The following is a 115,343-nucleotide window of genomic DNA, read 5'->3' as shown; positions in this document are numbered from 1 at the left end:
GCCGAGCGGCACGGCCTCGACCTCGATCTGCAGCGCTCGCGCAGCAGCGCGAGCACCTGACGCTGCACGGTCGCGTCCAGGGCCGTCGTCGGCTCGTCGGCGATGAGCAGGTCGGGCCGCGCGGCGAGCGCCGAGGCGATGAGCGCGCGCTGGCGCAGGCCTCCGGACAACTGGTGGGGGTACTGCCGCGCGCGGCTTTCGGGAGCGGGGATTCCCGCCTCCCCGAGCAGCCGCACGACCTCGGCGTCCACCTGCCGTCCCGGCACGACCCGGTGGGCGCGCAGCGGTTCGGCGACCTCGGCGCCCACGCGGCGCAGCGGATCGAGCGAGCCCAGCGCGTCCTGCAGGACGAATCCCACCCGGCGCCCGCGCAACGCGCGCCAGGCCCGTCCCCGCACCTCGCGGAGGTCGACGCCGTCGAACGTCAACTCGGCCGCGCCGACCCGCGCGCCGTCCCCCGCGAGGCCGACGAGGCTGCGGGCCGTGACGCTCTTGCCCGAGCCCGACTCCCCGACGATCGCGACGACCTGCCCGCGGTCGATGGCGAACGACACGCCCCGCACCGCCTCCACCACCTCGTGGCGGGTGGGGAAGCGCACCGTGAGGTCACGTACGGCGACGAGGGGGCCGGCGGCCGGCGTCACGAGAGCCTCCCCTCGACGCGGCGGTTGAGGTGCTGCCCGACGAACGTGACGGCCAGCACCGCCACCGTGATGGCCACCCCGGGGAACACGGCGGGCCACCAGGCGAGCGCGAGGAACTCGCGGCTGTCGGAGAGCATGGCCCCCCACTCGGCCGTCGGCGGCCGCGGGCCGAGGCCGACGAAGCTCAGCGAGGAGCTCGCGACGATCATCGCGCCGAGGCTCACGGTGGCGAGCGCCAGGACCGGGCCCGCGGCGTTGGGCAGCACGTGCCGGGCCACCACCTGGGCCCGCGACCAGCCGAACCCGTGGGCGGCCTCGACGTACTGGGCCGACCGCAGGCGGATTACCTCGCTGCGCACCACCCGGGCGAAGCCCGGCATGGAGACCACGGCGAGCCCGACGGCGGCGGTGCCGCTCCCGGGCCCCAGCACGGCCACGGTGAGGAACACCAGCAGCAGGCCGGGGACCGACAGGACCACGTCGAGCGACCGGCTGAGCACCTGGTCGGCGACGCGGCCGAGCTGGGCGGCGGCGACCCCGATCACGATGCCCGCGGCGAGCGCCAGCAGGACCGCGCCGGTCCCGATGAGCAGGGACGGCCGGGCGCCGTACACGATCCGGGCGTACAGGTCGCGGCCGTTCTGGTCGGTGCCGAGCCAGTGCTCGGCGCTCGGCGGGCGCAGCGGGGCGTCCAGGTCGGCCGCGTCCGGGTCGATCCCGGTGAACAGCGACGGCACCGCCGCCATGACGGCCAGCACCACCAGCACGGCCGCCCACGGCCACAGGCTCCTGGGCATCGGCTACCTCCCCGTGTCCCGCGTCCGGGGGTCGATCACCCAGGTGAGGATGTCGACCGCGATGGTCACCAGCACGAACGCGACCGCCGTCACCAGGACGACCGCGATGACCATGGGCATGTCCTTGTTCGCCACGGCCGACAGCGCCAGCCGCCCGATGCCCTGCCGGGAGAAGACGATCTCGATGATCACCGCGCCGCCGATCAGCGAACCGGCGATCCATCCGAGCAGCGTGGTGACGGGGAGCAGGGCGTGGCGCAGCACGTGGCGCAGGCGCAGAGCCGCCTCGCCGATGCCCCTGGCGCGGGCGGTCACCACGAACGGCTCGTCCATCGCGCGCAGCAGCCCCTCCCGCAGCACGCCGGCCACCACGGCCGCCGGGCCGGCGGCCAGGGCGGCCGTCGGCAGGACGAGCCCGGCCGGCGAGGAGGACCCGATGGCCGGGAACCAGTGCAGCGTGAAGGAGAAGACGGTCAGCAGCAGCAGCCCGAGCCAGAACGGGGGCAGGGCCACGACCAGCGACTCGGCCGAGGCGAACAGCGAGCGCACCCACGCCCGGCGGTTGGCGCTCACCACCCCGAGCACGACCGAGGCGACGACCGTGGCCAGCAGGGTGGTCGCCACCAGCAGCAGCGTGCCGGGGAGCTGCGCGGCGATCTCGTCCCACACCGGCCTGCGCAGCACGTACGACTCGCCGAACTCGCCGCGGGCGATCCGGCCGAGATAGGTGAGGTACTGCACCGGGAGGGGGTCGTCGAGCCCGTACTCCGCGATGATCCCGGCCCGCACCTCGGGGCTCACCGAGGAGCGCGCGAGCAGGACGTCGGCGGTGCTGCCCGGCATGACCTGCAGCAGCACGAACGTCACCGTCACCGCGCCCCAGAGCACGCCGGCGGAGGCGGCCAGGCGCACCAGCACCAGGCGCACGAGCGTCTCGCGTCCCCGGCCGGAGCGGCGGCCCGGAACGGCCGCCGCTCCGGCCGGGGACGTCTTCAGGACGCCAGCCATATGCCGGACAGATCGGGGGTGCCGTCGACGTTGAACCGCACATCGCGGACGCCCTCGCGCGCCGCCAGCGTGGACAGCGGCGAGTAGATCGGCAGGACCGCCGCGTCCTCGGTGATCCGCCGCTGCACCTCGGCGTAGACGCCGAACTGCTCGGCCTGGTCCCTGGCGCCGAGCGCCCGCTTCAACGCGGCCTCCACCTCGGGGTTGTCATACCGGGCCATGTTGTTGCTGATCCCGCGCTTGGGCGTGGGGATGTTGTCGGCGCCGAACAGCACCCGCAGCACGTCGGGCCCGGGCGAGGAGAAGCTGGTGTCGATGAGCTCGTAGTCGCCCTCCAGCAGGCGGTTGACGAAGGTGCCGCCGTCGAGGTTCTCCTCGACGAGTTCGACGCCGATCTGCTTGGCCGCGGCCTGGATCTGCACCGCGAGGTTGCCGACCGACGGGTCCGACCACATGTGGCGCAGGGTCAGCCTCGTGCCGTCCTTCGTCCGGTAGCCCTGCGCGTCCCGCTGCGTCCATCCGGCCTGGTCGAGCAGCCGGTTCGCCTCACCCGGGTCGTAGCTGTAGGCGGCGGCGACCGAGGAGTCGTAGCCCGGGGTGCTGGCCGACAGCGGCCCGGCGGCGCCGTCGTACACGCCGAGGTAGACGTTCTTCACGATCCGCCGCCAGTCGATCCCGGCCCGCAGGGCCTTGCGCACGTTGACGTCGCTCAGCGGGCCCTTGGCGGTGTTGGGCCAGTAGCTGTAGTTGGCTCCGGGGAACGGGGTCGTGTGGAGGGCGAAGCCCGGCGTGTTCTTCAGCGTGCCGATGCCGGCCGGCGCGAGGCCGGTGACCGCGTCGACCTGGCCGCTGGTGAGCGCCCCCAGGCGGGCCGAGTTGTCCGGCACGACCGTGACCTCGATGCGGTCGAGCAGCGCGGGTCCGCCGCGGTCCGCCCCCTCTGGCGCCCACGCGTACGCCGGGTTCCTGACGTAGTCGATGCCCTTCTGCGGCGTGAACCCGCCGTCGCTCCTGAACGGCCCGGTGCCGACGACGACGGCGCACAGCTTCGAGGCAGGTCCCTTCAGCGTGGCCGGGGACTCCATTCCGAGGTTGGGCTGGGCCAGTGCGGACAGGAAGCCGGAGTCGGGCCGCTTCAGCCTCACCTCGACCGTCAGCGGATCGACGGCCTTCGCCGACTCGTACGCAGCGATCAGGCTGCCGGCGAGCAGCGACTTGGTCTTCGGGTCGACCACGTGGCCGAGGTTGGCCACCACCGCCGCCGCGTCGAACGTGCTGCCGTCGGCGAAGGTGACGCCCTCGCGCAGCCGGAAGGTGTAGGTGAGCCGGTCTTCGGAGACCGTCCACTCACGGGCGAGCCAGGGGTGGAGGCCGCCGTGCGGGTCCTGGTAGACCAGCGAGTCCACGAGCGGCCGGGTCAGCAGCCGGGCCGACTCGGTCGGGCTCTGGTGGGGGTCCAGGCACTCCGGTTCCTTCTCCACCGCCAGCCGCAGGGTTCCGCCGCTGCGGGGGGACGCGGCGCCCGCCCCGCCGCCCGCGGCGCCTCCGGCGGCGGGTCCCGGCCCGTCCGCGCCGGAGGAGCAGCCTGCGGCGGCGAGAGCCAGCACCAGCATGGCGGCCCCCGCCGTCAGGGCGGGGGCGGTGGTTCCGCGTCTCCCGATGGTGCCGGGCCTCCTGGTGGTTCCGCGCCTACTGGCGGTTCCGGGCCTCCTGGCAGCACCCATACTCGTCTCATTCCTCGCCACGTCGCTCACGGCCGGAAGGGATCTCCGGCCCGTACACACAGTGGTGGCCGGTTCTAAAGCGGCACTGAACCGGCGGCGGCGCGGCCGTCAGGCGGCTACAGAGACGAGACGATCTTGGCGATCAGCTCGTAGGAGCGGATCCGGGCCTGGTGGTCGGGCACCTGCGTGAGCACGAACAGCTCGTCGGCGCGGGTGCGGTGCAGGAGGTCTTCGATGCGGGGGGCGATGCGCTCGGGGCTGCCGACGAACTGGGGGTCGATCTTCTCGCGCAGGAACCGCTCCTCCGCCGGGGTGAAGACGTGCGCGGCCGTCTCCTCCTCCGTGGGCAGGACGGTGGCCGGATCGGTCGTGCGCATGAGGATCTGGCCGTACACGAAGGAGGCGGCGAGCCGGCGCGCGCGTTCGTCACTGTCGTTCGCGACGGCGATGACGGCCACGCATGCGTGCGGCTCGGCCAGGGCCGCCGACGGCCGGAACGCCCGCCGGTACGCCTCCAGCGCCTCCGGCGCACCGCCGCCCACGATCGCGTGCGCGTACACGTACGGCAGGCCGAGCCGGCCGGCGTTCGCGGCGCTCGACGCGCTCGACCCGACCAGCCAGATCTCGGGCGGGGTGCCCGGCTCGGGGATCGCGCGCACGCCGCCGCTGCCGCCGGCGAAGTACTCGTGCAGCTCGCGCAGCGCGTCGCCGAAGTCGAGCCGGCGCGGGTCGCCGAGGCGGGCCGCGGCCTCCCCCGACCCGCCGGCCGCGCGGCCGATCCCGAGGTCCACCCGCCCCGGGTGGAGCCCGGCCAGCACGCCGAACTGCTCGGCCACCACGTACGGCGAGTGGTTGGGCAGCAGCACCGCGCCCGAGCCGACCCGGATCGTGGAGGTCGCCGCGAGGATGGAGCCCGCGAGCACGGCCGGGCTGGAGGTCGCGAGCGCGGGCGTGTTGTGGTGCTCGGCCACCCAGTAGCGCCGGTATCCCAGAGCCTCGACGGCCTGGGCCAGATCGACGGAACGGCGCAGCGCGTCGCCCGCGGCGTCGCCGCGCCAGACGGGGGCGGTGTCGTGCACGGAGACGGCGATTCCCTCGGCCAACGTCCTCTCCCTCCCAAGGGGGGTCACACAGGGGGTCAACGGGCATATCCGGAGGTTTCCTCACCTTATGCCGCGGCACAGTCAACCTGAGGTAGCCTCAGATTGTCAACGCCTCCGGAGACGCCTCCGGGACCACCCGGCCCTCCACGTGCAGCGTCAGATGGGCGGGCACGCCGACGATCTCGACGAGGTCGTGGACGAACCGCGAGCCCTCCTCCACCGGGGTGAAGCCGTAGTGCGGGTAGAGATCGCGGACCTTGCCGTTCTTGGCGGTCGGCTGGTAGCGGCCGTGAACCGCGGCGAAGCCGGCATCCCGGGCCGCGTGGAGCACCGCCGACAGCACCGCCTGCTCGATGCCGCGGGCGAAGACCCGGCAGCTCAGCAGGAAGTTGTCGACGACCAGGCCGTCCGGCCGGGCCCGCAGGAAGAGCGCGCCGACCAGGCCGTTGCTCCCGAAGCGGTCCGCCGCCGAGATCGCCAGCACCCGGCAGCCGGGCCGTTCCGCCCGCTCCCGGACCTCTTCCGGCGACAGGCGCTCCGTGGTGAGGTTGAACTGGTTGGTCCGCAGCGTGATCTGGGAGAGCCGGGCGGTCTCCCCCGGCTCCGCGGGAGCCAGCCGTACGGACACGTCCAGGCCGGCCAGGAACTCCTCGGCCGAGCCGGCGGCGGCGAGGAACTCCGACCGCGCCGCCTCCTCGTGGTAGCGACGGGTCCGCGCCCGGTCCTCCGCGGTGACCTCGGTCGTGGTGAACCACCCGTCGGCGAGCAGCGTCGTCGCGTGCAGCGCCGGATCGCCGCCCAGATGGACCACGACGGTCTCCGGGACCCCGGCCGCGACCGCGGCGCACTCGTGGACGCTGTCGTCGGCGAACACGACGCTGTCGCCGCCGAGGTTCAGGCCCTCCGCCAGCGCGCGCAGGTGCACCGGCTTCGGACTCCAGTCGGCCAGGATCCGCACGAAGTCGTCCTCGCGCAGCAGCATGCCGGGGTGGTCGCGCAGGGCGGCGAGCACCGTGTCCCGGTCGTTCTTGCTGACCACGGCGAGCAGCACGCCCTGGGAGGCGAGCTGTTTGGCCACGCCCTGGAAACGGCGGAACGCCTCGCCGCGCGGGCCGTGCCCGACCTCGATGCCCTCCACGCCGTCGTCGCCGAGGATCCCGCCCCACAGCGTGCCGTCCAGGTCGAGGGCGAGCACCTTCTTGGCCCGTCCGGTCCTCGCCCTGACGAGGTGGCCCAGCTCCCGCGCGTACGCGCCGAGCAGCGCGTCGGACAGGTGCGCCCCCGCGTAGATCTCGAAGCGGGGGTCGCTCAGCTCGGTCGCGGACGACAGCAGCGGGTCGACGTCCACGACGACCACCCGGTCGGCGGACGCGCCGAGCTCCAGCAGCTCGGCGTTGGCCCGGCGCCAGGCCGCGCCCAGCCGGGCCCGCGACCTGTGGTCGAGCAGCCGCGCCTGCCACAGGCGGGGCAGCGGCACCGTGTTGAGCACGAGCGTCCCCGAACCGCTCTCGCCGTACCGGGCGGCCAGCCCCCGCCACAGGGCGATCTTCCCGGCGAGCACGCGCTCCACGTCCTCGGCCGTGAACGGCACGCTCACCTCGTCGAACACGGTCGCATGATCGAGCACGCAGACCACGAGATCGGGCCGTTCCGCGTACAGCTCGCTGCCGGGGTCGCCCAGCTCGAAGACGTACGAGCCGAAGCCGGTGAGCCGGACGGACGGCACGTATCCGTGCCGGGCCAGCTCCCCGACGAGCGCGACGCGCAGCGCCTCCAGCGTGCCGTGCCCGGTGACGGTCACCCGCACGGCCGGCAGGCTCGGGTGGAGCTCACGGGCGGTGTCCAGATCGGCGCGGGCGAGCAACCGCGCCGCCCGGGCGGCGTCCTCGGCGGACATCGCGGCGAGGAGCGGGCCCACCTCGTCGAAGCGCTCGGCGAGCGCCCCGTCCCGGTGCAGCCCGCGCAGCCGCGCGAGCGCGGCGGCGGTGTCGATGGTCATCGGAGCTCCATGGCGTCGTGCTCGGATCGTGAACGCGGGTCGCCGCCGGCCTGGGAGGCGAGCAGCTCGTCCAGGCGGGCCGCCAGCTCGTGGGCCGTGCGGTGGTCGAGCACCAGACCGGGCGGGACGTTCACGCCGGTCTCGCGGGAGATCCGCCCGGCGATCTCCAGCGCGCCGAAGGACGTGATGCCCGCCTGGGTGAGGTCGTCGTGCGGGCCGACCGCCCCCGCGGCATGCCCGAGGGCGCCGTCCACGGCCGCGAGGACCATGGCCAGCAGCACGGCGTGCCGCTCCTCGGCGGGCACCCCGTCGAGCGGGGACGACGCCGCCGCCGGAATCTCGCCGGACTGGTTCTCGCCGGACCCCTGCCCGCTCACGCCGGACCGCCAGCGCCGCAGCGCCGCCACGACCTCCCCTACGGCGTCGGGAGGCGCGGCCACGCCGCCGACGACGGTCGCGAACCGCTCGGCGTCGAGGTCGTCCACGGCGCGCCACAGCTCCCGCTCGCGCGGCGAGCCGCTCCGGACCCCGTACGAGGGAGTGATCCAGTGCCGCTCGTGCCGGAAGGGGTAGGTCGGGACGGCGGCCGGATCGGCGCCCGGGCCCTCGCCGATCACCTTCGCCCAGGCGACCGCGACGCCCCGCGCGTACGCCTGGGCGAGCGCGCGCAGCACCGAGCGGGCCTCGTCCGACGGGTCGCGCACCAGCGGGATCGCGGCGACCTCGCCGCTCTCCCCCGCGAGGCAGTCGGCGACCATGCCGGCCGTCGTGGCGTCGGGGCCGATCTCCACGAAGGTGTCCACGCCGAGGGCGCGCAGCGCCCGCACGCCGTCGTGGAAGCGGACCGGCTCGCGCGCCTGGGCGGCCCAGTGGTCCGGCGCGGCCAGTTCCTCGCGCGTCGCGACCCTCCCGGTGCGGGTGGAGACCAGCACGGCGGCGGGCTCCCGTACGGTCAGGGCGCGGGCGGCCTCCGCCAGGCCGCGCAGCGCCGGGTCCATGTGCGGCGAGTGGAACGCGTGGCTCACCGCGAGGAGCTTGGTCCGCACCCCCCGCGCCCGCCACGCGGCCGCCAGCTTCCGCACGGCGGCGGCGTCCCCGGAGATCACCGTCGAGCGGGGGCCGTTGACCGCGGCCACCGCGACCAGGCCGTCCACCTCCTTCAGCGAGGCGGCGACCTCCGGCTCCGGCGCGCGCAGTGACACCATCGCGCCGCCCTCGGGGGCCGCCTGCATGACCAGGGCGCGGGCGACGACCAGGGCCGCCGCGTCGTCGAGCGAGAGGGCCCCCGCGGCGTGCGCCGCCGTGAGCTCCCCGATCGAGTGGCCGAGCAGCGCGCCGCCGGTCAGGCCCAGCTCTCCGGCCAGCCGGAACATGGCGAGCTGGGTGGCGAACAACGCCGGCTGGGCGAACTCGGTGCGCCGCAGCAGCGCGGCCGCCGGCGACCCCTGGGGGGCGAACACCACGTCGGCCACGCCCGGGCCGTCCGCGCCGCGCAGCGTGCGGGCGCGGTCCAGTGCGGCGCAGGCGGCGTCGAACGCCGCGGCGTACGCGGGGAACCGCCGGTGCAGCTCCCGGCCCATGCCGGGACGCTGGGTGCCCTGCCCGGAGAACACGAAGGCCACCGAGGGGGCGGGCCCGGCGGTGCCGACCGGCGCGGCGGGCGCGGCCAGCGCGTCCAGCTCCCGGGACAGCTCGGCGGCGTCGGCGCCGATCGCCACCGCCCGATGGCGGAACGACGAGCGGGCGCGGATCAGCGTCCGCGCCACCGCCGCGATGTCGGCCCCCGCTCCGGGCCCGCCGGCGCGCATGCCCGCGACACCCGAGCGCTCCCCCGTCGCTTCGGAGCCCTTCCCCGCCCCGTCCGCGGGCTCCCCGGGCGTGCTCGCGGCGCGCAGGAGGTCGCGCAGGCGTGCGGCCTGGGCGCGCACCGCCTCGGGTGACCGGCCCGACAGCACCCAGGGGATCGCCACCGGCTTTCCGTCCGGCTCCGCCGACGGCTGCCCGCCGGGTCCGGGAGCCGGCGCCCCGATCTCCCCGCCCCGCCCCGCGCCGGCCCCTCCGTCCGGCTGGGGAGCCGGGGGCTCCTCGACGATGACATGGGCGTTGGTCCCGCTGATGCCGAAGGAGGAGACACCCGCCCGCCGGGGCCGGCCGGTCCTGGGCCAGGGCCGGGGCCGGGTCAGCGGGGCCACCCCGCCCTCGTCCCAGTCGACCAGCTCGGACGGCTCGTCCGCGTGCAGGGTCGCCGGAAGCGTCTCGTGCCGCAACGCCTGGACCATCTTGACGACCCCGGCCACCCCGGCGGCGGCCTGCGTGTGTCCCAGGTTCGACTTCACCGAGCCGACCCACAGGGGCTCCCGCCGCCCCGGGGCCCTGCCGTACGCCTCGATGAGGGCGCCCGCCTCGATGGGATCGCCGAGGGCCGTCCCGGTGCCGTGCGCCTCGACGGCGTCCACGTCCGCCGGGGACAGTCCCGCCGCCCGCAGGGCCGCCTCGATCACCTTCCGCTGGGCGGGGCCGCTCGGCGCGGTGATGCCGTTGCTCGCCCCGTCGGAGTTGACCGCCGAGCCGCGGATGACGGCGAGGACCGGGTGACCCGCGCGCAGGGCGTCGGAGAGACGTTCCAGCACCAGTATCCCCGCGCCCTCGCCGAATCCGGTGCCGTCGGCCGACCGGGAGAACGCCTTGCACCGGCCGTCCCCGGCGAGCCCGCCCTGCAGGGCGAACTCGGCGAACACCCGGGGCGTGGCCATGACCGTCGCCCCTCCGGCGAGCGCCAGGTCGCACTCGGACGCCCGCAGCGACCGTACGGCCAGATGGATCGCCACGAGCGACGACGAGCACGCCGTGTCCACCGTGAGGGCGGGCCCCTCGAACCCGAAGGTGTAGGCCAGGCGGCCCGAGGCCATGCTGGTGGCGTTTCCGGTCATCAGGTAGCCCTCGGCCTCGGGCGGCACGCCGTCCAGGGGCGGGGCGTAGTCCTGGTAGATCACCCCGGTGAACACGCCGGTCCGGCTGCCGCGCAGCGAGGCGGGCACGATGCCGGCCCGCTCCATGGCCTCCCACGACACCTCCAGGAGCTGGCGGTGCTGGGGATCCATCGCGGCGGCCTCGCGCGGCGCGATCCCGAAGAAGGCGGCGTCGAAACCCGCGGCGTCGTCGAGGAACCCCCCGGCCTTCGCGTGCTCGCGCAGCGCCGGATCCCAGCCGCGGTCGTCCGGCGGCTCTCCCACCGCGTCGGCGCCCTCGGCGACCACCCGCCACAGGTCCTCCGGCGAGCGGACGCCGCCGGGAAACCGGCAGGCCATCGCCACCACGGCCACCGGCTCGGGCTCGGTCAGGACCGCCAGCTCCCGCTTGACCCGCGCGAGCTCGGCGGTCGTCCACTGGAGGTACTCCACCAGTCGCTTCTCGTCAGACATGCCGCCGTCCCTCGGATCGGAACTCGGAGTCGATGAACCGGAACAGCTCCTCCGCGGTCGCCGGGACCTCCGCGCCGGTCGCGGGAGCGGGAGGAGCGGTGAGCGCCGGGACCGGCGGCTCCTGGCCGTCCGGACCACCGGGGTCGTCCGGGGCCAGGCGGCCGAGCAGGTACTCCGCCAGGGCGTCCGGGGTCGGATGGTCGAAGACCACGGTGGCCGGCAGCCGCAGGCCGGTCGCCTTGCCGAGCCGGTTGCGCAGCTCGACGGCGGTCAGCGAGTCGAACCCGAGCTCCCGGAAGCTGCGCGGCTCGCCGGCGTCGTCCTCGGGCGCCCGGCCGAGCACGGCCTCGACGTACCGCAGCACCGTCTCGTTCACCAGCGCGCGCCGCCGGGCGGGCTCCGCCGCGGCGAGCAGGCCCGGCAGGTCGGGGGCCGTCCCCGCCGGAGCGTCCGCCCGGGGTGCGTCCGCTCGGGCGAGCCCGCGCAGGGGCGCGGCGAGGTCCGGTGCGGCCGCCAGCCTCGCGGGGTCGAGCCGTACGGCGGTCAGCGCCGGGGCGGCCGCGTCCAGCGCCGCGTCGAGCAGTGCCAGGGCGTGCTCCGGCGTCATCGGCAGCAGGCCGGAGCGGGTCATCCTGGCCCGGTCGGCCGCCGAGAGCCCTCCCGTCATGGCGCTGCCGGACCGCCACAGGCCCCAGGCGACGGAGGTCGCCGGGAGCCCCTCGCGGGCCCGCAGGGCGGCCAGTGCGTCGAGGAAGACGTTGGCCGCCGCGTAGGCCGCCTGTCCCGCGCTGCCGGCGATCCCGGCCGCGCTGGAGAACAGCACGAACGCGGCGAGGTCGAGGTCCCGCGTCAGCTCGTGGAGGTGCCAGGCGCCGTCGGCCTTCGGCCTGAGCACGGCGTCGAGCCGTCCGGCGTCGAGCCCGGCCAGTGTGGCGTCGTCGAGAACGCCGGCCGCGTGCACCACGGCCGTCAGCGGCCGCTCCGCGGGCACCTCGCCGAGCACGCGGGCCATCGCCGCGCGGTCCGCGACGTCGGCGGCGGCGACCGTCAGCCGCGCCCCGAGCCCGTCCAGCTCGGCGCGCAGGTCCTCGACCCCGGGCGCCCGCTCCCCCCGCCTGCTCACCAGCAGCAGGTTCCGTACGCCGTGCCGCCGGGCCAGGTGCGCGGCGACCAGCCGTCCCACGCCGCCCGTGCCGCCCGTGACGAGGACCGTGCCCTCGGGGTCGAGCGGGCGGGGGATCCGCAGCGCCACCTTGCCGACGTGGCGGGCGAGGCCGAGGTGCCGTACGGCCTCGGGCGCCCGGCCGGCCTCCCAGGCCGTCACCGGGAGCGGAGCGAGGACGCCCTCGGCGAAGAGCCCGGCGATGTCGGCGAGCATGGCGGCGATCCGGTCCGGCCCGGCCTCGGCCAGGTCGAAGGCCCGATAGAGGACGCCGTGGCGGTCGCGGATCTCACCGGGGTCGCGTATGTCGGTCTTGCCCATTTCGACGAAACGGCCGCCGGGCGCGAGCAGCCCCAGCGAGTGGTCCACGAACTCGCGGGCCAGCGAGTTGAGCACGATGTCCACGCCCCGGCCGCCGGTCGCGGCGCGGATGGTCTCGGCGAAGGACAGGTCGCGCGAGTTCGCGACGCGCTCCGGTGGCAGCCCCGCCCGTTCCAGGTAGGGCCACTTGGCGGGGCTGGCGGTGCCGAACACCGTGAGCCCCCAGTGACGGGCGAGCTGGATGGCCGCACCGCCCACGCCGCCCGCCGCCGAGTGCACCAGCAGCCGCTCACCGGGCCGTGCGGCGGCGAGGTCGCGCAGCGCGTAGCAGGCCGTGAGGAACACCGCGGGCACGGTCGCCGCCTGCGCGAACGTGAGCCCGGCCGGGATCGGGGTGAGCAGGCGGTGGTCGGTGACGGCCCGCGGCCCGATGCCGCCGGCGACGAGCCCCATCACGCGGTCTCCCGGTGCGAGGCCGGTGACGTCGTCGCCCACCTCCAGCACGACGCCCGCTCCCTCGGTGCCGAGGTCGGCCGAGCCGGGGTACATGCCGAGGACCAGCATGGCGTCGCGGAAGTTGAGGCCCGCGGCCCGCACGGCCACCCGCACCTCGCCGGGCCCGAGCGGCCGGTCCTCCACGGGCCGGCACGCGAGGTCGTCGGCGACACCGCCCTCCCCCGCCTCCAGCCGCCAGCCGCCGCGCGGCCGCATGAGGTCGGGGCGGCGGGGGGTCAGCCGGGGCGCCAGCGGGCGGCCGTCCCTGAGCGCCGTCTGCGGCTCCCCGGTGGCGACGGCGTCGAGCACCGCGGAGAGCGGAGCGCCGCCGTCGTCCACGAGGGCGATCCGGCCCGGCTCCTCGCTCTGCGCGCTGCGGACGAGGCCCCAGACGGCGGCGCCGTCGAGCGCACCCACCGGGTCGCCGGGGGCGGCGGCGACCGCGTCCCGGGTGCGTACGACGAACAGCGTCCCGGCGAGCCTGGCGTCGGCGAGGCCGCGCCGCAGCGTGCCGAGCACCTCCAGCAGGGCCGTCCTGACCGCCCCGGGCACGTCGCCGTCCGACACGGCGACAGGCGCGGCGACGGGCGCGGTGATCACCAGCACCCCGGGGGCGGGCGCCCCGGCGTCCAGGGCCGCGAGCGCCGCGTCCACGCCGGAGAAGTCCGCGTCCGCGGCCCCGAGCACCCAGGCGTGCTCGCGCGGGACGCCGGAGCCGGGGGGCACCGGCTCCCAGACGAGCTCGTACAGCGAGTCGCCGGAGGCCGCGGCGAGGTCGGCCGGATCGGCCACGCGGAACGTCACCGCGTCGGCCGACGCCACCGGCGTGCCGTCCGCGGCGGTCAGTTCGACGGCCACCGCGTCGTCGCCCGCCCGGCGCAGGCGTACGCGGACGGTCCCGGGAGCCGGGCCGTGCGGGGTGAACCCCCGCCACGTGAAGGGCAGGCGTACGGCGCCGTCATCGGGGAACAGACGGGCGGGGGCGAGGGCGTGCAGCGCGGCGTCGAGCACGGTGGGGGCGAGACGGAAGCCCGCGGGGGCCTCCAGGGACACCTCGGCGAAGACGTCCTCTCCGGACCGCCACGCCGCCCGAAGGCCTCGGAAGGCCGGGCCGTAGCGGTAGCCCTTCGCCGCCAGATCCTCGTACAGCCGGTCGACGGGCAGGGGGACGCTCCCGGCCGGCGGCCATGCCCCCGCGAGGGAGCCCGCGTCCGGGCCCGCGGGCACGGCGGGGGCGGGCACGGCGGGGGCGGGCACGGCGGGGGCGGGCAGTGCGGGGGTAAGGACGCCGTCGGCGTGGGTGGTCCACGGCGCGCCGAGAGGATCGCCCTCGGGGTCGGGGCCGGAGGCGGGCCGGGCGTGCACGCCGACCTCGCGCCGCCCGTCGGGATCGGCCGGGCCCACCGTCACCTGGATCTCCGTCGCGCCGGACGGCTCCAGCACGAGCGGCCGGGTCAGGGTCAGCTCGTCGACGCGCGGCGTGCCCACCGTCTGTCCCGCGAAGGCGGCCAGCTCCGCGAGCACCGCGCCGGGCACCAGCACCGTGCCCTCCACGGCGTGATCGGCCAGCCAGGGGTGGTCGCCGAGCCCGAGACGGCCGAGCAGCAGCACGCGATCCTCGCCCGCCGGCCGCAGCACGGCGTCCAGCAGCGGGTGGGCGACCCGGCGGGCCCCCGGCACGGCGGCGGTCCTGGCCGGCGCGTCCAGCCAGTGGCGGCGCCGGTCGAAGGCATAGGTGGGCAGGGTGGGGATCGGCCGCGGCGCGCGGCCCGACGGCCCGGCGAGCAGGTGGGCTCCCCAGTCGACCGGCACGCCGTTCACCCAGGCCTCGGCCACCGAGACGAGCACGCGGCGCAGGCCGCCGTCCTCCCGCCGCAGGGTGCCGACGACGGCGGGCGAGCGGACCTCGGGGTGCGCGTCGAGGATCTCCTGAACGCCCATGCCGATGACCGGGTGGGGGCTCACCTCGATGAACACCTCGTGCCCGGCCGCGACGGCCGCCTCCACGGCCGGTTGGAGCAGCACCGGGCTGCGCAGGTTGCGGTACCAGTACGCGGGCCGCCCGAAATCGGTGTCCCCGGCGGGGTCGACCCTCTGCCCGGTCACCGTCGAGAAGACGTCGGCCGTGTACGCCGGCGGCGCGGGCTCGGGCAGCACCTCGAGCAGCTCCGCCTCCAGCGGCTCCACCTGGGGAGAGTGGGAGGCGTAGTCCACGTCGACGAGCCGGACGCGCACGCCTCGCTCCCGCAGTTCGCGCCGCAGCCTGTCCACCGTTCCCGCGGTCCCCGCGACGACGGTGGAGGCGGGCCCGTTGACGGCGGCCACCGCGATCCCGGCCGCCTCGCCCTCGGTCGCCTCGATGGCCTCGGCGACCACGTCCGCGGGAGCGGCGACCGACAGCATCGCGCCCCCGCCGGACAGTGCCCGGAGCGCGCGGCTGCGCAGCGCCACCACCGCCGCCGACTCCTCCAGCGACAGGGCCCCGGCCGCGAGCGCGGCGGCGATCTCGCCCTGGGAGTGACCGACGACCGCGGCGGGACGTACGCCGAAGGACTCCCAGACCGCGGTCAGGCCGGTCATCGTGGCCCACAGGACGGGCTGGACGACGTCGGCCCTTCCCAGGTCGGCGCCGTCGAGCAGTGCCTCACGCAGCGACCACCCGGTGACCGGGTCCAGGGCGGCGGCGCATTCGGCGATCCGGGCGGCGAAGGCGGGCGACTCCTCGATCAGCGCCCGGGCCATGCCGTCCCACTGCGCGCCCTGCCCGGGATAGAGGAAGACGGGCCGCCGGGGCTGCCTGGCGTAGCCGGTGACGGCGGTCGCGGCGGGCGCCGCGTCGGCGACGGCGGCGAGCCCCTCGATCGCCTCCCCGATGTCCGAGGCCACGACGACCGCCCGGTGCCCGAACTCGGCCCTGGTGCGCACCAGCTCCGCCGCGACGTCGGCCAGCGGGACTCCGGGGTGCCGCTCCAGATATCCGGCCAGTTTGCGCGCCTCGCCGCGCAGGGCGCCCGGCGACTTGGCCGACAGGACCAGCGGGACCGCGGCGGCGGGCGCCGGCTCCGGCCGGGCGCCGGGTGAGGCGTCCGCGGCGGGCGGCTCCTCGACGATGACGTGCGCGTTGGTGCCGCTCATCCCGAAGGCCGAGACGCCGAAGCGCCGGGGGCGGTCTCCGGCGGGCCAGGGCACGGCCTCGGTGAGCAGTTCCAGCCCGCCCGCGTCCCAGTCCACGTGGCGCGACGGGCCGTCGACGTGCAGCGTGCGCGGCAGCGTCTGGTGCTCCAGCGCGAGGATCATCTTGATGAGGCCGCCGACCCCGGCCGCCGCCTGGGTGTGGCCGATGTTCGACTTGAGCGACCCCAGCCACAACGGCGGGCGGTCGCCTCTGGCCGCGCCGTACGTGCGCAGCAGGGCCCGCGCCTCGACCGGATCGCCGAGCGTGGTGCCGGTGCCGTGGGCCTCGACCGCGTCCACGTCGGCCGGAGTCAGCCCGGCGGCGCGCAGCGCCTCCTCGATCACCCGCTCCTGGGCGGGGCCGTTGGGAGCGGTGAGCCCGTTGCTCGCGCCGTCCTGGTTCACGGCCGTCCCCTTCACGACGGCGAGCACCGGGTGGCCGTTGCGCCGTGCGTCCGACAGCCGCTCCACGAGCAGCAGGCCGACGCCCTCGCTGAAGCCCGTCCCGTCCGCCGCGTCCGCGAACGCCCGGCACCGGCCGTCGGGCGACAGCCCGCGCTGGCGGCTGAACTCCACGAACGTCGCCGGTGTGGCCATGAGCGTCGCGCCGCCGACCAGGGCGAGGTCGCACTCCCCGGCCCGCAGCGCCCGTACGGCGAGGTGAAGAGCGACGAGGGAGGACGAACACGCGGTGTCGACCGTGATCGCGGGGCCTTCCAGGCCGTAGGTGTAGGCGATCCGGCCGGACGCCACACTTCCGGCGCTGCCGGTGCCGAGGTAGCCGCCGTGCTCGCGGGGGTCGTCCTGGGCCCGCGCGCCATACTCGGTGTAGATGAGGCCGACGTATACGCCGGTGCGCGAGCCGCGCAGGCGGGACGGGTCGATGCCGGCCCGCTGGAACGCCTCCCATGACGTCTCGAGCAGCAGCCGCTGCTGCGGGTCGGCCGCCCGCGCCTCCCGGGGGTTCATCTCGAAGAAGCCGGCGTCGAAGTCGGCGGCGTCGTGGATGAAGCCGCCGTAGCGGGCGTAGGACGTGCCCGGGGTGTCGGGGTCGTCGTCGAACAGCGCCGCGAGGTCCCAGCCGCGGTCGGCGGGGAACGGCCCGATGGCGTCGCCGCCCGCCTCCAGCAGATCCCAGAGTTCTTCGGGGGTGGTCACGCCGCCGGGGTAGCGGCAGGCCATGGACACGATCACGACGGGCTCCTCCGCCGCCGCGCCATCGTGCCGCGCCGGGACCGCCGGAGCCGCGGCGGTGGCGGCTCCGGCCAGGGACTCGCCCAGATGGCGGGCCAGTGCGCGCGGAGTGGGATGGTCGAACACGAGCGTGCTCGGCAGGCGCAGGCCGAGGGCGCGGCCGAGGTGGTCGCGGAGTCGCACGCCGGTCAGGGAGTCGATCCCCAGGTCGCGGAAGGGCCGGTCGGGACGCACCTCCCCTGCCGAGTCGTAGCCGAGGATCCCGGCGACCGCCCGGGCCACCAGGTCGAGCAGGCGATCGTCCCGCTCCCGCGCGCTCAGGCCGTCCAGGGCGGTGTACGCCCCGGCGGGCGTCTCCGCGGAGACGTCGTTCGCGGCCGCCCGCCTCTCCGGGGGCGTCAGCCGCAGCCCCGGGGACACGGCCGGGGACGCCTCGTGGCCGGCCTGCGCCGATGCGGCACGTACACGTACCTCGTCGGCCGTCAGCACGGTCCTGCCGTCGTGGTCGGTGAGAAGCACGGTGAAGGTGTCCGGGCCGGTCCTGCCCAGCCGCGCCCGCAGGGGGCCGCCGGCCGGGGCGTGCGCCCGCACCCCGCTCCAGGCGAAGGGCACGACTACCTCGGACGGGCCGTCGTCCCGCGTCACGCGGTCGAGGAACGCGGCCTGCACGACGCCGTCCAGCACGGCGGGATGCAGCGCGAAACCCTCCTCCCGGGGCGGCGCCGGCGGCCCGGATGCCGCCAGCTCGGCGAACAGCTCACCGTCCCGTCGCCAGGCGGCGCGTACGGCGCGCAGGGCGGGGCCGTAGTGCGCCCCCGCCTCGGCCAGCCGGTCGTAGCCGGCCGCCACGTCGATCCGCTCCGCGCCCCCGGGCGGCCACTCCCCGGGAGAACCGCCCGGCCGCACGCCCTCGGGTGGCCGTTCGGCTCCCGCACCGCCGGGGGGGCTCGCGGGGCTCAGGGAGCCGGAGGCGTGCAGCCGCCAGGCGCCCGCGGCGTCGCCCTCGCCCGTCCTTGCGTGGACCGTGAAGGTCGCGCCGCCGGCCGCGTTCTCCACCTCGGTCCGCCCCTGCACCGCGTCCTCCACCTGCACCGCGTCCTCGGCCTGCACCGTGCCCTGGACCGTGCCCTCGGCCTGCACCGCGCCCTCGGCCTGCACCGCGCCCTCGGCCTGCACCGCGCCCTGGACCTGAACCTGGACCTGCACCTGCACCGGACCCGCCGTCTCCACCGGGGCGACGAGCGTGACGTCTTCCACGACGGGCAGGCCGACCCGATCACCCGCCGCCAGCGCGAGTTCGACCAGCGCGCTCCCGGGGAGCAGCGGTCGCTCCCCCAGCCGGTGTTGCCGCGCCCACCCACCGGCCGGCAACGCGCCCGCGAACAGCACCCGCTGCCCCTCGGCGTCCTCGACGGCCACACCGAGCACGGGGTGGCCGGTCGGGGGGAGGCCGGACGGCCCGGCGGTCACCGCGTCCAGCCAGTAGCGCCGCTCCTGGAAGGCGTACGTGGGAAGGTCGAGCACCCGCCCGGCCGCGAACGGCCCCCACTCCACCGGCACGCCGGCCGCGAACAGCGATCCGGCCGAGGTGAGCAGCCGGTCGAGCCCTCCGTCGTCGCGGCGCAGCGTGGCCACGACGTCCGCCTCGGCACCGGCCTCCTCGGCCGTGTCCCGCAGCGGCGCCGCCAGCACCGGATGCGGGCTGACCTCCAGGAAGCATCGGTGGCCCGCGGCGATCAGGGCGGCCACGGTCTCGCTGAGCCGCACCGGCTCGCGCAGGTTGGCGTACCAGTACGCGGCGTCGAGCGCGGCCCCGTCCAGCTCGCCGGCCACCACCGTCGAGTAGAAGGGCGTCCCGCCGGACCTGGGGCGGATCCCGGACAGGCGGGCGAGCAGCGTCTCGCGCAACGGCTCCACGGCGGGCGAATGGGACGCGTAGTCCACGGGCACGAGCCGGGCCCGCACGCCCTCGGCCTCGCATCGGGCGACGAGCTCCCGCACCGCGCCCGCCTCGCCCGACACGACGGTGGCGGCGGGCCCGTTCAGGGCCGCGACCACGACGCCGCCGAGACCGGCGAAACGGCCGCGGACCTCGGCGGCGGGCAGCTCGACCGACGCCATCGCCCCGCCGCCCGCGATGTCCGCGATGGCGCGGCTTCGCCGGGCGACCAGGGCCGCGGCGTCGGCCAGGTCCAGGACGCCGGCCGCGTACGCCGCCGCGATCTCGCCCTGGGAGTGGCCCACCACCGCGGCCGGTTCGACGCCGAAGGAGCGCCACGCGGCGGTCAGCGACGCCATCACCGCGAACAGGGCGGGCTGCACCACGTCGACCCTGTTCAGGAGGCCGGCCGCGCCGCCCTCCGGCGAGGTCACCACCTCGACGAGATCCCAGTCGACGTACGGGGCGAGTGCGGCGGCGCACCGCAGCAACTCCTCCCGGAACGGCTCGGAGGCGGCGAACAGCTCACGGGCCATCCCGGCCCACTGGGACCCCTGGCCGGGGAAGACGAACACGGGCCGCGCCACGCCCTGCGCCTCCCCCGCCACGGCACGAGGGGACGGCAGGCCCTCCTCCAGCGCGGCGAGCCCTCCCGTCAGCGCGCGCAGGTCCGTCCCCACCACGACCGCGCGGTGCGCGAGGTCGGCCCGCGCCGTACGCAGCGTGCGGGCGACGTCCGCCGGGACGGCTTCCGGGTGGTCCCGGGCCCACCGCCGCAACCGGCCGAGCTGGGCGCGCAGGGCCGCCTCGGTGTGCCCCGACACCGTCCATACCACCGGCCGGACCACCGGCCGCACCGCGTCGGCCGCGTCCGGCGCCGCGCCGGACGCGGCCTCCTCCGTGGACGGGGCCACCGCGGGGAGGGCGTCCCCCGCACCGGCCTCACCCTCGCCGGCTTCCCGCGCGCCCGGCTCCCCCGGCGGGGAGAGCGCCCCGGTCTCGGCCGGGGGCTGTTCGACGATCACGTGGGCGTTGGTGCCGCTGATGCCGAAGGAGGACACCGCGGCCCGGCGGGGGCGGTCCCGATCGGGCCAGGGACGCGCGGCGGTGAGCAGGGCGAGACCACCGGCGGCCCAGTCGACGTGCGGGGTGGGCTCGTCGATGTGCAGGCTCGCGGGGAGCACGCCGTGCCGCATGGCCAGCGCCATTTTGATGACGCCGCCGACGCCCGCGGCCGCCTGGGTGTGCCCGATGTTGGACTTGAGCGAGCCCAGCCAGACCGGATCACCGGCCGGGTGGGCCTTGCCGTACACCTCCATGAGCGCGTTCGCCTCGATGGGGTCGCCGAGGCCGGTGCCGGTGCCGTGCCCCTCGACCGCGTCCACGTCCTCCGGCCCGAGACCGGCGTCGGCGAGCGCGGCCCGGATGACCCGCTGCTGCGCCGCACCGTTGGGTGCGGACAGGCGGCTGCTCGCGCCGTCGGAGTTGACCGCGCTGCCGCGCAGGACCGCGACGACCGGATGGCCCCTGCGCCGGGCCTCCGACAGCCGCTCCACGAGCACCAGTCCGACGCCCTCGGCCCAGCCGGTGCCGTCGGCCGCCGCGGCGTACGCCTTGCACCGGCCGTCGGGGGCCAGCCCGCGCTGGCGGCTGAACTCGACGAAGGTGGCGGGGGTCGCCATGACGGTCGCGCCTCCTGCCACGGCCAGATCGCAGTCGCCGCGGCGGACCGCCTGCGCGGCGTAGTGGAGGGCGACCAGCGACGACGAGCACGCCGTGTCCAGGGTGACCGCCGGTCCCTGCAGGCCGAAGGCGTAGGCGATGCGGCCGGAGGCGACGCTCCCCGCGCTGCCGGTGCCGATGAACCCCTCGAATCCCTCGGGAGCGCGCACGTGGCGGGAGCCGTAGTCGGAGTACATGACCCCGACGAACACCCCGATCCGCTCGCCCGACAGCCCGCGCGGGTCGAGCCCGGCCCGTTCGAAGACCTCCCAGGTGGCCTGGAGGAGCAGCCGCTGCTGGGGGTCGACGGCCAGGGCCTCGTGCGGGCTGATGCCGAACAGCTCCGCGTCGAAGCCCGCCGCGTCGTGCAGGAACCCGCCCTCGGAGGCGTAGCTCGTGCCCTCCCGGTCCGGGTCGGGGTCGAACAGCTCGTCGAGGGGCCACCCCCGGTCCCCCGGGAAGGGGGTGATCGCGTCGGTGCCCGACTCGACCAGCCGCCACAGGTCCTCGGGCGTCCGCACGCCGCCGGGGTAGCGGCAGGCCATCGCGACGATCGCCAGCGGCTCGTGCTCGGCCTGTTCGAGCCGTTCCAGCTCCGCGCGGGCGCGCAGCAGGTCGGCCGTGGTCCGCCGGAGGTAGTCGCGCAGCTTGTCTTCATTCGCCATGGATGAACCGCTCTCCGTCCTGAAGATCCGTCGTTCCGCGGGGAAGGGCGTGCGGCGGGATCACTCGCTCAGCTCCCGGTCGAGCAGGCCGAACAGCTCGTCGTCGGAGGCCGCCTCGACTCCGGCCAGGGAGTCGCCGCCGTTCGCGGCCGGCCGTCCCCCGGCGGGGTCGAGGACGCTCAGCGCGCCGCGCAGCGCCCGTACGAGCTCGGCCCGCTGCCGGTCGCCGCCGGTGCGGCCGGAGGCGGCCGACACCCAGGCGTCCAGAGCCGCCGGGTCGAACACCGGCCGCTCCCCGCGCACCCGGTCGAGCAGGTACGCGGTCAGCTCCCGTACGGTCGGGTGGTCGAACAGCACGGTCGCCGGGAGCCGCTCGCCCGACTCCTCTCCGAGCCGGTTGCGCAGCTCGATCGCCGTGAGCGAGTCGAGACCGAGGTCGAACAGCCCGCGATCCTCGGGGACGCGCGCTCCGCCGGGCAGCCCGAGCACCTCCGCGACCCGGCCCGCGACGACGCCGCGCACCAGGGCCCGGGCCGCCTCCTCGTCCAGCCCGTCGAGGCGCCGCGCCAGCGGCACGGCCCGTACGGCGGGAGCGGCGGCGGCGGGCGCCAGATCGGCGAGCACCTCGGGCGGTTCGCCCTGCCGCCGGGCGAGCGCGGCCCGGTCGAACCGCGCCGGGACCAGCACGGCGGGGCCCGCCGCCAGTGCGTGGTCGAGCAGGTCGAGCGCCTCGCCGCTGACCAGCGGGCGGACGCCCATCCGGTCGAGCCGGGCCCGCGCGGCCGCGCTCAGCTCGGCGGCCATGCCTCCGCCGGAGTCCCACAAACCCCAGGCGAGCGACAGTGCGGGCAGCCCGGCCGCCCGCCGGTGCCGGGCGAGCGCGTCCAGGAACGCGTTGGCCGCGGCGTAACCCGCCTGCCCCGCGTTGCCCAGCACCCCCGCGACGGACGAGAACAGCACGAACGCCCGCAGCGGCAGGTGTGCGGTGAGCCGGTGGAGGTTCCAGGCCGCGTCCACCTTCGGGCGCAGGACCCGGTCGAGCCGTTCGGGGGTCGTGTTCTCCAGCACGGCGTCGTCGAGCGCGCCCGCCGCGTGGACCACCGCGACGAGGTCGCCGGCCACCCCGGCGACCAGCGCCTCCGTCGCCGCGGGGTCGGCCACGTCACAGGCGGCTGTACGGACATCGACGCCGTCTTGTGCCGCGAGTTCCCCGGCGAGGGCACGCAGCGCGGGATCGGCGTCGCCGCGCCGGCTGACGAGCAGCAGCCTGCGGGCGCCGTGCCGGCGGGCCAGGTGCCGCACGACCTCGCCGCCGAGCGCGCCGCCGGCTCCGGTCACCAGGACCGTGCCCGAGCCCAGGTCCGGCGCGTCGCCGGGGGCGCCGGTCAGGGCGCGCAGGCGGGGACGCACGACCTCGCCCCGGCGCAGGGCGATCTGGCCGGGCCGGGCCGCCAGGGCGCGCGGCAGCCCGGCCGTCGACTCCGGGCTGTCGTCGAGGTCGACCACGCCGACCTTGCCGGGGAACTCCTGGACCGCCGCACGGACGAACCCCCACAGCGCCGCCCCGATCAGCCCGCTGAGGTCGCCCGGCCCGCCGGAGGGCGCCAGGCCGGGGGCCTGTGGTCCCTCGTCTCCCGTGGCTCCCCGGGTCACCACCACGAGGTGGCCGTCGTCGGGCAGCCCGAGGACGGCCGCGCGGGCCGCGTCCAGGGCCGCCCGGACCGCCGCGGCCGGGCCGCCCGGGGGCGCGGCGCTGCCTCCCGGTTCTCCGCCGGTCGGGTAGGTGACGACAGGGCAGGGCGCGTCGGCGAGGAACCCCTCGGGGGCCAGGACGACCGCGGGTCTCCCGGCCGGGGGCGTGCCGTCGAGCGGGGCCGGGGCCCAGACGATCTCGTACGGCCGCGGGCCGGCTCCCCCCGCGCTCAGCAGCGCGCGCTCCTCTATCGGGCGTACGCGTACCTCCGCCACCGACAGCACCGGGGATCCGCCGGCGTCGGCCGCGTCGAGTGTGAACGTCTCCTCCCCGGTGAGCCGGATCCTGACCAGCAGCCGTCTCCCCGCCACGGCGTGGAGAGCCAGGCCGCGGAACGCGTAGGGGACGGGGATCCGCCCCTCCGGCGGGTCCGCGGCGACCGCGACCCACGGGTGCAGGGCCGCGTCGAGCAGCCCGGGGACGATCTCGCTCTCGACCTCGGCGTACAGCTCGTCCTCGGTCCGCCACATGGCGCGCAGGCCCTGGAAGGCGGGGCCGTACTCGTAGCCGCGCGCGGCGAACCGGGCGTACGCGCCGGTCACGTCAACGGACACGGCCTCGGGCGGACGGCGGCCCGGCCAGCCGGGCCCGGGACCGTCGTCGCCGAGCACCGCCTCGGCGTGCAGGGTCCACTCCCCGGACCCGGAGGGACGGCCGTGAACACGCACCCGGGCGCCGTCGACCGTGATCCGCAGCTGGACCTCCCCTTCCGCGGGGATCGGCACCGGCGAGCGCAGCTCCAGTTCCCGCACCCCGTCGGCGCCGTGCCGGGCCGCGAGCCAGGCGGTCACGTCGAGGAGGGCGGCGGCCGGGAGCACCGGGGCCCCCGCGAGCGCGTGGTCGGCCAGCCAGGGCTGCCGCCCGGCCGACAGCACGCCGGTGTAGACGGTGGGTCCCCCGTCGGGGACGGTCACGGCGGCCGTGAGCAGCGGGTGGCCGGGATCGTCCGCGCCGACGCCGGTCGCGGTCGCGTCCGGCGAGGGCGCCGCGAGCCACAGCCGCTCGCGGCGGAAGGCGTAGGTGGGCAGCGGGACCACGACGCCCCCGCCCAGCAGCGCCCGCCAGTCCCAGGCGACCCCGGCCACGAAGGCGCGGGCCACGAACGTCCACAACGCGGTCACCTCGCCGGTCCCGCGGCCGAGCGCGGCCGCCGCGACGGCGTCCTCGCCCAGGTCGCACTGGCGGACCATGGCGGTGAGCGCCGAATCGGGGCCGATCTCCAGGAAGCGGGCCGCGCCGAGGCCGCGCAGCCGTGCGACCGCGTCGGCGAAGCGCACGGTCCCCCGCACCTGGCCGGCCCAGTGGTCCGGTGACCCCAGCGTGCCGGCGCCGGCCTCCTCTGCGGTGAGCGTCGACACGAGCGTGCGGTGCGGGGCCGACGCGGCCAGTCCGGCGATCTCCGCGCGGAACGGCGCCAGCATCGGCTCCATGCGGGCCGAGTGGAAGGCGTGGCTCACGGTGAGCCGTCTGGTCCGGTGGCCGCGCCCGGACAGGATCGCGGCCAGCCTCTCCACGGGCTCGGCGTCCCCGGAGATCACCACCGAGCCGGGGGCGTTGACGGCGGCGACGTCCACGGGCGCCTCCGCCTCCCGCGCCAGCCGTTCCACCGTCGCCCGGTCGGCCTGCACGGCGACCATCAGCCCGCCTTCCGGCAGTTCCTGCATGAGCCGCCCGCGCGCTGCCACGAGCGCCGCCGCGTCCGGCAGGGTCAGCGCCCCGGCGACGTGCGCGGCGGCGATCTCCCCCACCGAGTGCCCCGCGAGGGCGTCGGCCGCCAGGCCCCACGACTCCAGCAGGCGGAAGAGGGCGACCTCCAGTGCGAACAGCGACGTCTGCGTGTAGCGGGTCCTGTCGATGAGCCCCGGCTCGCCCTCCCCCGCGATCACCGCCGCCACGTCGACGCCGTCGATCCGGAGCAGCTCCGCGCGTACCTCGTCGAAGGCCCGCGCGTACGCCGGGAACGTCCGGTACAGCTCCGTGCCCATGCCGGTCCGCTGGCCTCCCTGGCCGGCGAACAGCACGGCGGTGCGGCCGCGCACCGCCGTGCCGGTGACGACGACGGGGAAGCCGCCGGCCTCCGGCCGCGTCCCCGCGACGAGGTGGTCGAGCCCGGCGACCAGCTCGGCGCGGTCCCGGCCGAGCACCACGGCCCGATGGTCGAACGCGGTCCGGGTGGTGGCCAGCGACAGGGCGACGTCGGCCGGCCGCAGCCCGGGATCGGCGAGCACATGCCGCCTGAGCCTCGCCGCCTGCTCGCGCAGCGCCTCGGCGGTGCGGGCGCTGAGCACCCACGGCACGACCCGCGTCGCGGACGTCTCCTCGCCGGGCGCCACGGCGGGCGGGGCGTCCGGCGCGGGAGGCTCGTCGCCCATTTCGAGGATGACGTGGGCGTTAGTGCCGCTGATGCCGAACGAGGAGACCGCGGCCCGGCGCGGCCCGGGGGCGTCGGGCCAGGGGACCGGCTCGGCGGGCACGATGACCGCGCCGCCGGACCAGTCGACGTGTTCGCTGGGCCGGGCCAGGTGCAGCGTGGCGGGCACCCGGCCATGCCGCATGGCCAGCACCATCTTGATGATCCCGGCCACTCCGGCCGCCGCCTGGGTGTGGCCGATGTTCGACTTGACCGAGCCCATCAGCAGCGGAGCGCGCCCGTCCCGGTCCCGGCCGTACGTGCCGAGCACGGCGCCCGCCTCGATCGGGTCGCCGAGCCGGGTGCCGGTGCCGTGGGCCTCCAGCACGTCGACGTCCGACGGCCGCAGACCGGCGCCGCGCAGGGCGGCACGGATCACCCGCTCCTGCGCCGGGCCGTTAGGCGCGGTGAGCCCGTTGCTCGCGCCGTCCTGGTTGACCGCGGAGCCGCGGACCAGGGCGAGCACACGGTGGCCGTTGCGCCGCGCGTCGGAGAGGCGTTCCAGCACGAGCAGCCCCACGCCCTCGCCCCACGCGGTGCCGTCGGCGTCGGCGGAGAACGGCTTGCAGCGGCCGTCAGGCGCCAGCCCGCGCTGGCGGCTGAACTCGACGAACGTGGCCGGGCTCGCCATCACGGTCGCGCCGCCGGCCAGGGCCAGGGCGCACTCGCCGAGCCGGAGGGCCTGCGCGGCCTGGTGGACGGCGACCAGCGAGGAGGAGCAGGCCGTGTCCACGGTCACCGCCGGGCCCTCCAGGCCGAGGGTGTAGGAGATGCGGCCGGACGCGACGCTTCCCGCGCTGCCGCTGACGAGGTAGCCCTCCAGGTCTCGGGCCGCGCCGCGGCGCTGGTGGACGCGCGCCCCGTAGTCGGAGTACATGACGCCGACGAACACCCCGCTCTGGGAGCCGCGCAGCGTCGCCGGATCGATTCCCGCGTCCTCGATCGCCTCCCAGGCGGTCTGCAGCAGCAGGCGCTGCTGCGGGTCGACCGCCAGGGCCTCACGGTGGCTGATGCCGAAGAACTCGGGGTCGAACTCGGCGGCGTCGTGCAGGAACCCGCCATACCGGGTGATCGACGTGCCCGGATGGTCGGGATCGGGGTCGAACAGGTCGGGGTCCCAGCCTCGGTCGGCGGGGAACTCGGTGATGGCGTCGGTGCCCGAGACGAGCAGCTCCCACAGCTCCGCCGGCGTCCGTACGCCGCCGGGGAACCGGCAGGCCATGCCGACGATCGCGACGGCGTCGTCGTCCGGCGCGTACGGCTCCCGCGGCCCCTCGGCCTCGTCGCCGCGCGTGCCGGGGCCGCCGGTGACAATGCCGTCGAGATGGGCGGCGAGGGCGGCCGGGGTGGGGTGGTCGAACACGACCGTCGCGGGCAGGCGGACGCCGAGGTCGCCGCCGAGCCGGTTGCGCAACTCGACCGCGGTCAGCGAGTCGAACCCGAGATCGGTGAACGCCCGGCCCGGGTCGATCTCCGAGCCGTCGGCGTGCCCCAGCACGGCGGCCACCGCGTCGAGCACCACGTCGAGCACCGCGTCGAGCACCGCCCGCGCGGTGTCCGCACCCTGGGAACGGGCGCCGGGGCGCCGGTGGGGCTGTGCGGCGGTGGGGCGGATCCGTGCCGCCGCCGCCGGGAGGTCGAGGCTGCCCGCCACCACGACGGGGACGTCCAGCCCCAGGGCGCGGTCGAACAGGTCGAGCCCGTCGGCCGGGGCCATGGGCCGGATGCCGGCCCGCCCGAGCCGGGCGACGTCCCGCCCCGAAAGGCCGCCGCTCATTCCGTCGCCGACATCCCACAGGCCCCAGTGCACGGTCAGCCCGGGCCGGCCGGACCGCCGTCTGCGCCGTGTCAGCGCCTCCAGCGCGGCGTTCGCGGCGGCGTACGCGCCCTGACCCGCGGTGCCGAGCACACCGGCCACCGAGCCGAACAGCACGAAAGCGTCGAGGTCGCCCTCGCGTGTGGCCTCGTCGAGGTTGCGGGCCGCCGCGAGCTTGGCGTCGAGCACCCTGCGCAGAGCCGGCGCGGTGAGCCTTTCGACGACCGCGTCCTCGGCGACGCCCGCCGCGTGGACGACGCCCGTCAACGGGCCGTCGAGACCGGCGAGCAGGGCGGCCAGGGCCCGCGGGTCCGCCGGGTCGCAGGCCCGTACGGTGACGGCGGCGCCGAGGGCGGTCAGTTCCGCCCGGATCGCGGCGGCGTCCGGGTGACGCTCGCCCCGGCGGCCGACCAGGAGCAGGTTCCGCACGCCGTGCCGGGTGACCAGGTGAGCGGCGATCCGCCGGCCGAGCGCGCCGAGGCCCCCGGTCACGAGCACGGTGCCGCCCGCGGCGCTGCGCGGCCACAGCGGCGGCGCTCCGGAGGACAGCGCCGCGGGCTCGGCGACGAGCCGCGGCACCAGCGGCGCTCCCCCGCGGATCGCGGCCTCGGGGAACGCCGCGCCGACGGCCGCGAGCAGCCCCGGATCGAGCTCTTCCGCGCCGATGTCGAGCAGGGCGAACCTGCCGGGGTGCTCGGCCCGGGCCGACCTGACCAGGCCCCAAAGAGCGGCAGTGGACGGTCTGGCGTCCTCGTCGCCGTCCACGGCGAGGCCACGCGTCAGCACCACCAGCCGGGCGTCCGCGGCCGCGGGATCGGCGAGCCATCGAGGCAGCGCCTCGCGGGCCGCGTCCAGCGCGGCGTACGGGTCGTCATCGAGGTCGAGCCCGTCGAGCAGCACGAGCGGCGGCGGGTCGCCGGGGAGGTCGTCGGCGAGGGCGAAGTCCCCGACCGGCTCGGGCGGTGCCGCCGCCTCCCAGGCCAGGCCGTACAGCGCGGCGGCGGCCGGGAGCGGGCGCAGCCGCAGCCGCTCCACCGTCAGCACCTCCCCTCCGTCGTCGCCGACGAGGTCCACCCGGTAGGTGTCGGAGTCCAGCGGGGTGAGCCGGGCGCGGACACGGGTGGGCCCCGCTCCCGACGGCCGCGCATGGCCCGCCCCCGGCGCCGGGCGCGCGCGCACACCGCTCAGCGCGTACGGCACCCGCCGTGGCCCGTCGAGCCCGTCCAGCGAGAGCGCGTGGAGGGCGGCGTCCAGCAGAGCCGGGTGCGCGGCGTATCCGGCGGCCTCGGCGCGGAGCGACGGCGGCAGCGCCACCTCGGCGTACAGGTCGCCCTCGTCGCGCCAGGCGGAGACGAGCCCCCGGAACGCCGGGCCGTACTCGTAGCCGTGCTCGGCGAGCAACCGATAGGCGTCCTCCGGCGTGCCCGGATCGAGGCGGGTCCCCGGGCCCGACGCGAACGGCCGGCCGGGGAGGACCTCGTCCTCGGTGAGCGTGGCCGTGGCGTTGACGTCCCAGTGCGCCGGCCCCTGCGCCGCACCCGGGGCGCGGCTGCTGCGGATCGTGAGGGTCCCGCCCGCGGACACGGCCACCTGGAGACGGACCTCCGCCGCGCCCTCCAGCTCGATCGGCGTGTGCATCACGAACTCGCCGAGCGTCGGCCGGCCGGCCGTCGTGCCCACGGCGAGGGCCAGCTCGACCAGGGCCGTGGCGGGGACCAGCACCCGCCCGCCGACCCGGTGGTGGGCCAGCCACTTCTGGCGGCGGGTCGACAGCACGCCGGTGAACAGCAGGTCGCCGTCCGGCAGCTCGGTCGCGCCGGCGAGCAGCGGATGCGGAGACGTGTCCAGCCCGTACGCCGCCGGCCGGTCGTCGTCCACGGGCGGCAGCAGCCAGTAGCGCCTGGTCTCGAACGGATATGTGGGCAGGTCTGTGAGCCGGCCGCCCTCCACGAGCGGACCGAACTCGACCGGGACGCCCGTCACGTGGAGGCGGGCGAGCGCCGCCCGGAACGCCTCCGCGTCCGGACGGCCGGGCCTGAGCAGCGGCACCGCGACCGCCGCGCCGGGAGTCTCCGCGTCGTCCGCCTCCTGGGCTAGCGCGGCGAGCGACCCGTCGGGGCCCAGCTCGGCGAACCGGGTCGCGCCCGCCTCCCGCGCCGTACGGACCGCGTCGGCGAACCGCACGGCGCCGCGCAACTGGGCCACCCAGTAGTCCGGCGACGCCATCTCCCGCTCACCGGCGAGCTTCCCGGTCGCGGTGGAGACGACGGGCACCCGGGCGGGGGCGAACGTCAGCCCCGCCGCCACCCGGCGGAAGTCCTCCAGAACGTCGTCCATGTGGGCCGAGTGGAAGGCGTGGCTCACCTTGAGCCGGGTGGCCTTGCGGCCGGCGGCCTTCCATCGCCCGGCGAGCCGGTCGACCTCGTCCGCGTCGCCCGACAGCACCACCGACGCCGGTCCGTTGATCGCGGCGATCTCGACGGCGCCGTGCGCCGAAGCGGCCAGTTCGGCCGCCTCCCGGGGCGTGGCGGCGAACGCGGCCATCGCGCCGCCCTCCCTGGCCGACTGCATCAGCCGGCCGCGTGCGGCCACCAGCGCGCAGGCGGAGGCGAGGTCGAGCACCCCGGCGACGTGCGCGGCGGCGAGTTCGCCGACCGAGTGCCCGATCAGGAAGTCGGGCCGCAGGCCATGCGACTCGGCGAGCCGGTGGAGCGCGACCTCCACCGCGAACAGCGCCGGCTGGGCGTACCGCGTCTGTCCGAGCCGCTCGGGATCGGCCAGCAGGTCCCGCAGGGCGACGCCGATGTGCGGCTCCAGCAGCGCGGAGATCTCGTCGAACGCGGCGGCGTACACCGTGGAGGTCTGCAGCAGCCCGGCGCCCATGCCGGCCCGCTGCGCCCCCTGCCCGGAGAAGAGGAAGGCGAGCCGCTGGTCCGGCATCGCGCGCCCGATCATCACCCCGGGGTGGCGTCCGCCGTCGCGGAGAGCCGCCAGCGCCTGAACGGGGTCCGCCCCCGGGCCGACGTCCACGACGGCCCGGTGCTCCAGCCGCGCCCTGCGGGTGAGGGTGTACGCGACGTCGCGCGGCGCGGCGGACCCCGCGGCGAGGACGTCGTGCACGAGGCCCGCCTGGGCGCGCAGCGCGGTCTCCGTCTTCGCCGAGAGCACGAACGGAACGCCCCCGCCGACGTCCGCGCCCGCCGCGCCGGGGGCCTCGGCCGCCATGACCCCCTCCTCGGGCCCCGCCTCGCCCAGGCGCGCATGCCCGCGGCCGGAGGCGTCCGCCGGACCGGTGCCCGTAGTGCCGGTGTGTGGCGTGCCGGCGCGTGGTGTGCCGGTGTGTGGTGTGCCGGTGTCGGTGGGGGGCTGCTGAAGGATCACGTGGGCGTTGGTGCCGCTGATACCGAAGGACGACACCCCCGCCCGGCGGGGCCGCCCCGGCCAGTCCCACCGCACCGGACGGGTCAGCAACGCCACCCCCGACCCATCCCAATCCACATGCGGACTCGGCTCATCCACATGCAACGTCACCGGCAACCACTCATGCCGCAACGCCATCACCATCTTGATGACCCCGCCCACCCCCGCCGCCGCCTGCGCATGCCCGACGTTCGACTTCAACGACCCCACCCACAACGGCACCCGCCGACCCCGCCCATACGCCGCGATCAACGCCTGCGCCTCGATCGGATCCCCCAACCGCGTCCCCGTCCCATGCGCCTCCACCACATCCACATCACCCGGACCCAGCCCCGCCTCCGCCAGCGCCCGCCCGATCACCTCCTCCTGAGCCCGCCCATTCGGCGCCGTCAACCCATTACTCGCCCCGTCCTGATTCACCGCCGACCCCGCCACCACCGCCAGCACCCGATGCCCGTTACGCACCGCCGCCGACAACCGCTCGACCACCACCACCCCCGCACCCTCAGCCCACCCCGTACCATCCGCCGACGCCGAAAACGCCCGGCACCGCCCATCCGCCGACAACCCCCGCTGCCGCGAAAACTCCACGAACATCCCCGGCGACGCCATCACCGCCACCCCACCCGCCAACGCCAGCGAACACTCCCCCGACCGCACCGCCCGAACCGCCAGATCCAACGCCACCAACGACGACGAACACGCCGTATCCACCGTCAACGCCGGACCCCGCAACCCCAGCACATACGCGATCCGCCCCGACGCCACGCTGGACTCGTTGCCCGCCAGCAGCAGGCCCTCCAGCTCCCCGGGCACGGTGCGCAGGCGGGCGGCGTAGTCGTCGTACATGGCCCCGATGAAGACCCCGGTGTCGCTGTCCTTCAGCGACAGCGGGTCGATCCCCGCCCGCTCCAGCGCCTCCCACGACACCTGCAACAACAACCGCTGCTGCGGATCGGTCGCCAGCGCCTCCCGCGGGCTCATCCCGAAGAACGCCGCGTCGAACTCGCCCGCGTCGTAGAGGAAGCCGCCCCGGCGGGTGTAGGCGGTGCCCCGGTGGTCCGGGTCGGGATGGTAGAGGCGCTCCAGGTCCCAGCCCCGGTCGTCCGGGAAGTCCCCGGTCGCGTCCACACCGTTGGCGACCAGCTCCCACAGATCCTCCGGCGAGGCGACCCCGCCCGGGAACCGGCACCCCATGCCCACGATCACCACCGGATCGTCGTCCGCCGCCGTCCGGACCGCCGCCGGGGACGACGTCGCCGTGTCCCCCGCGGTGAGGAGCCCGAGCAGGTGCCCGGCGAGCGCGGTGACCGTGGGGAACTCGAAGACGACGGTGGCGGGCAGGGTCAGCCCGGTCAGCGTGTTGAGCCGGTTGCGCAGCTCGACCGCGGTCAGCGAGTCGAAGCCGAGCTCCTTCAGCGGGCGGTCGCCGGGCACCTCGGCCGGGTCCGCGTGGCCGAGGACGGCCGCGGCCTGCTCGCGGACCAGCCGGGTGACGAGGTGGACGCGCTCGTGCGGCCGCCCGGCCCGCACCCGGCTCGCCCAGGCGCCCCCGGGCGCGCGCCGGGCCCCGCGCGGGAACGCCACCAGGCGGGAGAACAGGGCGGGCAGCCGGCCGGCCGCCGCCTCCTCCCGCAGCACGGCGTCGTCGAAGGGCGAGACCACCACGTACGGCTCGCGCGCGCGGTCGAAGGCGTCCAGCGCCGTGGCGGTGGCGAGCGTGCCGACGCCATACCGGGCGAGCCGGGCCCGGCCGGCGTCGTCCAGGCCGCGGGTCATGGTGCTGGCCTCCTCCCAGACGCCCCAGGCGATGGAGGTGGCGGGCAGGCCGAGGCTCCTGCGGTGCTCGGCCAGCGCGTCGAGGAACGCGTTGGCCGCGGCGTAGTTCGCCTGTCCCGGCACGCCGAAGGCGGCCACGGCGGAGGAGAACAGCACGAAGCGGTCAAGCGGCAGGCCGGCGGTCAGCTCGTGGAGATGCCAGGCCGCGTCGGCCTTCGGCCGCAGCACGGCGGCCAGCGCGTCCGGGGTCAGCTCACTGAGAGTGGCGTCGGCGAGCACACCCGCCGTGTGCACCACGCCGCGCAGCGGACGGCCGGAGGGGACGGCGGCCAGCAGATCCGCCAGTGCGTCCCGGTCGGCGACGTCGCAGGCGGCCACCGTGACCTCCGCCCCGGCGGCGCGCAGGTCGCGGGCGAGCGCGCCCGCACCCGGGGCGTCCGGCCCGGAGCGGCTCACCAGCAGCAGGTGCGGGGGCCGGGCCGAACCGGCCAGCCTGCGGGCGACGAGCGCCCCCAGCGTCCCAGTGCCACCCGTGATGAGCACCGTCCCCGGCTCCGCGTCCACGTCGGCAGAGGCGTCCCCTTCATCCGCCCGACCATCCCCGCCGGGCGCGCCGCTTTCCGGGTCCGCCCCGGTCGTGCCGTCTGCGCCGGGTGTCCCCGCCTCCGCCTTCCGCGCCGCCGCGGGATCCGCCGGGCCGAGGTCCTGCGCGACGAGCCTGGGGACCAGGACGACCCCGTCGCGTACGGCCACCTCGCGCTCGCCGTGGCCTGCGGCGAGCAGCGCGACCGGCGCGGGGCCGTCCACGACCGCGAGCGAGAACCGGCCGGGGTGTTCGGCGGCGGCGGTGCGGACCAGGCCCCTGATCGCCGCGGAGGCCAGGTCGCGTCCGTCGACGACGACCGTCAGCGGGACGCCGTCGGACGCGGTGCCGGTGAGCCATCGCCGCAACAGGGACATGACGGCGGCGGTCCTGGTGTGCACCTCCTCCATCGGCCCCGGCGAGGCCCCCGAGGCGGACGGGAAACCGCCGACCGGCACCAGCACCGTCCCTGCCCCGGCCACCGCTTCGGTCGCGGCTTCGGTCACTGCTTCGGTCCCGGCTTCGGTCACGGCTTGGGTCACGGCTTCGAGATCGGCGAGGACGTCCACGCCCGTGCCGTCGCCGAGATCCAGCAGGTCCGCGACCGGCCCGAACCCCTCCAGCACGGCGACACGGCCCGGCGCCTCACCGGGATCGGCGAGGGGCTCCCAGACGACGCCGTACGCCTCCGGGACGGCCCGGGCGCCGGTCAGGTCGGCGCGCGTCGCGGGCCGGAAGGCCAGCGACTCCACTCCCCCGGCGATCCGCCCGGTCTCGTCGGCGAACAGGTAGCGGAACCGGTGGCCGCCGAGCGGCTCGATCCTGGCCCGCAGCGTCGGCCCCGCCTCGCCGGTGAAACGCAGGCCCTCGAACGCGAACGGCAGCAACGGCGCTCCCGCGTCGGGGACGGCGAGACCGGCCACCACGGGGTGGAGCGCCGCGTCGAGCAGCGCCGGATGCGGCGCGAAGTCGTTCGCCCCCGCCGGGGAGCCGGCGTCGCCGGGAACGCTCAGTTCCGCGTACACGGTGCCGCCGTCCCGCCAGGCGGCGGCGAGACCCTGGAACGCCGGGCCGTAGTCGTATCCCAGCCGATAGAGGTGGTCGTAGACGTCCGACACGTCCACCGCCTCGGCGCCCGGGGGCGGCCAGGGCAGCAGTTCCCCGCCGGCCGGTGTGACCACGGCCTTCCCGGCGCGGACCAGGGTCGCATGAGTGCCGTCGGCCTCCCCGAGCACGCCGGAGGCGTGGCGGGTCCACGGCTCGTCGTCGCCGGTCCGGGCGTGCACGCCGATGCCGCGCCGCCCGTCCGCGTCGAGCGTCCCGACGAGCACCTGCACTTGCGCGGTGCGGCCGGCGTCCAGGACGAGGGGGGCCTCGACGGTCAGCTCCCGCACCTCCAGGCCGCCGGTGAGACGGCCCGCGTGCGCGGCCAGCTCGGCGAAGGCCGCCCCCGGCAGCAGCACGGTGCCCAGGACCCGGTGGTCGGCGAGCCAGCCCTGCACGGCCGGGTCGATCTGCCCGGTCAGGACGGCGCGGCCGTCCGCGAGGGTGACCATCGCGCCGAGGATCGGGTGCCGGGCCGCGGCGAGGCCGAGCCTGGCCGCCTGGGCCGGCCCTGCCGAGGGCGTCATCCAGTAGCGCTCGCGCGCGAACCGGTAGGTCGGCAGGTCGACCGTCGCCCCGCCGACCGGCCACGCGACGGAGACCCCGGCGAGGTGGGCCACGGCCAGGGCCCGCCGGAACGCGTCCGTGCCGCCCTCGCCCCGCCTGAGGGTGCCCGTGGCCAGGCCGCTCACACCCCGCTCGGCCAGGATCTCCTCCACGGCGACGGTGAGCACCGGGTGCGGGCTGATCTCGATGAGCCTGCGGTGGCCGGTGCCGGCCAGCCCGGCGACGACGGCGTCGAAGCGGACGGTCTCGCGGAGGTTGCGATACCAGTAGCCGGCGTCGAGCGTGGTCGTGTCGACCGGCTCGCCGGTCACCGCCGAGTGGAACGCCACCTCGGCCGGCCGCGGCGTCAGCCCGGCGAACGTCTCCAGCAGTTCCTCCCGCAGCGACTCCACGTACCGGGTGTGGGAGGCGTAGTCCACCGGCACCCGGCGGGCCCGCACCCCGTTGTCCTCGCACCAGGCGAGCACCTCGGTGAGCGCGGCGGCGTCCCCGGCGACGACGGTGGAGCGCGGCCCGTTGTGTACTGCGACCTCGACGGCCCCGCCCCAGCGGGCCGCGAGCTCGCCCGCCTCCCCGGGGCCGAGGGCCACCGACACCATGCCGCCGTCTCCGGCGATGCGGGCGATGGCCCGGCTGCGCAGCGTGACCAGCCGCGCCGCGTCGTCCAGGGACAGCGCGCCCGCGACGTACGCGGCGGCGATCTCGCCCTGGGAGTGCCCGGCCACCGCGTCCGGCCGGACGCCCGCGGCACGCCACATCGCGGCCAGCGACACCATCACGGCGAACAGCACCGGCTGCACGACGTCGACCCGCTCCAGCGAGGGGGCGCCCGGGTCGCCACGCAGCACGGCGTGCAACGACCAGTCCACGTGGGGGGCGAACGCCTCGGCACACGCGTCGATCTCGGCGCGGAAGACCGGGTGGGCGGTCAGCAGGGCGCGGGCCATCTCGGGCCACTGCGACCCCTGCCCGGGGAAGACGAAGACCGTGCGGCCGGTGATCCGCTCGCCCGTCACCGCGGCCTCGTGGACCTCTCCCCTGGCCAGCGCCCGCAGGGCGGCCTGATGGTCGCCCAGGACGGCGGCGCCGTACGCGAGCCGTGACCGAGCCGCGAGCGTGGCGGCCACGTCGCGCAGGTCGAGCTCCGGATGGTCCCGCAGGTGATCGGCGAGCGCCGCGGCCTGCCTGCGCAGCGCGGCGGCGTCGGTCCCGGACAGCAACAGCGGCGCTTCCGGCGCCCCGGCCTCGTCCCCGTGCTCGATGTCCGCCACAGTGCCGGTGTGCGGCGTGCCGGCGAGCGGCGTGCCGGTGTGCGACGTGCCGGCGCGTGGTGTGCCGGTGTGCGGCGTGTCGGTGTGCGACGTGCCGGTGTGCGGCGTGCCGGTGTCGGTGGGGGGCTGCTGAAGGATCACGTGGGCGTTGGTGCCGCTGATACCGAAGGACGACACCCCCGCCCGGCGGGGCCGCCCCGGCCAGTCCCACCGCACCGGACGGGTCAGCAACGCCACCCCCGACCCATCCCAATCCACATGCGGACTCGGCTCATCCACATGCAACGTCACCGGCAACCACTCATGCCGCAACGCCATCACCATCTTGATGACCCCGCCCACCCCCGCCGCCGCCTGCGCATGCCCGACGTTCGACTTCAACGACCCCACCCACAACGGCACCCGCCGACCCCGCCCATACGCCGCGATCAACGCCTGCGCCTCGATCGGATCCCCCAACCGCGTCCCCGTCCCATGCGCCTCCACCACATCCACATCACCCGGACCCAGCCCCGCCTCCGCCAGCGCCCGCCCGATCACCTCCTCCTGAGCCCGCCCATTCGGCGCCGTCAACCCATTACTCGCCCCGTCCTGATTCACCGCCGACCCCGCCACCACCGCCAGCACCCGATGCCCGTTACGCACCGCCGCCGACAACCGCTCGACCACCACCACCCCCGCACCCTCAGCCCACCCCGTACCATCCGCCGACGCCGAAAACGCCCGGCACCGCCCATCCGCCGACAACCCCCGCTGCCGCGAAAACTCCACGAACATCCCCGGCGACGCCATCACCGCCACCCCACCCGCCAACGCCAGCGAACACTCCCCCGACCGCACCGCCCGAACCGCCAGATCCAACGCCACCAACGACGACGAACACGCCGTATCCACCGTCAACGCCGGACCCCGCAACCCCAGCACATACGCGATCCGCCCCGACGCCACGCTGACGCTGCCCCCGGTGAGGAGGTAGCCGTCGGCGCCGCCGCCTCCCTCGTGAAGCCGGGGCGTGTAGTCGGAGGCCGTCGCACCGATGAAGACCCCGGTGTCGCTGTCCTTCAGCGACAGCGGGTCGATCCCCGCCCGCTCCAGCGCCTCCCACGACACCTGCAACAACAACCGCTGCTGCGGATCGGTCGCCAGCGCCTCCCGCGGGCTCATCCCGAAGAACGCCGCGTCGAACTCGGCGGCGTCCCGCAGGAACCCGCCATACCGTGTGTACGAGGTGCCGGGCCTGCCGGGGTCGGGGTCGAAGAGGGCGGCGAGGTCCCAGCCCCGGTCGGCGGGAAACTCGCCGATGGCGTCGACGCCGTCGGCGACCAGCTTCCACAGATCCTCCGGCGAGGCGACCCCGCCCGGGAACCGGCACCCCATCCCGACGATCACCACCGGATCGTCGTCCGCCGCCCGGACGGCGTCGGCGGGCGTGTCCGCGCGGGTGTCCCCGGCCAGGTGGCGGGCCAGGGCGGCGGGGGTGGGGTGGCTGAACAGCGCGGCGGCCGGCAGACCGGCGCCGAAGGCGTCGTTCAGCCGGTCACGCAGTTCGACCAGGCCCAGGGAGTCGAGGCCGAGGTCCCGGAACGTCGCCTCGGGATCGACGCGTGCGGGGTCGGCGAAGCCGAGCACGGCCGCGACTTCCTCGATGACGCGGCGCTCCCCGGCCGCCGGGCCGGCGGGAAGGGCGGCCGTCGAACCGGCCGTCGAACCGGCCGTGGCACCGGCCACCGCGCCGGCCGCGAGAACGGGCGCGGGAACGGGCGCGGGAACGGGCGCGGAGCCCGGCTCCGGAGCCGGGCCGGAGGCCGAGACCGGTGCGGAGGCCGAGACCGGTGCGGAGGCCGCCGGTGCGCCCTCGCCCGGGGTCAGCCAGTGACGCTCGCGCTGGAAGGGATAGGTCGGCAGCGGGACCCGGGGGGCGCCGGGCGGGAAGACGGCGTCCCAGTCGAGGCGCACCCCGGCGGTGAAGAGCCTGCCGACGGCGGCTTCGACGTCGTCGTCCTTGCCGAGGACCGGCACGAACGCGGCCGCCGTTCCCAGGGTCTCCCGCCCGGCCGCGCTGAGTGCCGTCCCCGGTCCCGCCTCGACGAAGATCCCGGCCCCCAGCGCGCGCAGCCGGGTCAGGCCGTCGGCGAAGCGGACCGTACGGCGGGCGTGCTCCACCCAGTAGCCGGCCCAGTCGTCCGCGCCGTCGAGGTCGAGCGGTTCGCCGGTCACCGTCGACACGAACGGGATGCGGGCCCTGCCGTACGTGAGCCCGTCGAGCACCGCGCGGAACTCGCCGAGGGCGGGGTCCATCAGCGGCGAGTGGAAGGCGTGGCTCACCGGGAGCCGCCGGGTCCGGTGCCCGCGTGCGGCGGCGAGGGCGGCGACGGCGTCGAGCACCGCGTCCTGACCCGCGACGACGACCGACCGCGGTCCGTTCACGGCGGCGACGACCGCGAGGCCGTCCACCTCCGCGAGCAGCCCGGCCGCCTCGTCCTCCGGGATGCCGGCGGCGAGCATCCCGCCGCCGGAGGGCAGCGCGTCCATCAGCCGCCCCCTGGCCGCGATCAGTTCGGCGGCGGACGACAGGTCGAGCACGCCCGCGACGTGCGCCGCGGCCACCTCTCCGATGGAGTGGCCGGCGACGAAGGACGGCTCGACGCCGAGCGCCCCCAGCAGGCGGAAGGTCGCCACCTCGACCGCGAAGATCGCGGGCTGGGTGAAGGCCGTGCGGTCGAGGAGCCGGGCCTCCTCGCTGCCCGGCTCGGACCAGACGACCTCCGGGAGCGGCCGGGGCAGCCGCTCGCCGAGCGCCGCCGCGGCCTCGTCGAACGCGGCCCGCCAGGCGGGGTGGTCGTGGTGGGCCCGCCTGCCCATGCCGGGCCGCTGGCTTCCCTGCCCGGGGAACAGCACCGCGACGGGCGCGGTCCTGGCTCTGCCCGTGACGAGACCGGCAGCGGGACGTCCCTCCGCCAGCGCCGCCAGCCCGGCCGTCACATCCCCCGTGATCGCCGCCCGGTGGTCGAAGGCGGTCCGGGTGGTCGCGAGGCTCCGTGCCAGGCCCGCGGCACGCCTCCCGGGAAGCGCCCCGGGCCCACCGGACGCCCCCGGCTCACCTGACGTCTCGGATGCGCCGAGGAGGTCGTGCTCGGACATGAGGTCGCGCAGCCGGGCCGCCTGTTCCCGCAGCGCCGCACCGGTGCGCGCGCTGAGCACGAGGGGCATGTGCGCGCGGGAGTCGTGGTCCGATGGTCCGGCCTGCCGCGCGGCGGGAGCCGCGTCCTCCTGGCGGGGCGGTTCGGCGACCACGACGTGGCAGTTGGTGCCGCCCATGCCGAACGAGCTGACGCCGGCGACGAGCCGTTCAGTGTCCCGGGGCCATGCTCCGCCCGCGCTGCGGACGGACAGACCCCAGCCGTCGAAGTCGATCTCCGGATTCGGCTCGGCGAAGTTGAGACTCGCGGGCAGCCGCCGTCTGTCGACGCTCAGCACGGTCTTGATCAGCCCGGCTATGCCCGCCGCACCCTCCAGGTGCCCGATGTTCGTCTTCACGGACCCGACCTGGAGGACCGGCCCCTCGCCGGGGCGGGCCAGGCCGAGGCCGCGCGCCTCCACCGGGTCACCGACCCGGGTGCCGGTGCCGTGCAGTTCGACGTACTGCAGCGCCGAGGGCGCGACGCCGGCGGCCGCCCACGCCCGCCTGAGCACCTCGGCCTGGGCGCGGGCGCTGGGCGTGGTGAGGCCGTCGGTGCCGCCGTCGTTGTTGACCGCGCCGCCGAGCAGCACCGCGTAGATCCGGTCGCCGTCCTCGACTGCGGCGTCCAGCGCCTTGAGCAGCACCAGCCCGGCGCCCTCGCCCCGGACGTATCCGTTGGCCCGGCGATCGAAGGTGTGGCACCGGCCGTCCGGCGACAGCCCGCCGAACCGGGCCACCGCCGCCGTGCCGGCGGCGTCGACGATCAGGTTGACGCCGCCCGCGAGCGCGAGGCGCGACTCCCCGCGCCGCACGCTCTCCGCCGCGAGGTGGACGGCGACCAGCGACGACGACTGCGCGGTGTCGACCGCGACACTCGGCCCGCGCAGCCCGAGCGTGTACGACACGCGGTTGGCGATGATGGCCCGGGTGGTGCCGGTGAGAGTGTGGCGGCCGATCGCGGAGGCCCGCGACAGCGTCGCGTACTCGTCCGCGATGGAGCCGGCGAACACGCCGACCGGCGTGTCGCGGAGCGTGGCGGGCACCACCCCGGCGTCCTCCAGCACCTCCCAGGCCAGCTCCAGGACGAGCCGCTGCTGCGGGTCCATCGCCGCGGCCTCGCGCGGGGAGATCCCGAAGAACTCCGCGTCGAATCCGGCGATGTCGTCGAGGTAGCCGCCGTATCGCACGCCGGGGTGCTCGCGGGCGAGGTCGTCCAGCAGCGCGGACCGCGCCCGTCCCTCGGGCACCTCGCGGACGGCGCTGCGGCCCTCCTCCAGCAGCCGCCAGAGGGCGCCGGGACCAGATGCACCGGGCAGGCGGCACGCCACTCCGACGACCGCGACGGGCCGGGACACCTGCTGGTCGGGGCTGATCACGTCGTGCCTCACTCTCAGTCGTGGTGCGGACGGCCGGCGAGAGGGATCAGACGGGTACGGCGAGCCCTCGCCGTACGGTCTCCGCGACGTCCTCCAGCCGTCTGGTCAGGTAGAAGTGGTCGCCGGGCAGCACCGTGAGCCGGAAGGGGCCGGAGGTGTGCTCCCGCCACCGGTCGGCCTGGGCCACCGTCACCCTCGGGTCGTGGTCGCCGACGAGCGCGGTGATCGGGCAGCGGACCCGGGCGCCGGGATCGGGCAGGTAGCCGCGCAGCGCGCGGTAGTCGCCGCGCAACGCGGGCAGCACGAGTTCGCGCAGGTCGGCGCTCTCCAGCACCTGCCGGGAGGTGCCGCCGAGGAACAACACCTCGTCGAGCAGGGAGCGGTCGTCCCGCAGGATCGCCGGGTCCACACGGGTGAGTGCGGGGGCCCGGCCACCGGAGACGAACAGCCGCTCCGGAGGCGTGCCGAGACCGCGCTCGGCCAGCAGCGCCGCCTCGAACGCCACCAGGGAGCCCATGCTGTGTCCGAAGAAGGCCGTGCGGGGGCCGTCCGGTTCCCCGGCGATCACCTCCGCCACCTGGCGGGCCAGCACGCGCACGTCCTCCACGGCGGGCTCGCGCCGCCGGTCCAGGCGTCCCGGGTACTGCACGGCGAGCACACGCACCGCCGGGGCCAGGGCCCGCGCGAGCGGGATGAAGAAGCCCGCCGAGCCTCCGGCGTGCGGGAACGCCACCAGGCAGGGTGCGCCCGGCGCGGCGGGGGCGTATTCGCGCAGCCAGTCGTCGCGGATCCGCGCGGTGGCGGTCATCGGCCCGCTCCCGTGCGGGCGTCCTGCAGGGCCGAGGTCAGCGCCGCGATCACCTCCGGATCGGCGTCGGGCCGCATCCGCTGCACCGCGAGCAGGCTCCACACCCGGGTCTCGGCGAGGTGGGAGGGGGCGCCGTGCACGTCGTCGTGCTCGACCAGCCGCAGGTCCCGCACGTGCCGTTTCAGGCGTTCGACGTCGCCGGGCGGGATGATCTCGTCGCGCCGGGCGGTCACCGCGGCGAGCGGCACGGTGAGCGCGGCCAGGTCGGCGTCGCGGAGGGCCCAGTCGCGCACATGGGCGAACACGGCCTCCGGCGGCACTCCGACGAGATGCGCGAGCGTGTCCCGGGTGATCTTCGGCACCCGCGCCTGCCAGGCGGCGTCGGTGAAGAAGTCGTGGATCGGCGGGCCGTTGCCGACCACGCCGCGCACCCGCGGGTCGCGCAGCGCGACGGTGATCGCCGCGTGGCCGCTGAAGCTCAGCGCGAGCAGGTACGTCTCGCTCACCCGGGCCCGGTCCTCCAGCGCGTCGAGGATCGCCGGGAACAGGGTCCAGGCGTCGGAGCCGTACCGGAGCGGGCTCTCGCCGACGCCGGGCAGGTCGGCCACGACACCGGCCATGCCGAAGGACGCGATCTGCGGCAGCACCGCGGCCCACTGCTCCTTGGGGCTCACGATGCCGCCGGTCATCACGAGCAGCGGCCGGGGCCGCTCGGCCGACAGCCCCGCGGCCCACACCCGCACCGGCACCCCGCCGACCTCCACGACGACCGGTTCCAGGCCCGGCACCCCGCGCCGCCAGCGGTCGAACGCGTCGAGGCCGCGGGCGAGCGCCCGCTTGCGGCCCGGGCCGTCGACGTACGGGAACCGGCCCATGGTGTAGTACTGGGCGGCGAGAGCCGTCTGTCCCGCCGCGTCCCACTCGTCGCCGGCGCGGATCCACTCGTACGGCCAGGAGCCCGGCTCGTCGCCCGCGTCCGTGGTGACGCGGTCCAGCAGGGCCGCGTAGTGGTCGGCGGGCAGGCCCTGCGAGATCGCGTGCGCCACGACGAACCGCTTCAGCTCGGTCAGGTCGTTCATTCCTCGTACGCCTCCAGCGCGTCCTTGATCTCGGTGAGCACGTCGGCGGCCTCCGCGCCGTCGATCACGCGATGGTCGAAGGCCAGCGACAGGCGCATGACCGGAGCGATCACCACGGCTCCGTCCCTGGCCACCGGGCGGTCGGCGATCCGTCCCACGCCGAGGGTGATCGTGGTTCCGCCGACCGAGTGGAAGCCGTCGACCGCCCGGTGGCCGAGCGAGGTGACGCTGAACGTGCCGGTGATCGCGGGCCGGCGATCGAGCGACCCGGCCGCCTCGCGGAACCGGTCGAGCGCCTCCCTCCAGGGCAGCCGCCGCAGCGCGCGGATGCCGGCGAACTCCTCGGCGGTGCCGGGGTCGGCCGCCGCCGCCCGGTCGAGGCAGGCCTGCACGTCGGCGAGCGACGCCGACTCCAGCCCCGGGATCACGGTCGCGAGCACGACCCGGCGGCCCTCCCACGTCTTGTCGAGGGTGACCTTGGCCGCCACGGTGTCGTAGGAGGCGACGACCGGATCGAGTCCGCCGTGGATCGCGGCGTTGGCCTCCGGGTGCTTGGCCAGGACGCCGGCGGCCGCGTGCACGACGTAGGAGACGACCGAGCGGCGCTGTCCCGCCCGGCGGGCCCGCTCACGTCCGGCGGTGATCGCCGTGGCGTCCACCTCCGTGTCGAGGAAGACCGGCGAGAAGTCGCGGATCTGGTCGAGGAAGAAGAGCGTGTGCCTGCGCTGGGGAGGGAACGGCCGCCCGGTCATCGGTTCACCAACTCGTAGATCGTCTCCAGGCTGGCGGCGTCGAGGAAGTCGGGCAGCGACAGCGGACGGCTGACCCGCTTCTCCAGCAGCACGAGCATGGTCAGCAGGTGCAGCGAGTCCCAGCCCGGCACCTCGTCGAGCGTCCGGCCCAGGTCCTCCGCGGCCACGGCGAGGCCGATCTCGTCCCGCAGCAGGTCCACGAACTCCGCCCGGCTGATCGCGGCCGGCATCACACACGCTCCAGGGCGAGGCCCGACCTGATCCACTTGCTCGACTCGATGGCGACCGCGATCGCCCGCGACGGCCTCGCCATCACCGGCAGCAGCCGGTCGAGCTGGAAGAACAGCAGGGCGTTGCCGTTGTTGCCGGTCTCGGCGACGCAGGAGACCTCCTCGGCCGCCGGGAAGGCGAGCCTTTCGGTGATCTTCGCGGTCATCGTGACGGACAGCTGCGGCGGCAGGAGGTAGCCGACCTCCGCGCGGTCCCAGCCGAGGTCGTCCAGCAGGTCGTCGGCCGTCTCCTCGGCGAGCACCGGCACGTGCTCCTCGATCGCCTTGTAGTCCTCGCTGGCCGGCGCCTCGCCCCCGTCGCGGTCGGCCAGGCCGTACCAGCGCAGGGTCTGGCCGGGCGCGCGGCCCAGGCCGGACAGCCGGGTGAGCACCGACCGCAGCATCGGCGCCTCCGGATGGTCGCCCACGGCGAGTACGGCGGCGCCCGCGCCGTCGCCGAACAGCACGTAGTTGACCAGTTCGTCCGGCGGCAGCGCCGTCAGGTCCGCCTTGACGTCGTAGTGCTTGGCGATCACGTCGCCGCCGATCACCAGCGCCGTGCGGTAGCGGCCGGTGGACAGCAGCGAGGCCGCGACGTCGAAGGTCTGCACCGCCCCCGAGCAGCCCGACTGGAGCTGGAACGTCGGCACGCCGTCGATGCGGAGCCGGTCGGCGACGACGTTCACCGTCGCCGGCATCAGCGTGTCGGGAGTGGCCGTGCCGAACACGACCACGTCCACGTCCTCCGCGGACACGCCGGCCCGGGCGAGCGCCTGGGTCGCGGCGCGCTCTCCGAGATCGGCCAGACTTTCCCGCCGCTCGCCGGTGGACAGGTCGACCGCCAGGTGACGCGTCCGGGTCCCGATGAACGTGTCGACCCACTGCCGCCACACCTGGTCCATGCCGAACGCCGAGGCCAGGGCGGCCGTGTCGATGGGTGGGCCGGGCAGTGCCGTCCCCACCGACAGTAGTCGTACCGGTATGTCCCCCATGCGCTCCTCCAACGAGCCGCGTTCGCGCCGCCCGCGCGCTCCGCGGGCGCGGCCGGGATGGTGACCCGGATCTACTGATCACCGCACGAACGCTAAGCGCGGCCCCTAAAGCAGCACTAAGCCCCAGATTTTGGGCACGGGAGACATAACGCGCGGCAGACGGGCGCGCCGCTCCCCGCCGGCCGCCCCGGGATCCGCCCGGTCACGGGACCGGCAGGATCTGACGCGGGCGGCCCGGAGGGGTGGCCCGGAGCTTCCACTCGCGCGGGTAGCCCACGGAGACCTCCTCGAAGCGGACGCCGTCGTGCCAGGTGGTCCTCGGGATGTGCAGGTGGCCGTACACGACCGTGGCCGCGCGGAAACGCAGGTGCCAGGCGGCGGTGGCCTCGGTGCCGCACCAGATGGCGAACTCCGGGTAGCGCAGGATCCGGGTCGGCTCGCGGACCAGGGGATAGTGGTTGACCAGGATCACGGGCAGGCCGTCCGGCAGCTCGCGCAGCCGCCGTTCGGTCTCCTCCAGCCGCGCGGCGCACCACGCCTGCCGTGACGGGTACGGGTCGGGGTGCAGGAACATCTCGTCGCTGCACACCACCCCGGTCTCGTACGCGAGGGCGAGCGCCTCCTCCGCGGTCCGCGCACCGGGGGTGCGGAAGCTGTAGTCGTACAGGACGAACAGCGGGGCGATCACGGCGGGGCCGCCGGCGCCCTCCCAGACGGGATACGGATCCTCGGGGGTCGTCACGCCCAGCGAGCGGCACACCTCGACCAGGCGGCGGTAGCGCGCCTCTCCGCGCAGGGTGACCGGGTCGCGGGGATGCGTCCACAACTCGTGGTTGCCCGGCGCCCACACGACCCTCGCCCAGCGTCCGGACAGCAGGCGCATCGCCCACTCGAAGTCGGCCAGGATCTCGCACACGTCGCCGGCCACCAGCAGCCAGTCGTCCGGGGATGACGGCCGCAGGTCCTCCAGGATCGCCCGGTTCTCCGGGTAGCCGATGTGCAGGTCGCTGATGGCGAGGAGCCGCCCGCTAGACAACGGCGGCCTCCCCGGACGCCCCCGCCTCGGCGGCCCCGCGTACGGACGCCGGCGCGCGGGCCGTGCCGCGTTGCCCGCTCGGGTCCATGGGCAGGTCCCGCCGCGGCTCGGAGATTTCGTCCGGACAATTCCATAAGAACTGTGTCATCGCCCCTCCATGACAGGCATGGGAGCACGGACACGGGCCGCGCGCCAAGGGCATGGGCCGGATAGACGGCCGGCCTCGGCCACGGCCCGGCGCTTTTCCGGCACGGTTGCCTCGATGCCCTCGTCGGCGAAGCCCGGCGGCATCCGCAGGTCGGTGACGACCACGGCGGGCGGATCCGGGCGCACGCGTCGATCTCGGCGCCGTGGCGCGCCCGGCCGATCACCTCGAAACCCATCTCGGTGAGGATGCGCGCCATCCCCTCCCGGAACAGCAGCGCGTCGTCGGCGACGATCACCCGCATGGCAGCACCGTCCTGAGCCGCGTCCCGCCACCGGCATGGCCGCGCACCTGTTCGCCGCGCTGGAGGCCGATTCCCGCGCGGCGGGCCGGCCATCTTCACGCTGCAGACCTGGAACGAGACGATCATCGACACGATCTGGGCACTGAGCATCGTGTTCCTCGCCGTCGCCGGCGGGCTCACCCGTACGGCCGGCAACCGCGTCACGCTCGCGCTCGGCCTGGTGGGCGGGCTGGCCTACGCACTCGCCTCCGCCACCATCGCCTTCACCGACCGGTTCGACCCCCTGTTCCCGATCGGGTCGCTCATCGGCGTCTGGGCCGTCGCCGTCGGCGTCGTGGCGATGATCCGGAAATGACCCCCGAGCGGCCGCCTGACCCGGTCGTCACCCCTCGGTGCCGATGGCCTCCTCCGGCGCGGGAGAATGCGGGCATGGTCGAAGAGAGCATATGGATGCGGAAGGTCGCCGCCGACCCCGGTCACTCCACCTGGTTCATCGAGCGCTTCCGCTCCATGGCTCGCGCCGGCGACGACCTCGCCGGGGAGGCCCGCCTCGTGGACGCCATGGTGCCGCGCCGCGCCCGCATCCTCGACGCGGGTTGCGGGTCCGGCCGGGTCGGCGGCGCGCTGGCCGAGGCCGGCCACGACGTCGTCGGCGTCGATGTCGACCCGGCTCTGATCGAGGCCGCGGAGCAGGACCACCCCGGGCCGCTGTGGATGGTCGGCGACCTGGCCGAACTCGACCTTCCCGCGCGGGGCATCGCCACGCCGTTCGATGCCGTCGTCTGCGCCGGGAACGTGATGACGTTCCTCGCGCCGAGCACCCGCCGCAACGTGCTGAGAGGGTTCCGCGCGCACCTCGCGCCGGACGGCCGGGCCGCGATCGGCTTCGGCGCCGGCCGCGGCTACGAGTTCGGCGAGTTCCTCGCGGACGCGGCCGCCTGCGGGCTCGAACCCGACCTGCTGCTGTCCACCTGGGACCTGCGCCCGTTCCGGGACGACTCCGGCTTCCTGGTCGCACTTCTCCGCCCGGCCTGACAGGACGACCGGAAGGCCGAGCCGTCCTGTCTGGACTTCGCTGCTCCCGGAGTCCCTCGGGCGGAGGCATCCGGTACATCGCCGGCGGGTGAGTCGTGTCCGAGTGTCTTGAGGCCGTCATTGCTGTGCACATCCTGCGGGGGCGACGCCGTTCCCGACTGGGTCGTCTGCCCCCTGTGCGGGGCGGAAGAAAGTGACGCACGCCCTGCCGGGGCGGCAACCGCCTCCCCGCCACCGCCGCGTCCGGGCCGGACGGCCGACCGGGTCGTCTCCGCCGCCCTGCTCGCGGGTGCCGTGCTCCACATCGTCGGGATCGCGACCGCTCCCCTGTTGCGGGACAACTGGTATCCCACCCTGTTCGCCTCCTCGCTGTCGCCTCTCCTCCTTGCCGTCGCGGCCGGGCTGTTGTGGTTCACCCGGACGGCGGCCGCGGGAGCGGGCATCGCGGTCGCCCACCTCACCGTCGCCTTCTCTCCCAGCGCCCTGCCGGCGCTGCGGAAGCCGCCACCGGAGACGGTGATCATCGAGAGTCTTCCGCTTCGTCTGGCCTGGTGGATCCTGATCGTGGTCCTGGCCGCCTCTCTCCTGGTGTGGCACCGCAGCGACCGGTTCACCTGGCGGCGGGACGGCAGAGCCTGGGCCCTCCTCGGGGTGCTGCCACTGGTCTACCTGGCCGGTCGTTGGCTGCCGCAGACGGCTACCCCGGTGGTCGGCTTCGGGGGCCGTGACTACGTTGCCTGCTGCTTCATGTTCGACGACCCGAGCCGGGCCCTGTACGACTGGCTGATCGTGGGGATGGCCGCCGGCGCCGTGGTCATGACGGTGCTGGCCGGGCTCGTCGTGAACCGGCGCCTGGCCGGCGGTCTGCTCCTCGGGGTGGTCGTGGCGCTCATGCCGATCGAGGTCACAACCCCCGAGGACGGGACCGTACTACTCCCCGGGTTCTGGATAGCGCTCGCGGCTGTCGCCGCGATGACCGCCCTCGCCCTGGTGCTCCTCGCCTGGAAGGAGACGAGCCATCCCTGACGGCACCACGTCCATCCCGCTGATGCCCGGACGAATCGCGTCCCTTCGGCGAGCTCGAAGGCATGCGCCTCGTCGTCGGCGGACTGGATCGCGAGCACAGGCCCGAACACCTCCTCCTGTACTCCGCCACGAGGAACGTCGTGAGCGGGGCGACCTCCGCCGACTTGAGCACGACGCCGAAGCCCGCTTCGTGCTCGTCGCCGCCGACGTCGCCGCACGCGCCTCCGAGTCCCTCGCCACACACGACCTTCATCCACGACAAAGACGATTCGACCCGCCCCTCGCACTGACCCCCTACTCGACGGCTTCCTGGTCAGCGGGTCAGGCGACGGCGGCGCCCCAGCCGAACTGTTCGAGACGGTGCCGGGCGACCTCGGTCTCGGCGGGGGTGAACAACTCCGCGAACCTCGGCTGCACGACCAGAGCCTCGACCGTGAGGTCCAGCCGGCCGCGCTCCCACAAGGCCGCGAACCCGTCCGACACCGCCGGCGAGCGCAGCAGCCTGCGAGCCGTCGCCAGGCTGCCATGCTCGGCCAGCATGCTGAGGAAATAGGAGGCGTGATAGTTGGCCTCGCTCCGCGCCCGGTCGTAGACGGACCGCATCGCGGCGTCGAACTCGGCGTGCACGCCGCTGCTCGCCGTAGGCGGTGGGGCGACCGGCTCCTGCTCGTCTCCCGCCGCGGTCTCGTTGCGGCGCGTCGCGTAGCCGAGCAGCGCATCCACAGAGGTGAAGACCTCATACCCCAGCTCTTCCAGCCTCGGCAGGTCCGCCACCTCGGGGTCGAGCTCCAGGACGACCGGCTTGCCCTGGCCGGGCTGCAATCCGTCGGGCCAGAAAGCCTCGGCCATCGCCAGCGCCCGGCCGCTCACGGGGTCGGCGATCTCGCTGTCCAACGCCGGCTCGGCGTAGCCCAGCCGTGCCAGCTCCTCGACCATCGCCTTGATCTGGGCGGCCCGTACGTCGTCCTGCTCGTCGGCGATGACGGCCACCGGACGCAACTCTCCAACGGCCTCCACGGGGGCGGCGCCGTCACGCAGTTGCGTGAGGAAGGACTGGGCGGCCTGGGCGAGCAGCTCGCGCCGGGCTTCGAGGAAGTCGAGATAGCGGTCCACGCGCCACAGATCCGGATCCATCGGGATCCACTGGGAGGCGAGGACGCCGGGGTGCTTGTCCTCGGCCTCGGCGAAGTAGTCCTCCGGGCTCCGCTTTCCGATGGCGAGGTTGGTGTTCTGGGTCAGGAAGCAGAAGTTGGCGACGGCGTTGACGTGGACGCGGTCATATCCGGCCTTGTACAGCAGCGCCTTCGGGAAGATGTGATGCACCTGAAGTGAGGTCAGCTTGCCGAGCATCTCGGCGTGCAGCTCCAGCCCGCTGCCGAAGTCACGGGCGCCGTGCACCCGGGTGAGCATGTAGAGCAGCGGATAGAACCGCGACCCGCGCGTCGAGCCCTCGAAGTCGTGCGGCCTGACCTCCAGGTTGCCGCCGCGCCACCGTTCGAGGGCGGCGATGAGGCCGTCGATCCCGGATCGTTCCACGGTGTCGTAGTCCTGAGCCAGGATGGTCTCGGTGGAACCGGCGAAGCGCCCCCACAGCGCGGCGTGCACGTACCAGAACAGCACCTTGTCACGGTGGGCACTGTCAAGGAACGTTCCGCCGGGCGTGAGATGGAGCAGGCGGGAGACGACCGGGATCGCGTATCGGCCCATGAGGACCTGGTCGTGGTCGAGCCCCAGCCGCCCCGACACCGCACCGAGCAAGGTGTTCACATATCCGACCGACCTCGTCAGGGCCGTTTCGAACTCGGTGTCCGTCACGGTGTCGAGAGCCGTGAAGACGGCACGGCCGGTGGCGACGGCGGTGATGTTGCGCAGCAGCCAGTCCAGCGAGAAGTCGAAGCCCTTGGCCTGCCACTCGTTCAGATGGTCGCGCATGACCTGACGCGCGGGCGCCCACTGCGCACAGATCTTCGCCAGGGCCAGATCACCCTTGGAAAGGGCGGTTCCACCGGAGTTGACCCGGTTGAAGATGTCCACAACGACATCGACGTTCTTGTCCGGGCCGGTGATCTTCTCCTCGTGGAACTCCCGGTTCTCCAGATTCTTCAGCTTGTTCAGCCGCGCGATGTAGGTGGCGAACTTGTCCGAGTGCTGCGCGAACGCGCCGATGAACGGCTCCAGCCCCTCCATGAACAGGCGGGTGACGTCCACCCAGCGTGGATCGTCACGCATCTTCGCCGGGCCGTAGAACTCGAACGTCTCGTCCTCGACGTTGAAGCGCAGGCCGGTGAAGGCGGACGGGTCCCCGTCGAAGAAGGCCGGGGGCTTGCCGCGCATGATTCCGTACAACGACGTGATCCGCTGCTGTCCGTCCAGGAGCAGGAGACGCACGCCGCCGCCGGTCGCGGCGCCGCGGACGGAGGCCATCTCGGGCTCGGTCGCCCACAGCAGCAGACCGCCGACCGGATAGCCGCGGTACAGCGAGCGCATGAGCCCGCGAACCTGGTCGCGGGTCCACACGTACCCGCGCTGGAACTCGGGGAGAAGCACGGTGCCGTCGTCGATCTGGTGGAGGAGCACAGAGAGCGTGGCCAACAGTCCGTCCCTTGGTGAATCCGTTGACGATCTTCGGAACTTCACTGTAGGCACGAGCTCACCCAAGTTTCAGGCGGTCTTGTAACGATCCAGGGTCAGCGCGCCGTGGCGAGGCCGTTAAGCAACTCCCGGACCTTGCTGACGTTCGGGTGCCCCGAGCCATACCGACGTTCCAGGTCCGGCAGCAGGTCGCGCAGTGTCCGGCCGGCCCGGTCGCGGTCGCCCGCGCCGAGTTCCAGCAGCCCGATGCGGCGCCGTAGCTCAAGGATCCGGTCCTCGTCCACCCCGAACCGTTCCTCGTCCGTCAGCAGCCGCCGCATCTGTTCGAGAGCGAGCGCCGTGTCGCCCAGCGCGGCGTAACAGTTCGCCTCCATCAGGCGGAACCGCAGGACGAGATGATCGTCCTCACCTCTGCGAGTGGCCAGGTCGGCGGCCAGTCCACGGAATTCGGACGCGGCGCGCCGGTAGTCCCCGGCGAGGAACAGCACGTCGGCCAGCTCGATGCGCAGCTCCACCGCCCTGTCGTCCGTCGGCTCGATGGACCGGACGGCCTCCACCAGCAGTTCGGCGGCCTGCCGGAAGCGGGACTCGGCCTTGAGCGCGCCGGCTTCCCTCCGTACGCGCTGGATGTCCTCGCCGCCCAGCACCCGTCGCCCGGGTTCCCGGGCTTCCACCGCCGGCGCCTTCGTGGCCGTCACGGCGACCCGCCCGACGACGGCCGCGTACATCCGCACCGGATGGACGGCGGACCCGTCCACGAAACCCGGCAGCGGCGACAGGTCACGGCAGAACGGCACCAGCCGCTCGTAGACGAGCGCGGCGCTCTGCGGACGGTCCGCGGGCCGCTTGGCCAGCAACCAGAGGATCAGCCGTTCGAGGCCCTCGGGCACGTCCGGGCGCAGTTCGCGCACCGGCCGCGGCGGTTCGTCCACGTGTTTGCGCATGCAGGCGAGCGGAGTCCCGGCAGCGAACTGGTTCTCGCCTGCCAGCAGTTCGTGGAGTATCACGCCGAGGGAGTACAGGTCGGTCTGCGGGCTCGTCGAGCCGCTCATGGTCTGCTCGGGCGCCATGTACTCCGCGGTGCCGATGATGACGCCGGTGGCGGTCAGCTTGGTCGCCGACGGCGACAGCGCGGCGGCCACCCCGAAGTCGAGCACCTTGACCGTGCCGTCGGGGCAGAGCATGAGGTTGGCGGGCTTGAGGTCACGGTGCACGAGCGAGTTGGCGTGGGCGACGGCCAGGACGGAGCACACCTGGGCGGCGATCGCCGCGGCCCAGCCCACCGGCACCCGGTCCACTTCGGCGATCAGGTCGGTCAGCGGGTTGCCGTTGATGAGCTGCATGACGAGGTAGAGGTCGTCGCCGTCGGTGCCACAGTCGTAGACGGCGGGCACCCCCGGATGCTCCAGCCGTGCGGTGATGCGAGATTCGCGGACGAAACGCTTGGTCAGCTCGTCGTCCGGCATGCCGTCCGGAAGGCGGTCCACGCGGATGAATTTGATCGCGATCGGCCGGTCGAGCCGCTTGTCGTAGCCGAACCAGACCTCCCCCATCCCGCCCTTACGGCGCGAGTTCGGGTCGAGTTCGTACCGGCCACCGATGATCTTTCCCTGTGCCACCACACCCTCGTCTCACGCAACATTTTCACGAACTTCGCCTCCTATCGGAGACGCCGCAGCACACCACGGCCGCGCAGGCGGGCCACGTGCTGGGCGGCCCGCTGTGGTGCCGTGCCGCCGCGCACCAGCAGCCCGGCCTCGATGTTCCTCGTGACCCCCGACTGGGTCAGGTTCGCACTCGACACCAGCAGCACCCTCTGGTCGGCCACGGCGATCTTGGCATGCATCTTCGCCCCCTGCTCCGTGCGCGCGTCCACCGGCCAGTGCCACACCTGAACGCCCTCGGCGCCGCCGAACGCGTGCGCGGGCTCCGGGCCGTTCAGCGCCGAGCCCGCGCCCTGCAGCGTCTCGACCACCACCATCACGGTCACACCGCGCCCGACCGCCCCGCTCAGGGCCTTGAGCAGCGGCTCGTACGCCGCGGCCGAATACGTCATGAGGATCAGTTCGTACGACGCCTCGTTCACCAGGTCGACCAACACCTGCGCCGTGGAGCGAACGGGCACGGCGTGCGTCGCCGGGCCGGTCCACACCGATTCCACCGTGGTCGTGGCCCGGTGCCGCTCATAACCGGCGGCCACTCCACGCAGGTAGACGGCGGCCTCTCCCGCGGACATCCGTACGGACGCCAGGCCGGCCAGCACCCGGCGGGCGGCGTCGGGGAAGTCCGGCAGCGGCACCGCGTCGACGATCCCGGCCGCCGGACCGCCCTCGGCGATCCGGTCGGCCAGGGTCCGCAGGTGCACCGGCCCGATGCGCTCCACCGCGTCGGCCGCCGCCTTCTCGAATGCGCTCGTCACGGTAACTCGGGATAGATCGCCAGGGCCGGGTCGTCGATCGGCACCACGAACCGCCGGTCGAGGAACCGGTTGCCGCGCTCGCATGTGGTTTCGGAGACGAACAGGCACACGTGGCAGGCCGCGCCGTGCAGGAAGTCCTCCGGCGTACGCGGGAGCCGTTCGGAGCACAGCGGGTCGGACGAGCAGCTCATCGCCCCGGTGAGCGCCCGCTTGGTCAGCCGCACCAGCTCCTCGGGCTGGGCGAGCGACACCAGGCCGCCGAGCGTGCCCTCGGCGTCCGGCACGGCCGTGTAGATGAGGATCCCCGAGCGCTTGTCGTCCTCCGTGGTCCCCGCGTAGATCCGCTCGGCGAGGCTCGCGGAGTTGTAGCCGCATTCGAGCGCGATCGTACGGATCAGCAGGTGTGACAGCGTATGCAGGACGTAGTAGCGCGGGAGGGGCCAGTAGTCGTATCTGGTCGACTCGTCGAACGGCTGGCCGGTCCGGGCGGAGTAGCGATACTCGCGGAAGCGGCCGTACGCCTCCTTGTGCAGCCGCAGGGCCTCGGACTTCTCCACCTGCTTCTCCCACCGCGACAGCAGGTCCTCGGGCAGCCGCAGGAAGATGCCCTCGCCCCGGACCTCGCTCGCCGGCACCCAGGCCGGCTTGGAACGGGAGAGCGGCACCCGCTTGACGAGCGTCGGGTCCTCCGGGTCGGGAGCGTCGAGCCGGGTGAAGCCGATCATGGCCCGCACCTCGCGCAGCCGCTCGACCTGGACGACGTCGGAGTAGAAGCCCTTGAGCAGCGGTGGAACGGGCCCGTCCGGGGCCCGGTGGGCGGTGAAGTCGTCACTCGGCGGCGGCAGCACAGGGCTGGAGAAGATCTCCCACTCCGGAGTGAGCAGGTCGGGGTAGCTCTCCGGCCCCTGGTCCTGCCCTGCCGCCTGCTCCCCCCGGCGCCGTTCGATGGCCGCCCAGACCTCCTCGTCCGTCCATTTCTCGAACTCGAACGAGAACGGCGGAACCGTTCGCATGAACGGGAGCATCTGCGGGCCGGGAAGGTTCTCCAGGTTGGCCCAGAACTTCGCCACCTGCGTGTCGAGCTCGCTCCCTCCCGTCTTCGGCACGGCGAGGGCCGACAGCGTCTGCGCGAACCACTGGTTCGACGCGCCGACGACGAGCACGTACGGCTGCTCCTGACAGGGCGTGAACGTGCCGAGATGGGGGTGGCGGCCTCGGCACTGCGGCAGCTGGTCCCGGCCGCGCTTGCCCATCGCCTGCCGGATGTTTCGCTCCCTGCCGCAGCGCTGACAGACGATGCGCACGTTCGCGCCGATGTTGCCGCCGCGGTCCTCCATCAGCAGGTTCGGCTTGGCCGCCTTCTCACACGGCCGGCCCTCGTGGACGAACTCCAGGTAGGGGAAGTCGTCCAGGTGCCCGTCGGTGCAGGCCAGCACGAACCGAGCGCCGACGACGAGACGTTTCTTGTTGCCCTTGCCGCACTCGTGGAAGAACCTCGCCTCGTGCGGCTTGCTCGGCTTGTCGTTCTCGAAGCCGAACGCCCGGGAGTCGACGCGCGCCAGCAGGTTGCACGCGGTGCAGCGCATCCAGCCCGGGAACGGCACGACCGGCACACCGGTCCTGGCCGCCTCACCGTTGGGGTTCGTGTCGGTGCCCGGCATCCAGGGCGCGGGGCGCAGTTCACGCACGGTCTTGCTGAGCAGCGACTGCACGGCCGCCAGGAGCCGGGGCTCGGTGATGAGCGCGGGGTTGTTCTCCGGGTCCTCGGGTGCCCTGTATTGCCAGTCGTCGAGACCCTTCACCAGCACCGAGAAGTTCGGCAGGTCGACGAGCGAGCCGACCCCCGAGGTGAACATCAGGTGGCTGGGCCGCACCGCGCCGACCCGGCGCCGATAGGTGGAGTACGCGGCCATCACTTGCCCCTTCCGTCCAGGGTGATCACGCCCATCTCGTCGCCCACCGGCTCATCGTCGGTCTCCCCGGCGCTGCCGGGGAAGCCCCATTCCGGTGCGCCCAACGGCGCGAGGAAGATCTCGTCGTTCCCAGGCAGGAGCAGGTTGATCTCGTTTTCCGTCTCCCGCATCGAGTTGCCGACCGTACGGGCGTCCCAGCGGCCGTTGCCCGCCCGATTGAGCAGGCCGTCGACGATCTCCTTCGCGTTGCCCTTCTTGCGCTCGTAGCCGAGCCGGGCCGAGCCCTGCTTCGCCGCGTTCCACAGGTCCGTCAGCATCCTCAGCCGCTCGTCCAGGGCCTGCCTGCCGCGAGGGCTGCCCGCAACCTCGGCCCTGGTGAGGAAGCGCTCGACGAAGCGCGTCACGACATCGCCGTTGAGATCCACGTCCTCCGCGTCGCGGTTGCGCGAGTGCGCCTCCTCGACGTTGCGTACGGCGGCGACGAACGCGGCGGTCGTGCCGCGGTCCAGCGCCCGCGCCGTGTACGGCGTGACCGACAACGCCTCCACCTGGCGGTAGAACGTGGCATGGTAATGCTCGAAGTCCTCGTAATGCGCGAGGTCACGCGGGCGCGACCAGTTGTAGAGCGTGATCACCAGCCCGGGGCGCGCGGCGTCTCGGCCGACCCGCGAGGACGCCTGGATGTACTCGGCCGTGTTCTTCGGCTGGCCGGTCATTACCATGAGCCCGAACCGGGACACGTCGACGCCGACCTGCAGCATCGACGTGGCGAGCACGACGTCGACGGGCGGCTGCGCGGACCGCAGGCTCCGCAGCGTCCGGTAGCGATCGGCGAGCGGATGCGCTCGCCTGCGCTTGGACTCGTCCCTCTCCCTCATGACCTCGGCGATCTCCTCGCGGCACTCCCGTCTGCGGCGCGAGGTGTCCAGCTCTTGGTCGAAGCCGATCTCCAGCTGCTTCAGCACCTCGCTGATGTCGCCCGAGGAGATGCGCGAGGTGAGCTCGACGATGTTCAGCAGGTCCGTACGGCCCGGCAGCCGGTTGGACAGCTTCTTGCGCCTGCCGTGCATGCGGATTCTGGTGGTGACGTCGTCGTCCAGGTAACGGCGCATGCCCGCCAGCTCACGGGTGGCGTTGAAATAGCCGACGAGCGTCATGTACGGATCGGCGGGCTCGCCGTACCGGTCGAAGAGCGTCTGCCCGGCCAGCAGCAGGATCTCGGCGAGCCGGATCTCTGCCTGCTTGAGGCGCACGCCGTGCGCGCACACGCCGAGGTAGCGCCGCCCGGGGTTCTCCGGGGTGACCGGGACCTGCCGGGAGAAGAACGTGTCGGCGACGTCGATCACCTGCGGCGGGAACACGGCGAGGTCGTCCCGGCCGAAGACGCCGAGCACCTGCGCGCCGGCCCGCTTGGTCGTCGCGGTCGACGCGATGATCTTCGGCCCTGTCGGCCTGCCGTCGACGGTCCACGTGCACAGCTCGTCCACGGCCGCCTCGAACAGGCCGACCACGGTGCCGAGCGCGCCCGAGATGAGGTGCAGCTCGTCCTGGATGATCAGGTCCGGCGGCCGGAGCCGGACGACGGGGCGGCTCTCGACCTTGGGCAGCCTGCCCTTGGCGTTGTGCCTGCCACCGCAGCCGATCTGGTCGTCCATGTCGTCGTGCCGGTAGCCGTGCCGGGGGCAACGCCGGCTCACCCGGCCGAACAGGTGCCCGGCGAAGCCGCGCCACGGAAGCTGCGCCAGCTTGTCGACGGTCGCGATGACCAGGCTGGGCGTCAGCCGGTAGATCTCCTCGTCCACGGTGAGGATCGGCAGGCCCTCCCGCCGCGCGTACGCCTCGTCATCACTCGTGACGGACGGCAGGGCCCGCAGCATGCGGTTCTCCCCCAGCCGGGAGAACGGGCACGGTTCGGCGTCGCCCTCGCTGCCGCGCCCGCAGTAGAGCAGCACGCGCCGACGGTCCTCGTCGAGGTCGAGGTTGACGTCCGAGGCCAGCTTCTCGCCGCACCAGGGGCACGACAGCGTCTGCAGAACGTTGGTCTCGCGGCTGGACTCCCTGGCCTCCTGGATCTGGTCCCTGGCCGGGCCGAACCAGTTCGGCGAGACCGCGCTTCCCACCCACAGGCCGATGCGGAACGGCTCCTCGCCCCACGTCGCCGGGTCATCGCGCCGCAACACCTCACAGGCGCACACCAGCGCGGCGGCTCGCTGGAACTGCTGCGCGGTGAGCAGGCGCAGCGTGTAACGCATCAGCACCGCCACGCCGTCCAGGCCGCTGCGCGCCTCCGTCCCGGACCCGACGACCTTCTGCAGCCGCCGGATCGCGAACGTGTACGCCGTGAGGCCAAGATACGCCTCGGTCTTGCCGCCGCCGGTCGGGAAGAAGAGCAGGTCGACGGTGGCCGTGTGGCCGGCGGCCCGCTCCGGGTGCGCGGGATCGGTCAGCGAGGGCAGGTTGAGCAGCATGAACGCGAGCTGGAACGGCCGCCACGACGCCGCCTTCGCACCCTGTGCGTCCACCTCCGCCATGGCCTGCTCGTAGCTCAGCCCTTGTTCGTCGCGGAGCTTCGCCATCGCCGTACGGCGCCGCTGCAGCGCCATCGCCTCGTTGGCGAACTTGAACGCCGCCAGCGCCTGTCCGTGCCCGTCGGTCGTGGCCTCTGTGAGCAGCGCGATCCCGGCACGGATGCGGTCGGCGGCCCGCCTCGCCTTCAGGACGGCGACCTCGGCGGCCTCGCGCAGCGGCTCGGGCAGCTCGGGGATCTTGAGGTATTGCTTATCGAGCCAGGCCGTGTAACCGTCCGCGAGCGGCGTCAGCCCGGCGGCGAGCTCCTCGGGCGATGCGTCCGCGAGGGCGTCCATCGACAGCTCCACACCGGCGAGGGGCGTGCCCTGCCCCACCGGGGCGACCGTCGCGGGCACGTCGTGGCACGGCAGCCAGGTGGTGCGCAGCTCCGTCGCCCGCCGCTCGCCAGGGGCGACTGTCGCGTGTACGGCGACGTTCCGGCCGACGGCATACCTGCGCTCGTTCCGGTAGAGCAGTCGCAGGTGCTTGTCCTCCAGATCCTCCTGATCGCCGTCCTCCCGGCCGCCGTCGAGAGGGTCGTCGATCGGGAGGAAGACGTCCGCGGGTCCGTCCGACGGAGCGGCGGCGACGAGCTCGGGCTGGAACAGCCACGCGGTGTCGGCGCTCGTGTCCGGCTCGATCTGCTGGTTGACCAGCGTCATCTCGACGACGCGCCGGTGGTCGGGCCGGGGCCGTACGGCGACCGCGAGCAGGACGCCGGGCTCGTCGGCACGTTCCATTGTGAGAGGGATCTTCTGGGTGGGCTCGTCGAGCCGAATCGTCATGCGGTGCTCGACCGGCCTGCGCCCCCAGATGCGTTCGGTCCGCGACTTGCCGTTGGCGCCCTCGATCTGGGTCTCGGCCTTGACGTACTGACCCCAGCGGGCGGTCACCGCGAGCGCGTCGAGGTCGGCGGGCACCGCGAACGACATGCCCATGGACGACGCCCACAGACGCCCGAGGTTCTGCGGCGTCAGCACGTCGGGCAACTCGCCCTCGGCCCCGTCACCCTCGGCACCGATCTCGATGTCCGGCAGCTCGTCGGCGTCTTCGGCGACCCGCTTGGGCGACGGCTTGGGGCCGAGCATGCCGACCAGGTAGCGCTCGCGCGGGCCGATCGACCGCGGCGGCAGCTCCTCGAAGTCGCCGTCGTACGGCCCGAGCAGGTCACGCTCGACCAACTGCTGGAAGGCGTCCCTGACCTCGAACGACGTGACCGGCGGGAAGTCCTGCGGCAGGTCGAGCGGACGTCGCGCCTCTTCTGCGGGCTTCGCCGCCGTCTCGTCTCCCAGGCCGAACAGGTCGCCCTGGTCGGCTCCTGCGGCGAACAGCTTCTCCTGCCGATCGAACACGTGGGGGTGTCCTTCCCTCGCCTGATCTTTGGCGCAACGTTAGTTGCTCTTGGTAAACATCTGCATGACGCGTGGCCGGATCGTAAGGTTGCCCTCGATCGCTGGTCGAGACTCCTTCTACCGAGAAGGAAGACAACGATCCCGAGCAGGTTGTCGCCCCTCGACGCACATTCGATTACCGACTGTAACCTCCTGGCCATGACAGCGATCGACCGCGGAGCGCTCCTGGGGCTCGTCCGCGCCCGCCCCCTGCTCGCGGCAGAGCTTCTCGGGGCCGTCCTTGCCGCCGGCGGGAAAGGACCGATCGACGGGGAAGCGCTCCGGAGACGGCTCCCCTGGACGGACCTCGCGAGCACGGACGCGCCCACCCTGGCCTCCCCCTGCCAGGGGATCATGGCCGACGCATGCAGGGCTCGCGCACACGAGGCGGGAGCCGCGTTCGAGGGGTTGATCGCGTTCTTGCGCGCCCGCATCGCGGAGGGTTTCGACCAGGCAGACAGCGCTGCGGACGACGGGGAGCCCGGCGTCCACAAGGCAGAGCGGGATCTGGCCGCGAAACGGGACCGCATGGATTTTCTGGAGTCCGTGGTCGTCCACGGCCTCTACCTGACGGTCGAGGAGCACCTCCAGGCGGAGCACCTGCTCAAGCTGGAGGCTTCGGCGTACGACTGGCACGACGACTACGAGGACGCCTGGCAGCCCTGAGTGGCGAGCCCGTCGAGCGAAGGAACCGACTCGGGGCCGCAGTCCGTCGGCAATGGTGGTGACGTACGTGCTCCGCACGTTTCATTGCGCAGACGCCGTGAGGCGTTTGCGCAATGAGGGGCGAGTTCACGTGCGCCGCTGCCGGGACAGGGATGCTGCCATCTTGCGCAGGATGTCGATGACGAGCACGACACCCAGCACGGCGAGCAATCGCGTCAAATTGGCCTCACTTACGAAGCCCCTTGCGATGTTCGCCTTCGCATGAGGAAGCGGATCGGCGCTGCCGGGCGGCCCCCAGACAGGGGCGATCGGGTTCAGGCGAACGACTTCTTGGTATTCGGCGTCAATGATCCGGTTGAAACGGCGCTCCCGACGCGTGCCCGAGCTCGACATGCGCAACGCTCTGACGTCTTGCCAGAACCTTCGACCGATCGGCCCTTCGAGGACCGTGCGAGAAATCTCCCGCAGATGCGTTTCGGTGATTGCCCGCAGCTCCCACATGAGCAGCCAGTGATTGAAAATCATGTTGACGTACATGTGCGCCTTTTGACCGTCCTCCTCATCCGCAGAGAAGAAGGGCCCCCAACATGCACGATAAAGCGGGTCGTCCATCGCCATTCTCATCAGGTCGCCGTGCAGCGCTCGCAAGGCCTGTTCACGAGTGGCCTTGGTCTCTCTCGCCTGCAGAATCAAAGAGAACGACACACCGATCAGGGCGAATACCGACAAGAGTGCGGACGCCACTCCATAGGTCTGCCCTATGTTGCTCAACAGCAACCAGTCGTCACGCTTGGCTTTCAGCGAGTCGAGAAACAGTGGCGAGGAGATGACGAGAACGGAGATGAGAGCAATGGACGCGAAGAGGATTGTGCTGATGACGAAGCGACGACCGATGGCACCGGCCATGCGAGTGATCGGACGTCGCTGATTCATTTGGATCAGGCGATGGGAGTGCCGGACTGTTGCAGAGGCGGAGGAAGAACCGCGCGTTCCTCGTTCAGATAGGGAAGCAGATCCCGACCCACGATGAACAAGCTCTCCACGTCGCGTCGGCAAGACTCGATCAAAGCTCTGTCTACGATCTTCCTTGCTCCCGTGAGCGTGCCGTCCGGTGTGTAGAGGACCTCGTACATCACCATCGAATCCAATATCACCAGCTCCGGCAAGCGGTAGGTGAACCCGTGAGCCGGCAGGAGATCCGAGTCGATGACCCTGATATCTTCACCGGCCTGCGCCCGATGACGAATGTAATAGAGTTCCCACTGGATATACGGAGTGAAAGGTTTTTCGACGATACGCACTCGCCGCATTTCAAATCCATGCACCTGTTTTACAGGTTCCTGGATCTCTTCGCGACGTTCGTCGATGAGACGTATGGCTTGGTTCCAGTCCCCCGAGTCGAACGCCCGCCAGCTGGAGTCGTCCGGCTCCCGGAAACTCTGATAGGTCTCCAGCTTCCAAAAGACATCCTGCAATCTTTGGAAGTACGGCCAGAAGTCGGAGAGGTACTCTTCCGAGGTCAGCGTGACAGCCTCCGCCTCGGCCACATTCCTAAGCATCTGGAATATCCGGCTTGGCGGCGACGATCATGGTGCGGGGAATGACGACCAGGCGCTCGTCGTCGCCGACGCTCACGCCCGATGGGAGCCGGTCAGCATAGGCATGGGTGAGATCCCGGCCGATTATGGCGATATCTCCGTTGGACAGCTCCCAGATGTCAGGACACGACGGGCTGCCGGTTGTTTCACCCAGTTCGAGCGCGGATTTGCCGAGACGTCTCCGAAGCTCCGCCGTAGCGTCGGCTTCCCATGGACGAGACACGACATACCTCTTTTCCGCCGATACGGGTTGCCCCGAGTGTCGCACGGGATGACAGAACGGGCAAGCATCAACCGTGGAGGCCAATGAAAGTAGGCGGGAAGCATCCGCATATCGCGGATTTATTGCTGTCACTCGACCTGTCGCAGGCATCCTATGCCCCAGGGATTGCCCATGCAACAGTGATCGCATGGCCTGCGGTAGAGATTGGCACGCGTGAAGTATCCACGCGGCTACAGCCGCCGCATACACAAATAGGACAGCGTCCTCTTTTGCCCGTTTCCACTTTTCTGACCAGAAGAGAATCAGATAGTCCTGCCCTACCTGCCGATTTGCAGAGAGCTTGCGCCCGCCGACCACGAACGACGGCGACCCGAAACGCCGGCCATGACCGGAGACCGGCCGGGAGGGCGGTTCAGGTGGCGGGGCAGCGGTGGGCGGCGTCGCGGTTCGGGGAGCAGCAGATGACGGCGCAGGTGACGAACCGGCCGCCGCGTAGCCAGATGCCCCATTGCACGTCCAGTCCGGCGGCCAGGGCCTCCCCCGCGTTCTCCAGCCGTAGGCCGAGCCCGATGCGCACCTCGTCCTCCGGCCGCAGGAACTGTGCCTCGGCCGCCCGGTAGCACGTGGTCAGCCACTCCAACGCCTCCCCCACGGACCTCGGCGAGACGTCGATGCGGGTGCGGGGCTTCAACAGCCAGTCGCACGTACGCATCGGCGGCAGAGGGGAGGCCAGGAACGGCCCGGGATCGCCAGACGGCGGGGGCGGGCGGCGTTCGGCCTCGTTGCGGCGGTCGTCGCCGACTCCCGTCCAGGAGTAGCAGTGCAGGTGCATCGGGCCTCTCGGATGTGGTCGTTACAGTGGGGTGCGGTCCCTGCCTGCTATCACCGGGCAGGGGCCGCACCCGGCCTCGTAGGGCTACAGGAGGGTGGTCATCCCGGCGGCGCGGAGCTCGTCGCCGGTGAAGCGGAGCGTCCCGGCGTTGGGGTTCTTGCTGTCACGCAGGGCAAAGGCGTCCGCCGCGCCCGGGATCGGGGCGATCTCGACGCAGGACTCCTGCTCCTCCTCCTGCTGGTTGCCGCCGCACAGCCGGCGGAACCGCGCCCCCGCCAGGTCACGCTCGTACAGGTCGGTCATCTCATCCCTTCTTCCTTGTCGATCCGTCCCGCCCCGTGCGGCGGGTTCCGTGCGACGGGTGGCCTGCCGCCAAACCCCCTCAGGCGTACGGCAGGCCGCCCAGACCCCGCCGAACACAGCGTTCGCATGATCGGCGGGGAGCCTTTATCGGGCCTGGCCGGCCAGCAGGCGGCGCCACCACGCGTACGCCTCCTCGCGCCGCCAGCAGCGGGCCGTCCAGGACACCGGCGGCACATCGTGACGAGCGAAGGCGTGGCGGCGGAACTGGTAGAGGCCGCCGCAGCGGACCAGTTCGTAGGAGGTCATCTGGCAGGCGCAGGTGTGGGCGACGACCCGACCACGACCGAGGCTCTCCTCGATCCACCACAGCTTCGTGCGGCCGGGGCGCGGCACCGCCGGATGCGGCGACACGCCCGGACAGTCCTCGTCGGCGTCCTCTCCAGGGGCGGTGACGTCGAGCAGCGCGGCGGACGCGGTCACCGGGCCGCCTGCTCGGCGAGGCCCTCCTGGGCGGCGATCACCTGGCACAGTTCGACCAGGTCGTCGGCATCCACCGTGCGATGCGCGCCCGCCTCCTCCACGGCCGCGGGGAACGGCCGCTCGCGCGTCGCCCACAACCGCCCGGCGTCGCTTCGCATGATCCGCCACCCGGCGAACACCGGACGGGCGGCGGCGACAGTCCTACTCTGTGTCATGGGTCAGGACCACCATCCTGATCAAGGGGTCCGCACGGCGGTCGCAACGCCTGCGGACCCCGCTTGTTCGCGTCGTCACCTCCAAGTACAACAGTGCGTAATCTCTCCATCACAGATGTTGGTAGGGGACACTAAGGGCGGTCAGGACGCCCCCGGTCTGACGAAAAAGGTGCACGCAGTGGACGCCGAACTCCCCCCATGGGCCGTACGGCTACGCGCCGAGCGGCGCAGCCGGCTGTGGAGTCAGAAGGAGATGGCCCGCCGTCTCGTCGAGGCCGCTGACGACGAGACGCGCAAGGGCCTTCCCTGCCGGGAGACGATCGTTCGCCGGATCAAGGCGTACGAAGCTGGTCACAACCAGCCGCGCGATCCCTACCGGCTGCTGTACACGCGAGCCTTCGCGGTGAGCGAGGAAGACCTCTTTGGCGAGCGAATATCGCCCGGCAACGAAGCACGGGAGAGTCTGCCCGACGAATACAGAGCATCGGCCGACGAGCGGCTGAACTATGTGATGGAGCGTCCGGGTAGCGTCGATCTGGTTGCGGTCGCACACGTACGCGAGCGGGTTCACGCCCTGGCTGCGCGGTACGACAACGTCTCGGCAGCATCATTGCTGGTGGAGGCCGCGCGGTACTTCGGTCAGGTGGCCTTCCTCCGAACGCACGCCTCTTCCAGCCTCGTACAGCGCGAGCTATGCACGGTGGAAGTTGAAGCCGCGACGCTTATGGGGCAACTCGTCTGGGATACCTCCCAACGACGCGATCACGCGACCACCCGCGCTTACCTTGCTCAGGCAATAGCGGCAGCGAGGCAGATTCGGGATGGGGCCGCCGAAGGGCATGCGCTCCTGCGTATGAGCTTCGTCTCGCTCTACACGGAGAAGAAACCGCAAGTCGCGCTCGACCTGGCCTTGCAGGCAGCCGACCGCGCCGCGCACAGCAGCCTGGTGCTGCGGGGTCTTGGACTGCTCCACGTCGCCGAGGCATACGCGATGCTTGGACGGCGATCGGACTGCGAACACGCTTTGGGTGAATCCGAGACGTGCTTCGAGCAGATCAGCCCGGTAGACGCAGCGATCGAGATGTTCTCACCTGCCCAGCATGGCCGGCTCGCCGGCTCGTGCTACCTGCTCCTCAACGACGCCAAGCGAGCGGAATCGATGCTCGAAAGCGCTGCTCAGTCCCTCCAGGATCGTCCGAAATCCCAAGCGATCGTGCTCGGCAACCTGGCTCTTGCTCGCCTTCGACAAGGGGACCTTGAAATGGCAGCGGCGTCGCTCCACGCCGCCATCGACCTCATAGAAACGACACGGGGTGGCGGTGGGCTGAACGTCGTGTTCAGCGCGGGCCGCGAGCTTCAGCCATGGCGGGAAATGCCGATTGTTCGAGATGTGTTCGACCGGTTGTTTGCGCTCGTCGCTGCCTGAAGGGTGATCGCAATGGTGAAAGACCAGGCCAAGCAAGAGGTCCGGGAGCGCGTGTGGGCACTCTTGGAGCAGGAGCGCGTCGTCCCACCCGGTGTTCGCGGTCGCATCCCGGCATTCGTCGGAGCCGAGGCCGCCGCCGAACGGCTCGCGAAGCTATCGATCTGGTGGGAGGCGGCGGTTATCAAGGCCGTCCCGGACAAGGCGCAGCTTCCCGTACGGGCGCGGGCCCTGGCCGAAGGCAAGCTCGTCTACATGGCCGTACCCAAGCTGGCCGAGGCACAGCCGTTCTATCTCCTGGACCCGGCAGCGCTGACGGTGCCCGCGACCGAGGCTGCATCCAGCAAGATCGCCGCAACCATGGCACGCAGAGTCGACGTAGAGGAGATGCGGCCGGTTGACCTGATCGTGTGCGGCAGCGTCGCTGTGAACCGGCAAGGCGTCCGGCTCGGTAAGGGCGCCGGCTACTCCGACATCGAGGTAGCGCTGTTACACGAAGCCGGGTTGATCGGCCCGGATACGACGATCGTGACGACGGTGCATTCCTTGCAGGTCGTCGCTGGAGACCTGCCTGAGGCCGAGCATGATTTCCGTGTCGATTTCATCGTGACGCCCGACGAAGTCATCGAATGCGGACCGCCTCGCCGACCTCGTGGTCTCTACTGGGAGAGCCTCCCCCAAGAGATGATCGACGCGATTCCCGCGCTCGCAACTCGCCGTTCGCGTGGTTGACGAGCGACCGAGGCCGAAGGAATGGGCCCGGCGGGCTCCTGGCCCGAACCTGGCTTGTCACGAGAGCGGGTGGGAGCCTGGTTATCGGGCCTGGCCGGTTAGCAGGGCGGCGCCACCACGCGTACGCCTCCTCTCGCGATGGCGTAGAGCACGTTGTCGCTCGGGTTCCGGCTCCCCTGCTCCAGCTTACGGATCATGCTGCGAGAGACATCGGCCGCCCGTGCGAGTTCGCCCTGCGTCATCCGGCGCGCGGTGCGGACTGCGGCGATACGACCTCCCGGGCCGTCGTTACGACTCCGCGCCACGACCATCGCTCCGCCCGAATGTGGACAGCAGAGCTGGGAGGTCGGCAAGACCGTCGATTCGTACATCAGCCGGTACGGCCGGATCGTTGCCCCAGAGGAGCCCCCACGGTCCCCGTCTGATCAGACAGCTCGCAAGACCTGCTTCCTTCGCCGGCACCACATCGTTGACCGGATGATCGCCGACATAGAGCGTCTCTCCAGGAGAGACCCCGGCGAGCTTGACAACACGATCGAAGAACGCGGCGTCCGGCTTGGCCACTCCCCATTCTCCAGAGGTGGCGATGGCGTCCACGGGAAGACCCAGCCCGCGTAGCAGACTGCCCGCCTTAACCGTCTGGTTCCCGGCGACGCAAACCCGCAAGCCCATGCGTTGCAGTGCCTGCAGGCTGTCACGAACATCGGGATATAGGTCGGTCTCGTCGAGAAACTCACCCCGACCCGAGTGCTCACGTTCCCGGTACGCCGCCTGAAGGTCGATACCGGGCCGGATCATGCGGATGGCTTCGGCGTTGTCCAGCCCGAGTGCGGTCACCGCACCCACGAGAGCGGACATCGTATGACGGGGGACGCCGAGCCAGTCCGCCCATGATCCCCAGTAGCGGTCATCGCGGACCAATGTCTCGCCAATGTCGAACACCACAGCCTTGACCACACCGGCAACGTAAGCCAGCGATCACTCCGCGTACGGCGAGTTTTGCAGGACAAGTCGAGACCGTGAGTAGGCAATCCGTTACTCTTCGACTCGTGTCCCCCACACAAGCCGCGACCCACAACGCGTTCGAGGTGCCGGTGAATGAGGCCGACGGTCATCTCCCTGACGTCATTGCCGCTGCCATTCAAGGCATGCGATCGCTTACCTCACCAACCAGGGTCACCGTGTCGCCGCCATCGTCCCGGCAGACCGAGCCTCATACTGGACAACTTCGCGGAGATCGAGAGCCGGCAGACGGAGTTCTGGCTACAGCGGCTCCGCTGTACTGGATTATCCCGACGGGCAGGTTGACGTGCCCGTGCCGCAGCAGTGAACCGAACCGCCACCTCGATCGTCCAACCCTTAGCTGTACGCGGGGGGCGCTTTATAGCAGGGACACATCACTGGTGTCAGACTGAGGGCGTGCCAGAGGAGAACCCCGTCGTGGAGAACTTCGCCATCGTAGTCGACTGGAGCGACGCTGCAGGCGTGCCGATCACGCACGTGAACCAGTTCGTCGCGCAGCCAGGTCCGCCGACACTGGAGGGTGGCCCTGACGGCATCTACCTCCTACTCGGTAGCATCCCTCCACCTCTCATCCCGAGGGACACTGAGGGGCAACGGCGAGCGATCGAGACCTTGAAGGCGACAGGCCTCAAAGTAGATATTCATGGCCGTTTTCATATGAGCAGAGCTCGACTGGAGGAACTCATTCAGGTGCTGCAGACAACTGCGGATACCTACGACGCTGCAGTCGAGCGTATGGCCCAGGATCGATCTGAAACTGAGGAGGGCTAACTCCATGACCACCCCCCTAACATCGACCTTCATCTCAGCAGGAACTAAGAGCGAGTTCAAATACGAAAACCCCATTGCTCGCCCTCAACCCCGGCCACACAGGCGGATAATCACTGCCAGGCGGCGATCCCCGGACATCATCGAAGGGCCTTGGTCAACAGTCGCAAGTAACGCGCCGCTGGCAGTCGATATGTCCTATGAGGATGACGGCACCGACGAGCACGTGAGGGCGTACGTGTCACGGCTATGGACTGAGGATTGGGACAATCCCGAGGACGCCCTGTACGACAACCTATGACTCCCGGAGAAGTAAGGCTGGTGTGGTTCCCCTTCAGCCACTCAGAAGCCCAGCCATATAAGAAACGACCTGTCCTGATTCTTGCAGCCACCGGCGCAGGGCCGACCCGAACGATTCTCGCCGCCATGGTGTCATCCAGTGCCAAACGTGCCGCGATGATGGGGCCATACGACGTGCCGATCACCGACTGGCAAACTATCGGCTTAGTGGCGCCGTCATTTGTTCGGGCGAATCGTATCTGGACCGCCGAAGACCGAGACTTCGACAACCGTCTCTTCGGCACGGTGAAGGACGACGTCCTTCAGCAGGTTCGCCACCATGTCATGAGCCTCCTCACCATGTGAACGGCTTTCTAATGTCATCACTGACATCGCCGCCAGAGCCGAGATGGAGATGGGACGGTACGTTAAAGACACCCTGTTGCTTGGCAAGCATCTAATTGAGCGTGTGCCGCAACTGATGTCACACAACGCGAAGCCTGGGTCCCCGTCAATTCCAGCGGTAAGCCCGGGCTCACTACATCTCCTCTCGCAGGAGTCGGCATCAGGGAGAGTACTTCCTGCTGTAAGTGAAACCGCGTGACTCCCGACACGCAGTAGGCCGAGAGGGGCGGCCTCGGGCCGCTTCAGCGGGCTTACATGTGTTCGGTGCCCATGCAGCCGGGGCATGGAGTCCAGCCGTCGGCTCGGGCTTCCGCTTCGGACATTTGTAGGACGTTATGCAGGCGGTTGCCCTGGCTTTCGCTGCCGAGCCGGCCCGCGAGCCACATGGGGCATTCCTCGCTCGCGTGGTAACGGTCGCTACCCCTCGTGGTGATCACCTGGGGAAGGTTTGGCACGCCTCGCTCCTCTCCGGAGTCCGGCGAGCAGGGGGACGTCTCCCTGCTCGCCGACGCTGCTGGTCAGGCAATCGCTCTGGGCTCAGCAAACGGGCTGAAGTGCATCGGCTGTCAGTCGAACTATGACCGCTCCCGAGGCGAGCCGCTACCGGTTCAGAACAGGCCGGGCGGGGCGGCTTCGGCGTCCTTGGAGGCGCGGGCGGGCTTGGCCGGCTTGGGCTTGGCGGGCTTCTTCTTGTCGTGCAGGCCCTTGGCGACCTCCTCGGCGTAGCGGGCGTGGTTGAGTTCGAGAAGACGGTCCACAAACTCGCGCTGTGCGTAGGGGCCGACCGTGTAGCGGGTCTCCCGGCCGCCGACCGTATGGAAGCCGTGCTCGAGCTTGTCGAGCATGTCGTTCCAGCCGTAGGCCCGGCAGACCGCTGTGTCGATGTCCCGGTGGATGCGGCGCAGCTCGACGATGTCCTCGTCCTGGCAGGCCGGATCGTTGACCAGGTTGTACGTCGCGGTCAGGCCGGCCTGACGAGCGACCATGAGCTCCCGCCGGTACGTGTCGAGCCGGTCGCCGAGATCCCGCATCTCCTCGGTCAACTCGGGCAGCGGCAACGTTTCAAACGCATCTGACGGCGAGTAGTTGATGTCCGCCTTCATCGTCGAGCTTCGCGTAACTGTCCACCAATAGTGCAGCGCACTCGACAGCATCGATAGCATCCCTGTGTCATCCGTCGCGAATACAGCAAGCTTATGCGCGAACACTTGCCCGGTCGACACCATCGCCGGCATCACGACCTTGCTCACCAGTGTGATCACAATGACCCGGTCAAGCTTCTTGATAGCTTCGTAGAGGTTGGGAGCACGCTCTGCGTATTGCCACCACCGTTCACGACGTGCTGCTCGCTTGTTACCGTCCCGCTCAGGCTTCACTAGTCGGCGTACCTGGTCGTACGGCTCGGTGTAGGTCTTGGCACTTTCCTCTGACCAGTCATGGAAGTTGATGATCCAGCGACTCCCGGAACAGTCCGGTCGGGAGTTGAGGTCCTGCCCATTCAAGTAGGGGAAGAGCACGTCCTTATTGCGCGGATCGCGCTCGATCATGCTCTCAGCAGCCTCCGACTCCATTGTGAAACCCAGGCCGAGCACGTAGGAGCCAATAAATGAGGTATTGGCACTGCTGGATAACCGATACGGATTCCCTGATACGCGGGATTCAGCGTCGAGCGATGGCGTGATGGCTGCAACTACAACGCCGTCTGCCACTCGCTGAGCCTGATCACCGAGGGCAGCACGACTGGTCCAGGTGGCGCAGTACTCAAGGACGGCTGACCTCGATGGCCATGGCTTGCTCTTGATGGCCTGGCGAATCGTCGTCCCCTCAGCCACAAGTTGATCGAGACCGACCTCTCGGGTGTCGCCCTGGGCGAGAGTGTTCGTGGCGATCATGCCCGTCTGGCCGTGCTCGTTCAGGATGCCGTGGGCGCGAAGCACGAAGTAGGCCACGAGGTCCGCGCTGCCCCGCGCGCCGCGGCCGATCGCATCGACCATGTATTCGCGGTAGGCCACACCCAATGACCCCGTAAGCCGCTGGCCGCCCAGGAAGGGCGGGTTGCCGATGATGGCGTCGAAGCCGGGGCCGGGCGTGCCCAGGTCGGCCAGGGCGTCGCCGGGCTCGGCCGAACTGCTGGCGGGCTTCTCTTCGAAGACCTCGGGGAACACGAGCGGCCAATGGACGGGCCGGCGGTCGAAGGTGCCGGGGACCTGGTCGGTGGCGAGCCACTCCTTCCGCGCCTCTTCGGCCGCGGGCCAACTGCCGGGCTCACCGCGAACGACGGCACTGGCGCGATGCGCCGCCTCCAGCGACGCCCGGTCGAAGCCGCGGAGCTTGCCGATCTCGGGGTCGGCGTCGCGATCGCTGATCTTGCCCTGCTCGACGGCGTACTTCAGCGACGCTCCGACCAGCAGGTCGGCGAAGAGCCGGTGCTGGCGGGTCTCGCTGTCGATCTCGAACAGGATGCTGCGCTTCTTGTTCAGCGCGTCGATCCCGTTCTCCTCCACCGAGATGTCGACCAGGCGCCGCCGCTTGTCGGCGGTGCCGCGCACCATCCGACGCACGTCCGCCGTGAAGTCGAGCGCCGAGTCCCTGAACAGCTTGCGCCCGCGCGACGGCACGAGGTGCATGTATTCAAGCTGCTCCAGCGACGTGATGCCGAGCAACGCGTCGCCGACCACGAGACGGTCGTCCACGAAGGTGAACGGCCGGGAGGAGTCCATAGACACCAGCCACAGCGACAGCTTGGCCATCTCGACGGCCATGGGGTTGATGTCCACGCCATAGAGGCAGTGCTCGATGACCTGCCGGCGGGCCTCGATGACGACGGGGTCCGCGTCGGCATCGGCCGTACGGTCCTCGGCGGTCTCCAGGTAGGCGGCGGCCTCCTCGCGGCCTTCCTGCGACCACGCCTCGACCAGCCGGTCCCCCAGGTAGCGTGCGGCGGCCACGAGGAACGCCGCCGAGCCCATGGCGATGTCGGCGATCTTCAGGCCGCGGTGGCCGTCCCCGCCCACGATCTCGGCCGAGCTGCGCAGCTTCCACTGTGAGCGGTCGGCCGTCTGCAGCGGTCCCGGCGAGTAGACCAGCGGCTCCAGCGCGTTCTTGACCACGTCTTCGGCCAGGAACTTCGGCGTGTAGTGGGTGCCGGTGTTCTTGCGCAGGGCCGACTCGGTGACGTACAGCGCGCCGGGCAAGATGACCACGGGCAGGCCGCGCAGGTCGTCGCGCAGCAGCCCGGCGAACGGCAGCAGCCGCCGCGCGAGGTCGGCGTCGCCGCCGGTGACGGCGAGCAGCCTGCGGGTGGCCTCCAGCGCGCCGGCCTCGTCGAGCGGCGCGAGCCGCTTACGCAGCGCGGCCACGCTGCCGATGCCCGAGTCCTTGTACTTCTCCGCCAGCTTCTCGGCGAGGTCACCGGAAGCGTTTCGGGCCAGCGCCTCCAGGTCGTGGAGCTCGACCTCCTCTTCCCGGCCGGGCTTGCCGACCAGGCCGACGACCACATCGGCGGCGCGGAAGCCGTCGAAGGACAGCAGTCCCTCGTACACGTAGCCGATCTGCTCGACGTCGAGCATGCGGAAGCTGAGCGTGCGGCGCTCGCGGTTCTTGCCGCTGCCGACCTCGACGTACTGCACGGCGCGCAGCATGTGCATGACCGTGCGGTCGTCGATCGTGAGCGGCATCCAGGCGTACGCGTCGGGGTCGAACAGCGACCCGTCGTGGGCGTGCATGGTCAGGCGCGGGTGCTCGACCCCGCTGTGCACGGCGCGGAACAGCGCGAGCAGGCGGTGCCAGGCGGCGTGGCTGTTCTCCAGCTCCTCCTCGCTGCCCTCGATGGCGCGCTGCTCCAGCTCGGCGCAGAGGCGCCCGGCCGAGTACGCCGTGGCGTACACCTTGTTGTCGGACGGCAGCAGGCCGCGCTCCTCGGCGAACAGCAGGAAGACGACGCGCATCATGACCGAGACCGAGCCGCGGTAGACCTCGTGCGCGGTGACGTCGTCGGGCACGCCGGCCCGGCCGATGGCGGCGACGAGCAACTCCACGGCCTGGCGCACCTGCACGCCGAGGGCCTCGGTGATGTCCTCCTGGCTGTCGAGGCTGGCCTTGAGCAGCGCCGGCAACCGCTGGGAGTCAGGGAACGAGAAGAACCGGTCGAAGCCCAGCAGCGAGACGAACGCGCGCAGCACGTCGCGCTCGGCCGCCTCCGGCCACGGGATCGCGTCGAAGGTGGCCGTGGTCGTCACACCCCCGCGCGGGGCCCATACCAGCGTCCACCAGCGGCCGTCGGTGACCAGGCCCAGCTCCACGCCGTGGTGACGGCACAGCTGCGCCATCCGGTCGGCGGGGGTGGCGGCCCACTTGGCGTGCTTCATGCGGGCCGTCGGATGCCCGCTGGTGATCATGCCGAGCAGCCGTACGGTGTCGGGCTTGGGCTGGTGGCCCGGCACGGCAAGCGCGAACGACGGCGTGATCGTGGTCTCGTGCTCGGGGACGTCCAGCGCCAGGTGATCCAGTCCGCCGATGTGGACGGCATCGTCCCAGCGCAGCAGGCCGCGCAGGACGTGCTCGATCCAGTCGCGGCGGTCGCCGCCCTGCTGCCAGGCGGTGTGGGCGAGGCGGAGCCTGTCGCGCCGCTGCTTGTCGACCGCGTCGAGGGCCGGCCAGGTGGCGCGCAGCACCGGGAGGCTGAGGAACGGCCCGCTCACCTCGACCAGCGCGAGCCACCCCTGGTGGTCGACGTCCTTGCTGACTATGCTCCTGAATCTGCTCATCGGACTGCCTCCCGCCTCGGCACGACGAAGACCACAGCCACTGGGAACCGATGCGGCCTGGGGTCGCGGTAGCGCGCCGCGATCTCCGCCAGCTCCCGGTCACGCTCACGGCCGAGCCCGGCCAGGCGTTCCTCCCAGGATCTGCGATCTCTGCGGTATTGGTCCCGCTCCTCCTTGGACACCGCCTCGTGGCGGCTGAACAGCGCGTCGCCGTCCTGGTCGCCCTCGGCGAGCTTGGCCCGCAGGGTGGCCTCGAACCGCTTCAGGTTGGCCTTGACGCGCTCCTGCTCGGCCTCCATCCGCTGGGCGAGCTTGCGTTCGAGCTGGCCGCGCTTCTGCTCGGTGCGCCAGTCGATCGACTGCAGCAGCGGCCCGGCCACCCGCGGCCACGCCTCGGCCAGGCGGTGCCGTACGGGGGCAGAGGCGGGGGTTCCCTGCGTGAGCGCGCGGTCGAGGATGCCGCCGAGCACGGTCAGGTTCTCCAGCCGGCGGAACCGGCCGCTGTCGGACGGCACCCAGCCGCCCGCATACAGGACCTCCTCGTGCAGCCGCACACCGTCACCACCGACCAGCACGAACCGGGAGAACGCCCCGGCCAGGGTGGTCTCCAGGGCGGGGTCGTCACTGACGACGGCCGTGACGCGATGCAGGCCGATCTCGGCGTTGGAGACGGCGGCGCGCAGCAGCCGGGTGGACATGGCGACCAGCGGGTGCCCCAGGTGGGCGAGCACGACGTCGTCGCGCACCCGGCCCTCGGGGTCGAGCGTGGCCTCGGGGTCGAACGTCACCGGCCTCTGGCGCGGTGTCTCGTCCTTGCGCGTCGTCTTGGCCAGCAGCCCGGCGCCCGCACGTTCCCATGAACCGGTCAGCGGCGGCACATCGAACAGGCCCTCGGTGAGGTGCTTCTCGTCGAGATGCGGTGTGAGCGGCTGCTGCCGGGCCAGCGACAGAGCGGTGTCGACGACCCGCTTGACGTTCGCCGGGGTGATGCCCAGCTCGGCGACGGTCTCGTCCAGGTTGGCGCGGAGCTTGCGCACCTGGTCGCGGACGTTCGTCTCGGCCGGGACCGCGCTCGCCGGATCACCGGCCTGCTCGACGTCGTAGTCGGCGATGTCGCCGAGCATGCGCCGCTGCACGGCCCGCGCGAGCACCGCGTTGACCGAGCCAAGGTCCTCTTCCATCTGCGCGACCTTGTTGGCCACCCGCGACAGGAACTCCAGGTCGGCCTCGTAGGAGTCGACGGCCGTGTCCCAGCCGGTGCCGACGAAGTGGCGGATGTCGGGCGTGCGCTTCTGGCCCCAGCGGTCGACGCGGCCGATCCGCTGCTCCAGCTTGTTCGGGTTGAACGGGATGTCGTAGTTCACCAGCCGGTGGCAGTGGTTCTGCAGGTCGATGCCCTCACTGGCGGCGTCGGTGGCGACCAGGATGCGTACGGGATGCTCGCTCGGGTCCTTCTGGAACGCGACCCGGAGCTGCTCCCGCTCATCGGCCGACATGCCGCCGTGCAGCACGGCGAGGTGCTCGTCGCCGAGGTCCTCCTGCCGCAGGAGGTCGACCAGCCACTTCTGGGTGTCGCGATATTCGGTGAAGACCACGACCCGCTCGTTCGACCAGTGCTCGTCGGGGCGGCAGACGGCCCGCAGGTAATTGATGAGCTCGCGCGCCTTGGTGTCGGGCGACGACTCGTAGTCGCGGGCCCAGGCGCGCATGCGCTGGAGCAGCTCGATCTCCTCGTCGCCTGCGACGCCCTGCAGCGGCGCGGCCAGCGACAGCGCGTCGTCTTCGGCCTCGGCGAGCGGCTCGTCGTCGAGAGTGGCGGTCTCCTCCCAGAAGTCGTCCATCCACTCCTCGACGTCGGCGTCGTCGTCCTGCCTGACCTCGACGGGTTCGCGTACGCCGTCGAGGTAGACGTCGAGAGTGTGGGCGAAGGCGGCGGGGCTGGAGAACAGGCGCTTCTTGAGCAGCAGCGTCACGAGGTCGGCGGCCTTGCGGCCCTTGACGTTCTTGTTGAGCCTGGCCCGGCGCACCTGCGCGAACCGCTTGAGCAGGTCGTGCACCTGGCGTTCGTCGGGCGGGTAGAGGACCGGGATCGCGCTCGCCTCCCGGTCGACGAACCGCTTGGTGCCGTCGGCGTTGACGATGTGGCGCTTGAGCCGGCGGATGACCGTCTCCTTGACGGCGGCCTGGTCGGGGTCGACGCCGCGGGCGAACCGCTGGTCGTCGAGGATCTCCAGCAGCGCGGTGAACGACGCCTGATAGCCGTTGTGCGGGGTCGCCGACAGGAACAACCGGTGGGTGAAGTGCGGGGCCAGGCGGCGGATGAGCTTGGTCTGCTGGGAGTCCACGGCGTACACCTGCTTGGGCGCGGCGGGCGCAACGTGGTGGGCCTCGTCGAGGATGAGCAGGTCGAAGCGGCGCTCCATCGCGCCGGGGTCGAGCACCTCGTCGAGCAGCCGCTGCGCCTTCTGGCCGCGCAGCCAGGGCAGGCTCACGATGCTCAGCGGATAGACCGTGAACGGGTTGGCCGCGCTGCCGTGCGTACGGCGGACCTGGGCGCAGCGCTCGGTGTCGATGATCGTGAAGTCGAGGCCGAACTTCTCGGCCATCTCGTCCTTCCACTTGAGCGTGAGGCCGGCCGGGCACACGATCATCACGGTCCGGGCGCGGTGGCGCAGCAGCAGTTCCTGGGCGACGAGCCCGGCCTCGATGGTCTTGCCGAGGCCCACGTCGTCGGCGAGCAGCAGGTTGACGCGGGGCGCGTCGAGGGCGCGGGAGACCGGTTCGAGCTGGTAGTCCTCGATGGCCACGCCGGACCGGTACGGCGCCTGCAGCGTCTTGACGTCGGCGCTGGTGACGGCCGACCAGCGGATGGCGTCGAGGAACGCGGCCAGGCGTTCGGGCGAGTCGAATCCGTCGGGAGTCACGTCGGGCAGCGAGCCGCTGGGCAGCACGCGGCGGCCGGGCTCGATCTCCCAGACGACCTCCAGCGTGTCGCCGTACCGGCCGTCCTCGACGCTCTGCAGGGTCACCAGCGTGCTGCTCTCGCCAGGCTCGACCTCCCCGACCACCCATCGCTGCCCGCGTATCGCGACCAGCTCGCCGATGGCCGGTCTTTCCGACGTCGCGCTCGTCACCCGTTCACCCCTCGCCGACGACCCTTGCCAGCTTGCGCCGTGCTCCGCTACACCAAGACACCGTAATGCGGCTTCTGCATCATGGCCCGAAGGATCGGTCCAAAGCCGACTGCGGGAAGATCCCGCCCGGAAGCACGCGCCGCAATCTACGCCAGATCATCAATACCTGTCTACACCAAGATAGGATTGTGTCTCGAATTCACAAGTGATCTACTAGTGGCCCCGAACATGCGCTAGACATGACAGCCCCCGACGCCGGCCGATGGGAGTCACATGGCGGATCGCCGGGAGCCGAAGCTCGGCACCGTGGTGCAGAAGGCGCTCGCGTCCGGTCCCGTGCCACGCGACGCGCTGCTGCAGGCGGTGCAGCAGGCGGGCCTGCGGCGCATCGATTTCGGCCTGCTCTGGGAGACCTGCGTCACCCACGGAATCGCCGACCTCGACGGCGAGCTGTGGGTGCCCCGGGGCCGGGCCGCACCGGTCGCCGAAGGACCCCGCGGCAGGAGCCCCCCCGGCAGAACCTCTTCGAGGGACATGCGGCAGCGGTCGTGCGGCGTCCGGCGGAGGCGGCCGATCTTCCCGCCGTCGAGCCGGTCCCACCTGTCGGGCCGTCCCCTCAGGCTGGGCCGAGGTGGCCGCGGGAGCGGCCCGAGCACTGCGCGACGGATTGAAGACCGTGACGAACCGCCGGACGCAGAGCGACGTGCCCTTGTCCGGGGGCAGCGAGGCGGGTGCGGCGGGCCGCCGTGTGCTGATGCGGTACGAGGCCCAGGGCGAGCTCGGCGTGGCCGAGGGAAGTCCGGCCACTCTGATCGTCAAGGAGCTCACCATCGAGGTCGAGGCGGTCTCGGTCTTCGGCAACGTCGTCACCCTCTCGCTGCCTCCGGGAACTCCTACGGCGCGGGAGGCCACCCTGCGGCTGGACCTGTCGTGGCTGCTGACGGCCCAGAGCGAGCGACTGGACGAGCCGGCCCACGGCGGCCCCGGCTTCGACGCGGCCGCCGCGCTGGCCGTTGTGTCACCGGAGCGGGGCCGCGTCTCGACCGCACACGGAAGACTGCCTGTTGAAGAGCTGGACGGTCTCAACGCCGGGCAGCGCAACGCCGTGGAGCTTGCCCTCGCGCCGACGCTCACGTGGTTGTGGGGCCCACCGGGCACCGGCAAGACCAGTCCTCGACGAGGCCAGCATGACCAGCGCGGCCCTCGCCATGCTCGTCGCCGGGGCCGGCCGCGGGCACACGGTGATCGCCGGGGACTTCCGCCAGCTGCCGCCGGTCACCGTCGCGGACACCCCGGCCGCACAGGAATGGCTGCGGCGCAGCCCTTTCGAGAAGGCGGGGATCACGAGCGCCGTGTCCGAGGGCCGGATGCCCGCCCGCCTGGCCGCCCTCACCGAGCAATATCGGATGCGCGAGCACATCGGCCACATCGTCAGCACGGCCTTCTACCCCGAGAGCCCGCTCGTCACGGCCCCGAGCGTCGCGGGCAGACCAGTCCGAAGCCGAGTGCCATGGGCGAGCGCCCAACTGGCCCCGGCACCGGTGTCGTGCTGCGGACCGAGCACCACGCGTTCGCCGACGCCGTACGGCGCATGCAGCGGCGGCGCTCGGGATCGGCACCCGGGAGCGGCCGTCCCGGCGACGACTGCGGACGCTGCCGGCGCATGCTCGTCCGCTATGAGCAGGACCGCGCGGGGCAGCCGGACCTTCGCTACGAGTGCCCGGCGTGTGATCGAACGGCGCCGGGGAGCAACTCCAGGCGGCGACTGTGCTCATGAACGAGGTGGCAGCCACCCGCTGTCGCCGACCGCGAATTCTCCCGAATCACGCATTCGCTCTATTGTGCGAGTTTCGAATCAAGGACCGTTCGCCAACAATAACGACGGACCGAATGCCATGCGAAACATCAGGACAAAATCCAGACGCCTCAGCGCATGATTTAGCATCGGCTGCCGGGCAAACGTCGCCGGATGGACAGGCGTTCGGCCACATGGGGGCGTCGTTGGCGTGGAGGGGCCGCTTGGGATGGCGTGATGAGGTGGTCACGGCACTGGACCAGTGGATCGCGTTGGAAGGAGGAGGCGGGCGAGCGCCACAATGGCGGCGGGTCGGCGCCGCGCGGTCCACCGCCGAGCCCGGAATCTTCGTGGTCGACATCCGGGGTTCGGACCTGAGCGCCGACCATCTGAACGAATTATGTCTGGCGGGCGCGGAACCGGGCAGCGTCAAGGCCGGCTTTCGGGCCATGGACGCGACGGTGGAAGGGCGTTTGCTGCGGATACGGGTGGCAGAGTTCGCCGCCCCGCCCGACCCGCACGTCTGGATCCTGCGGCACCCGCCGGACTTCCTGCTCACCGCGTTGCGCGACGGCATCGCCGGGCTCCCCGACGGCGGCCTCGCCAACCTGCTCGCCCGCGGCGAAATCGGCGGAACGCTGTCGGAGGCTCCGGCGCCCCCGGGGCTCTTGCCCGCCCAGCAACTGGCATACCGAGCCTGCCTCGGAGCGGGCGTCTGGCTGGTTTGGGGACCGCCGGGGACCGGGAAGACGCGGCTGCTGCAGGCCGCGATCGGCGACATGATAACGGCCGGCAAGCGGATCCTGCTGGTCTCCAGCACCAACATCGCCGTTGACAACGCCCTGAAGGGAGTGCTGGCACAGCAGCGTCATCGGCCGGGCGAGGTCGTCCGGGTGGGGCCGCCGCAGCTTCGAGAGGTCGCCGAAGATCCGGACGTCTGCCTGCCTCTGATGGTGCGCACGCGGCTGGCCGAGGTCGAAGAGCGACGCCGGGCCGTGGCGGAGCAGCTTCTGGAGATGCGTCGCGACGAAGACCGGTTGCGCCATCTCGATGCCCGGCTCACCGGCTTCGACGCCGCGGCATACGAAAAGGCGCGCATCCGGTTGCGTACGCCCGGCCTCGGCACCGAGTCCCTGGCGGAGGCTCTCACCGCATGCGAAAGGGCCGCGGAGAACGGCGCACGGGCTGTGGCGGACGCGCAGCGGCGATGCGAAGCCGCCGAGCGGGCGGCCGCCGAGGCGCTCCCCGCGCGGCGCGAGTGGCAGCGGGTCGAGGAGAAACGCAGGGAGGTGGCGAAGGTCGAGGAGGCCGCCACACAGGCCGAGGCCCGCGCCCTGCTCGCGGAGCACGACTGCGCGCGGATCGAAGGCGAGATCAGCAAGCTGCGGCGCCCTTCGGGGAAGGTCAGATGGCGGGATCGGGGCAGGCTGGCGGAGCACGAGCGCGCGCTCGTGGGCGCGGTGTCCCTCCGAGATGAGCTGCGCTCCCACGCTGCGACGGCCCGCCGTACGGCGGAACGCTTCCGCGAGGACACCGAAGCGGCGCTCGCGCAGGTCGTCGCCCGCATCCCGTTCGGGCCTGACGAGATCACGCGCCGCGAGGACTCCGCGCGCCGGGCGGCCGCCGAGCTCAGCGTTCTGCAGACGACTCAAATGGCGACGCTGGAGCGCCTCGAAAGCCTACGGCAGGCCGAGGCGATGTCTCGGGCCGCGGAAGAGCTGGTGGCCGAGTGCGAGCGGCACGAATGGCCCACTCACCATGCGGAGGCCGAAACACTGCGCAGGAAGGCGTCTCGGGAAGCCGCTCGCCGCACCGAACTGGAAAAACGGCACTGCGAGCTGCAGGAGGAGTACGACCGGCTCGCCCGTGACGCCCAGGGAGAGATCATCAAAGCGGCGCGGCTGGTGGCCACGACGCTTGCCAGATTCCGCACCACCAAGGCCGTCCTCGCGGGCCCCTACGACGTCGTGCTGATCGACGAGGTCGGAGCCGCGACACTGCCGGAGGTCCTCCTGGCCACGGCCAAGGCCTCGGGTTCCGCCGTTCTGCTGGGCGACTTCATGCAGCTCGGCGCGGTGCTGCCGAATCCGATCAAAGACAGCGATCGGCCCGACATCCGGCGCTGGCTGGTCCCCGACGTCTACGAACACTGCCGTGTCACCTCGCCGGAGGCCGCCGCGAAGCACCAGGGCTGCCTGGTCATGGACACCCAGCACCGCTTCGGTCCGCATGTCATGGACTTGGCCAACCGTCTCGCCTACGGCGGTGTCCTCAAGGCGGGCGCCGGAGTGCGGCCCCGCACCGCCGACGATCCGGAGATCGTCTTCGTCGACACGGACGGCCTGCACGAGCTGGCCCAGGTCCACCGTACGGGCCGCAAGAGCGGCTGGTGGCCGGCGGGAATCCTGCTCTCCCGTGCCCTCATCGACCTTCATCAGGACGACGGCGAAACTGCGGGAATCGTCACCCCCTACGGCGTGCAGGCAGAGGCCACCCTGGAGGCGCTGCGCGACATCGAGCAAGCTGATCGGCAGCTGGTCGAGGTCGGCACGGCCCATCGCTTCCAGGGCCGGGAGTTCCCCATCGTCGTCTTCGACACGGTGGAAGGGCGTCACGGAGGGGGCATGTGGATGGCGGACGCATCCGCACGCCCTGGCGCCGGGCGCTGGGAGCGCGAGGGGTTGCGGCTGTTCAACGTCGCCGTCACGCGCGTCAGGACCCGGCTTTACGTCATCGGAAGCGGCGAACGACTCTTTCATGCACGCGCCGGAACCGCACTCGGTCACCTCGCCGCCTTACACCAGGAGCGGAAGATCCGTCGGCTGGAGGCGACGAAGCTGATCTCACCACCCGCCGACGTCGCCGCCGACCTCGGTCCCTTCGGCGCCCGGCTGGCCGACGTCCTCGGACGCCACGTGGAGATCACCGCCGTCGACGACGAGCGCTCGTTCTATGAGACCTTCACCGCCCGCCTCGCCGAAGCACGCCACTCCGTCTGGCTGTGGTCCCCCTGGGTGGCCAGGCGGGTCAGGGCCATCCTCCCCGCGCTGAAGGAGGCGGTGGCCCGGGGCGTCCGCGTCACGGTCTTCGTCCGGGATCCCAGCGACTCCTTGCAGCAGAAGGAGAGATTCGCCGATTGCCTGGCAGAACTCCGCTCGATCGTCCCGGCTGTCATCGAGGTCAACGACATGCACCAGAAGATCGTCGTCATCGACGAGCGCCTCGTCATGCTGGGCAGCCTCAACGTGCTCTCCCAGCACCGGACACGGGAAGTGATGGTGACCATGCGCGGTGGCCACTTCGCCCGCAAGATCCTGCAGCACGAGCACGCGGAGGACTTCAGCCGGCCGCCTCGCTGCGGTCGCTGCCGGCAGCGGCAAATCGATCTGCGTCGCCGTAGCAACGGGAATTGGTATTGGCGCTGCTACAACAAAGCCTGCCAGGGAGGGCCAGGGAAAAAGGCGTGGACGGCCGACATCGTCTTTCGCGGCGGCCGCGCCGATCGCACCGTCTGAGATAGGACGAGATTCTCAGGCCGGAGGAGTGAGCTCGCCGGTGCCGAAGCCTTTGACGATGGCGGCGGCGGTGGCGCGGCCGGCGATGTCGAGGTTTCGGAGCTCGTCTTCGAACTCGAAGACCTTCCGGAAGGCCTCGCCGTACCGTCGCTGCTCCTCAATGGGCATGCGCGGCACCACCACGCGGCGCGGGTCGAATCGGCTGATGCTCGATTGGGAGCCGCTGCCCGGCCCGGCAGAGGTCGCCTTCAGGAAGCCCGCGAGGAAGTACCCGTCGATCCGTTGGGGGTCGGGCCGCAGGAGGGTCAGCCGCGGGCCGAGCACGATGCCCTTCTCCGTGACGACTCTCACCGCGAACTCGCCTGCTCTGGCGGCTACGACGACGTCACCCGGTTCTGTGACGATGCGATCGTCCGGCTGGGTGCGGGACTGTGGTGTGGTGCCGGAGAAAAGGTCCTGATCGGTGATGACGATGTCGCCCGATCCGGATATGTCGAACCGTCCCGAGCTGAACACCTTGATCGCCCCGGCCCGCTCCATCTCTGCGAGGTCGACCGAGGGCATCGTCTTGGCCGGAGCGGGAACGGCCTCGGGGACCATCGTGGTCAACCGCTCCAGACGTTTGAGCAACTGCTCGCGGACCGCCGGAAACTGCTGCGCCGGCGCCTGGTCTTCCACACTCACATGCCGGCCGGGGGTGAGGTCGACGTTCTCGTCCATCAACTCGATGACGGGGACGGCACACACCGGCCCTGCTTGTTCCGCCCGTTGCCCGGGGGCGGAACGGAACTGCTGCCAGCGGTCGGCGATCTCGCCGAAGGTCTCCGGCTCGGCCTCGGCCATGAGAACGTGGGACGGGACCGGGTCGCCGTCGGCCGGCTTGCGGAGGACCCACAGGTGCAGAGGTAGGCCCGTGCCCACGCCCATCCGCGACGGCAGGCCGATGACCGCCTGCAGCGTTCCCTGCCGGAGGAGGTTGCTCCTGATCCGCCGGCCTGACCGGCGGTTGGCGGCCACTGCGGGCATCAGCATGACGGCGATGCCGCCGGGTTTCAGGTGTGACAGGGCGTGTTGCGCCCATGCGAGCTCTGATTCGGCCTTGGGCGGCAGCCCGTACTCCCAGCGGGGGTCACTGGCCAGGTCGTCGTAGCCCCAGTTGCGTTCGTTGAACGGCGGGTGGCACAGCACGGCATCGACAGTGAGATCGGGCCAGGAGTCGCAGCGCAGGGAGTCACCGGTCCCCACCGATCCCTCGATCTGCGCCAGAGCCAGCCGTGTCCGGGCGAGGCGTGCGACGGTGTCGTCCGCCTCCTGACCGTACGCGTGGTCCAGATGGCGGATCGTGGTGAGGAGTGTCCCGAGACCGCACGCGGGGTCGAGGACGGATCGGACGTCCGGGCCGGCCAGCCTCGCCATGAACTGCGCGATCTCCGGCGGCGTCTCGAACAGGCGGCGGGAGTGGACGTCGGCGTAACGGTCGAGAAGGAACCGGGCCGCCTCGGCACTCCCCTGCTCCTCGGCGAGCTCCTGCAGCAGCCGCCAGGCGGGAGCGGCGACGAGACGGCGTTCCCCCTGGCCCAGCAGGAGCTCGGTGGCCTCGGCGACCACCGCTCCCAGGTGCAGGTCGTCGGCGGCGTTCCTGATCTGCTGCCAGGCGCGTTCCCTGAGCGGCACCTCCTCGACCTTGCCCTGGTGGAGAAGCCACTCCTCAACGGCCTTGAGCGAGAAGGTGGGGCTGGTCGCGGTGCCGCCGACCGGTGCCGGGAAGTCCTCGTATCGCTTTCGCCAGTTGCTCACGGCCGCACGGCCGACGCCGACCATTCTGGCGATATCGGCCGCGGTGACGGTCGCCTCGTCCCCCGCCATCATCGGCCTCCTCATCGTCCCCGGCTCACGCCGTCAAGATTTACGTGTACGGCGTTCACAGTTTAGCCGCATGCTTATAACCCCGGAGGTCAGCCGAAGCGATGATCTGCCTGAACCCCTTCCGGTCCTCCGGATGCGCGCTCAGCACGTAGAAGGCGACCTTCGACTGCGGGAGATACCAGATCATCATCGTGTACGTGAGGTTGACCTCGCAGGCGACCTGCCACTCCCGGTAGTACGCCTTCCTGCCGTCGCGCATCTTCGCCAGCCCGGAGTGGACGAGCCGCGAGGCATAGGGATCGATGCCGTAGTACAGCCCCGCCTCTCCCTCGTCCTCCGAAACCGATCCGTACGGATCGCGGAGCACGCCCCCTCCCGTCAGGCAGGGCACGTGCTGCCCCCACATGAAGCCGAATTCGGAATCCTCGATGCCGAAGCCCGGCCAGTCGTCCTTCGTCGACGTGAGCTCGACGGCCATGGAATCGGGGCGGCAGAAGAAGTCCCAGGGACCGTCGGCTCCCCCTGACCGGGGAGACTCCACGCAGGCCCGATCGTCGCCGTCGGTGGTCATCCGCCAGCCTTTGGGGAGCGTCAGCGAGACGCCCTTGAAGGACACCCTCCTGCTCTCGGCCTCCGGCTTCTTCTTCGGGCTCTCCGCCGGCGTCGGAGTGGCCGTGGCCGTCGTGACCGGGACCGTCGTGGCCGTCGCTGTCGTGGCGGGGGCCGGCACCGAGGCTGCAGGCGCTGCCTGGGAGACGGCGGGTGTGGAACGTTCCGATGCGGACGCGGCGATGATGGCGGTCACAGTGATCAGGGTGACCGCGGCCGCGGTCGCCACGTAGGCGTGGATCCACGACGCTCCGGATCGCCGGGCGACGACTGTCACCGGTGCGCCGTCGGCTCCGGAGACAGCCCCGGCGGACTCGACCGCCGCCGGGGCGGTCGCCGGTTCCTCCGGCCGCAGGACCTTGGTCGGCGGAGCGGGAGCGACGCGGACCTCCGGCCAGCCGGGCGCCTCGTGGAGCGGGAGCACCCAGGTCCGCTGGATGAACGAGGTGACGTCGCCCGGTTCCGTCCCGGGCTCCTCGCCCTGCCAGGTCTCGGTCACCGCCGCGAGGACGTCGGCGGCGGCGGGCCGCTGCGCGGGGTCCTTGGCCAGTGCCCGGCCGACGAGGTCACGCAGGTCCTCCGGCACGGCCTGGAGGTCGGGGATCTGCTCGCGCACCCGGTAGGCCAGCACCTCGGGACGGCCGGTGCCGTACGGCGGCTCGCCCGTGGTCGCGTACAGCACCAGCAGGCCCCAGCCGTAGACGTCGGCCGGGGTGCCGGCATGGCCCTCGCCGTACTCCTCGGGGCTGATCCACCCGGGCGAGCCGATCAGCGTGCCGGTGTGCGTCATCGAGGTGGAGTCGAGGACCTTGGCGATACCGAAGTCGATGAGCCGGGGCCCCTGCGGCGAGCAGATCACATTCGGCGGCTTCAGATCGCGGTGCACGACCCCGGCGGCGTGCATGGCCACGAGCGCCTCCGCGACTCCGGCGGCCAGGCCGTACAGTGCGTCGCCGGTCAGCGGCCCCTCGGCCTGCACGTGCTGTTCGAGCGTGGGCCCGGGAATGAACTCCGTCGCCAGCCACGGGCGCTCGGTCCCGGCATCGGAGTCGAGCACACGGGCGAGACAGGCTCCCTCGACTCCGGCGAGTACGGAGGTCTCCCGGCTGAAGCGGCGACGGAACTCGAGGTCGACCGACAGGGTCTCGTGGACGAGCTTGACCGCCACGCGCCGGCCGGAGCCGTCCACGGCCGCGTAGACGACTCCCATGCCGCCCGCACCGAGACGGCCGACGACCAGGTATGGACCGATCCTGCGTGGATCACCCGTCAACAGCGGCTGCACGCACCCTCCGTGCTGATGTCACAAGGCGCGACCGGTTCGGGCGGATTCACCGCTTTGCGCGCCGCAAGTAACATGACACAGAGCCATGTGTGAATGCAACCCGTAAATAAGTTGTGTGCGCGATTCACAGCATGCTTTACTTGCAGCCGTCCCCGTTCACACCCCCGCCGCGGACTCCCGGCCGGCAACGACGAAGAAGGCGTCCCCATGCACTCGAACCCGCAGCAGCCGCCGCACGGCTACCCGCCGCCCTACCCCCAGACCGTCGTCGTGCAGAAGAAGGGCGGCGGCTGCCTGAAAGCGCTCCTGATCGGCGCCGCCGTGCTCGCGGGCCTGATCGTCCTTGGAACGATCCTCAAGGGCGGTGGGCAGAGCGACACCCAGGCGAGCCTGACCGACACACCCGAGCACGCCACCCAGACCCACAAGGCGAAGAAGCCGCAGGTCCCCGGGCTGGGCGACGTGGTCAAGGACGGCAAGTTCGCGTTCAAGGTCACCAAGGTCGAGAAGGGACTGTCCCAGGTCGGTGAGGGCTTCACGGTCTCCAAGGCCCAGGGGCAGTACGTCCTGATCCACCTGACCGTGAAGAACATCGGCGACGAGGCGCAGATGTTCAGCGACTCGGCGCAGAAGCTCATCGACGCCAAGGGCCGCACGTTCGACGCCGACTCCGGAGCCGCCGCGCTCGGGCTCAAGGACTCCAATGCGTTCCTCAACAACATCAACCCGGGGAACTCGGTCAACGGCATCCTGCTGTTCGACGTGCCGAAAGACGTCAGGCTCAAGGCGGTCGAGCTGCACGACTCGCTGTTCTCCGATGGTGTGACCGTCTCCCTGGCACGGTGAGCGTGGGCTACTACTCCAGCGTCATGGGCTGCATGCTCGGCGGCGCCGTCGGAGACGCTCTGGGCAGCCCCGTCGAGTTCATGTCCCTGGCACAGATCCGCGCCACTCATGGACCGGACGGACTGCGCGACATGGTCTCGACCGAGGTCACCGACGACACGCAGATGACCCTGTTCACGGCGGAAGGGCTGATCCGCGCACGGCTTCACCGCATCGACCCCGTCGAGGCCGTCCGGAACTCCTACCTCCGCTGGCTCGACACGCAGCAGTTCCCCGAGCCGCCGGCCGCGGACGACGCCCTGCGCAACGGGTGGCTCAGGCGAGAGAGGTGGCTGTACGCGGTGCGGGCGCCGGGCATGGCCTGCCTGTCCGGGCTGTACGCCGCCGGGCGGCACGTGAACGTCCCCGCCCCCGGCGCCATCGGCGAGATCAACCCGCTCTCCAAGGGCTGCGGGTCCGTGATGCGTTCCGCGCCCTTCGGACTGTCGGTGTTCGACCCGTTCGAGACGGCGGCCCGCTGCTCCTACCTCACCCACGGGCATCCCACGGCCTCGCTGTCCGCCGGAGCGTTCGCCGCGATCATCCACGACCTCGTTCACGGCGACCCGCTGGAGCAGGCCGTACGACGGGCGCTCGGCCGGCTCACCACCTGTCCCGCGCACGAGGAGACCGTCAGCGCGCTGCGCGCCGCCGTCCACCTGGCCGCCGGGCCCGAGCCGACAGCCGAAGCGGTCGAATCCCTCGGGGCGGGGTGGGTCGCGGCGGAGGCTCTCGCGATCGCCGTCTACTGCGCGCTCGCCGAGCCGGACCCGGGAAAGGCCCTCCTTCTGGCGGTCAACCACTCCGGCGACTCCGACTCCACCGGCGCCATCTGCGGCAGCATCCTCGGCGCACGGCACGGGTTCAGGTTCCTGCCCGCCGAATGGGTCGACGCGGTGGAAGGCCGCCGGACCCTCGTGAAGATCACCTACGACCTCCTGACGGAACCCACCTCACACAGTTATTGGACCGACCGCTATCCCCGCTGAGGAGAACGCCCATGTTCCGCCGCATGCTCGCCGTACTGGCCCTGACCACCGCCGCCCTCACGACGCCGGCCACCGCCCACGCCGACACGACCTACCGGGGCGATGGTGACGACGTCATCCGCATCCACGCCACGAAGAAGCCCGGCCTCATCCGTTTCACCCACGACGGCGATTCCAACTTCATCGTCCACACGGTCGACCCGCACGGAAAGGCCGGGGAGTACCTGGTCAACGAGATCGGGCCCTACAAGGGCACCGTGCTCTACAACGACTACGGCACCAGGGGCACGATCGGGCTGGAGATCAAGGCCGACGGAGCCTGGACGGCGACGTTCCTGCCCCTGACCAAGGCGCGCTGCTGGTGCTCGGCGACGATCCGGGGCACCGGCGACCAGGTGCTCAAGCTCTCCCCCACCCGCGGGCTGCACACCGTACGCGCCGCGCACGGCGGTGAGTCCAACTTCATCGTGCACGCCTACCCCCGCATCGGCTATTACGGCGACCTGCTCTTCAACGAGATCGGCCGCTACAAGGGCAAGGCCCTCCTGCCCGTCGGCACCCGGCTTGTCACGGTCCACGCCGACGGTGCCTGGACCCTCACCCGGAACTGACGGCCGGGATCCAACGTCACCCCCACCCGCATAGGCATTTCTAACCATTTGCCGGTGCAATAGTTGACACTTGCACCACGCAATCGGGAAGATCACGCCGATTTCTCGCGTCTGGACCGGTCCATCCGGAATCCCCTTTGACGCTGACCCGAATCTAACGAGAGGACATCGGTCTTCCGTGATGGACCAGGATCTTGCCGCTGAACTCCGCGTGCTCGCCAAGCATCCGGGCTTGAAGCCCCGGGCGGAACAGCTTCGCGAGCTGGCGTGGGCCGTCCTGACGCCCGATGAGGCCGAGCGATGGTGCGAGGTGGACCTGTTCGCCGCCTTCCCACCCGGAGAGTCGGTCCGTTCGATCCCGGCCGACTCAAGTATTGGGCACAAGGCACACAAGATCATCGATGTGGTGCAGCCTGTGCTCGTCTTCCTCCCCATCGTCACCACCTGGTTCGGGCTCAAGATGGCCACGACGGCGTACGGCGAGACCCTGGCGGCCGCAGGCGTCGAGGCGGCTCGCCGGCCGTTCCTGGAGATGTGGCAGCAGGGCTTCGACGGAAGGCTGCCGGGCTGGCTGCGGTTCGACAGCATCGCCTTCATGACCCTGGGGGTGATCGGCGCGCTCATCGTCATCACTCTGTGGGAGAGGCTCCTGCGCCGCTCGATCGAGCAGAGGGCCGAGGAAGAGGCGGCCGCCCTTCGCTCACGCCTGCTGGCCGCACTGACCAAGGCGACCTTGCACCTCGGTCAGGTGAAGCTGGCCTCGCCGGCCCGGTTCCAGGCCGAGCTGACCAAGAGCGCGAGCGAGCTGAACAAGGTCGGCAGGACCATGGGCAAGGTTCACACGCAGGTGGTGGAGGAACTCGAGAAGGCGCTGGAGGCCACCGGCCAGGCCACGGACGCGCTGACGGCGGGCGTCGCCGAGGTGCGGGACTCGATCGCGACCCTCGACAAGCACATGGCCGCGGTCTCCTCCGCCGCGGAGACATTGCTGCACTCGGTCGAGCGCACCGCCTACGCCATCGACTCCGTCGGCGAGAAGACGGACAAGGCGGTGGACCGTGTCGGCGACCGGCTCAGCACCGTCATCCTCGACTCGACCAGCGGCGTACGGAAGTCCGTCGACGAGTTGGCGACGCTGACCGAGCAGGCCGTACGCGACATGACGTCGTCCACAGGACAGGTCGTCCGGGATCTGACGACATCCGCGGGGCAGGTCGTGAAGGATCTCGCGGCCTCGACAGGCCTGGTGGTGCGGGATCTGGGAGATTCGACCGGCCAGGCCGTGCGGGACCTGGCGGACTCGACCGGCCAGGTCGTCCGCGACCTCGCGAGCTCGACCGGGCAGGCCGTACGCGACACGGCGGCGAGCCTGGACGCGCGGGTCGGCGAGCTGGTGAGCGCGACGGCCGGGATCGGTTCCGCCGTCGGCCGGGTGGAGACCGCCGCCACCGAAAGCGGCGACCGGATCAGCCATGCGCTCACCAGCGGCAGCGGCACCCTCTCCGCCGTGCTCGGCGGCGCCGGAGCCGACATCAGGGAGGCCCTCGACGACTGGGCCGGGACCGCGAGCGCGCATGCCGCGAGGATCGAGATGGTCTCGGACACCGCCGGCCGCACCGTACGGCTGCTGGAGGAGACGCGGGACGCCCTGGACCGGCTGCCCGCGGACCTTGCCAGGTCTCTCCAGGAGGTTCCGGCGGCCGTCCGTGAGGTCACCAGCCCCGAGATCACCGCATTGCAGGCCGCCATCGCCCGGCTGGACGAGGCGGTACGGCAGGCCGCCGCGGCCGTCACCGCCGGCCTCGTCAGCGGTGCCGCGCGATCCTCCGGCGCCGGCACCCCGCCCGGCCCGGACCGCACGCAGGTCCCGGCCGGACCTGCGGATGATCCGCATGGCCAGGCACCCCTCGACACGGGCGCCGCCCCGGGCACCACGGGGAACAGCGGCGAGCGGTCCGAGGGATGGCACTCGTGATCAGCCGTCGCGGTTCGGCGCCGTCGCTGCTCCTCGCAGGCTGGCTGTTCGCCGACCTGCTGCTGGGGCTCACGATCATCATGCTGGGCGCGCAGGCGCCCCCTCCCATCCCGGCCAAGCCCCTTGCGGGTAAGGGAACCGCCTCGCCCTCGCCGAGCCCGTCCCCATCGCCCTGCGTCACCCGCGCCGCCGGGGTGGCCGCCAAGCCCACCAAGATCTCCTTCCGCGTGAACTCCGGCGCCTCGGACAAGGAGCTGCTCGGCACGGTGCGGCGTGAGCTGCTCAAGCACAGGAAGCGCCTGGCCGGACGGCACGCCGGGATGGTGCTGACCTTCGGTGCCAGCGGAGGAGCGGGGGAAGGCGTCCATCTGGCCACGCGAGTCAACGCGGCCGCGAGCAAGGCGTTCCCCAACATCTTCCAGACCGCGGCCACCCGCAACTTCCATGACCTCGCCGCCCCGAGCGGGTCGATCTCCATGGAGATCTACTTCGTCTCCGGCGGCTGCTCCCCCATCACCGAGAGCTGAGGACCACCTGATGAGCGAACAGGTACTCCCCTTCTATCTGGTCTGCGACGAGTCGTACTCCATGCAGGGACCGCCCCTCGATGCCATCAACCAGGAGCTCCCCCTGATCTACCAGGAGATCGCGAGCAACCCGGTCGTGGCGGACCGGGCCAGGCTCGGCATCATCGGGTTCAGCAGCACCGCCGAGGTGCTGCTCCCGCTGGCCGACCTCAACGACGTGCACTCCATTCCGCAGCTGTCCCCGCGCGGCACGACGAGTTATGGCGCCGCGTTCTCCCTGCTCAAGCGCACGATCGAGCAGGACGTCGCGGGGCTGAAGCAGGCCGGGCACGCGCCGTACCGGCCCACGGTGTTCTTCCTCACCGACGGCCTCCCGACGGACGAGTGGCACGTCGAGCACAAGGAGCTGGTCAGCCGCGATTTCCGGGCTCATCCGACCATCCTGGCGTTCGGCTTCGGCGACGTGGACCCGGCGACTCTGCAGCAGGTGGCCACGTTCCGGGCGTTCATCGCCAACGGCGACATGTCGCCGACACAGGCTCTCCGCGAGTTCGCGCGGCAGCTGCTCAACTCCGTCGTCCAGTCGGCCGTCGCGTCGTCGTCCAATCCCTCGGGCACGGCCCAGCTCATCATCCCCGACCAGGTGCCGGGCTACACGGTCCTCGCCCCCGACCCGCTCTGATCGCGAACCGTACCCGGAAGAGGAACCGCACATGGAACAGGTCCAGGAGCACGAGGCGCCCGCGGCGGCGGAGACGGTGCCCGGGTTTCCCCAGCCGCTCGTCATCGGCCGCGAGCCGCGGGTGATCTCACAGCCGGGTCCGCTGCCTGCGGTACGGCGGCCGGACACCGAAATCGACGGCGCCGCGCTGCCCGGGCTGGAGGTGCGTGCCGCATCGATCCGAGGCGACGCGCACCGCTACTACGGCACCGTACGTCAGGACGCGATGGGGCTCTGGCACGACGGCGAGGGCACGCTGCTGGCCTGCGTGGCGGACGGGCTGGGCAGCAAGGAGGGCTCGCATGTCGGAGCGGCCACGGCCTGCGAGGTCGCGCAGGCGTATCTCTCCACGCTGCCGATCGCCCCTGACTACATGACGGACGCCCGGGAGTTCGTCGACGGCATCGCCGGCGACATCCGCGACCGGGCGGACGAGCGCGGGATGCCGCCGGACGAGTTGTCCACGACGTTCCTCGCCGCCAGGATCCGGGAGGTGCCCGAGACGTCCGTGCACCGCGCCGTGCTGGTCCGGGTCGGCGACTGCATGGCGTGGCACCTGCACAGGGGCGTCTGGACACCGTGCTTCGGCGAGGACGACGCCGACGCGGGGGTCTCGACCTCGGCGACCCACGCGCTGCCTCGCGATATCGAGCACGTGGAAGTCGGCTATGCCGACCTGTATCCAGGCGACATGCTGCTGCTGTGCACCGACGGCCTGGCCAAGCCGATGCGGGGGCCGCAGGTGAGCTCCCGGTTGGCGAGCTGGTGGAGCCGGCCGCCGTCCCTGCCCGAGTTCTTCTGGCAGATGAGCTTCCGGGCGAAGACGCACGACGACGACCGGACCGCCGTGTGCATCTGGAGGGTCTGAATGGCCTTCACGCCCCATCCGCTCGACCGGCACCGTGCGACGCTGCCCCTGGAGTCCGACCCCCTCGACAAGGGCGGCCAGGGGGTGGTCACCCGTGTGCTCGGGCCGGAGAACCTCGTCTACAAGGAGTACATGCCGCAGGCCGGCCAGGTGAACGGCGCGGCACTTGCGGAGCTCGTCGAGTTCGGTCATCGCCAGACGGCCACCGAGGTGCGCGCGCTGCTGCACCAGTGCGCCTGGCCCGTCGCGAGGGTCGTGCACGGGGGCCAGGTGACCGGCTTCCTGATGCCGCACGTGCCCCGGGACTTCTACGGCACGATCGGCGGTAAGCCCAAGCTCGTCGAGCTGCAATATCTGCTGTACGAACCGAACTGGGCGTGGCAGGACCTGCACCAGCCGGACGTCCACGGCCGCCTTGAGATCGCGACGCTGGCCGCCAAGCTGATCGACCTGCTGCACACCCACGGGTGGATCGTCGGGGACCTTTCCTTCCGGAACCTCCTGTGGCGCCCGGGCCAGCCGTACAAGGTCTTCATGCTCGACTGCGACGGCCTGCGCCGGCACGGGGCGGAACCGGTGTTGCGGCAGGCGCACACGCCGGACTGGAATGATCCCTACCAGCCCTCCAGCGGGCCGGACATGGACACCGACCGATACAAGCTCGCGCTGCTGGTCGGCCGGGTGCTCTCGCGGACCCCGTCCGTGCGGCCCGGTGACGAGCCGGCGCTGCTCCCCGGCCTGCCGGACCATGTGGTCACCGCTGTCGGGGAGCTCTTCACCCGTGCGCAGGGCCCGCGCGGCACACGTCCGATCGCGGCCGAGTGGGTCCAGGCTCTCATCGGCCGCAAGCGCATCGCGGTGACCCGGCCCGCTCGGCAACAGCGGTCCGTGCACTCCGGGCCTGACGCCCCGATCCGCCTGCCGGGCACGGGCCGTGTCAGTGTGCCGGTCAGCAGGCCGGCACGGGGAAGCAGACCGCCCCTGCCGCCGCCACCGTCCCCACCGTCCACGGAACGGAGCTGGACGTCGGTCTCTCCCATGGGCGGACCGACGACGCCCGCAAAGGACGGGAACAGGCGTCAGCCCGCGCATCAGCCGCGTGTCTCCCGACCGGGCGAGACCATCTGCGGCCTCCCCGTGGCACACGAACCGGTGCGCTCCAAGCCCGCACCTGCCGCCCCTCCCCCAGCACCGGTGCCCGTAACACCTGCCCAGCCGATTGCACCTCCTGCGGCAGTGACAGCTCTGCCAACCCTTGGTCAGCGGGTGGTGGCCTCGGATACCTATGCCGAGCAGCGGCGGCTGGCTCCCCGGGGCGGCGTCGTCGATGACGATACGGTCGCCCGGATCATCGACCACCTCGCCGGGGGCACCGGACGGGGCTCGGTGGCGGACATCGCGCAGCGGCTCGGCGAGACGCCTGACCGGACGGTCCTGTTGATGCGGGCGCTGAAGAACCTGCTCAACGTGGAGCAGACCGATGTGATCATGCTCAAGGACCGCGACCGTACGGTCGAGCTGAACGTGCGACTGCTGGAAGAGCAGTTCCTCGAGGAGGATGAACCGTGACGGCGAAGGTGAGCCGGGCAAGGCGGCGGCAGATCATCGACGCTCTCGGCCGCGGGACCGTGCCGCGCAACGGCCTGGATCTGTTCGCGGTCGGCATGGAGCGGTTCGAGAAGGCGCTCGACGACGATCTGACGGCGGTGACCGCCGGAAGCTCGGGATTCAAGGCGGTTCGCGGCGAGTACGGCTCGGGCAAGACGTTCTTCGCCCGCTGGCTGGCCGAAAGGGCCAAGCGGAAGAAGATGGCGACCAGCGAGATCCAGATCTCGGACCGGACCACGCCTCTGCACCGGCTGGAGACCGTCTACCGGTCGTTGATCGGTGGGTTGAGCACCGCGAGCTCGCCGCCGAGCGCGTTGCAGGACATCGTGGACACATGGCTTCTCGCTCTGGAGGATGACGCCGGGGTCGCGAAGGACGACCGCAGGGCGATGAGCACCGCGGTCGAGGAGCTCATCGAGTCACGGCTGGCCGAGACCGCGAAGAACGCGCCGGCGTTCGCGACCGCGCTGCGTTTCTACCGCCGCGCCAGGCTGTCGGGCGACCATGCGACCGCGGACGGCCTGCTCGCCTGGGTGCGCGGCGAGCCGAACGTCGCGTCGAGCATCCGCCGCTATGCCGGGCTCAAGGGGGACGTCGACTCGACTTCGGCCCTGTATTTCCTGCAGGGCCTGCTCGTGGTGCTGCGCGACTGCGGTTATCCGGGGCTGCTGGTCGTGCTCGACGAGGTCGAGACCCTGCAGCGGATGCGCAGCGACAACCGTGAGCGGAGCCTCAACACGCTTCGGCAGCTCATCGACGAGATCGACAAGGGCCGCTTCCCCGGCCTCTATCTCGTCATCACCGGCACTCCCGCCTTCTATGACGGTCAGCAGGGCGTGCAGCGATCCCCGGCCCTGGCCCAGCGGCTGCATTCCGACTTCAAGACCGACGCGCGGTTCGACTCCGCCCGCTCGGTGCAGATCCGGCTCACCGGCTTCGACCGCGACAAGCTGGTCGAGCTGGGCTGCGCCGTACGCGACCTGTACGCCCAGGGAGACCCCGCCGAGCAGCGCATCAGGAACCTCATCGACGACGCGTACGTCAAGGACCTGGCCACCGCCGTCGCCGGGCACCTGGGAGCCGGCGTGGCGCCGCGGATCTTCCTCCGCAAGCTCGTCGCCGACGTGCTCTACCGGGTCTCGGACCACGAGGATTTCGACCCCCGGCGGGACTACCGGCAGGTCACGGTCACAGAGGGAGAGCTGAACGACGACGAGCTGAACGCCTTCCGCCGCGGCCGCCCGGCGGTCTCCGCGGACGATGTGGAGCTCGACCTGCCGTGACCTCGCCGACACTCGCACTTCACCCGACGATCGCGTACCACCTCACCAACACGCTCGGCTGGGCCCGGCTGCGGCCGCTGCAGCAGGAGGCGCTACGTCCCATCGGCGAAGGGCGGGACGCGCTGTTGATCGCGCCGACGGCCGGAGGCAAGACCGAGGCGGCGACGTTCCCGCTACTGTCCGTGATGGAGGAACAGACCTGGACCGGCCTGTCGGTGCTGTACGTCTGCCCGCTGAAGGCCCTGCTCAACAACCTGCTGCCGCGCCTTCAGTCGTACGCGGGCTGGCTCGGCAGGCGGGTCGAGCTCTGGCACGGGGACGTGTCCGGCTCCCGCCGTCAGGCGATCCTGCGGGATCCGCCCGACATCCTGTTGACCACCCCGGAATCCCTGGAGGCCATGCTCATCAGCAACGGGGTGGACCACCGCCGCCTCCTGGCGGATCTGCGGGCAGTCGTGGTCGACGAGGTGCACGCCTTCGCCCGCGACGATCGGGGCTGGCACCTGCTCGCCGTTCTGGAGCGCCTCACCCGGCTGGCCGGACGGCCGCTCCAGCGCATCGGCCTGTCGGCGACGGTGGGCAATCCTCGTGAACTGCTTTCCTGGCTCCAGGGTTCGGGCGCGGGGAGCCGGCCTGCGGAAGTGATCGCCCCTGGCATGGGAGCGGATTCCGGAGCGGCCGATGTGGAGCTGGACCACGTCGGCTCCGTCGCCAACGCCGCCCGCGTCATCGCGGCACTGCATCAGGGCGAGAAACGGCTCGTCTTCTGCGACTCCCGCAGGATGGTGGAAGAGCTCGGTCAGTTGCTGCGCGACCACGGCGTCACGACGTTCCTCTCCCACTCCTCCCTCTCGGCCGACGAACGGCGCCGCGCTGAAGAGGCCTTCGCCCAGTCTCGCGACTGTGTCATCGTCTCGACCTCCACGCTGGAACTGGGCATCGATGTCGGAGACCTGGATCGAGTCATCCAGATCAACGCTCCGTGGTCGGTCGCGTCGTTCCTCCAGCGCCTGGGCCGTACGGGCAGGCGCTCGGGAGTCAGGCGCAACTGCCTCGTCCTGGGCCTGACCCAGGAGGATCTCCTCGCCTCCGCGGGGCTCCTGCTGCTGTGGAGCACGGGTTACGTCGAGCCCCTGCAGCCGCCGCCCTCGCCTCGGCACATAGTCGCGCAACAACTCCTCGCGCTCGCCCTGCAGGAGGGCCGGATAGGCGACGCCCTGTGGCCGGACTGGTGGCGCGGCCTCGGCCCTTTCCGTGAGCAGCACGCGCGCCCGGTGCTCGACCATCTCATCGACCAGGGCTTCCTCGAGCGAGACGGCGGCGCGCTGCTCGTCGGCCCTCAGGCCGAGCAGCGCTTCGGGCGCCGGAACTTCATGGACCTCACCGCGGTGTTCACGGCCCCGCCGGAGTTCACCGTCCTGCGCGGCAACGCCGAGATCGGCCGGACGGATCCCAGCCTCCTGACGTCCGCCGTCACGGGGCCGCGCCTCCTGCTGCTGGCCGGCCGCACCTGGGTCGTGGACTGGATCGACTGGAAACGACGACGATGCTTCGTCCAGCCCGTTGAAGGAGGCGGCGGCAAGGCCCGCTGGGCGACCACGATGTCCGGCGGCGCTTCCTTCGCCCTGGCACGCGCCATGCGGGACGTCGTTCTGGGCGCCGACCCTCCGGTGAAACTCACCCGCCGGGCGGTGACCGGACTCACGCGGATACGGGAGGACAGCCACGACCTCGTCCACCCGGGCGGCACCGTGATCGTGCGAAACGACGGCGACCTGCAGTGGTGGACCTGGGCCGGATATCGCGCCAACGCCACGATCAAAGCCACGCTCGGCCCGCTCGCCGATCCGACCCAGCGCGTGGACGACCTGCACGTCAGGCTGAGGAACGACCTGACCGGCACTCGGTGGCGGCAGGACCTCGCCGGCGAGCTCAGCCGACCCGACATCGACGACAGGGCGCTGAACGGCCTCAAGTTCAGCGCATTGCTGCCCCGCGAACTCGCCGTCGAGACGCTCGCGACCCGTCTGGCCGATCTCCCCGCCGCGGCCGCCGTGCTTTCGGAGCCCGCGCATTTCACGCTCCGATGAGCATGCCTATCCGGCGATGACCCGGCCTGATCAGTCTGGACCATCCCAGCCGAGTATCTAGAAATTTGTGCCGGTTTTCGGAATGATCAACCGGTTGTCACGTTCCAAAAGAAAGGGATGACTGACGACTATGTCGATCGGCCACCTCGTCGCGCAGTACCAGGCCTATGCGGCAGCCGAGCCAGAGCGGTTCAGTATGACCATCTCCGAGTCGCTGGACGATCTGGTCCTTCGGCTGGGCGATGAGATTCACGGTCTGGAGCAGACGGTGATCGCCGATCCGGACATCGTCCGGGATGAGTTGTCTCGCTCGCTGAAGGCGCTCGCTGATCGGCTCGCCGAGCAGGGGCACCCCTATAACGAGTTGCTCGCGCGCCGCATAGTGCTCGCCCTCTCGGAGGGCCGTGATCGGCTTCAGCTCGCGCGGGCGCTGAGCGAGCTCGCCGTGCCGCTCACGGCGCTGGGCCGGCTCGACGATGCCGTCTCCGTACGGCGCCGCGCTTTCCGCATCCTTCGCACCCTGGCCAAGGAGGACGTTACCCGCTGGCTGGATGTTGCCGCGGAGGCCGAACCGTACAGTGCCCTGCTCGTCCATGTCGGCAGTGTGCTCGACGCGATGATGGTCTGCCGGCAGACGGTCCGCGGCCTCGCTCCACTCGTCGAGATGGGTTTGGACTGGGCGCGGGAACCGTACGCTCGCTGCCTGCTGCGTCTCGCCCAGCGCGTGGCCGAGGACGACGACCTGAAGGAAGGCATCCGGCTGGCGGAGAAGTCCATCGAGCAGTTCCGGGCTCTGGGAGGGGGCTACGGTCTAGCCCTCGCGCTCAACATCCTGAGCAACCTCAAAGTGGACGACGGTGACCTCGCCGGAGCCCTCACGACCTCCCAGGCCGCGCTGGAAGTGGCAAGGAATCTGGCCGACGGCGACTACCGTATGACACTCGCCATGGCGCTGCAGACCACAGCCTTACGGCATGCGGATCTCGAACAGTGGAACCAGGCACACGAGAGCCTCATTGAGGCTGGGGAACTCTTTCCGCTGCTGCTTGCCGAGGATTCCGGAGCGGCCCCGTGGTACGCGAGTTTCCTCAGCAACCTCTCCCAGGTTCAGGCGAAGCTCGGCGATGCGGACGCCGCGGTAGAGACCATGGAAAGGGCCACGCAGCTCTACCGTGACCTTGCCCGGCAGGACCCGGCCGCCTACCTGAGCGAACTCGCGCTCTCCCTCGTCAATCTGAGTCACCGCCACGCGGCCATCGGTCAGCACGCGAAGGCGGTGTATGCGCTCCAGGAGTCGATCAAGCACTACCGTAAGCTACGCAAGGAGGACCGAGAGTGGACATCCGACCTCGCTAGCGCCCACCGCTTCCTTGGCGACCAACTGACAGCACTCGGCCAGCACGAACCGGCGCTGAATGAGACGCGTGCAGCCATCAAGCTCTACCGCGAATGCGCGGACCCTCACCTCGGCGAATCCCTCAAGATCTTGGGAACCCGACTGCATAACCTTGGGCGTACAGAAGAATCGGTGGCAGCCACAGCCGAGGCAGTCGAAATCTTCCGTACCGCTGGAGACCTGCCCCAGCTCGCACACGCGCTGTTCAACCTCGCGATCACGCACAACGTCTCCGACGAAATCAACGAGGCCGTGCGATCCGGCAGGGAGTCCGTCGAGTCGTATCAGCGCCTGTACGACGACGACACAGGCTGGGCCGTGGCCCTCGCTAACGCGCTGAGCTTCCTCGGCTCCGTCCTCGAGCGAGCCGGCCAGTTCGACCATGCGATCACCGCCGTCGAGCGCGCGGTCAGCCTCCTGGAACGGCTCTACGAGCCCGGCGACGATCAGCTCGGTGCGGATCTCGCGCGGGCGCTGCACAACCTGAGCCGCTACCACGAGGAGGAGGGACGCCTGGAGCGAGCGCTGGAGCACATGCGGCGATCCATCTCTCTGTACGGCGAACTGACCCAGCAGGATCGTGACCGGTTCCGCCCCCGACTGGCGAGCGCCTGGCTCTCACTCGCCATCTACCTGTCCCGGCTCGGCGAAGCCGAAGAAGCCAGATCCGCGGCCGCCCTGGCCGTCGATCTCTGCCGGGAGACCGGAGCCCGGGAAGACCTTGCCGATGCGCTCTTCCATCTCAGCAACCGGGAAGCCGACCTTGGCCGTACCGAAGAGTGCGTCGCCGCCCTCAGCGCGGCCCTCGAGATCTACGAAGAGCTGTCCCTCGTCCAGCCCGACCCGTACCTTGCCAGGATGGCAATGTCGCTGGACAACCTTGCCACTCGCTATTCGAGCCAGGGCGACCCAGGGCGGGCGCTGCCCCTGCTTGAACGCGCCGCAGACATTTGGGGGCAGATGGACGAGACCGGCCAGCTTGCCGGGACTTTGCAACGGCGGCTCTTTGTCCAGTCCTGCCTCGGGCACGACATCGAGGAGACGGTCGAGCGCGTCACCAACATCCAGCAGGACCTCGCGGTCACGGTCCGCACGCTCAACGACGTGGCCCAGGAGCTGATCGGCGTCGAACTCCTCGACCCCGCGCAGCAGCTCCTGGCTCGCGCCTCCGGGTTGTGGGAAATCCACCTCCTCCAACAGCCCGACGCCGAACCGTTCCCCTACATCCACCTGCTCGACTCAAGAGCCACCATCATGTTCAGGCTCGGGCTTCACGAGGAGGCCGCCGCCGCAGAACTCGGCGTGGTGGAGCTGTTCGAGCCGCTCGCGAAGGAGGATCCCGTCAGCTATCTGGCCGTGCTGGCGACCGTCCGAGCCAGGTTGGCCGATTACCTACGCGCCGCCGGCCGGAACGTCGAGTCCCTCCATCACCAGCGCCAAGTCGTGGAAACCTACGAGAAGCTGGCCGCCTCCGACCCCAGCCGGTACCGGCCCTCCCTCGTCGTCTCCCTGACCGACCTCGGTGAACTGCTTCGAGACCTCGACGACGACGATGCCGACCCTGTACTCACACGGGCCGCCACCCTCCGTGCCGCCCTCTCCGGAGACCTTTGAGTGGCATCGACTCGGATGAGGCCACCGCTGGCCAATATGGGGCTGGTAGTGGGCGGGCTTCGTCGGCCTGGTTTCCCTGCCGGCGCACCCGCGACGCGGGAGAAGGTCGATAGCCGCCGGCGCAGGGCGACCCGCCTGTCGGCCCAAGATCCGGCCTGGTCCGGCGGCCGCGTCCATGATCGTGGTGTATGAGAAGACCACTCGTAATCCGGCGAACTTCTAAGCCGTAATCGCCTCGATATTCACTTTAGCATCATTTGTCTCATTTTGAGAGTGGGTGTGCTTACGGCATTCGGCCAGGATCTCCAGGCCCATGTAGCGGCGCTGCTCGGTCCACTCGTCGTTCTGCTCGGCCAGCACCGCGCCGACCAGGCGGACGATGGCCTCCCGGTCGGGGAAGATGCCGACCACGTCGGTGCGGCGGCGGATCTCCTTGTTCAGCCGCTCTTGGGGGTTGTTGGACCAGATCTGCCGCCAGACGGCCGTGGGGAAGGCGGTGAAGGCCAGGATGTCATCACGGGCCTCGTCCAGCCGGTCGGCGGCCTTGGGGTACTTGGCCTCCAGCACCTCGACCACGTGCCGGTGCTGGGCGTGCACGGACTCGGTGTCGGGCTGTTCGAAGATGGTGCGCAGCATCGTGTGCACCCACGGCTGCGCCGTCTTCGGGACACAGGTGCCCAGGTTTCTCGCGAAGTGGGTGCGGCAGCGCTGCCAGGAGGCGCCGGGCAGCGTGGCGGCGATCGCGTCACGTAGCCCGGCGTGGCAGTCGCTGGTGACCAGCAGGACGCCGGACAGGCCGCGGGCGACCAGGCCACGCAGGAACGCCAGCCAGCCCGCCCCGTCTTCGCAGGAGACGACGTCCAGGCCGAGGATCTCCCGCTGCCCGTCGGCATTGACACCGGTGGCGATCAGGCAGTGCACGTTCACCGTCCGCCCGCCCTCACGCACCTTCTGAGTGAGCGCGTCGATCCAGACGAAGGTGTACGGCCCGCCGTCCAAAGGCCGGGACCGGAACGAGGCGACCAGCTCATCCAGCTCGGCGGCCATCTTCGACACCTGCGATTTGGACAGCTTGGTGATGCCCATCGACTCGGCGAGTTTTTCCATCCGCCGTGTGGACACACCCAGCAGGTAGGAGGTGGCCACCACGCTGGTCAGCGCCCGTTCGGCCCGGCGGCGCTTGTCCAGCAGGAAGTCCGGGAAGTACGACCCCGACCGCAGGCGGGGGATGGCCAGCTCGATGGTCCCGGCCCGGGTGTCCCACTCCCGGCTGCGGTAGCCGTTGCGGGAGTTGACCCGCTCGCTGCTGACCTCGCCGTAGCCGGCCCCGCACAGCTGCTCGACCTCGGCGTCCATCATCCGCTGCGCGAACTCGCGGATCATCGTGCGCAGCAGGTCCGGGCTCGCCGCGGCGAGAGTCTCGTCGAAGTAGTCCCCGGCAGCGGGCACAATGTCATTGACGGCCACTTCATCCCCTTCGTGTCTGAATGTGCGAATCGAAGGATTACGAAGTGGCCGTCTCTTGTCACATGGATCTCTCCCGTCGCACCAAGGGAAAGATCACCCGTACACCACTCCCATGGACGCTAACGGTCCGGGCGGGCGGGCCACACCATGTCGCAGGGGGCCGTCCCCTGGATCCCGACGGAATGTCGGTGGGCTGATGCATGCTGAACACTGCGAGCCTGGATTTGTGAGCCTCGATTTGTGAGCCTGGATTTGTGAGCCTGGATTTGTGAGGGGGTGTGCGTGCGGAGACCGCGTGATGCCACCGGCCAACGGCGTCAGCCGTACTCCGTTTTCGAGTACGGCGCGCCGACCGGCATCCGGAGGCGTTGCACCACATGTCCCGCACCGACAAGACCGACCCGCTCATCGTCCGGCTCTGGCATGGCGATCTGACCCGCGAGGCCTGCCACGACCACCGCGCCGAGTCCACCTGCGACCTGCCCGCCAGCCTCAAGGAGGATCTCGACGCCTCCTGTACGCGCTGCACCTGGGAGTTCCGCTGGACCGGGATCCGCTGCTGTTGCTGCGGCATGTGCCGTGCCCAGGCAAGATACCGCCGTCTCCTGCGGGGCATCCGGACCGCCGACAAGGCACGGTTGGCGCGGGGGGCCAAGGCCTGGCGCGCGGGCGACGCGACGGCCTTCGACGACATCGTTCCCGCCCTTCGCTACCGGCCTTGAGCATCACGATGAACGAGAGCCCGTGCGCCTGATCCCGCCGGATGGGTGACGACGAACGCCGATCTCCGGGACGGTGTCATCGGTTCCAGGCGGTCTCCCGCTGACCCGGTCGATCCCCGGAAACGCAAGGGCGGCCCAGCCATCCGGCTGGGCCGCCCTTCGCGTAGGCCGCGGGCCGCGTACGGGCTGATCACACTCGGCTTCCCGGGCGCAGCAGGCCGAGCGTGCGGATCCTCGGCGCGCGAAGGACGGGCCGGCTGGACGGGGTTCGGGACCGGGGTCCCGGCAAGACGGGAAGGAAGTCCCTTTGGGGGTGCTCGCCCGGTCGTGGACCTTTGAGACATGGTTCGAACCGCCGGCGAAGCGTGCGACGTCCTCCTGCGTGACGGCGGGGTGGCGCGCATCCGCCCGTTGCGGCCGGCCGACCGGGAGGCCCTGCACGAACTGATCGCCAGGTCTTCCCCGCGTTCGGCGTATATGAGGTTCTTCACCGGAGGCGCCGCCTCGGCCCATGCGTACATGGACCGGATCACCGGGCCCGGCTACCACGGGCACGCCCTGGTCGCTCTGGTCGGCGGCCGCGTGGTCGGCGTGGCGGAATACATCGCCGATCCGGACGGGTCGGAGGCCGAGGTGGGGATCCTGCTGGACGACGCGGTGCACGGCTGCGGGCTCGGCACGCTGCTGCTCGAACACCTCGCGCTGGACGCGGCGGACGAGGGAATCGAGGAACTCGTCGCCACCGTCCTGCCGCAGAACCGGGCGATGCTGCGGGTGCTGAACGATCTCGGCCTGCCGGTGGAGACGCGATACGACGACGGGCAGGTCGAGATCCGCATCGCCACCCGCCCCACCGAGCGGCTCGTAGCCGAGATCGAGGCGCGGGCGCACGAGGCGGAGCACAACTCCATCGCGCACATGTTCACCCCGGAGTCGGTGGCCGTGATCGGCGCCGGCCGTCACGAGGCCCGCGTCGGGCACCGCGTGCTGCGCAACCTGATCGACGGAGGCTTCCCCGGCCCGATCTATCCCGTCAATCCGCGGGCCACCGAAGTGTGCGGCCTGCCGGCCTACCCGGACATGGCCTCGCTGCCCGGGCCGGCGGAGCTCGCGGTGATCGCCACCCCGGCCCCCACCGTGCTCGGCATCGCCCGCGAGTGTGCCCGCCATGAGGTACGTGCCCTGGTCGTGCTGACGTCCGGATTCGCCGAAGTGGGAAACCGCGAGGCCGAACGGGAGCTGCTGGAGATCTGCCGGCAGGCGGGCATGCGGCTGGTCGGGCCCAACTGCCTCGGTGTGGTGAACACGGCGGCGCGCCTGAACGCCGGATTCCTGCCCACACCTCCTTCCCCGGGTCCGCTGGGGGTGATGTCGCAGTCGGGCGCGGTGGCCGCGGCCATGATCGAACGCGCCGGACAGCTCGGCCTCGGCATCTCCTCCTTCGCCTCCGTGGGGAACAAGGCGGACGTCAGCGGCAACGACCTGCTCGAATACTGGGAGGACGACCCGGCCACCCGCGTCATTGGCCTTTATCTGGAGTCGTTCGGCAATCCGCGAAGGTTCGCCCGGATCGCCCGCAGGATCAGCGCCCGCAAACCGATCATCGCGGTGAAGAGCGGGCGCAGCGCCGCGGGCAGCCGGGCGGTCCGCTCGCACACGGCCGCCGCGGCGACGCCCGATGTGGCCGTGGACGCGCTGTTGCGCGCCTGCGGCGTCATCAGGGAGGACAGCGTCCAGGATCTGCTCGACACCGCCCGGCTGCTGGCCTTCCAGCCGCTGCCGGACGGCCCTCGGGTGGCGATCGTGGGCAACTCCGGAGGCCCGCAGGCGATGACGGCGGACGCCTGTGAACGGCTCGGCCTGGTCGTGCCGGAGTTGTCCCCCGCCACCGCGGAGGCGCTTCGCCCCCGGCTCCGGCCGGCGGCGGCCGTCGGCAACCCCGTCGACCTCACGGCCGAAGCCGACGCCGGGGACATCGCCTTCGCGATCGCGACGGTCCTGGCCGACCCGGGCGTCGACGCCGTGCTGACCGTCTACACCCCGCCGTTCGGCTCGGGCCTCGACGCGACGCGCGAAGCGATCGCGGCCGTCACGAGGAACGCGGCGAAGCCCGTGCTCGCCTGCCTCGCCGGGCACGACGAACTCGTCGACGGCCGGGTGCCCGCGTACGCCTTCCCCGAACAGGCCGTGCACGCCCTCGCCCGGGCGGCCGCGCACGCCGCCTGGCGCGCCCGGCCGCCGGCATCCCGCGAGGACCTCCCCGGGATCGACTCGGCGGCCGCGCGGCGGATCATCACCGCGGACCTCGCCGCTCATCCCCATGGACGATGGCTGGACGAGGGCACGGCGGCCCGGCTCCTGTCGGCGTACGCGATCCACACGGCCGAGTCCGTCCCGGTCGACGGGCCGGAGAGGGCGGCGGAGGCCGCGTCGGTCGTCGGTCTGCCCGCCGTGCTCAAGGCCGTCGGCCCCGGGTTGGTCCACAAGTCCGACGTGGGTGGTGTGCGGATCGGCCTGCGGGCGCCCGACGAGGTCCGGCAGGCGTACCGGGAGATGGCCGACCGCCTCGGCCCCGCGATGACAGGCGCGATCGTCCAGGCCATGGCAGGCGAAGGGACCGAAATGATCATAGGCGGCGTCGCGCACGAGACCTTCGGGCCGCTGATCATGGTTGGGCTCGGCGGTGTCGCGACCGAGCTGCTGGCCGATCGCGCATTCCGCGTGCCGCCGATCGACAGGGCCGAGGCCGCCCGCATGATCGCGGAGCTGCGGTGCGCGCCGCTCCTGTACGGCTACCGCGGACGGCCGGCGGCCGACGTGGCGGCCCTGGAGGAGCAGATCGTCCGCGTGGGCCGGTTCATGGACGATCTGCCCGACGTCGCGGAGCTCGATCTCAACCCGGTGATCGTGACACCGGATGGGGCCGTGGCGGTGGACTGCCGGGTGCGGCTCGCCGCCGCCCCGCCGCTCCCTTCACCCTTCCGGCGCCGCCTCCGCTGATCCCTTCCGGTGCCGTCGCCTGCTTCTGAGCACGCCCTGCCCTCAGAAGCGACGACCGCCGTGGGGACCGGGGACCTTCGCCCCTCCCCGCGCAGAGCGGGTAGGCGGGACGGTTGAGTCATGACGATCGCGAGAACAGAACTCCGTCCGATCCCCCGGCGACAGGACGGTGGAAGGGACCGTGACGAGGCCACGGGTCCGCTCGCACGGCGTGCCATACGGGAAACCCTGCGCGAGGTGTTCACCGACGTGGTGGACGACGTGCGCCTGGTAGAGATCGACGGCATGGTGCACGTCTACGTGTTCATCCGCCCCATCGCCTCCGCCTGCCCGGAACACATCCGTGCGACCGCTCGTGAGGCGTACCGGGCCGTTCACTGCGAGCCGGTGGTCGCTCATGTGGCCGCGTCCTGCTCCGCCCATGGACGTTGAGCTCCCAGGTCTCGACCGGATCGTGAGAGCCCACACCGCGGCACGGCCCGGTCGTGAGAGCCCGCTCCCGCGATGTCACCCGCGAGAGCGATGTCACCGGCGAGAGCGATGTCACCGGCGAGAGCGATGTCACCGGGAGAACGGCCTGGGCCACGCGGTCACCACCAGCAGGGCCACCACAATGGCGATGCCCCCGGTGACGACCGGGTCGTAGTGCGATCCGGGGAAGAGGGACCAGCCGACGTTGGAGGCGGCATGGCAGACGACCGCGGTGAGCACGCTCGTGCTGTGCAGATACAGCCAGACGATGACGACCCGCAACGCCACCGTGTACAGGCACTGGCCCGCTATCCACAGCGGGCCGTGGCCGGCCTGCGCGTAGGGGACGATGTGCCAGACCGCCCATGTCACCCCCAGGATGACGCCGGTGACCGGCGGGCCCCAGCGGGTGGACAGCGGATCGGTGGCATACGCCGTCCATCCCGCCTCCTCGCAGGCGGCGGCGACGAGGAACACGGCGAACAGCAGCGGGACCTCGACCAGCGAAACCCGCAGCCCGGGCAGTGACCGGCCCAGCAGGACCATCACGGCGTACGAGCCGGCCATGACGCCCAGCGGCAGCGCGATCGCGAGTGCGTGCCAGCGGCCGGGACGGGGAGCGGCACGCCAGTCCACGACGCGCTGCAGCAGCCGCTTCACGGCGCCGCGTGGCTCATGACGGCGGACCAGCAGCATCGCCGCCAGCAAGGGGCAGCACGCCATCAGCGCGCTCACGGGCAGGGTCTCCGACAGGCGGCCGGCCACGGCACCGGCCAGCCAGAAGGGCACGGACAGGGCGAAGGTCAGCGCGATCAGCCGCACGGGCGACCTGTGGTCCGGCTCCGTCCACCCGCTCACACGCCGCTCCTCGAACCATGGCCGACGCCTCCTGCCGCCGCCCCTGAGTGAGCCGCGGACGCAGCCGAAGACATGTAGATGAGCCGCGCGGACCACCCTAACCGTGATTCGCGCGGTGTTTCCGGCGGTTCTGCCACATCCGGGACCTCGCAGGCGTCTCTACAGTTCCATGGTGGCAGGACGCATGACGGCGACGGGGCTGCGCGCGTGATGCAGGACGGGCCGGGCGCTTCACGCCGGCTTCTCACCCGCGGAGTCGACGATGCGCCGGGCGAACTCCAGACGAGGTCTGTCGATCATCTCTCCGTCGACCCGTACGGCGGCGCCCGCGGACCCGGCCGCCGCGTCGAGCACGCGCCGGGCCCAGTTCAGCTCCGCGTCCGAGGGCGAGAACGCGCCGCGGACGACGGCGACCTGGCGCGGGTGCAGACACAGCTTGCCGGTGAATCCCATGGCCGCCGCCCGGCGGGCGGCCTCCAGGGCCGCCGCATCGTCGTCGATCTCGGGCTCGACCCCGTCGACGGGCCCGGGCAGCCCGGCGGCCCTGGCCGCGAGCACGACCTTGCTGCGCGCGAACAGCAACGCCTGCTCGTCGCCGCCCCGTGAGGGGATGCCCATGTCGAGACAGAAGTCGAGGTTGCCGAACAGGAGCCGCGCCACGCCCGGCGCCTGTGCGATGAGATCCGCGTCCCGTACGCCCCGGGCGGATTCGAGCAGCGCGAAGACCGGCACCCGGGGGCCGAGCGCGGCGGCCACCGACGCGACGTGCTCGGCCGCCTCGGTCTTGGGGAGGACGACTCCGGCGAGCCCTTCGGCCCCGGCGAGCGCGGCCAGGTCGTCGGCGTGCCACGGCGTGCCGATGCCGTTGACCCTGACCAGTGCCGGGTGGACGGAGACGTGGCCGGCGGCGGCCGCCCGCGCCCGTGCCTTGTCCAGCGGGGCGACGGCGTCCTCGAGGTCGATGACGACCGCGTCCGCGCCGCTGGCGGCGGCCTTCGCGAAGCGGTCGGGCCGGGTGCCGGGCACGAAGAGCAGGGTCCGCGCCGTCGTCCCGTACGCCCCGGTCATGGTGTGCCGGGACGCGGGTCGAGCCCGGCGGCCTTCAGAGACCTCTCGTCCCACCGGGGTTCGACGGCGACGCGGCCGGGACCATGACCCCGCCGGTAGACCAGGAGGGTGCGCTCGAAGCTGATCACGATCACGCCGTCCTGGTTGAACCCGATGGTGCGCACCTCCACCACGCCCACGTCGGGACGGGACTTCGACTCGCGCACCGAGAGCACTTCCGACTGGGAGTAGATCGTGTCGCCCTCGAAGACGGGATTGGGCAGGCGCACCCGGTCCCAGCCCAGGTTCGCCATGACGTTCATGGACACGTCGTGCACGCTCTGCCCGGTGACCAGGGCCAGGGTGAAGGTCGAGTCGACCAGCGGCCTGCCCCACTGCGTCCGCTCCGCGTAGTGCCGGTCGAAGTGGATGGCCGCGGTGTTCTGGGTCAGCAGGGTGAGCCACGCGTTGTCCACTTCGGTCACCGTACGGCCGAGCGGGTGCCGGTAGACGTCGCCGACGACGAAGTCCTCCAGGTAGCGGCCCTCCCAGCTCACTGACGGCGTCCGGGGCTCCGGGGAGGCGGTTGAGGCGGTTCCGTTCTCGTCCACGTCGGGGTCTCCTTGTCGATGGTGTCGGTACGCCGGTGCCGCCCTCGCCATACCCGGAGCGGCCGAGCCGGTCTTCAGTCGCGGGCCAGGCCCATGAGCAGGCCGCCGGCCGAGACCGCCGGGCTGCTCGTCAGGAACAACGGTGTGCCCGCCTCGGGCGCCCGCACCTCGGCGAAGACCTCGCCCCAGACGTCGCTCATCGTTCCCAGCAGCCCGCCGGCCGGCACCTGCTCCCCCACCGCCGCGGCGGGCTCCCACCAGCCCTCCCGGTCGGTGCGCAGCCAGTGCCATCCCTCGTGCAGGCGGGCCTCGCGCACCGGCCACGGCTCACCGTCGAGCACGCCGACGGTTCTGGCGATGTTGGTCAGCCCGGCCAGGTGGCGGTCGATCGCCGCCCGGTCGAGCAGGCCGTTCTGGCCCGACTCCGCGACGATCGCCGGGATGCCGGCGTCCGCCGCGGCCGCGCACGTGCTGCCCGCCACGGTCCGCGCCCGCGCGGCCTGCCTGACGACGTGCCCGGCGCCGTACGCCAGGGCGAGCTCCAGCGAGGCCGCCTCGACCGGCGACTCCTCGAAGATCGTGAACGGCTCCAGCGACTCGGGCAGGTCGCCCGCGTGCATGTCGACGAGATAGTCGGAGCCGAGGACGAGCTCGGTGAAGACGTGGTGCGCGAGCACCCGCGTGAACGAGCCGCCCGGGTCGCCGGGGAAGCTCCGGTTCAGGTTCTCGCCGTCCACCGGGACGACGAACGGCGCCCTGGCCCAGAATCCCGGCACGTTCACCACGGGCACGACGACGATCCGCCCGGAGACGGCGGCGGCGTCGAGGTTCCGCACGAACTCGCGGACGGCCGCGATCGAGGCGTACTCGGCGCCGTGCACGCCGGACAGCACGGTGAGCCGCGGTCCGTCGCCGCGGCCCCGGATGTCGAAGTACGGGATGCCGAGCCCGTCCGGGCCGGGGCCGGGGACGTAAAGCGTGCGCCGCTCGATCATCGCGCCGCGGTCCCGAGGTCGGGCAGCGCCTCGGCGAGGAAGTCGCGCATCGCCTGCTGGAAGAGCTCCGCCTCCTCGATCTGCGGGGAGTGCCCGGACTTCTCGAAGACGACGAGCCTGGAGTTCGGGATGAGGGAGGCGATCGTCTCCGACGACGACACGGGAGTGACCCAGTCGTACCGGCCCACGGTGACGAGGGTGGGGCAGGTCACGGACGGCAGTTGCGGCTTGACGTCGTAGATCGGCGCGTTGTGCTGGAAGCACCAGTTGTGCGCCTCGTGGCGGTAGATGCAGGCCTCGACGCGCGCGGCCGCCTTGACCGGGTCGTACTCGTGGTCGTACAGCGGGATCAGCTCGGCCCAGCGGGCCTTCAGGTCGTCGTCGTCGCGGATGTCGCCGCTCCAGTAGCGGTCGTAGTTCTCCCAGTCGAGCTCCACCCGGGTCTGCTTGCGCGCGTTCTCGTGGGCGATCTCCAGGTTGGTCCGGTCCGGTGAGGTGTCTCGAAGGATCATCGCCCGCACCCGGTCCGGGTAGGCGATCGCGTACTCCATGGCGATGAATCCGCCGTAGGAGCCGCCCGCGATCACGACCGACTCGGCGCCGGCCCACTCGCGCAGCGCGTCGACGTCGGCGGCCCACTGGGCGTGCGAGTAGGGCGGGACGCCCTCGCTCAGGCCGCAGCCGCGGGCGTCGAACACCACGACGCGGAACAGGTCGGACAGCGGGCCGAAGGTCGCCTTCGGCTCGGCCAGCGAGCCGATGCCCCCGCCGCCGTGGTGGGCGATCAGCACGGGTGCGCCCTCCTCGCCGAGGACCTCGACGTTGAGCCGCGCGCCGTTGATGTTCACGAACATGTGCACTCCTTGCTAAGGAAACGCGGGCGCCTGGCTCAGGCCGCCGCGGAGTCGATCCAGGCGGCCACGATCTGGTCGAGCACACCGAGGGGGACGGCGCCGTTGCCGAGCACCGTCCCGTGGAAGGCGCGGATGTCGAAACGGGATCCGAGGCGGCCTTCGGCCACGGCCCGCAGGCGGCGGATCTCACGGCGGCCGATCATGTACGCCAGCGCCTGCCCTGGCCATGCGATGTAGCGGTCGATCTCGTTGCGGACGTTGGCCCGCGTCGTCGCGGTGTTGTCCCACATGAATTCCATGGCCTGCTGCCGCGACCAGCCGAGGTGGTGCATGCCCGTGTCCACGACCAGCCGGCAGGCGCGCAGCGCGTCGAACGAGAGCATCCCCAGCCGGGCGATGTCCGAGGTGTACAGGCCCATCTCGTCGGCGAGCCGTTCGCTGTACAGGCCCCAGCCCTCGACGTACCCGCACACCTCGGCGTCCAGGAACCGCCGGTAGGCCGGAAGGTCCGTCAGGGTCTGCGCGGAGGCGATCTGCAGGTGGTGCCCGGGCGTGCTCTCGTGGAAGGCCAGCGCCTCGTACTCGTACACGAACCGCTCGTGCGGGTCGGCCGTGAGGACGCAGTGGGCGCCGGGCCGGGACCCGTCGCCCGCCGGCGGCCGGTAGTGGGCGAGCGCGGCGTTGCCCGCCTCGATCGGGTTGATCTCCTCGATGACGCAGTCGGCGATGTCGTACGCCGGGAACCAGTCGTCGCGCGCCTCCTCGGCCCGGCGCAGGGCGTCGGTCACCACGTCGACGATCTCGGCGGCCGAGCCGAACCGCAACGAGGGGTCCTCCCGCAGCCGGGTCAGGACCTCGCCCACGTCGCTCGTGCCGAGCACCCGTCCGCCCAGCTCGGCCCATTCCTGCCGCAGCTCCGCGAGACAGTCGAGACCGATCTGGTGGATCTCCTCCGGGGACAGGTCCGTGGTGGTGTGACGCCGTACGGCGGCCCGGTAACCTTCCTCGCCACCGGGGACGAAGCGGACGCCGACCCGCTCGTCGGGCCGGGCCACGGGCAGCAGCTCGTCCCGGAGGCCGACGAGCAGGCGCCGGAGCGCGGGACGGACGGACTCCTCGACGATGCCGGCCGCGCGCGCCCTGACGCTCCCCTCGTCGACGTCGGCCGGCAGCCGATGGCCGAGCAGGGTGTCGTCGGCCAGGCTCAGCGAAAGGTGCCCGGTGAGCTGGTCGATGGCCTGGCCGACGCCGACCCGGGTGGGAATCCGCCCGTCCTGTTCGGCCGCCCGATAGCGGTCGAGGATCGCGTCGATGAACGCGGGCAGGGCGCTCAGCCGCCGCAGGTACTGGTCGACGGCCGCGGCGTCGGTGAGGGACGCGGCCGGGACCGACATGAACATCATCGCCTGCGGTGAGGAGTAGCCGTCCGCGGACGCCCCCGTCTCCCACAGGCCGTGCTCCAGGTCGGACCGTACGCCCCAGGCGAGGCGGCCGAGCACGGCGTGGTTGATCCGGTCGGCCGGGTTCAGGCCGTCCGGGTCGATCTCCGCGAGCCGCCGTTCGATGTCCGCGATCTTCGCGGCGTCGGCGGCGGCGCCGGAGCGGCTGGGGTCGGGCACCAGCCCGTCGAAGCCCGAGACGCCGAGCAGCGTGGCGCTGAAGGGGTCGGCCGTGTGCTTCACCTGGAAGAACTCGTCGCTGAGCCGGGCGAGCCGGTCGTTCGCCGGGGGCTGGACTTCAGGAGTCACTGATCCTCTTTCCATTCGGGAGGGTTAGGCCCAGATCCGCTCGAGCGCCCGGAGGATGTTGCCGCCGAGCACGGCCGTGATCTCGCTGTCGGAGAACCCTTCCTGGACGAGCAGGCCGCAGATGTTGTGGAAGTTCTCGGTCGGGTTCTCCAGCCCGTCGACGTACTCCACCTTCTCGAAGGAGGGGCCGCCGGGCGCGGCGGCGCCCACCTTGAGCAGGTGCCCGAAGACGGTGTGCAGGCCGACGTGGTCGCCATAGAGGGTGTCCGGCCCGAACGCGACGTGCTCGATGCCGACCAGGTCCAGGCAATACCGGAAGTGGTCCATCACCGACAGGATCGTGTGCCGGGGATGGGCCTCGGACAGCGTCGTGTGGGGCGCCGCCGACATGCCGATGACGCCGCCGGTCTCGGCGACCGCGCGCAGGACGTCGTCCGGCTTCATCCGCGGCGTGTCCCAGACCGCGCGCGCTCCCGCATGGGTCATGAACACCGGGCGCTCGCTCACGGCGCAGACGTCCAGGCCGGTCCGGTCGGAGGAGTGCGAGATGTCGATGGCCAGGCCGAGCCTGTTCATCCTGGCGACCGCGCGCCTGCCGAAGTCGGTCAGCCCGCCGTCGGTGGTCTCGTTCAGCCCGCTGCCGAGGGCGTTGGCGTCGGAGTAGGCGATGCCGATCTGCCGGAGGCCGAGGCCGTACAGGACGTCGAGCCGGTCGAGCTCGTTCTCGATCGGCGTCGCCGCCTCCAGGCCGAACAGCAGCCCCACCTTGCCCGACCTGTGGGCGTGCTCGATGTCGTCCATCGTCCGGATCACGATCACGCCGGACTGGTGGGCGATGTCGGCCTGGCGCATGCCGAGGTCGGTGATGATGTCGAGCCAGCGCCACGGGGCGTTGCCGGTGACGCAGGCGGTGCCGTCCATCATGTTGTCGAACACGACGGTCATGCCCGACGCGAGGAGCCCGGCGAACGCGGTGTGCTGGCGTCCGGTCCTGTTGTATTCCGGCGTCTGCCGCATGTCGGCGGGGAACCGCACGGGATGGTCGTGCAGGCTGATCACGATGTTGTCCCGCAGCAGCCGCTCGGCCCGTTCCCGCTCCAGCTCGCTCAGGCCGCCGGCGTACGGCGGCACGCGGCCGAACTCGGGGGCCAGCTCGATGGCCGGGAAGTCGACGCCGGGCGTGAGATAGCCGTACGACTCGTAGACGCCCGCCGTCACCGCGTGCCGTCCCTGTGCACCGGCGCCAGCCGGTGCGGCCCGTCGGCGAGCAGCCGCCACAGCCGCTCCCAGGCGCGCATCCCCTCGCGCAGCCGGGAGATCCGCATGAACTCGTTCGGCGCGTGCAGGTTCTCGTCGGCGGTGGAGAAGGAGAAGAACAGCGTCTTCGCGCCGAGGACCTCCTCGAACAGGGCCGTCGCGGGCAGGGTCCCCGCGATGACGGCCAGCAGGACGTCCTGGCCCGGGTAGACGTGCGCGAGCGCCTCGGTGGCGGCGCGGATCGCCGGGTGATCGGCGGGGATCGTGTACGCGGGCACCCCGCCCTCGTCGGGGCGGACGGCGACGCGTACGCCGGGGATCTTCTGGGCGAGCACATGGTCGGTGATCGCCTGGAGCACCCGCTCCGGGCGCTGGCCCGGCACGAGCCGGCAGGAGATGTGGGCGGTCGCGACGTGCGGGATCACCGTGTATTTGCCACCGGTCAGGACACCGTTGATCTCCAGGGTGGGCCGCTCCCACAGCCGCTCCAGCGTGCTGTAGCCGGCCTCGCCGAAGAGGGCGTCGAGACCCAGGTCGTCCCGGTAGCGGTCGTCGTCGAACGGCACCGCCGCGATGGCGGCGCGGCGCTCGTCGCTCAGCTCGGGGATGCCGTCGTAGAAGCCGTCGACCGCGACCCGGCCGTCGGCCGTGTGCAGGCCGGCCAGGATCTCGCTCAGGGCGTGCACCGGGTTGGCGACGGTGCCGCCGTAACGCCCGGAGTGCAGGTCGGTGGCGGCGCCGCCGACCTCGACGGTGAGCGTCACCAGGCCCTTGGACGCGATCGACAGCGAGGGCTCGCTCGGCCGCCACATCGCCCCGTCGGCCGAGATGACCAGGTCGGCCGCGAGCTCGTCCGCGTGCTCGCGCAGGTAGGCGGGCAGGTGGGGGCTGCCGATCTCCTCCTCTCCTTCGAAGAGGAACTTGACGTTCAGCGGCAGCGCGCCCTCCTGCTCGATGAACGCCTGTGCGACCTTGAGCACGATGAAGACCGGGCCCTTGTCGTCGGTGACCCCGCGCCCGCGGATCACGTCGCCGTCGACGCGCAGCTCGAACGGCGGGGTGCGCCACTCGGCGGGATCGCCGGTCGGCTGCACGTCGTAGTGGCCGTAGACCAGGATGGTGGGGGCGCCGGGCGCCCCGAGCCACTCGCCCCGGACGATGGGGTGACCTTCCGTGGCGACGACCCGTCCGCCGGCGAAGGACAACTGGGCCGCGAGCCATTCGGCCGCGGTCCGCATGGTCTCCGCGGAGGCGTCCCGGCTCACGCTGGGCACCGCGACGTACGCGGCGAGCTCGTCGAGGTAGGCGGCGGTCGAATCGAAGTCGGTCGAATCAAAAGAGAGCATGTCCACCATCAATCGAGAGGGTCTGACCGGTGATCCAGGATGAGGATTCGGAGACGAAGAACCGGACGCCGTGCGCGATGTCCTCCGGCCGGCCGAGCCGGCGTACGGCGATGCCTTCGACGAGCGCGGCCTGCCCCTGCTCGCCGTAGCTCTCCCACTGCTGGATCGTCGTGGGGTTGGACAGGACGAACCCCGGCGCGATGCAGTTGACCGTGATGCCGAACCGTCCTAGCTCGTGCGCCATCTGCCGGGTGAAGCCGATCTGCCCGGCCTTCGCGCTGGCGTAGGCCTGGATGCCGGTCAGGCTGACGCTGCGGCCCGCGCCCGACGAGATGTTCACGATGCGGCCGGAGCCGCGCCGCTTCATGCCCGGCACCGCCGCCCTGGTGCACAGGAACGTGCTGGTGAGGTTGGCCGCGACCACGGCGGACCAGTCCTCGTCGCCGATCTCCTCCAGCGGGTGGTGGACCTGGCCGACCACGCCGCCGGCGTTGTTGACCAGGATGTCGACGTCGCCGATCTCGGTGAAGAAGGCGTTGACCGCGGACGAGTCGGTGACGTCCACCGTGTCCTTGTCGACGCCGTGCACCCGGACCCCGTCCGCCTCGAGCGCGGCGGCGATGGCCGCCCCGATCCCGTGGGCCGTGCCGGTGACGACGGCGACCCTGTCCCTGGCTTCCGTCACTGGTCGAGCCATCCCTTCTCGAGCAGCTCGCGGACCTCGGCCACGCCGGCGTCCCACACGACCTGCATGTCCTCGTCGCTGCGCTGGTAGGCCCCGCCCAGGCTTCCGTCCGGGGAAAGCTCCCTCATCTCGCGCGCGGTCACGTTGTCGGCCAGCGACCTGGGGAGGACAGGCGCGCTGCCGCCGGGGATCTCGGCGCCGGCGACCCTGGTCCAGGCGAAGTTCTCCAGCCAGGAGCCGTGAAACTGGTCGTCGTCGAACCGGGACGCCGCCTCCGCCGTCTTCGGGGCGTTGTACCAGCTGTGGAACAGCACCTCCACGCGTTCGTCGCGCGGCGCGCACACCCATTCGCGGATGAGGCCGGCGACGGGGGCGTTGCCGCCATGGCCGTTGATCACCGCGATCCGCCGGAACCCCTGGGATGCCAGGCAGTCCAGCAGGTCGCGGATCACCTCGATGTACGTGCTCATCCGCAGGCTCATGCTGCCCGGATACTCCACGAAGTACGGCGCCATGCCGAACGGCAGGACCGGCAGGACCGGAACGCCGAGCGGCTCGGCCGCCTCCACCGACACACGCTCGGCAAGCAAGGCGTCCGTCCCGAGCGAGAGATACCCGTGCTGCTCGGTCGATCCGACCGGGAGCACGATGCGATCGTCGCGTTGGAGGTAGTCGGCTATCTGCATCCAGTTGCTGTCGAAGACCCGCACCGGTCCTCACACTCCGTTCGATGATGCGAAGTGAAACCTATGTCGACCTTGACGGTGGTCAACTGTAAGGGAAGTTTCGTCTCATACTAACCATTTGCCCGACGAATGCCAGGCTTTCACTGCAAACGCA

Annotated in this window: 68 protein-coding genes and 1 pseudogene (1 of these 69 running past the window's edge); 25 read left to right on the top strand and 44 right to left on the bottom strand. The window is 71.9% G+C overall.

Translation table 11 applies throughout. The features are described 5' to 3' along the window. A protein-coding gene (locus OHB01_RS26885; RefSeq protein WP_328854138.1) for a histidine kinase dimerization/phospho-acceptor domain-containing protein crosses the window boundary here: on the top strand, positions 1-60 show its final stretch. It extends 996 nt beyond the left edge of the window; the window shows 60 of its 1,056 coding nt (coding positions 997-1,056); the start codon falls outside the window, past its left edge; it ends in the stop codon at positions 58-60. Positions 61-95: 35 nt separating this feature from the next. Here OHB01_RS26885 and OHB01_RS26880 read toward each other — a convergent pair. From OHB01_RS26880 to OHB01_RS26810, 15 genes and pseudogenes are all read right to left on the bottom strand, one after another. Then, positions 96-554, bottom strand: a pseudogene (locus OHB01_RS26880) (ATP-binding cassette domain-containing protein); the annotation flags it as partial. 86 nt (positions 555-640) lie between these two features. Beyond that, positions 641-1,441, bottom strand: coding sequence for an ABC transporter permease (locus OHB01_RS26875; RefSeq protein ID WP_142647593.1), 801 nt, complete (start codon positions 1,439-1,441; stop codon positions 641-643). 3 nt (positions 1,442-1,444) lie between these two features. After that, a complete protein-coding gene (locus OHB01_RS26870; protein ID WP_142647595.1) occupies positions 1,445-2,449 on the bottom strand; it encodes an ABC transporter permease in 1,005 nt (334 codons plus the stop codon). Continuing rightward, complete coding sequence (locus tag OHB01_RS26865; protein ID WP_147943181.1) at positions 2,434-4,062, bottom strand: ABC transporter substrate-binding protein; 1,629 nt, start codon at positions 4,060-4,062, stop codon at positions 2,434-2,436. The genes OHB01_RS26870 and OHB01_RS26865 overlap by 16 nt, the downstream gene beginning before the upstream one ends. 227 nt (positions 4,063-4,289) lie before the next feature. Beyond that, positions 4,290-5,276 carry an LLM class flavin-dependent oxidoreductase gene (locus OHB01_RS26860; RefSeq protein WP_205830216.1) on the bottom strand — a complete coding sequence of 329 codons (987 nt, stop codon included), beginning with the start codon at positions 5,274-5,276 and terminating at the stop codon, positions 4,290-4,292. Between the two features lie 97 nt (positions 5,277-5,373). After that, entirely contained in the window at positions 5,374-7,275 is a 1,902-nt protein-coding gene (locus tag OHB01_RS26855) for an HAD-IIIC family phosphatase (RefSeq protein ID WP_205830217.1), read from the bottom strand. Then, a complete protein-coding gene (locus OHB01_RS26850) occupies positions 7,272-10,697 on the bottom strand; it encodes a type I polyketide synthase (protein WP_328854137.1) in 3,426 nt (1,141 codons plus the stop codon). The genes OHB01_RS26855 and OHB01_RS26850 overlap by 4 nt, the downstream gene beginning before the upstream one ends. Then, complete coding sequence (locus OHB01_RS26845) at positions 10,690-21,369, bottom strand: SDR family NAD(P)-dependent oxidoreductase (protein ID WP_328854136.1); 10,680 nt, start codon at positions 21,367-21,369, stop codon at positions 10,690-10,692. Before OHB01_RS26845 ends, OHB01_RS26850 begins: the two co-directional genes overlap by 8 nt. Positions 21,370-21,429: 60 nt before the next feature. Continuing rightward, on the bottom strand, positions 21,430-40,629 hold the full coding sequence (locus tag OHB01_RS26840) for an SDR family NAD(P)-dependent oxidoreductase (protein WP_328854135.1): 19,200 nt from the start codon (positions 40,627-40,629) through the stop codon (positions 21,430-21,432). Between the two features lie 46 nt (positions 40,630-40,675). Continuing rightward, complete coding sequence (locus OHB01_RS26835; protein ID WP_142647602.1) at positions 40,676-41,437, bottom strand: thioesterase II family protein; 762 nt, start codon at positions 41,435-41,437, stop codon at positions 40,676-40,678. Beyond that, entirely contained in the window at positions 41,434-42,516 is a 1,083-nt protein-coding gene (locus OHB01_RS26830) for an alpha/beta hydrolase (protein ID WP_328854134.1), read from the bottom strand. Before OHB01_RS26830 ends, OHB01_RS26835 begins: the two co-directional genes overlap by 4 nt. Beyond that, entirely contained in the window at positions 42,513-43,268 is a 756-nt protein-coding gene (locus OHB01_RS26825; RefSeq protein ID WP_142647606.1) for a 2-oxo acid dehydrogenase subunit E2, read from the bottom strand. The genes OHB01_RS26830 and OHB01_RS26825 overlap by 4 nt, the downstream gene beginning before the upstream one ends. After that, positions 43,265-43,498, bottom strand: coding sequence for a phosphopantetheine-binding protein (locus OHB01_RS26820; protein ID WP_142647608.1), 234 nt, complete (start codon positions 43,496-43,498; stop codon positions 43,265-43,267). Before OHB01_RS26820 ends, OHB01_RS26825 begins: the two co-directional genes overlap by 4 nt. Then, entirely contained in the window at positions 43,498-44,529 is a 1,032-nt protein-coding gene (locus OHB01_RS26815; protein ID WP_328854133.1) for a 3-oxoacyl-ACP synthase III family protein, read from the bottom strand. The genes OHB01_RS26820 and OHB01_RS26815 overlap by 1 nt, the downstream gene beginning before the upstream one ends. Before the next feature lie 202 nt (positions 44,530-44,731). Further along, positions 44,732-45,565, bottom strand: coding sequence for a metallophosphoesterase (locus OHB01_RS26810; protein ID WP_328854132.1), 834 nt, complete (start codon positions 45,563-45,565; stop codon positions 44,732-44,734). A gap of 600 nt (positions 45,566-46,165) precedes the next feature. Between OHB01_RS26810 and OHB01_RS26805 the strand changes: the two genes are divergently transcribed. From OHB01_RS26805 to OHB01_RS26795, 3 genes are all read left to right on the top strand, one after another. Beyond that, positions 46,166-46,369 carry a hypothetical protein gene (locus OHB01_RS26805; RefSeq protein WP_328709807.1) on the top strand — a complete coding sequence of 68 codons (204 nt, stop codon included), beginning with the start codon at positions 46,166-46,168 and terminating at the stop codon, positions 46,367-46,369. 74 nt (positions 46,370-46,443) lie between these two features. Then, positions 46,444-47,049, top strand: a complete 606-nt coding sequence (locus tag OHB01_RS26800) for a class I SAM-dependent methyltransferase (RefSeq protein ID WP_328854131.1) — start codon at positions 46,444-46,446, stop codon at positions 47,047-47,049. 294 nt (positions 47,050-47,343) lie between these two features. Next, complete coding sequence (locus OHB01_RS26795) at positions 47,344-48,075, top strand: hypothetical protein (RefSeq protein ID WP_328854130.1); 732 nt, start codon at positions 47,344-47,346, stop codon at positions 48,073-48,075. A 321-nt stretch (positions 48,076-48,396) separates the two neighbouring features. Here OHB01_RS26795 and OHB01_RS26790 read toward each other — a convergent pair whose 3' ends face one another. From OHB01_RS26790 to drmA, 5 genes are all read right to left on the bottom strand, one after another. Continuing rightward, positions 48,397-50,667: a GmrSD restriction endonuclease domain-containing protein gene (locus OHB01_RS26790; RefSeq protein ID WP_142647617.1), complete on the bottom strand. Its 2,271-nt coding sequence runs from the start codon at positions 50,665-50,667 to the stop codon at positions 48,397-48,399. A gap of 95 nt (positions 50,668-50,762) precedes the next feature. Further along, positions 50,763-52,286, bottom strand: a complete 1,524-nt coding sequence (locus OHB01_RS26785) for a serine/threonine-protein kinase (protein ID WP_328854129.1) — start codon at positions 52,284-52,286, stop codon at positions 50,763-50,765. A 41-nt stretch (positions 52,287-52,327) separates the two neighbouring features. Continuing rightward, on the bottom strand, positions 52,328-53,086 hold the full coding sequence (gene drmC / locus OHB01_RS26780; protein ID WP_260617252.1) for a DISARM system phospholipase D-like protein DrmC: 759 nt from the start codon (positions 53,084-53,086) through the stop codon (positions 52,328-52,330). After that, positions 53,083-54,999, bottom strand: coding sequence for a DUF1998 domain-containing protein (gene drmB / locus OHB01_RS26775; protein WP_142647620.1), 1,917 nt, complete (start codon positions 54,997-54,999; stop codon positions 53,083-53,085). The genes drmC and drmB overlap by 4 nt, the downstream gene beginning before the upstream one ends. Further along, positions 54,999-58,919: a DISARM system helicase DrmA gene (gene drmA / locus OHB01_RS26770; RefSeq protein WP_328854128.1), complete on the bottom strand. Its 3,921-nt coding sequence runs from the start codon at positions 58,917-58,919 to the stop codon at positions 54,999-55,001. Before drmA ends, drmB begins: the two co-directional genes overlap by 1 nt. A gap of 198 nt (positions 58,920-59,117) precedes the next feature. Between drmA and OHB01_RS26765 the strand changes: the two genes are divergently transcribed. After that, complete coding sequence (locus OHB01_RS26765) at positions 59,118-59,624, top strand: hypothetical protein (RefSeq protein WP_328854127.1); 507 nt, start codon at positions 59,118-59,120, stop codon at positions 59,622-59,624. A 126-nt stretch (positions 59,625-59,750) separates the two neighbouring features. On the opposite strand, the gene OHB01_RS26760 is transcribed toward OHB01_RS26765, so the two are convergent. The 7 genes from OHB01_RS26760 to OHB01_RS26730 form a co-directional block, all read right to left on the bottom strand. After that, positions 59,751-60,530 carry a DUF6082 family protein gene (locus tag OHB01_RS26760; RefSeq protein ID WP_328854126.1) on the bottom strand — a complete coding sequence of 260 codons (780 nt, stop codon included), beginning with the start codon at positions 60,528-60,530 and terminating at the stop codon, positions 59,751-59,753. 32 nt (positions 60,531-60,562) lie between these two features. Beyond that, positions 60,563-61,171, bottom strand: coding sequence for a DUF6879 family protein (locus OHB01_RS26755; protein ID WP_328709801.1), 609 nt, complete (start codon positions 61,169-61,171; stop codon positions 60,563-60,565). Positions 61,172-61,175: 4 nt separating this feature from the next. Continuing rightward, positions 61,176-61,445: a hypothetical protein gene (locus OHB01_RS26750; RefSeq protein ID WP_142620930.1), complete on the bottom strand. Its 270-nt coding sequence runs from the start codon at positions 61,443-61,445 to the stop codon at positions 61,176-61,178. 412 nt (positions 61,446-61,857) lie between these two features. After that, positions 61,858-62,277 (bottom strand): hypothetical protein, encoded by a 420-nt coding sequence (locus tag OHB01_RS26745; RefSeq protein ID WP_328854125.1) that lies wholly within the window; start codon positions 62,275-62,277, stop codon positions 61,858-61,860. An 84-nt stretch (positions 62,278-62,361) separates the two neighbouring features. After that, positions 62,362-62,580 carry a DUF397 domain-containing protein gene (locus OHB01_RS26740; RefSeq protein WP_328854123.1) on the bottom strand — a complete coding sequence of 73 codons (219 nt, stop codon included), beginning with the start codon at positions 62,578-62,580 and terminating at the stop codon, positions 62,362-62,364. A 144-nt stretch (positions 62,581-62,724) separates the two neighbouring features. Beyond that, positions 62,725-63,060: a hypothetical protein gene (locus tag OHB01_RS26735; RefSeq protein ID WP_328854122.1), complete on the bottom strand. Its 336-nt coding sequence runs from the start codon at positions 63,058-63,060 to the stop codon at positions 62,725-62,727. Next, the gene (locus OHB01_RS26730; protein WP_328854121.1) at positions 63,057-63,275 is read right to left on the bottom strand and encodes a hypothetical protein; all 219 of its coding nucleotides are present in this window, start codon (positions 63,273-63,275) and stop codon (positions 63,057-63,059) included. Before OHB01_RS26730 ends, OHB01_RS26735 begins: the two co-directional genes overlap by 4 nt. A 178-nt stretch (positions 63,276-63,453) precedes the next feature. On the opposite strand from OHB01_RS26730, the gene OHB01_RS26725 reads away from it, so the two are divergent. Both OHB01_RS26725 and OHB01_RS26720 read left to right on the top strand, forming a co-directional pair. Next, positions 63,454-64,701, top strand: a complete 1,248-nt coding sequence (locus OHB01_RS26725) for a transcriptional regulator (protein WP_142647637.1) — start codon at positions 63,454-63,456, stop codon at positions 64,699-64,701. Between the two features lie 12 nt (positions 64,702-64,713). Further along, positions 64,714-65,430, top strand: coding sequence for a 5-formyltetrahydrofolate cyclo-ligase (locus OHB01_RS26720; RefSeq protein WP_142647639.1), 717 nt, complete (start codon positions 64,714-64,716; stop codon positions 65,428-65,430). A gap of 98 nt (positions 65,431-65,528) precedes the next feature. On the opposite strand, the gene OHB01_RS26715 is transcribed toward OHB01_RS26720, so the two are convergent. Further along, positions 65,529-65,741, bottom strand: coding sequence for a helix-turn-helix transcriptional regulator (locus OHB01_RS26715; protein ID WP_260617253.1), 213 nt, complete (start codon positions 65,739-65,741; stop codon positions 65,529-65,531). Beyond that, positions 65,719-66,387, bottom strand: coding sequence for an HAD family hydrolase (locus OHB01_RS26710; RefSeq protein ID WP_142647641.1), 669 nt, complete (start codon positions 66,385-66,387; stop codon positions 65,719-65,721). Before OHB01_RS26710 ends, OHB01_RS26715 begins: the two co-directional genes overlap by 23 nt. A 462-nt stretch (positions 66,388-66,849) precedes the next feature. Here OHB01_RS26710 and OHB01_RS26705 point away from each other — a divergent pair, with 462 nt between their 5' ends. Together OHB01_RS26705 and OHB01_RS26700 are read left to right on the top strand one after the other, a co-directional pair. After that, entirely contained in the window at positions 66,850-67,224 is a 375-nt protein-coding gene (locus OHB01_RS26705; protein ID WP_142647643.1) for a hypothetical protein, read from the top strand. A 294-nt stretch (positions 67,225-67,518) separates the two neighbouring features. Next, complete coding sequence (locus OHB01_RS26700; protein ID WP_142647645.1) at positions 67,519-67,866, top strand: type II toxin-antitoxin system PemK/MazF family toxin; 348 nt, start codon at positions 67,519-67,521, stop codon at positions 67,864-67,866. 647 nt (positions 67,867-68,513) lie between these two features. Here OHB01_RS26700 and OHB01_RS26695 read toward each other — a convergent pair. Both OHB01_RS26695 and drmD read right to left on the bottom strand, forming a co-directional pair. Continuing rightward, positions 68,514-72,671, bottom strand: a complete 4,158-nt coding sequence (locus OHB01_RS26695; RefSeq protein WP_328854120.1) for an Eco57I restriction-modification methylase domain-containing protein — start codon at positions 72,669-72,671, stop codon at positions 68,514-68,516. Then, a complete protein-coding gene (drmD, locus tag OHB01_RS26690) occupies positions 72,668-75,805 on the bottom strand; it encodes a DISARM system SNF2-like helicase DrmD (RefSeq protein ID WP_328854119.1) in 3,138 nt (1,045 codons plus the stop codon). Before drmD ends, OHB01_RS26695 begins: the two co-directional genes overlap by 4 nt. A gap of 1,510 nt (positions 75,806-77,315) precedes the next feature. On the opposite strand from drmD, the gene OHB01_RS26685 reads away from it, so the two are divergent. Both OHB01_RS26685 and OHB01_RS26680 read left to right on the top strand, forming a co-directional pair. Further along, complete coding sequence (locus tag OHB01_RS26685; protein ID WP_147943198.1) at positions 77,316-77,582, top strand: hypothetical protein; 267 nt, start codon at positions 77,316-77,318, stop codon at positions 77,580-77,582. Between the two features lie 368 nt (positions 77,583-77,950). Next, positions 77,951-81,115, top strand: coding sequence for an AAA domain-containing protein (locus OHB01_RS26680; RefSeq protein WP_328854118.1), 3,165 nt, complete (start codon positions 77,951-77,953; stop codon positions 81,113-81,115). A 15-nt stretch (positions 81,116-81,130) separates the two neighbouring features. Here OHB01_RS26680 and OHB01_RS26675 read toward each other — a convergent pair whose 3' ends face one another. Beyond that, a complete protein-coding gene (locus OHB01_RS26675; protein WP_328854117.1) occupies positions 81,131-82,984 on the bottom strand; it encodes an N-6 DNA methylase in 1,854 nt (617 codons plus the stop codon). Positions 82,985-83,036: 52 nt separating this feature from the next. Continuing rightward, positions 83,037-84,875 (bottom strand): serine/threonine-protein kinase, encoded by a 1,839-nt coding sequence (locus OHB01_RS26670; protein WP_328854116.1) that lies wholly within the window; start codon positions 84,873-84,875, stop codon positions 83,037-83,039. A gap of 207 nt (positions 84,876-85,082) precedes the next feature. Between OHB01_RS26670 and OHB01_RS26665 the strand changes: the two genes are divergently transcribed. From OHB01_RS26665 to OHB01_RS26615, 11 genes are all read left to right on the top strand, one after another. Then, positions 85,083-85,721, top strand: a complete 639-nt coding sequence (locus tag OHB01_RS26665; protein WP_142647658.1) for a DUF4352 domain-containing protein — start codon at positions 85,083-85,085, stop codon at positions 85,719-85,721. Next, positions 85,718-86,749, top strand: coding sequence for an ADP-ribosylglycohydrolase family protein (locus OHB01_RS26660; protein WP_244312810.1), 1,032 nt, complete (start codon positions 85,718-85,720; stop codon positions 86,747-86,749). Before OHB01_RS26665 ends, OHB01_RS26660 begins: the two co-directional genes overlap by 4 nt. Before the next feature lie 11 nt (positions 86,750-86,760). Further along, positions 86,761-87,360, top strand: a complete 600-nt coding sequence (locus tag OHB01_RS26655) for a hypothetical protein (RefSeq protein WP_142620902.1) — start codon at positions 86,761-86,763, stop codon at positions 87,358-87,360. A 181-nt stretch (positions 87,361-87,541) separates the two neighbouring features. Then, positions 87,542-89,335 carry a methyl-accepting chemotaxis protein gene (locus OHB01_RS26650; RefSeq protein WP_328854115.1) on the top strand — a complete coding sequence of 598 codons (1,794 nt, stop codon included), beginning with the start codon at positions 87,542-87,544 and terminating at the stop codon, positions 89,333-89,335. Next, the gene (locus tag OHB01_RS26645) at positions 89,332-89,862 is read left to right on the top strand and encodes a hypothetical protein (RefSeq protein WP_244312809.1); all 531 of its coding nucleotides are present in this window, start codon (positions 89,332-89,334) and stop codon (positions 89,860-89,862) included. The genes OHB01_RS26650 and OHB01_RS26645 overlap by 4 nt, the downstream gene beginning before the upstream one ends. A gap of 10 nt (positions 89,863-89,872) precedes the next feature. Next, on the top strand, positions 89,873-90,544 hold the full coding sequence (locus OHB01_RS26640) for a vWA domain-containing protein (protein ID WP_147943205.1): 672 nt from the start codon (positions 89,873-89,875) through the stop codon (positions 90,542-90,544). Positions 90,545-90,575: 31 nt separating this feature from the next. Continuing rightward, positions 90,576-91,451, top strand: coding sequence for a protein phosphatase 2C domain-containing protein (locus OHB01_RS26635; RefSeq protein ID WP_142620895.1), 876 nt, complete (start codon positions 90,576-90,578; stop codon positions 91,449-91,451). Next, entirely contained in the window at positions 91,452-93,020 is a 1,569-nt protein-coding gene (locus OHB01_RS26630) for a hypothetical protein (RefSeq protein ID WP_142620893.1), read from the top strand. Next, the gene (gene brxD, locus OHB01_RS26625; protein ID WP_142620891.1) at positions 93,017-94,342 is read left to right on the top strand and encodes a BREX system ATP-binding protein BrxD; all 1,326 of its coding nucleotides are present in this window, start codon (positions 93,017-93,019) and stop codon (positions 94,340-94,342) included. The genes OHB01_RS26630 and brxD overlap by 4 nt, the downstream gene beginning before the upstream one ends. Next, a complete protein-coding gene (locus OHB01_RS26620) occupies positions 94,339-96,432 on the top strand; it encodes a DEAD/DEAH box helicase (protein ID WP_142620889.1) in 2,094 nt (697 codons plus the stop codon). Before brxD ends, OHB01_RS26620 begins: the two co-directional genes overlap by 4 nt. 130 nt (positions 96,433-96,562) lie before the next feature. Next, positions 96,563-99,442 (top strand): tetratricopeptide repeat protein, encoded by a 2,880-nt coding sequence (locus OHB01_RS26615; protein WP_328854114.1) that lies wholly within the window; start codon positions 96,563-96,565, stop codon positions 99,440-99,442. 219 nt (positions 99,443-99,661) lie between these two features. On the opposite strand, the gene OHB01_RS26610 is transcribed toward OHB01_RS26615, so the two are convergent. Then, positions 99,662-100,909 carry an IS256 family transposase gene (locus OHB01_RS26610; protein ID WP_405393456.1) on the bottom strand — a complete coding sequence of 416 codons (1,248 nt, stop codon included), beginning with the start codon at positions 100,907-100,909 and terminating at the stop codon, positions 99,662-99,664. A 377-nt stretch (positions 100,910-101,286) separates the two neighbouring features. Between OHB01_RS26610 and OHB01_RS26605 the strand changes: the two genes are divergently transcribed. The 3 genes from OHB01_RS26605 to OHB01_RS26595 all read left to right on the top strand — a co-directional run bounded on the left by OHB01_RS26605 (position 101,287) and on the right by OHB01_RS26595 (position 105,063). Continuing rightward, the gene (locus tag OHB01_RS26605) at positions 101,287-101,631 is read left to right on the top strand and encodes a hypothetical protein (RefSeq protein ID WP_142621420.1); all 345 of its coding nucleotides are present in this window, start codon (positions 101,287-101,289) and stop codon (positions 101,629-101,631) included. Positions 101,632-101,973: 342 nt separating this feature from the next. After that, a complete protein-coding gene (locus OHB01_RS26600) occupies positions 101,974-104,631 on the top strand; it encodes a GNAT family N-acetyltransferase (RefSeq protein WP_328854113.1) in 2,658 nt (885 codons plus the stop codon). A gap of 237 nt (positions 104,632-104,868) precedes the next feature. Continuing rightward, positions 104,869-105,063 (top strand): hypothetical protein, encoded by a 195-nt coding sequence (locus OHB01_RS26595; protein ID WP_142647676.1) that lies wholly within the window; start codon positions 104,869-104,871, stop codon positions 105,061-105,063. Positions 105,064-105,192: 129 nt separating this feature from the next. Here OHB01_RS26595 and OHB01_RS26590 read toward each other — a convergent pair whose 3' ends face one another. The 10 genes from OHB01_RS26590 to OHB01_RS26545 all read right to left on the bottom strand — a co-directional run bounded on the left by OHB01_RS26590 (position 105,193) and on the right by OHB01_RS26545 (position 115,213). Continuing rightward, positions 105,193-105,960, bottom strand: coding sequence for a CPBP family intramembrane glutamic endopeptidase (locus OHB01_RS26590; protein WP_168065921.1), 768 nt, complete (start codon positions 105,958-105,960; stop codon positions 105,193-105,195). A gap of 231 nt (positions 105,961-106,191) precedes the next feature. Continuing rightward, positions 106,192-107,028, bottom strand: coding sequence for a CoA ester lyase (locus OHB01_RS26585; RefSeq protein WP_328709786.1), 837 nt, complete (start codon positions 107,026-107,028; stop codon positions 106,192-106,194). Next, positions 107,025-107,618 (bottom strand): MaoC family dehydratase, encoded by a 594-nt coding sequence (locus tag OHB01_RS26580; protein ID WP_244312846.1) that lies wholly within the window; start codon positions 107,616-107,618, stop codon positions 107,025-107,027. Before OHB01_RS26580 ends, OHB01_RS26585 begins: the two co-directional genes overlap by 4 nt. Before the next feature lie 74 nt (positions 107,619-107,692). Continuing rightward, the gene (locus OHB01_RS26575; protein WP_328854112.1) at positions 107,693-108,613 is read right to left on the bottom strand and encodes a succinylglutamate desuccinylase/aspartoacylase family protein; all 921 of its coding nucleotides are present in this window, start codon (positions 108,611-108,613) and stop codon (positions 107,693-107,695) included. Next, positions 108,610-109,467, bottom strand: coding sequence for an alpha/beta hydrolase (locus tag OHB01_RS26570; RefSeq protein ID WP_328854111.1), 858 nt, complete (start codon positions 109,465-109,467; stop codon positions 108,610-108,612). The genes OHB01_RS26575 and OHB01_RS26570 overlap by 4 nt, the downstream gene beginning before the upstream one ends. A 35-nt stretch (positions 109,468-109,502) precedes the next feature. Beyond that, positions 109,503-111,215 carry a DUF885 domain-containing protein gene (locus OHB01_RS26565; protein WP_328854110.1) on the bottom strand — a complete coding sequence of 571 codons (1,713 nt, stop codon included), beginning with the start codon at positions 111,213-111,215 and terminating at the stop codon, positions 109,503-109,505. Between the two features lie 24 nt (positions 111,216-111,239). Continuing rightward, positions 111,240-112,433: a dipeptidase gene (locus tag OHB01_RS26560; protein WP_142621437.1), complete on the bottom strand. Its 1,194-nt coding sequence runs from the start codon at positions 112,431-112,433 to the stop codon at positions 111,240-111,242. Then, complete coding sequence (locus tag OHB01_RS26555; protein WP_142621439.1) at positions 112,430-113,818, bottom strand: dipeptidase; 1,389 nt, start codon at positions 113,816-113,818, stop codon at positions 112,430-112,432. Before OHB01_RS26555 ends, OHB01_RS26560 begins: the two co-directional genes overlap by 4 nt. Beyond that, entirely contained in the window at positions 113,805-114,503 is a 699-nt protein-coding gene (locus OHB01_RS26550) for an SDR family NAD(P)-dependent oxidoreductase (protein WP_142647691.1), read from the bottom strand. The genes OHB01_RS26555 and OHB01_RS26550 overlap by 14 nt, the downstream gene beginning before the upstream one ends. Next, a complete protein-coding gene (locus tag OHB01_RS26545; protein WP_142621443.1) occupies positions 114,500-115,213 on the bottom strand; it encodes a creatininase family protein in 714 nt (237 codons plus the stop codon). Before OHB01_RS26545 ends, OHB01_RS26550 begins: the two co-directional genes overlap by 4 nt. Between the last annotated feature and the right edge of the window lie 130 nt (positions 115,214-115,343).

Source organism: Microbispora hainanensis (assembly GCF_036186745.1).
Classification (GTDB): domain Bacteria; phylum Actinomycetota; class Actinomycetes; order Streptosporangiales; family Streptosporangiaceae; genus Microbispora.
The sequence above is the reverse complement of the archived record's forward strand: the minus strand, read 5'-3'. Positions and strand labels throughout refer to the sequence as shown.

Excerpts from the sequence above, each read along its gene's own strand:
- OHB01_RS26875 (WP_142647593.1), bottom strand. The coding sequence starts at position 1,441 with ATGCCCAGGAGCCTGTGGCCGTGGGCGGCCGTGCTGGTGGTGCTGGCC.
- OHB01_RS26870 (WP_142647595.1), bottom strand. The coding sequence starts at position 2,449 with ATGGCTGGCGTCCTGAAGACGTCCCCGGCCGGAGCGGCGGCCGTTCCG.
- OHB01_RS26865 (WP_147943181.1), bottom strand. The coding sequence starts at position 4,062 with ATGCTGGTGCTGGCTCTCGCCGCCGCAGGCTGCTCCTCCGGCGCGGAC.
- OHB01_RS26855 (WP_205830217.1), bottom strand. The coding sequence starts at position 7,275 with ATGACCATCGACACCGCCGCCGCGCTCGCGCGGCTGCGCGGGCTGCAC.
- OHB01_RS26850 (WP_328854137.1), bottom strand. The coding sequence starts at position 10,697 with ATGTCTGACGAGAAGCGACTGGTGGAGTACCTCCAGTGGACGACCGCC.
- OHB01_RS26845 (WP_328854136.1), bottom strand. The coding sequence starts at position 21,369 with ATGGCGAATGAAGACAAGCTGCGCGACTACCTCCGGCGGACCACGGCC.
- OHB01_RS26835 (WP_142647602.1), bottom strand. The coding sequence starts at position 41,437 with ATGACCGCCACCGCGCGGATCCGCGACGACTGGCTGCGCGAATACGCC.
- OHB01_RS26830 (WP_328854134.1), bottom strand. The coding sequence starts at position 42,516 with ATGAACGACCTGACCGAGCTGAAGCGGTTCGTCGTGGCGCACGCGATC.
- OHB01_RS26825 (WP_142647606.1), bottom strand. The coding sequence starts at position 43,268 with ATGACCGGGCGGCCGTTCCCTCCCCAGCGCAGGCACACGCTCTTCTTC.
- OHB01_RS26820 (WP_142647608.1), bottom strand. The coding sequence starts at position 43,498 with ATGCCGGCCGCGATCAGCCGGGCGGAGTTCGTGGACCTGCTGCGGGAC.
- OHB01_RS26815 (WP_328854133.1), bottom strand. The coding sequence starts at position 44,529 with ATGGGGGACATACCGGTACGACTACTGTCGGTGGGGACGGCACTGCCC.
- OHB01_RS26800 (WP_328854131.1), top strand. The coding sequence starts at position 46,444 with ATGGTCGAAGAGAGCATATGGATGCGGAAGGTCGCCGCCGACCCCGGT.
- drmB (WP_142647620.1), bottom strand. The coding sequence starts at position 54,999 with ATGGCCGCGTACTCCACCTATCGGCGCCGGGTCGGCGCGGTGCGGCCC.
- OHB01_RS26765 (WP_328854127.1), top strand. The coding sequence starts at position 59,118 with ATGACAGCGATCGACCGCGGAGCGCTCCTGGGGCTCGTCCGCGCCCGC.
- OHB01_RS26760 (WP_328854126.1), bottom strand. The coding sequence starts at position 60,530 with ATGGCCGGTGCCATCGGTCGTCGCTTCGTCATCAGCACAATCCTCTTC.
- OHB01_RS26745 (WP_328854125.1), bottom strand. The coding sequence starts at position 62,277 with ATGCACCTGCACTGCTACTCCTGGACGGGAGTCGGCGACGACCGCCGC.
- OHB01_RS26740 (WP_328854123.1), bottom strand. The coding sequence starts at position 62,580 with ATGACCGACCTGTACGAGCGTGACCTGGCGGGGGCGCGGTTCCGCCGG.
- OHB01_RS26730 (WP_328854121.1), bottom strand. The coding sequence starts at position 63,275 with ATGACACAGAGTAGGACTGTCGCCGCCGCCCGTCCGGTGTTCGCCGGG.
- OHB01_RS26720 (WP_142647639.1), top strand. The coding sequence starts at position 64,714 with ATGGTGAAAGACCAGGCCAAGCAAGAGGTCCGGGAGCGCGTGTGGGCA.
- OHB01_RS26715 (WP_260617253.1), bottom strand. The coding sequence starts at position 65,741 with ATGGTCGTGGCGCGGAGTCGTAACGACGGCCCGGGAGGTCGTATCGCC.
- OHB01_RS26700 (WP_142647645.1), top strand. The coding sequence starts at position 67,519 with ATGACTCCCGGAGAAGTAAGGCTGGTGTGGTTCCCCTTCAGCCACTCA.
- OHB01_RS26695 (WP_328854120.1), bottom strand. The coding sequence starts at position 72,671 with ATGAGCAGATTCAGGAGCATAGTCAGCAAGGACGTCGACCACCAGGGG.
- OHB01_RS26685 (WP_147943198.1), top strand. The coding sequence starts at position 77,316 with ATGGGCGAGCGCCCAACTGGCCCCGGCACCGGTGTCGTGCTGCGGACC.
- OHB01_RS26675 (WP_328854117.1), bottom strand. The coding sequence starts at position 82,984 with ATGATGGCGGGGGACGAGGCGACCGTCACCGCGGCCGATATCGCCAGA.
- OHB01_RS26665 (WP_142647658.1), top strand. The coding sequence starts at position 85,083 with ATGCACTCGAACCCGCAGCAGCCGCCGCACGGCTACCCGCCGCCCTAC.
- OHB01_RS26655 (WP_142620902.1), top strand. The coding sequence starts at position 86,761 with ATGTTCCGCCGCATGCTCGCCGTACTGGCCCTGACCACCGCCGCCCTC.
- OHB01_RS26650 (WP_328854115.1), top strand. The coding sequence starts at position 87,542 with ATGGACCAGGATCTTGCCGCTGAACTCCGCGTGCTCGCCAAGCATCCG.
- OHB01_RS26640 (WP_147943205.1), top strand. The coding sequence starts at position 89,873 with ATGAGCGAACAGGTACTCCCCTTCTATCTGGTCTGCGACGAGTCGTAC.
- OHB01_RS26635 (WP_142620895.1), top strand. The coding sequence starts at position 90,576 with ATGGAACAGGTCCAGGAGCACGAGGCGCCCGCGGCGGCGGAGACGGTG.
- OHB01_RS26630 (WP_142620893.1), top strand. The coding sequence starts at position 91,452 with ATGGCCTTCACGCCCCATCCGCTCGACCGGCACCGTGCGACGCTGCCC.
- OHB01_RS26615 (WP_328854114.1), top strand. The coding sequence starts at position 96,563 with ATGTCGATCGGCCACCTCGTCGCGCAGTACCAGGCCTATGCGGCAGCC.
- OHB01_RS26605 (WP_142621420.1), top strand. The coding sequence starts at position 101,287 with ATGTCCCGCACCGACAAGACCGACCCGCTCATCGTCCGGCTCTGGCAT.
- OHB01_RS26600 (WP_328854113.1), top strand. The coding sequence starts at position 101,974 with ATGGTTCGAACCGCCGGCGAAGCGTGCGACGTCCTCCTGCGTGACGGC.
- OHB01_RS26585 (WP_328709786.1), bottom strand. The coding sequence starts at position 107,028 with ATGACCGGGGCGTACGGGACGACGGCGCGGACCCTGCTCTTCGTGCCC.
- OHB01_RS26575 (WP_328854112.1), bottom strand. The coding sequence starts at position 108,613 with ATGATCGAGCGGCGCACGCTTTACGTCCCCGGCCCCGGCCCGGACGGG.
- OHB01_RS26570 (WP_328854111.1), bottom strand. The coding sequence starts at position 109,467 with ATGTTCGTGAACATCAACGGCGCGCGGCTCAACGTCGAGGTCCTCGGC.
- OHB01_RS26555 (WP_142621439.1), bottom strand. The coding sequence starts at position 113,818 with ATGCTCTCTTTTGATTCGACCGACTTCGATTCGACCGCCGCCTACCTC.